At 55.7% G+C, this 115343-nt stretch carries 92 protein-coding genes and 1 riboswitch (2 of these 93 running past the window's edge); of the genes, 32 read left to right on the top strand and 60 right to left on the bottom strand.

Features of this window, described 5'->3' with window-relative positions:
• The 4 genes in view from OLTU_RS07180 to OLTU_RS07165 are tightly spaced (at most 13 nt apart) and all read right to left on the bottom strand, a layout consistent with a single transcriptional unit that may run on beyond the window.
• Nucleotides 1-271: the 5' end (the start) of an amino acid ABC transporter ATP-binding protein gene (locus OLTU_RS07180; protein ID WP_141732074.1), read on the bottom strand. The gene continues 461 nt to the left of window position 1, outside the view; only the first 271 of its 732 coding nucleotides appear in the window; the start codon lies at nt 269-271; the stop codon falls past the left edge of the window.
• A 13-nt stretch (nt 272-284) separates the two neighbouring features.
• A complete protein-coding gene (locus OLTU_RS07175) occupies nt 285-1331 on the bottom strand; it encodes an amino acid ABC transporter permease (RefSeq protein WP_141732073.1) in 1047 nt (348 codons plus the stop codon).
• A gap of 4 nt (nt 1332-1335) precedes the next feature.
• A complete protein-coding gene (locus tag OLTU_RS07170) occupies nt 1336-2496 on the bottom strand; it encodes an amino acid ABC transporter permease (protein WP_141732072.1) in 1161 nt (386 codons plus the stop codon).
• 11 nt (nt 2497-2507) lie between these two features.
• Entirely contained in the window at nt 2508-3524 is a 1017-nt protein-coding gene (locus OLTU_RS07165) for an amino acid ABC transporter substrate-binding protein (protein ID WP_141732071.1), read from the bottom strand.
• Between the two features lie 306 nt (nt 3525-3830).
• On the opposite strand from OLTU_RS07165, the gene OLTU_RS07160 reads away from it, so the two are divergent.
• From OLTU_RS07160 to OLTU_RS07130, 7 genes are all read left to right on the top strand, one after another.
• Nucleotides 3831-4511, top strand: a complete 681-nt coding sequence (locus OLTU_RS07160) for a 3'-5' exonuclease (RefSeq protein ID WP_141732070.1) — start codon at nt 3831-3833, stop codon at nt 4509-4511.
• A 13-nt stretch (nt 4512-4524) separates the two neighbouring features.
• Nucleotides 4525-6129 (top strand): carboxyl transferase domain-containing protein, encoded by a 1605-nt coding sequence (locus OLTU_RS07155; RefSeq protein WP_141732069.1) that lies wholly within the window; start codon nt 4525-4527, stop codon nt 6127-6129.
• Between the two features lie 36 nt (nt 6130-6165).
• Nucleotides 6166-7971, top strand: a complete 1806-nt coding sequence (locus OLTU_RS07150; protein WP_141732068.1) for an acyclic terpene utilization AtuA family protein — start codon at nt 6166-6168, stop codon at nt 7969-7971.
• 11 nt (nt 7972-7982) lie between these two features.
• Nucleotides 7983-9977 carry an acetyl/propionyl/methylcrotonyl-CoA carboxylase subunit alpha gene (locus OLTU_RS07145; RefSeq protein WP_141732067.1) on the top strand — a complete coding sequence of 665 codons (1995 nt, stop codon included), beginning with the start codon at nt 7983-7985 and terminating at the stop codon, nt 9975-9977.
• A gap of 112 nt (nt 9978-10089) precedes the next feature.
• The gene (locus OLTU_RS07140) at nt 10090-11031 is read left to right on the top strand and encodes a hypothetical protein (protein WP_141732066.1); all 942 of its coding nucleotides are present in this window, start codon (nt 10090-10092) and stop codon (nt 11029-11031) included.
• A gap of 40 nt (nt 11032-11071) precedes the next feature.
• On the top strand, nt 11072-11350 hold the full coding sequence (locus OLTU_RS07135; RefSeq protein WP_141732065.1) for a hypothetical protein: 279 nt from the start codon (nt 11072-11074) through the stop codon (nt 11348-11350).
• A gap of 180 nt (nt 11351-11530) precedes the next feature.
• Nucleotides 11531-17593 (top strand): AAA family ATPase, encoded by a 6063-nt coding sequence (locus OLTU_RS07130; RefSeq protein ID WP_141732064.1) that lies wholly within the window; start codon nt 11531-11533, stop codon nt 17591-17593.
• 3 nt (nt 17594-17596) lie between these two features.
• Here OLTU_RS07130 and OLTU_RS07125 read toward each other — a convergent pair whose 3' ends face one another.
• From OLTU_RS07125 to OLTU_RS07095, 7 genes are all read right to left on the bottom strand, one after another.
• A complete protein-coding gene (locus OLTU_RS07125) occupies nt 17597-17746 on the bottom strand; it encodes a FeoB-associated Cys-rich membrane protein (RefSeq protein WP_141732063.1) in 150 nt (49 codons plus the stop codon).
• Nucleotides 17747-17756: 10 nt separating this feature from the next.
• Nucleotides 17757-19616 carry a ferrous iron transporter B gene (gene feoB / locus OLTU_RS07120; RefSeq protein ID WP_141732062.1) on the bottom strand — a complete coding sequence of 620 codons (1860 nt, stop codon included), beginning with the start codon at nt 19614-19616 and terminating at the stop codon, nt 17757-17759.
• Nucleotides 19617-19630: 14 nt separating this feature from the next.
• Nucleotides 19631-19822, bottom strand: coding sequence for a FeoA family protein (locus tag OLTU_RS33135; RefSeq protein WP_369696373.1), 192 nt, complete (start codon nt 19820-19822; stop codon nt 19631-19633).
• Nucleotides 19823-19961: 139 nt separating this feature from the next.
• Nucleotides 19962-22124, bottom strand: a complete 2163-nt coding sequence (locus OLTU_RS07110; RefSeq protein ID WP_141732060.1) for a nitrite/sulfite reductase domain-containing protein — start codon at nt 22122-22124, stop codon at nt 19962-19964.
• Nucleotides 22125-22317: 193 nt separating this feature from the next.
• Nucleotides 22318-23223: an ImmA/IrrE family metallo-endopeptidase gene (locus OLTU_RS07105; protein WP_141732059.1), complete on the bottom strand. Its 906-nt coding sequence runs from the start codon at nt 23221-23223 to the stop codon at nt 22318-22320.
• Between the two features lie 157 nt (nt 23224-23380).
• Nucleotides 23381-23869, bottom strand: coding sequence for a pantetheine-phosphate adenylyltransferase (gene coaD, locus OLTU_RS07100; RefSeq protein WP_141732058.1), 489 nt, complete (start codon nt 23867-23869; stop codon nt 23381-23383).
• Complete coding sequence (locus tag OLTU_RS07095) at nt 23866-24468, bottom strand: RsmD family RNA methyltransferase (RefSeq protein ID WP_141732057.1); 603 nt, start codon at nt 24466-24468, stop codon at nt 23866-23868. The genes coaD and OLTU_RS07095 overlap by 4 nt, the downstream gene beginning before the upstream one ends.
• Before the next feature lie 214 nt (nt 24469-24682).
• Between OLTU_RS07095 and speA the strand changes: the two genes are divergently transcribed.
• From speA to OLTU_RS07080, 3 genes are all read left to right on the top strand, one after another.
• Nucleotides 24683-26605, top strand: coding sequence for a biosynthetic arginine decarboxylase (speA, locus tag OLTU_RS07090; RefSeq protein WP_141732056.1), 1923 nt, complete (start codon nt 24683-24685; stop codon nt 26603-26605).
• A gap of 128 nt (nt 26606-26733) precedes the next feature.
• Nucleotides 26734-27213 carry an STAS domain-containing protein gene (locus tag OLTU_RS07085; protein WP_141732055.1) on the top strand — a complete coding sequence of 160 codons (480 nt, stop codon included), beginning with the start codon at nt 26734-26736 and terminating at the stop codon, nt 27211-27213.
• A gap of 48 nt (nt 27214-27261) precedes the next feature.
• A complete protein-coding gene (locus OLTU_RS07080; RefSeq protein WP_141732054.1) occupies nt 27262-28260 on the top strand; it encodes a sensor domain-containing diguanylate cyclase in 999 nt (332 codons plus the stop codon).
• Here the strand turns inward: OLTU_RS07080 and OLTU_RS07075 are convergent.
• The 4 genes from OLTU_RS07075 to OLTU_RS07060 form a co-directional block, all read right to left on the bottom strand.
• Nucleotides 28204-29448, bottom strand: coding sequence for an O-antigen ligase family protein (locus tag OLTU_RS07075; RefSeq protein ID WP_141732053.1), 1245 nt, complete (start codon nt 29446-29448; stop codon nt 28204-28206). The two genes, OLTU_RS07080 and OLTU_RS07075, sit on opposite strands and share 57 nt — an antisense overlap.
• 14 nt (nt 29449-29462) lie before the next feature.
• Entirely contained in the window at nt 29463-29900 is a 438-nt protein-coding gene (locus OLTU_RS07070; RefSeq protein WP_141732052.1) for a hypothetical protein, read from the bottom strand.
• A complete protein-coding gene (locus tag OLTU_RS07065) occupies nt 29897-31576 on the bottom strand; it encodes a DUF6178 family protein (protein ID WP_141732051.1) in 1680 nt (559 codons plus the stop codon). The genes OLTU_RS07070 and OLTU_RS07065 overlap by 4 nt, the downstream gene beginning before the upstream one ends.
• A gap of 100 nt (nt 31577-31676) precedes the next feature.
• Nucleotides 31677-33440, bottom strand: a complete 1764-nt coding sequence (locus OLTU_RS07060; protein WP_176736406.1) for an OPT family oligopeptide transporter — start codon at nt 33438-33440, stop codon at nt 31677-31679.
• A gap of 243 nt (nt 33441-33683) precedes the next feature.
• Here OLTU_RS07060 and OLTU_RS07055 point away from each other — a divergent pair, with 243 nt between their 5' ends.
• Nucleotides 33684-34511, top strand: coding sequence for a hypothetical protein (locus tag OLTU_RS07055; RefSeq protein ID WP_141732049.1), 828 nt, complete (start codon nt 33684-33686; stop codon nt 34509-34511).
• Nucleotides 34512-34523: 12 nt separating this feature from the next.
• Nucleotides 34524-35813 carry a S8 family peptidase gene (locus tag OLTU_RS07050; RefSeq protein ID WP_141732048.1) on the top strand — a complete coding sequence of 430 codons (1290 nt, stop codon included), beginning with the start codon at nt 34524-34526 and terminating at the stop codon, nt 35811-35813.
• A 28-nt stretch (nt 35814-35841) separates the two neighbouring features.
• On the opposite strand, the gene OLTU_RS07045 is transcribed toward OLTU_RS07050, so the two are convergent.
• The 11 genes from OLTU_RS07045 to OLTU_RS06995 form a co-directional block, all read right to left on the bottom strand.
• Nucleotides 35842-37212 (bottom strand): DUF6929 family protein, encoded by a 1371-nt coding sequence (locus OLTU_RS07045; protein WP_218109891.1) that lies wholly within the window; start codon nt 37210-37212, stop codon nt 35842-35844.
• Between the two features lie 124 nt (nt 37213-37336).
• A complete protein-coding gene (locus tag OLTU_RS07040) occupies nt 37337-39001 on the bottom strand; it encodes a caspase family protein (protein WP_141732046.1) in 1665 nt (554 codons plus the stop codon).
• Between the two features lie 3 nt (nt 39002-39004).
• Nucleotides 39005-41581 carry a DUF3857 domain-containing protein gene (locus OLTU_RS07035; RefSeq protein ID WP_141732045.1) on the bottom strand — a complete coding sequence of 859 codons (2577 nt, stop codon included), beginning with the start codon at nt 41579-41581 and terminating at the stop codon, nt 39005-39007.
• Nucleotides 41582-41604: 23 nt separating this feature from the next.
• Nucleotides 41605-42351 carry a hypothetical protein gene (locus OLTU_RS07030; protein WP_141732044.1) on the bottom strand — a complete coding sequence of 249 codons (747 nt, stop codon included), beginning with the start codon at nt 42349-42351 and terminating at the stop codon, nt 41605-41607.
• 116 nt (nt 42352-42467) lie between these two features.
• Nucleotides 42468-42824 (bottom strand): hypothetical protein, encoded by a 357-nt coding sequence (locus tag OLTU_RS07025; protein WP_141732043.1) that lies wholly within the window; start codon nt 42822-42824, stop codon nt 42468-42470.
• Between the two features lie 179 nt (nt 42825-43003).
• Complete coding sequence (locus tag OLTU_RS07020) at nt 43004-43642, bottom strand: hypothetical protein (protein WP_141732042.1); 639 nt, start codon at nt 43640-43642, stop codon at nt 43004-43006.
• Nucleotides 43643-43786: 144 nt separating this feature from the next.
• On the bottom strand, nt 43787-45214 hold the full coding sequence (locus OLTU_RS07015; RefSeq protein WP_176736405.1) for a cytochrome P450: 1428 nt from the start codon (nt 45212-45214) through the stop codon (nt 43787-43789).
• 117 nt (nt 45215-45331) lie between these two features.
• Entirely contained in the window at nt 45332-46195 is an 864-nt protein-coding gene (locus OLTU_RS07010) for a hypothetical protein (RefSeq protein WP_141732040.1), read from the bottom strand.
• A 9-nt stretch (nt 46196-46204) separates the two neighbouring features.
• Nucleotides 46205-47236: a type 2 periplasmic-binding domain-containing protein gene (locus OLTU_RS07005; protein ID WP_141732039.1), complete on the bottom strand. Its 1032-nt coding sequence runs from the start codon at nt 47234-47236 to the stop codon at nt 46205-46207.
• Nucleotide 47237: 1 nt separating this feature from the next.
• Nucleotides 47238-48545 (bottom strand): glutamate-1-semialdehyde 2,1-aminomutase, encoded by a 1308-nt coding sequence (gene hemL / locus OLTU_RS07000; RefSeq protein ID WP_141732038.1) that lies wholly within the window; start codon nt 48543-48545, stop codon nt 47238-47240.
• Nucleotides 48546-48580: 35 nt separating this feature from the next.
• Nucleotides 48581-52303, bottom strand: a complete 3723-nt coding sequence (locus OLTU_RS06995) for a transglycosylase domain-containing protein (RefSeq protein WP_176736404.1) — start codon at nt 52301-52303, stop codon at nt 48581-48583.
• 145 nt (nt 52304-52448) lie between these two features.
• Between OLTU_RS06995 and OLTU_RS06990 the strand changes: the two genes are divergently transcribed.
• The 5 genes from OLTU_RS06990 (at nt 52449) to OLTU_RS06970 (ending at nt 60019) form a co-directional block, all read left to right on the top strand.
• Nucleotides 52449-53528 carry a S1C family serine protease gene (locus OLTU_RS06990; protein WP_141732036.1) on the top strand — a complete coding sequence of 360 codons (1080 nt, stop codon included), beginning with the start codon at nt 52449-52451 and terminating at the stop codon, nt 53526-53528.
• A 112-nt stretch (nt 53529-53640) separates the two neighbouring features.
• Nucleotides 53641-55605, top strand: coding sequence for a transketolase family protein (locus OLTU_RS06985; RefSeq protein ID WP_141732035.1), 1965 nt, complete (start codon nt 53641-53643; stop codon nt 55603-55605).
• Between the two features lie 278 nt (nt 55606-55883).
• Nucleotides 55884-58310, top strand: a complete 2427-nt coding sequence (locus OLTU_RS06980) for a 3-hydroxyacyl-CoA dehydrogenase/enoyl-CoA hydratase family protein (RefSeq protein ID WP_141732034.1) — start codon at nt 55884-55886, stop codon at nt 58308-58310.
• 17 nt (nt 58311-58327) lie between these two features.
• Nucleotides 58328-59509 carry an acetyl-CoA C-acyltransferase gene (locus tag OLTU_RS06975; protein ID WP_141732033.1) on the top strand — a complete coding sequence of 394 codons (1182 nt, stop codon included), beginning with the start codon at nt 58328-58330 and terminating at the stop codon, nt 59507-59509.
• Between the two features lie 147 nt (nt 59510-59656).
• Nucleotides 59657-60019 (top strand): response regulator, encoded by a 363-nt coding sequence (locus OLTU_RS06970; protein WP_141732032.1) that lies wholly within the window; start codon nt 59657-59659, stop codon nt 60017-60019.
• Between the two features lie 144 nt (nt 60020-60163).
• On the opposite strand, the gene OLTU_RS31810 is transcribed toward OLTU_RS06970, so the two are convergent.
• Together OLTU_RS31810 and OLTU_RS06960 are read right to left on the bottom strand one after the other, a co-directional pair.
• Nucleotides 60164-60358 (bottom strand): hypothetical protein, encoded by a 195-nt coding sequence (locus OLTU_RS31810; protein WP_218109890.1) that lies wholly within the window; start codon nt 60356-60358, stop codon nt 60164-60166.
• A gap of 431 nt (nt 60359-60789) precedes the next feature.
• Nucleotides 60790-62967, bottom strand: a complete 2178-nt coding sequence (locus tag OLTU_RS06960) for a hypothetical protein (protein ID WP_141732031.1) — start codon at nt 62965-62967, stop codon at nt 60790-60792.
• Between the two features lie 216 nt (nt 62968-63183).
• Between OLTU_RS06960 and OLTU_RS06955 the strand changes: the two genes are divergently transcribed.
• Both OLTU_RS06955 and OLTU_RS06950 read left to right on the top strand, forming a co-directional pair.
• Nucleotides 63184-64287: a quinone-dependent dihydroorotate dehydrogenase gene (locus tag OLTU_RS06955; protein ID WP_141732030.1), complete on the top strand. Its 1104-nt coding sequence runs from the start codon at nt 63184-63186 to the stop codon at nt 64285-64287.
• On the top strand, nt 64256-65782 hold the full coding sequence (locus tag OLTU_RS06950; RefSeq protein ID WP_141732029.1) for an HD domain-containing protein: 1527 nt from the start codon (nt 64256-64258) through the stop codon (nt 65780-65782). Before OLTU_RS06955 ends, OLTU_RS06950 begins: the two co-directional genes overlap by 32 nt.
• A gap of 1 nt (nt 65783) precedes the next feature.
• On the opposite strand, the gene OLTU_RS06945 is transcribed toward OLTU_RS06950, so the two are convergent.
• Together OLTU_RS06945 and OLTU_RS06940 are read right to left on the bottom strand one after the other, a co-directional pair.
• The gene (locus tag OLTU_RS06945) at nt 65784-66083 is read right to left on the bottom strand and encodes an FmdB family zinc ribbon protein (RefSeq protein WP_141732028.1); all 300 of its coding nucleotides are present in this window, start codon (nt 66081-66083) and stop codon (nt 65784-65786) included.
• 169 nt (nt 66084-66252) lie between these two features.
• On the bottom strand, nt 66253-66561 hold the full coding sequence (locus OLTU_RS06940) for an HU family DNA-binding protein (protein ID WP_141732027.1): 309 nt from the start codon (nt 66559-66561) through the stop codon (nt 66253-66255).
• A 235-nt stretch (nt 66562-66796) separates the two neighbouring features.
• Between OLTU_RS06940 and aroA the strand changes: the two genes are divergently transcribed.
• Both aroA and cmk read left to right on the top strand, forming a co-directional pair.
• Nucleotides 66797-68134: a 3-phosphoshikimate 1-carboxyvinyltransferase gene (gene aroA, locus OLTU_RS06935; RefSeq protein WP_141732026.1), complete on the top strand. Its 1338-nt coding sequence runs from the start codon at nt 66797-66799 to the stop codon at nt 68132-68134.
• 24 nt (nt 68135-68158) lie between these two features.
• Nucleotides 68159-68869, top strand: a complete 711-nt coding sequence (gene cmk / locus OLTU_RS06930) for a (d)CMP kinase (RefSeq protein WP_141732025.1) — start codon at nt 68159-68161, stop codon at nt 68867-68869.
• Nucleotides 68870-68927: 58 nt separating this feature from the next.
• Here cmk and OLTU_RS06925 read toward each other — a convergent pair whose 3' ends face one another.
• Together OLTU_RS06925 and OLTU_RS06920 are read right to left on the bottom strand one after the other, a co-directional pair.
• Nucleotides 68928-69830 (bottom strand): hypothetical protein, encoded by a 903-nt coding sequence (locus tag OLTU_RS06925; RefSeq protein WP_141732024.1) that lies wholly within the window; start codon nt 69828-69830, stop codon nt 68928-68930.
• An 11-nt stretch (nt 69831-69841) separates the two neighbouring features.
• Nucleotides 69842-71197 (bottom strand): hypothetical protein, encoded by a 1356-nt coding sequence (locus tag OLTU_RS06920; RefSeq protein WP_141732023.1) that lies wholly within the window; start codon nt 71195-71197, stop codon nt 69842-69844.
• Between the two features lie 104 nt (nt 71198-71301).
• On the opposite strand from OLTU_RS06920, the gene OLTU_RS06915 reads away from it, so the two are divergent.
• From OLTU_RS06915 to OLTU_RS06900, 4 genes are all read left to right on the top strand, one after another.
• Nucleotides 71302-71802 carry a hypothetical protein gene (locus OLTU_RS06915; protein ID WP_141732022.1) on the top strand — a complete coding sequence of 167 codons (501 nt, stop codon included), beginning with the start codon at nt 71302-71304 and terminating at the stop codon, nt 71800-71802.
• A 17-nt stretch (nt 71803-71819) separates the two neighbouring features.
• Nucleotides 71820-72851 carry an HDOD domain-containing protein gene (locus OLTU_RS06910; protein ID WP_141732021.1) on the top strand — a complete coding sequence of 344 codons (1032 nt, stop codon included), beginning with the start codon at nt 71820-71822 and terminating at the stop codon, nt 72849-72851.
• A 20-nt stretch (nt 72852-72871) separates the two neighbouring features.
• Entirely contained in the window at nt 72872-73675 is an 804-nt protein-coding gene (locus OLTU_RS06905; protein ID WP_176736402.1) for an alpha/beta hydrolase, read from the top strand.
• A gap of 75 nt (nt 73676-73750) precedes the next feature.
• A complete protein-coding gene (locus OLTU_RS06900; RefSeq protein ID WP_141732019.1) occupies nt 73751-74554 on the top strand; it encodes a phytanoyl-CoA dioxygenase family protein in 804 nt (267 codons plus the stop codon).
• On the opposite strand, the gene OLTU_RS06895 is transcribed toward OLTU_RS06900, so the two are convergent.
• Entirely contained in the window at nt 74548-75795 is a 1248-nt protein-coding gene (locus OLTU_RS06895) for a ferritin-like domain-containing protein (protein WP_176736401.1), read from the bottom strand. The genes OLTU_RS06900 and OLTU_RS06895 overlap by 7 nt on opposite strands.
• A complete protein-coding gene (locus tag OLTU_RS31805; protein WP_176736400.1) occupies nt 75767-75907 on the bottom strand; it encodes a hypothetical protein in 141 nt (46 codons plus the stop codon). The genes OLTU_RS06895 and OLTU_RS31805 overlap by 29 nt, the downstream gene beginning before the upstream one ends.
• Before the next feature lie 47 nt (nt 75908-75954).
• Between OLTU_RS31805 and OLTU_RS06890 the strand changes: the two genes are divergently transcribed.
• Nucleotides 75955-76503, top strand: a complete 549-nt coding sequence (locus OLTU_RS06890) for a BON domain-containing protein (protein WP_176736399.1) — start codon at nt 75955-75957, stop codon at nt 76501-76503.
• Between the two features lie 124 nt (nt 76504-76627).
• Here the strand turns inward: OLTU_RS06890 and OLTU_RS06885 are convergent, their stop codons facing one another.
• Nucleotides 76628-77353 carry an alpha/beta hydrolase gene (locus OLTU_RS06885; protein ID WP_141732016.1) on the bottom strand — a complete coding sequence of 242 codons (726 nt, stop codon included), beginning with the start codon at nt 77351-77353 and terminating at the stop codon, nt 76628-76630.
• A gap of 507 nt (nt 77354-77860) precedes the next feature.
• On the opposite strand from OLTU_RS06885, the gene OLTU_RS06880 reads away from it, so the two are divergent.
• Nucleotides 77861-80182, top strand: a complete 2322-nt coding sequence (locus OLTU_RS06880) for a leucine-rich repeat domain-containing protein (RefSeq protein ID WP_141732015.1) — start codon at nt 77861-77863, stop codon at nt 80180-80182.
• 5 nt (nt 80183-80187) lie between these two features.
• Nucleotides 80188-81771: a hypothetical protein gene (locus tag OLTU_RS06875; RefSeq protein WP_141732014.1), complete on the top strand. Its 1584-nt coding sequence runs from the start codon at nt 80188-80190 to the stop codon at nt 81769-81771.
• A gap of 61 nt (nt 81772-81832) precedes the next feature.
• Here the strand turns inward: OLTU_RS06875 and OLTU_RS06870 are convergent, their stop codons facing one another.
• From OLTU_RS06870 to OLTU_RS06805, 14 genes are all read right to left on the bottom strand, one after another.
• Nucleotides 81833-83212 carry a cobyrinic acid a,c-diamide synthase CobB gene (locus tag OLTU_RS06870; protein ID WP_141732013.1) on the bottom strand — a complete coding sequence of 460 codons (1380 nt, stop codon included), beginning with the start codon at nt 83210-83212 and terminating at the stop codon, nt 81833-81835.
• Nucleotides 83212-83724, bottom strand: coding sequence for a cob(I)yrinic acid a,c-diamide adenosyltransferase (gene cobO, locus OLTU_RS06865; protein WP_218109889.1), 513 nt, complete (start codon nt 83722-83724; stop codon nt 83212-83214). Before cobO ends, OLTU_RS06870 begins: the two co-directional genes overlap by 1 nt.
• A gap of 8 nt (nt 83725-83732) precedes the next feature.
• Nucleotides 83733-84491, bottom strand: a complete 759-nt coding sequence (gene cobA / locus OLTU_RS06860; protein WP_141732011.1) for a uroporphyrinogen-III C-methyltransferase — start codon at nt 84489-84491, stop codon at nt 83733-83735.
• Nucleotides 84488-85261, bottom strand: coding sequence for a precorrin-4 C(11)-methyltransferase (gene cobM, locus OLTU_RS06855; RefSeq protein ID WP_141732010.1), 774 nt, complete (start codon nt 85259-85261; stop codon nt 84488-84490). Before cobM ends, cobA begins: the two co-directional genes overlap by 4 nt.
• 8 nt (nt 85262-85269) lie before the next feature.
• Nucleotides 85270-85674 carry a precorrin-3B C(17)-methyltransferase gene (locus OLTU_RS06850; RefSeq protein ID WP_141732009.1) on the bottom strand — a complete coding sequence of 135 codons (405 nt, stop codon included), beginning with the start codon at nt 85672-85674 and terminating at the stop codon, nt 85270-85272.
• Complete coding sequence (cobJ, locus tag OLTU_RS06845) at nt 85632-86510, bottom strand: precorrin-3B C(17)-methyltransferase (RefSeq protein WP_141732008.1); 879 nt, start codon at nt 86508-86510, stop codon at nt 85632-85634. Before cobJ ends, OLTU_RS06850 begins: the two co-directional genes overlap by 43 nt.
• A 121-nt stretch (nt 86511-86631) precedes the next feature.
• A complete protein-coding gene (locus tag OLTU_RS06840; protein WP_141732007.1) occupies nt 86632-87762 on the bottom strand; it encodes a cobalt-precorrin 5A hydrolase in 1131 nt (376 codons plus the stop codon).
• A complete protein-coding gene (gene cobI / locus OLTU_RS06835) occupies nt 87752-88528 on the bottom strand; it encodes a precorrin-2 C(20)-methyltransferase (protein ID WP_141732006.1) in 777 nt (258 codons plus the stop codon). Before cobI ends, OLTU_RS06840 begins: the two co-directional genes overlap by 11 nt.
• On the bottom strand, nt 88525-89766 hold the full coding sequence (cbiE, locus tag OLTU_RS06830; protein WP_141732005.1) for a precorrin-6y C5,15-methyltransferase (decarboxylating) subunit CbiE: 1242 nt from the start codon (nt 89764-89766) through the stop codon (nt 88525-88527). The genes cobI and cbiE overlap by 4 nt, the downstream gene beginning before the upstream one ends.
• Complete coding sequence (locus tag OLTU_RS06825; RefSeq protein ID WP_141732004.1) at nt 89766-90413, bottom strand: precorrin-8X methylmutase; 648 nt, start codon at nt 90411-90413, stop codon at nt 89766-89768. The genes cbiE and OLTU_RS06825 overlap by 1 nt, the downstream gene beginning before the upstream one ends.
• Nucleotides 90410-91513, bottom strand: a complete 1104-nt coding sequence (locus tag OLTU_RS06820; RefSeq protein WP_141732003.1) for a cobalt-precorrin-5B (C(1))-methyltransferase — start codon at nt 91511-91513, stop codon at nt 90410-90412. The genes OLTU_RS06825 and OLTU_RS06820 overlap by 4 nt, the downstream gene beginning before the upstream one ends.
• Nucleotides 91491-92195 (bottom strand): FAD-binding oxidoreductase, encoded by a 705-nt coding sequence (locus OLTU_RS06815; RefSeq protein WP_141732002.1) that lies wholly within the window; start codon nt 92193-92195, stop codon nt 91491-91493. The genes OLTU_RS06820 and OLTU_RS06815 overlap by 23 nt, the downstream gene beginning before the upstream one ends.
• A gap of 11 nt (nt 92196-92206) precedes the next feature.
• Nucleotides 92207-92581, bottom strand: a complete 375-nt coding sequence (locus tag OLTU_RS06810; protein WP_141732001.1) for a DUF3209 family protein — start codon at nt 92579-92581, stop codon at nt 92207-92209.
• A gap of 11 nt (nt 92582-92592) precedes the next feature.
• Nucleotides 92593-93768 (bottom strand): CbiX/SirB N-terminal domain-containing protein, encoded by a 1176-nt coding sequence (locus OLTU_RS06805; protein ID WP_141732000.1) that lies wholly within the window; start codon nt 93766-93768, stop codon nt 92593-92595.
• Nucleotides 93769-93891: 123 nt separating this feature from the next.
• Nucleotides 93892-94079, bottom strand: a riboswitch (cobalamin riboswitch).
• 264 nt (nt 94080-94343) lie between these two features.
• Between OLTU_RS06805 and OLTU_RS06800 the strand changes: the two genes are divergently transcribed.
• Nucleotides 94344-95657: an MFS transporter gene (locus OLTU_RS06800; protein ID WP_141731999.1), complete on the top strand. Its 1314-nt coding sequence runs from the start codon at nt 94344-94346 to the stop codon at nt 95655-95657.
• Nucleotides 95658-95664: 7 nt separating this feature from the next.
• Here the strand turns inward: OLTU_RS06800 and OLTU_RS06795 are convergent, their stop codons facing one another.
• The 10 genes from OLTU_RS06795 to OLTU_RS06755 all read right to left on the bottom strand — a co-directional run bounded on the left by OLTU_RS06795 (nt 95665) and on the right by OLTU_RS06755 (nt 110976).
• Complete coding sequence (locus tag OLTU_RS06795) at nt 95665-98505, bottom strand: 7TM diverse intracellular signaling domain-containing protein (protein WP_218109888.1); 2841 nt, start codon at nt 98503-98505, stop codon at nt 95665-95667.
• Nucleotides 98506-98583: 78 nt separating this feature from the next.
• On the bottom strand, nt 98584-100176 hold the full coding sequence (locus tag OLTU_RS06790) for an ATP-binding protein (protein WP_281181264.1): 1593 nt from the start codon (nt 100174-100176) through the stop codon (nt 98584-98586).
• A 109-nt stretch (nt 100177-100285) separates the two neighbouring features.
• Entirely contained in the window at nt 100286-101782 is a 1497-nt protein-coding gene (locus tag OLTU_RS06785) for a DUF7125 family protein (RefSeq protein ID WP_141731996.1), read from the bottom strand.
• On the bottom strand, nt 101779-102225 hold the full coding sequence (locus OLTU_RS06780; RefSeq protein ID WP_141731995.1) for a hypothetical protein: 447 nt from the start codon (nt 102223-102225) through the stop codon (nt 101779-101781). Before OLTU_RS06780 ends, OLTU_RS06785 begins: the two co-directional genes overlap by 4 nt.
• Nucleotides 102226-102484: 259 nt before the next feature.
• Nucleotides 102485-103372, bottom strand: coding sequence for a VOC family protein (locus OLTU_RS06775; protein ID WP_141731994.1), 888 nt, complete (start codon nt 103370-103372; stop codon nt 102485-102487).
• A 114-nt stretch (nt 103373-103486) separates the two neighbouring features.
• Entirely contained in the window at nt 103487-105679 is a 2193-nt protein-coding gene (locus OLTU_RS06770; protein WP_141731993.1) for a molybdopterin oxidoreductase family protein, read from the bottom strand.
• A 16-nt stretch (nt 105680-105695) separates the two neighbouring features.
• Nucleotides 105696-107225, bottom strand: a complete 1530-nt coding sequence (locus tag OLTU_RS06765; protein WP_141731992.1) for a DmsC/YnfH family molybdoenzyme membrane anchor subunit — start codon at nt 107223-107225, stop codon at nt 105696-105698.
• The gene (nirD, locus tag OLTU_RS31800; RefSeq protein ID WP_176736397.1) at nt 107212-107565 is read right to left on the bottom strand and encodes a nitrite reductase small subunit NirD; all 354 of its coding nucleotides are present in this window, start codon (nt 107563-107565) and stop codon (nt 107212-107214) included. The genes OLTU_RS06765 and nirD overlap by 14 nt, the downstream gene beginning before the upstream one ends.
• Before the next feature lie 15 nt (nt 107566-107580).
• On the bottom strand, nt 107581-110067 hold the full coding sequence (nirB, locus tag OLTU_RS06760) for a nitrite reductase large subunit NirB (RefSeq protein ID WP_176736396.1): 2487 nt from the start codon (nt 110065-110067) through the stop codon (nt 107581-107583).
• Nucleotides 110068-110238: 171 nt separating this feature from the next.
• Entirely contained in the window at nt 110239-110976 is a 738-nt protein-coding gene (locus OLTU_RS06755) for a uroporphyrinogen-III synthase (protein ID WP_141731991.1), read from the bottom strand.
• A gap of 85 nt (nt 110977-111061) precedes the next feature.
• Here OLTU_RS06755 and OLTU_RS06750 point away from each other — a divergent pair, with 85 nt between their 5' ends.
• Nucleotides 111062-111856 (top strand): ABC transporter ATP-binding protein, encoded by a 795-nt coding sequence (locus tag OLTU_RS06750; protein ID WP_245676859.1) that lies wholly within the window; start codon nt 111062-111064, stop codon nt 111854-111856.
• Nucleotides 111857-111859: 3 nt separating this feature from the next.
• Here the strand turns inward: OLTU_RS06750 and OLTU_RS06745 are convergent, their stop codons facing one another.
• Nucleotides 111860-113398: a vanadium-dependent haloperoxidase gene (locus OLTU_RS06745; RefSeq protein WP_141731989.1), complete on the bottom strand. Its 1539-nt coding sequence runs from the start codon at nt 113396-113398 to the stop codon at nt 111860-111862.
• A 213-nt stretch (nt 113399-113611) separates the two neighbouring features.
• On the opposite strand from OLTU_RS06745, the gene OLTU_RS06740 reads away from it, so the two are divergent.
• Together OLTU_RS06740 and OLTU_RS06735 are read left to right on the top strand one after the other, a co-directional pair.
• Nucleotides 113612-114556: an HAD family hydrolase gene (locus tag OLTU_RS06740; RefSeq protein ID WP_218109887.1), complete on the top strand. Its 945-nt coding sequence runs from the start codon at nt 113612-113614 to the stop codon at nt 114554-114556.
• 12 nt (nt 114557-114568) lie between these two features.
• Nucleotides 114569-115343, top strand: the 5' portion of a protein-coding gene (locus tag OLTU_RS06735) for an MATE family efflux transporter (protein ID WP_141731987.1). 575 nt of this gene lie beyond the right edge of the window; 775 of the gene's 1350 nt are visible here — the first part of the coding sequence; its start codon is at nt 114569-114571; its stop codon lies off the right edge, out of view.

Genomic DNA, 115343 nt, shown 5'->3' with positions numbered 1-115343 from the left:
GCGGGAAGAGGTTGAACTGTTGAAACACCATCCCCACCTGACGGCGGACGCCATCAATGGACTTGGGGGAATCGTCGAGCCGAATGCCATCTACGATGATTTCCCCCTGATCATGCGCCTCCAGGCGATTGATGCAGCGGATCAGGGTGGATTTCCCTGAACCCGAGGGTCCGCAGATCACCAGTTTTTCCCCGCTTTTCACCTGAAGGTTGATCCCCTTCAAAGCATGGAAACCGCCAAACCATTTATGAACAGCATTCAACTGCAGCATTTATCCTGTCTCCTTAACGAGCCTGCTCCAGACGTTTTTCCAGACGCAGACTGGTCCGCGACATCGAAAAGCAGAAGAGCCAAAATACAAAACCGGCGAACACATAACCTTCCATGGCAAAACCCATCCACTCAGGATCGGTTGCCGCCGCCTGCACCATACCAAGCAGATCGAACATGCCAATGATCAAAACAAGGCTCGTATCCTTGAACAAACTGATAAAGGTATTCACGATGCCAGGAATCACCTGGCGCAAGGCCTGGGGCAAAACCACAAGGCCCATGCTCTGCCAATAGCCAAAACCCAGGGCCGCGGCCGCCTCATGCTGGCCTTTCGGAACAGCCGCCAAACCAGCCCGCACCACTTCCGCCATGTAAGCGCTCGTGAAGAGCACAACACCCACCAGACAGCGAAGCAGCTTGTCAAACTCGACGCCCGGCGGCAGAAAAAAGGGCAGCATCACCGAGGCCATGAAGAGCACGGTGATCAGCGGCACACCGCGCCAAAGCTCAATAAAGGCGACGGTGATCCAGCGCAGGAGCGGCAATTCCGAGCGACGTCCCAAAGCCAGAAGGATGCCGAGCGGCAGCGACAGGGAAATGCCGATCGCCGAAATCAAAAGTGTGAGCATGAGCCCGCCCCAGCGCGAAGTCTCCACCCAGGGCAGACCCCAGAATCCTCCGCGCAGAAGAAACCAGCTGCCGACCGGCAGGAGCACGAGCAGAAGCGGCAGGATCCATTTTCTTCCAGGAAAATGCGTCCAGCGCAAAGGAATAAATCCCAAAGCCCAAAGACCAGCGACCACCATGGGTCGCCAGCGCTCACTCTTTTCATAAAAACCAAAGATGAACTGATCGAATCGTTCCCGCACGAAGACCCAGCAAGCGCCTTCCCCCGTGCAGGCACTGCGGTCCGTGCCGGTGAATTGCGCCTTGAAAAACAGCCATTCCAGAGCCGGCCAACCGAGGTACACGAGACCGATCAGCACGATTCCCGACACGAGAAGTTGCAGCGGCGATTTTTTGGCAAAACGAAACCATGCCATCGACGAGGTCGCCATGCGTTTAACTCCTCTGACCCAGATAGTGCAAAGTTCTCTTCTGATAATGGTTCATGGCCGCGCTGATCGTCAGACTGAGCACGAGATAAACCAGCATCACCATGGCCATGATTTCCACCGCCTGCCCCGTGATATTGATGGCCGTTCCGGAAAAGACCAGAACGAGGTCCGGGAAGGCAATCGCGGCAGCGAGCGAGGAATTTTTCACCAGGTTCAAATACTGCGACGTCAAAGGCGGAAGGATCACCCGCAGAGCCTGAGGCAGAATCACCAGACGCATCGTATCGAAACGCGAGAGACCCAGGGCCTGGGCGGCTTCCATTTGACCTTTCTGGACGGAAAGAATACCGGCTCGCACAATTTCGGCGACAAAGGCCGCCGTATAAAGACTGAGAGCCGCGACCAGGGACACAAATTCGGGAATGAGCTGCAGCCCGCCGCTGAAGTTGAAGCCTTGCAGTTCCGGCCAGCTGAACCGCCACTGTCTGCCGAGCATCACCAGCAGGGGCAGGAGCAGGGGCAGCGCATAAGGCAGAAGATGCCAGACCGGAAAACGGCCGCGTTCCACACGCTGCTTCACCGCCGCCTGGCGTGCGTAGTGTCCGACGATGAGTCCGATGACAAAGGCCAGCACAAGGTAAAGGGCGGCCATGGGATTCTGAGGGAAAGGAATCGAGAGACCCCGATTATTCAAATAAGCGAAGCCAAGGAATTCAAGACTCTCCCGCGGTCCCGGCAGATTCCGCAGAACGGCGAAATACCAGAAGAAGAGCTGCAGAAGCAGCGGCACATTCCGCAGCGTTTCCACATAAAAGGAGCCGACGAGCCGCAGCAGGGGATTCGCGGAGAGGCGCGCCAGCGCCACCAGCAGGCCAAGGATCGTGGCAAAAACCACCCCGATGGCCGAGACCAAAAGCGTATTCAACAGCGCGATGAGAAAGAGCCAGCCAAACGTCGAGGATTGATCATAAGGCAAAAGATGAAAGGCGAGGTCAAATCCAGCCGGCTGACTGAGAAAGCCAAAGCCGGACGCGATCCCGCGCGCATCAAGGTTGAGGACGATGTTGCGAATGATAAGCCCCAGCAGGCCAGCGACAGCCGCCAGAGCCAGGGCCTGCAGGAGCAGGCTACGCCATGGATATTTTTTTCCCGAGACTTGAGCCATGCCTCAGCCCATCAACGGAAGGGCATGGCATATTGCAGACCACCTTCACGCCAAATGGCATTCTGTCCACGGGCAATTCTCAGGGGTGTATTCATTCCGAGATTGCGTTCGAAAATCTCCGCATAGTTGCCGACCTGCGTGATCACCTGCAGAGCCCAATCCGGTTTCAATCCCAGATTCTTGCCGATGTCACCTTCAAAGCCGAGCAGCCGGCGCACGGCGGGATTGTTGCTGGTCTTTTGTTGAGTGACATTGGCGGACGAGAGCTTCAATTCCTCGGCTTCGACCATCGCGTACAGCGTCCAGCGCACGATGTCCGCCCAACGATTGTCGCCATGGCGAACGGCAGGACCCAGGGGTTCCTTGGAAATCAATTCAGGCAGAATCACATGATCATCCGGTTTTTTCAGGCGCGTGCGATCCGCGTACAGACCCGACTGATCCGAACTCATGACATCACAACGGCCGGCATCGTAGGCGGCCACGACCTCATCATTCTTTTCGAAGGCGACCAGTTTATAAGTCATCTTCTGCGAGCGGAAATAATCAGCCAGATTCAACTCGGTGGTTGTTCCCAGATTGACACAGACCGTCGCCCCGTTGAGATCCTTCAGAGTCTTGACGTTCAACTTTTTCGGGACCATGAATCCTTGGCCGTCATAATAAAGCACGCCAGGAAAATCGACAGCCAGCGAACTATCGCGGACGATCGTCCACGACGTATTGCGGGACAGAAGATCGATCTCACCCGATTGCAGGGCCGTGAATCGCTCCTTGGCCGACAGGGAGGTGTATTTCACTTTCTTCGCGTCGCCCAGGGCAGCTGCGGCCACGCCACGACAAAGATCGACATCAATCCCACGCCACTGGCCGGCTTTATCAGGACTGGAAAAGCCAGCCAGTCCCTGACTCACGCCACACTTGAGATAGCCGCGTTTCTTGACCGCATCCAGCGTGTCAGCCTGCAGCCAGCTGGTGGACATCAAGAGGGAGAGTCCGCATAGACTGGGCCAAAAGGATTTCATCATCTATCCTCCTTGTCGTATTCGAGGTCGTTAAGTTGCAGTCTTATAGCACAAGACGGCTGGCGTGCAAACCACGAGCTGACGGTGGTTTTTCGGGCGGCACGCACAAACCACGAGCTGACGGTGTTTTCGGGCGGCGCACACAAACCACGAGCTGACGGTGGCTTTTTCGGCTTGCATGCAAACATCGCACTGCGCCCATCATTTCCAGCGGGCGCTTGCCCCCCAGGGCTATATCGGTTAAGTTCGAGGGACATTTTTTCCGGCCTGAAAGTGCCCATACGAGCTGACAGGGAGCAGGTTTCGAGCATGACACAATTACAAAACTCCATGTTCTTTGACATCCTCTTTCCCGCGGATGAGGATGATGCCCAAGGCCATAGTCAACTGTTTCTGCAAAAGGTCCTTCGTCATCAACTCGCCGGTGATGCGTCGGTCCGCAATGCGACTCTGGTCATCTTCGACTTTGAAACCACCGGCCTGGACTCCCTGCGCGATCGCATCATCGAGGTGGGGGCCATTAAATATCAAAACGGCGAGCGTGTCGCTGATTTTTCCACGCTCATTAAACCCGACATCCCGCTCCCCGAGGTCGCCAGCCGCATTACGGGTATCACCAGCGAGATGCTCGAAAATCAGCCAACGATCGAAGAGGTCCTGCCGAAGTTCCTCCAGTTCATCGATCACACGCTGCTCGTGGCCCACAACGCCGAGTTCGATATGGCCTTCCTGAAGAATGCCTGTCATCGGCTGGGTTATCAGATCGAGTGGTCCTGTTTCTGTACCCTGAAACTGGCCCGGCAGCTGCTGCCGGATCTTGAATCCAAGAATCTTGATAGTTTGGCACAGCACTACGGCCTCAGCTTCGCGGCCCGTCACCGGTCCATCGGTGACTGCGAGGTGACCGGGGCTGTGCTTCAATCTCTGTTGCGCGGCGAGGGGGCCGGTCTGCAGCAATGGAAGGATTTTTCCGCCTTCCAAGTGGCGTGATACGTGGGGGTCTATGCGCATCTCATCCAGGATCGATCGGAACAGTGAACACTTCCAGCAGAATGTTGCTTATCATCAGCAGCTCGCGCAGGAATTGAACAACCGTCTGGAGGAAGTCCAGCTCGGCGGCGGCCCGCAGGTGATCGAAGGCCTGCGCAAACAAGGAAAATTACCGGCCCGCGAACGCATCCAAAAGCTGGTGGATACCGGTTCGGATTTCCTTGAACTGTCGGCGCTCGCCGGCCATGAACTTTATGATTCCGCCGTGCCCTCGGGCGGCATAGTCACCGGGGTCGGCATGGTTCAAGGGCGGCCCTGCATGATCGTGGCCAACGACGCTTCGGTCAAAGGCGGAACCTACTTTCCGATTACAGTCAAAAAACATCTGAGAGCTCAGGAAATCGCGGGGCAGAATCATCTGCCTTGTATCTATCTCGTGGATTCAGGCGGCGCCTTCCTGCCGATGCAGGATGAGGTGTTTCCCGACAAGGACGACTTCGGTCGCATTTTTTATAACCAGGCGCGCCTCAGCAGCCTCGGCATTCAGCAGATCAGTTCCGTCCACGGTTTCTGTACCGCGGGCGGCGCCTATATTCCGGCTATGTCCGATCAGAGCGTGATCGTGAAGGGCACCGGCACGATCTTCCTCGCCGGTCCTCCGCTCGTCAAGGCGGCCACCGGGGAAGAGGTCACGGCCGAGGAATTGGGTGGCGCCAAGGTTCACACCTCGATCAGCGGCGTGGCCGATCACATGGCGGAGAACGATGATCACGCGCTGCAGATCGTGCGGCAGATCGTCAAGTATCTTGGCAAAACTGCTGAATGCCCGGTGAAGATCGAAGCTCCCGAAGAACCGCACTACGATCCCGAGGAAATCATGGGCGTCGTGCCCATGGACGCACGCAAGGCCTACGATATACGCGAGGTGATCGCCCGCGTGGTCGATGGCTCGCGCCTCTTCGAATTCAAACCCAACTACGGCACGACCCTGGTCACCGGCTTCGCCCATATCTGTGGCATCCCGGTCGGGATCATCGCCAACAACGGGGTGCTTTTTTCGGAAAGCGCGCTGAAGGGCACGCATTTCATCGAACTTTGCACGCAGGAAAAAATCCCGCTGCTCTTTTTGCAGAATATCACCGGCTTTATCGTCGGCAAAAAATACGAACACGGCGGCATTGCGAAGGACGGCGCGAAACTCGTCCATGCAGTAGCAAATGCCAATGTTCCGAAGGTCACCTGCGTGGTCGGCGGCAGTTTTGGGGCAGGCAACTATGGAATGTGCGGACGCGCCTATGAACCCCGCTATCTCTTCATGTGGCCCAACGCCCGCATTTCGGTGATGGGCGGTGAACAGGCCGCGGACGTGCTCGCCACCGTGAAGGTTCAGCAGCTGGCGAGGCAGGGCAAGGTTTTGACCGCGGATGAACTGGCCGCGATCCGTGACCCGATTTTGAAAAAATATGAGAAGGAAAGTTCCGCCTATTATTCCAGCGCCCGGCTTTGGGACGATGGCGTGATCGATCCGCGGAAGACCCGGCAGGTTCTGGCCATGGCTTTGGCGAGCACCCTGCATCATAACTGGGAAAAGACGGTCAACGGCGTCTTCCGCATGTAAAGGACAAAAAATCATTCTCAAGAGGGGCATCACATTATGAGTCAGAAGAAAGTCATTCGTATCGGCAATGCGGGAGGCTACTGGGGCGACGATCCGAACGCTCTGGAACGTCAGGTCAAAGGCGGCCGCCTCGATTATATCAGCATGGATTTCCTCGCGGAAATTACGATGTCGATCCTGCAAAAGCAGCGTTCGAGCGACCCCGAGATGGGTTATGCCAAGGATTTTCTCGGCATGCTGAAAAGCGTGCTGCCCAAACTCATGGCGGATAAAACCACCGTCATCACCAACGCCGGCGGTGTGAATCCCCAAAGCTGCGCCCGGGCCATTACCAATCTGGCCAGCGAACTGGGACTGCAGCCGAAGATTGCCATCGTCTATGGCGACGATATTCTGCCTGATTTGCAGAGTCTGCAGGCCAAAGGCTGCAAGTTCGCCAATATGGAATCAGGCGAGGATTTTGCCTCGGTTCAAAACCGGATCCAGGCGGCGAATATTTATTTTGGGGCCGCGGCTGTCGTGGAAGCCCTCAAGTGGAATCCTGACATCATTATCACAGGGCGCGTAACCGATACCGGCATCACCATCGCGGCGATGATTCATGAATTCGGCTGGAAACTGAATGACTGGGATCGCCTGGCCAGCGGCATCGTCGCCGGTCACATCATCGAATGCGGTTCCCAATCGACCGGTGGCAACTTCTCGGACTGGGAGAAGATTCCAAGCTTCGACAATATCGGCTATCCCATCGTCGAAGTGAATGAAGATGGCAGCTTTGTCGTCACCAAACATCCCGGCAGTGGTGGAATGGTGACCATGGATACCGTGCGCGAGCAGCTCTTCTATGAAATGGGTCATCCCGAAGCCTATATCACACCGGATGTGGTGGCTGATTTCAGCAGCATTCAGCTCGCTCAGGATGGACAGGATCGCGTGCGCGTTTTCGGTGTGCGGGGCTTTGAGCCCACGCCGCTTTACAAGGTTTCAATGGCCTTCGAGGACGGTTACAAGTCCATCGGCTCCATCATGATTTCCGGCCCCAATGCCCGGCGCAAGGCGGAGGCTTTCGCGGAAATTTTCTGGAAGCGCTGCCCCGGCCCATTCATTGAAACGCTGACTGAATATGTGGGTTTCAACGCCTGCCATCGCTCGCTCGTGCATCGGGACGAAGGAAACGAAATCCTTCTGCGTCTGGGTGCTCGTGCTGCGGAAGAAAAGGATTTGCGACTCTTCGGCAAAATGATTCCCTCGCTGATTCTGAGCGGACCTCCGGGTGTGGCTGTGATCGGCGGCGTGCCAAAAGCTCAGAAAGTCATGAGCTACTGGCCGGCCCTGATGCCCAAGGATGTGGTGCATCCGCGCATCGCGCTCTATGAAAAAGGGGAAATCACGGGTGAAAAAACCGTAACGACCACACCGGTCGGACACTATGTGCCGACCGAGGCCAAAGCCCAGGTGGCCACCAGGGCCTCCAAACCCATCGCGCAGGTGATCAAGGAATACGAAGGCGATCACTTGCAGCCCTTGAGCCGCATTTGCCTCGCGCGTTCCGGGGACAAGGGGGATATGGCCAATATCGGGGTCATGGCGCGCAGTCCGGCCGCTTACGAATTTCTGGATCAGTACCTCACCGCACAGCGCGTGAAGGATCTCTTCCAGGAACTTTGTCACGGCACGGTCACCCGACACAATCTGCCCAACATGCAAGGCTTCAACTTCCTTTTGGATCAGGCCTTGGGCGGCGGTGGAACCATGACCTTGCGCATCGACGCCCAGGGCAAGACCTTTGCTCAGGGACTGCTCGCGCAACGTGTGGCCATACCGCAGAATCTTTTGTCCTGAAGGAAGCTGAGATGTCTATCAAACGTGTTTTTATCGCCAACCGTGGGGAAATCGCCCGGCGCATTGCCCTCGGTGCCCGCACCCTCGGCATCGAATCGGCGGCCATTTATAGCGGCGACGCGCCACCGGCTTTTCTGGAAGGCCTTGTGCATCGGTTTATCCAGGTTCCCGAGGAAAATCCGGCGCTTTACCTGAACGCGGAGCTGATGGTGCAATTCGCGCAGCAAAGCGAATGCGATGCCGTGCATCCCGGCTTTGGTTTCCTGTCGGAAAATGCCCGCTTTGCCAACCTTGTGGAAGAAGCCGGCCTCACCTGGGTCGGTCCCACGGCCTGCTCGATTGCCGAGATGGCCTCGAAAGCCGAGGCCCGGGACATTGCCAAAGCCCATCAGGTTCCTGTGGTCCCGGGTATTGAACGTCTGCCGATCAGCGAGGACGGCAGTCATCTGAAAATCGTGCGCGACTTTGCCAGGCAGCATGGCTTTCCCATCCTTCTGAAAGCCGCCATGGGCGGTGGTGGCAAAGGCATGCGCGTGGTGCGTGCGGATGAGGAAGTGGAAGAGGCGATCCGCCGGGCGCAGTCGGAGGCGATCAATGCCTTTGGTGATGGCACGCTGATCGTCGAACGCTATCTGGAATATCCACGGCACGTGGAAGTGCAAATCTTTGGCGACAGTCATGGACATGTCCTCGCGCTGGGCGATCGCGACTGTTCGGTGCAAAGGCGTCATCAAAAGATCATAGAAGAGGCTCCGGCTCCCGGTCTGAGTGCCGACACCCGCGCGCGCATGCACGAGGCGGCCATTCGCCTGGCCAGGGCGGTCAGCTATCGTTCCGCCGGAACCGTGGAATTTCTGGTCGACTGGTCTCCTGAGCAAAGGACCAAAGCCGAGCAGCAGTTTTATTTCCTCGAAATGAACACCCGCCTGCAGGTTGAGCATCCTGTCACCGAGCAGATTTTCAATGAAGATCTGGTGGCCTGGCAGTTCCGTGTGGCCAATGGGGAGACGATCAAGGATCGCATGCACCAAACCCCGATCGGGCATAGTATTGAACTTCGCCTCTATGCGGAAGACACGCGCAATAAATTTCTGCCGGCTCCCGGCCCGGTGCATGGTTTCCTGCCCTATCATGGTCCGGGCATTCGCTGGGAAGCGGGCATTGATCCCATCGATGAGGTGACGCCACGCTTTGATCCGATGATGGGCAAACTCGTGGCCACGGGAGCGGATCGAACCCAGGCCATTCAGCGCCTGATTCACAGTTTAACCCACACCGTTCTGGCAATTCCGACCAGCAACATTCCCTTTCTGCTGGCGGTCCTGCATCATGAGGCTTTTGCGGCCTCCATTCCCACCACCCGTTTCATTGATGAGCATCTGGCCGAACTTAACGAATGGCTGGATACGCGGCAGCAAAAGCAGCAAAAAACCGCGGAACGGATTCTGCAGAAAATTGAACAGAGAGATAAGCCAAGGTCACAAGAGACGCCCGGCGTCCTGGAACTGACGCGCGATATTTTCCAAAAGGAATCCCGACTGACGGATTTGGAAATGCATCTGCCGCATGTTCAGCAGGTGGCCGTGCCGCATCGTTTCCGCAATCGTCTGGCGGTGCTCGGTCGTGGGCTTATTTTTGAGCAGGGACATCGGCAGAGTTTTTGCTTCTGTCAGGCCAGATACCAGGGCCATCGGCTGACCTGGGTTGGCCTGGACGGTTTGCCCTATTGGCGGGAGGAAAAACCTGATGACGTCCTGGCTTCCGGCCGTTCATCCGCACAAAGTGCTGACATTTGCGCCCCTGTCCCAGGAAAAGTTGTGAAAGTTCTGGTGAAAACAGGTGATAATGTGAAAGAGCGGCAGATTGTTGCCATCCTTGAATCCATGAAGATGGAATTTGAGGTTCAAGCCAGCCGCTCAGGGTGCATCGATGAAGTCCTCGTGGCAACGGGTCAACAGGTTCAGGCTGATGAGTTGCTGGCCCGCTGGCGAGTGGCGGCACCCTGAGTCCGGAACATGCTCCGCGCTGGACAATCCGCGCGGAACAAGACATTATGGCATTATTGCTCGAAGCAGGAATCAGGCTCTCTTCAGAGAACCCAATGGGAAAGGAGGCCCCATGCCATTTCAAACTTTCATGACCGAGTCCGGCTTTAAAGTGCTGGCGATGGCGCGACTCGGTTCATGTGAATACAGTATCTGCCTCTATCTTCTGAATTGTGCTGTGTCCAACATGCACGAACTGATCACGACCGAAAAGGAATTCGCGTCCCTGATCGGAGCGGAAGAGGACGTTCTGCACGCCGCGATGCAGAATCTGGTTGATCGCAATATCGTGCATGTAAAAGTGCACGATTCGGGACAACCCAAAGGGCGACAATCCCTACGCATCGGTCTGCAGTATAATATTCACCTCTGGCAGCTCAATTTCGACAAGGGTGTGACCAGCCACGACGCCGTGCTCTTCCCCTTCAAACGCGAGAGCAATGTCCGTTATCTGCATGACCGTGATCAAAGCGATATCACCCCAACCATCAAGCATCCGCTGCCGACCTGGAAGCGCATCCTCGAAGCCTTCATGGAAGGGCGCGACGACGTGAACGAGCAGGAGATTCTGAACGCCGAGCGGGATGCCAAGATTCTGGTCGACACGCATCCGGTGGATCAGGTGCTGATCGTGGTTCGGCATTTTGGAACCAGGATTCCCACCCTGAGTCTTCTCGCCAGCGCCTGGCATCACTACCAGACCCTCTTTGAAGAGGAGACGGAAAAGGTCGATATACTGGAAGCCAGGCACAAGCACATCGAGCTGGATCATCGCCTGCGCGATTCCGTCGAACTTCTTTTGCAGCAGAAGCAGGAGATGAAGCTCACCGATGAAGAGGTCAGCGTGCTCGAAATGCTTTTCAATCATCGGCATCCGCGGCGGCAGCTCTTCTGGGCCTATCAATCACGCGGCCGTTACCCGCATCTCGGGGAATTCTTTGCTCAGAACAGCTTCCTGATGCTTCCCGTCACATCTTCAGGTACCATTTTTAAGAAAAAGCCCCATCAGGATTAGACAGCCAGGGTTCCCCCCCTGGTTTTCAGGGAGGAACCGCATGCGTTTCACGGCTTTCATCATCATGAGTATGGCCCTGCTGGCCGCCTGCCGAACCACCCGCAAGCAACCCTCATCGGCTGCCACCCTCGATAGCGTGGAAAATGAACAACAGCTCCCGGCCTGTGATGACATCACAGTCGGTCGCGTGTATTGGGTGAGAAGTTTGAATCAACAGCTGCAATGCGCCGCGGGCGGAACCTGGACGCCGCGCACGGTGGAACCCGCGGGCACCGACCATCCAGGGGCGGGCCCACGGACCATTCCTGATCCAGGCTGACCAGCCCCTGGATTATCAAAAGCTTTCCTTCTTTTTTTAGCTTTCCGACCAGGTGCTGGCACGCGACTGGACCTGGTGTTTTTGAAAATCCTTCCGCAATCGTACTTATTTTTCGCAAATTTGGCCTCATGACATTGATTTTTCATACGAAAAGCAGAGGAGACGTCACGAGGTCGAATCATGCGAATTGAACGGTATGAAGTCATTTCCAAACTTGCGCAAACGGCTCACAACGAGATCTTTCTGGTTGAGGATCCGGCTGTCGGTGCCAAGTTCATTATAAAAAAGACCCTCAACCTCCATGATGATCCCATTGCCGAACAGATGCTGCAGCGGGAATATGAGATCATGAAGAGTGAGAATCTTGAGTACTCCATTCGGTCCGTGCGCATTTTCCGAACGATCGATAGCCTGTGCATGGTTATGGAGCATTTTCCGAGCTTTACCTTGCAGGAGCTGATAGAGAAGGAATATTTCTCGCAGAATTTTTCCAACTGGCTGACACTGGCCCGGACCCTGACCCTGGCGATTGCCGAGCTCCATGACCACATGATCGTTCATAAGGACATCAATCCCCGCAATATTCTGCTGACCAGGGATCTCTCCGCTGTCCGAATCATTGATTTTGGAATATCGACGCGTCTGGATCGGGAGACGCCCAGCATCAATGAGTTCGAATCGCTTGAGGGCAGCCTGCCTTATCTGGCTCCCGAGCAGAGCGGAAGGATGAATCGCCCCGTCGACTACCGCTGTGATATCTATTCGCTCGGCATCACGCTCTTTGAAGCGGCGACCAACCGCCTGCCATTCAAGGGTCGGGATATCCTGGAGTGGGTATCTCTTCACCTGACGCAAAGTCCACCCCTGGCGCAGGACATCCAACCGGCCTTTCCTCAGGCTGCCAGTCGCATACTCCAGAAACTTCTGGAAAAAAATGCTGAGGATCGTTACCAGAGCCTTCTGGGTCTCCTCAAGGACCTCGAATATCTGCAGCAGTCCCTGGATGCATTGCCAGCGGATTTTGTACCGGGCCGGTTCGATGTTCCGAACCGCTTCATGATCAGCTCCAAACTCTATGGTCGAAAAAGCGACATCGATCTGATCCATAATCAGTTTGAAGCAGTGATCAAGGATCGTGAAGCCCGGCTGGTTCTCGTGACAGGACCATCCGGCATCGGCAAAACGTCGGTCATCAATGAAGTTCTGAAACCTCTCACGACCCGGCGCGGTTTCTTTATTCAGGGAAAATACAATCAATATGGACGTGATGTTCCCTATGATGCCCTGGTCCAGGCTTTTTCCCAACTGGTCGATCAGCTCCTGTCCCTGCCCGAACAGGAGCTCGGCTCATTTTGTGAGCACCTGGTCAAACAACTGGATGGCCAGGGCCGGATCCTCACCGATCTGATCCCGCGCATGACCAAACTCATTGGCCCGCAACCCGAAATCGAACAGCTGAATCCCGGCGCGGCCTCGGACCGATTTCTGGCGATCTTTAACCGCTTTCTGGATGTCATATCCATACGGGATCGGCCCGTGGTCCTCTTTATCGATGACCTGCAATGGGCGGATATGGGGTCCCTGGAATGTCTGATCGAAGTCTTTCGCCATCGACGGGATCGTCAGGTCCTGATCATCGGCGCCTATCGGAATGGCGAAGTGGATGGCCTGCATCCTCTTACGGCAACCCTGCGTTCCATCGAGGAATTCCACGGGGTCATTGCCAGGGCGGAACTGGCCGCGCTGCGCCGTGATGAAATCATGAATCTGCTGGGTGACACGCTGCACCGTGACGCGGGGAATTTCCAGGATCTCGCGGAACAAATCATGAGCAAGACCGAGGGTAATCCCTTCTTTGTCAGAGAGCTGATTGAAAAACTTCACCGGGACGGATTCATCACATTCTCGACGGAGTCGGGCGGTTGGAGCTGTGACAAGGACAGTCTGAATCGCCTGGAGATCACGGCCAATGTTGTGGATTTGGTGATAGCCCGGATCAAGCAGTTCGATCCAAAGACCATCGAAATTCTTGCGGCGGCCTCCCTGATTGGCAATACCTTCTCGTTGAAGGAACTCGCCCACATCACCGGCCAGCCGATCGCGGAGACTCATTTGTGTCTCTGGAAAGCCTGCCGTGAGGATGTCATCAGTCCCTGGAGCCATGAGTCCCGCCTCTTTTCCCAGGGAATCGATCTGAATATCGGCGAAGGTGAAGCCCGGAAGTTCGTTTTTCACTTCAATCATGACAGGATTCAGCAGGCTGCTTATACCCTCCTGAATGATGAAACCAGAAAAGACCTTCATCTGCGGCTCGGAAGATTCTGGGCCGAGCAAAGACAGCCAGGCCAGGGACAGGATGAGGACCTGGTCCGCATCACCGAATCCTATAATCACGGAGCCGAGCTGATTACTGATGACGCCGAGAAAAAATTCCTCGTCGAACTCAATTACCTGGCCAGCGTCAAGGCTAAAAATTCCAGAGCCTATCGAACAGGGCTTGTCCTGTCCCAGACGGGCTTAAGCCTGCTGGCAAAGCTTCCTCCCGATGAAAATATTCCGATGGATTTCGATCTGTCACTGATCGCCGCTGAGTGTGCGTACTACAGCCATCAGCCCGACATTGCGATGCCACTTTTTGAAAAGCTCTTGAAAGCGCCTGTGCCGCGCCGCAGAAAAATTGAAGTGTATTCCAGCCTGATGGAACAATACCTGAATCTTGGCCAGGTGCATGACGTGGTCAACCATGCCCGCCAGGCTTTGCAGCTTTATGGCTTTGGTCTTCCGGAGAAACCCAGCCTGGCTTCCGTTCTGATCAACCTCGTGCACTCGAAATGGATGATGAGCCGGGTGGATATTCCCAGCCGTGCCGCGGCGCCGCTTGTGTCGGACGAGGCCGTGGCCACTCCCCTGCAAATTCTGACAAGCTTCTTCGATTGCACCTTTCAGGTGAATGAAAATCTCTATGCCTGGCATGTGAATCATGCCTTTCAACTCATCCTTCGTCACGGGAACGCACCCGGAGCATCCCTGTCCTATACCACCATGGGCATTGTTCATGCGGCCATACTCAAGGACTATGATCAGGGAGAAAAACTTTCCCTCGTCGGCCTGGAATTCGCAAGAAGGAATGATTCCCTCGCCTGCCTGGGTCAGGTGATTTACCTGCGCACCACATTCGTCAAGCACTGGTCACACGAGTTGGATGCCGTCACCGATCTGATGCTGGAGGGCATGCGGGTTCTGAGCAACGCAGGGGAATTGAATTGGCTCGACTATACCCGAGGCTGCAGGGATATCATGATCATCCTGCGTTCACGCAGCCTAGGGGACCTCGAGGATGCCGCGGCTGCATCCAAGGATGTGATGAATTTGCGTTCATCCCGATGGGCCCGGCCGGCTTATCTTTTCCTGAGAAAGTTTATCTGCCTTCATAAGGGACTGCAGACCGACCTCAAGGCAATGCCAGACGGAACAGCCCCTTCCCTGATGAACGAAGAGGACTGGATCACCAATGGCGTTCGTGCGCCCCTTCACAGCATGCTCTATGCTCTGGCCGAGGTCATCTACGGCGACCATGGTGCGGCCTATGCTCGTCTCCATCAGGTGAATCCCAAAGGGATCATGTCGACCATCTATGAAGTCTATTTCAACTTTATTCTGGCCCTGAGCGCGGCGCAGCTCCTCCAAAGTCCCAAGGCAGGAGGTCATCCTCCCAAGGATCTTTGGCGTCGTGTGAAACGCTTTCGGCGGGACATGAAGGCTGTGGCGCCCCGTGTGCCATCCAATTTCGAACATATCTCTCTTGTTATTGAAGCGGAATACCAGAGTCTCAAGGGCCGCAACCAGGCCGCTCTTTCGCTCTATGAAAAGGCTTTCGAATCAGCCGTGACCCATGAGTACGGCTGGCTCGTGGCCCTGATTGCGGAACGGGCTCTCCTGTTCGCCCGGAAATTCTCAACCTACACGGCCATGGGATTTTACCAGCTCGCTCTGCGACATTATGCAGCCTATGGGGCTACACACAAGGTGAGTCTTCTGCAAAGGGACCATGCGCAAGCCTTTGCCGGAATCACCGGCTTCACCCGTTCCCCCTCGGGTCGCGGTGATTCCACGATCGCGCATCAGACCATCGCGCGGGCCGGTTCTTCATCCACGACGTCCACGGTATCCGTCCTCTCGATCGATGAGCTGTCGCTCATCAAAGCGGCTGAGGAACTGTCAACAGAGGTCAGGCTGGAAGGGATATTGAAGACTTTGATGGACCTCCTGAGCAAAACCGCAGGCGCCGAGAAAGTCATGATATTCTTGTCCGATGCGAACGGGAACCAGGAAAGCTGGCAGCTCAAAGGCGCTATGATGAAGGGGCAAAGCGATATCAATCTCGACGATGATACCGCCGGCCCATGGCAGGACCATTTCTGCCAATCCATCTTTGACTATACGTTGAGAACGGGTGAAACCGTTGTTCTGGATCAGGCCTCGCGCGAGGGGCAGTATCGAGGCGATGCCTATATTCAGAGAAACTCGGTACAGTCCGTTATCTCGATGCCCATCACCTCGTCCGAGGGAATCATTGGCATCCTGTATCTTGAAAATAATTCCACGCCCTATGCCTTCAATCAAAAGCGTCTCAAGGTTCTGCAGGTTCTGTCCAGACAGGCGTCGATTTCCATCGAAAATTCAATGCTCTATCTGAGCCTTGAGAAAAAGGTTGCGGAGCGCACCCGTGAACTCGATGAAAGATCGCGGGAAATCCAGAACATGCTGGAACATCTGCCCCAGGGAATCTTTTACCTCGGGTATCAGGCTTTGACGGGCAGGATCGTGATCATGGAGGGATACTCCAACCATCTCGAACAGATTCTGGAAACCGATCAGCTGGCGGGACTCCCCCTGGATCATCTTCTCAAGATGACCCGGCTCGGCCCAGGCTTGAGCGACCAGATCCGCTCTGTTTTGCAAGCGATCCTGGGGCAGGACAGGATTGCCTACGAACTCAATGAAGGGAATCTTCCAGGGGAAATTCCCTTGGAAACTCTGCGCGGTACCCATAAAATCCTGTCGGTCCAATGGATTCCCATGACCTCACCGGATGGAATCATGACCAGGATACTGGTGAGCCTGCGGGATGAAACCGCACTGCGGGAGCTGGCTCAAATCAGCGAAAAACAGAAGCGCAAGATTTTGATCTATTCCCAGGTCTTATCCATGGGCATGGATGCGTTTGTCAACTTTATCGAGGACTGTCGGGAACACGATACCGCGATCGACGCCTTGGTCATGACGGGCCAGTGGCAGAATCAGATCGAGGTCATCGCCCGGCATCTTCACACTCTGAAAGGATTGTTTCGCTCGTTTCAAATGCGGGACCTCATGGATCTGTGCCATCGCCTGGAGGATGACCTGTCTCAGGCGGGACAGGCCAGCCCTTCGGGCTTTTTGGATCGACGGAGGCAACTGCAGGAGGCTCTGGCTGACTATACCGCGCTCTGCGAAGAGCTGCGTCTTGATTTTGCGCCCAAGGCCCGAGACGGAATGTCGGCCGCATTTCTTCAGGAGCTGGATGAACTGCTCGCCCTGTCCCACCAGGGGAATTCTGTTCTGCTGACCCAAAAGCTTGAGGCCCTGCGCGCCTCGATCAACCAGCCCCGGCAGCTCCAGCACATTTTCCAACCCATCGTGAAAAGCATGGCGGCAACCGCCCAGGCCCTTGGCAAAATGCCTCCCGGCATTCAGTTTGAAGAGCGGGCTCTCTGTGAATGTGAAACCAGGGAATTGAAAGCGCTCCGGGAGGCCTTCCTGCATTGCCTGACCAATGCGCTCGACCATGGCATCGAAACCGCTGTCGTTCGCCTGGCGAAAGGGAAGCCCGCCCAGGGGAGCATTCATCTCAAAACCCATAGCGACGATCATTTCTATCATGTTGAGATGTGGGACGATGGCCAGGGTCTTGATTTGGATTCCCTGTTGAAACGTGGCCTGGACAAGGGACTCATCGCCCGTGATGAAGCCGCCAGTGATGAACGGATCGCCGAGCTCATCTTTGCCAGTGGACTCTCCACGGCGCAAAACATCACGGAGTTTTCAGGTCGCGGTGTTGGGCTGGATGCGGTCCGGAATGAATTGCAGAGGCTGGGTGGTGATATCCAAATACGTTTCACGAGTCCGGACAGGGTTCACGGGTTCCGCAGTTTTGCTTTTGCGATCCGCCTTCCCCGAGGCACACAGAAAATTGCAGCATGAGGATCAGCCGCCTTTAACGTTCTGACTGCTGCAACCCTTGGTTCCAGGGCAGGCGGAGCACGCCCCGCACGAGGATTTTTTCCGGCGTCTTTGCCAAAGATAATAGCCGGCCCAGAAAACCGGAATAAATACGAGATAATCCCAGGGCTGCATAACAGCTCCTTCAGACCAGGGCCTCGGTCAATCCGTGGGCCATCCACGCAAAGATCCAGGCCAGTGCCAGAAGATAAAAGAATCCGGCTGCGGTCATGCGCCAGGATCGGGTTTCCTTTTGCATGACGGCAAAGGTCGCAAAACATTGGGGCGCGAACACATACCAGACGAGCAGCGCGACGGCCGCCGCCAGGGTGAGCTCCTGAGGCAGAATCGAAGTCAAGGCCATGACCTGCTGCTCATCACCCAGGGTATTGTCGATCGCATAGACCATGCCGAGGGCACCGACCAGAACCTCGCGGGCCGCAAAACCAGGAATCAAAGCGACCACAATTTTCCAGTTCCAGCCGAGGGGTGAAAACAAGGGTTCGAGCCACTGCCCGAGTTTCCCGGCCAAGGAATAATGAATGCTCGGCAGCGTCGCCCCCTCGGGCGGCAAAGGAAAGGTCGAAAGGAACCAGAGGATAATCACGACAGCCATGATAATGGTCCCGGCTCGGGTGACAAACGCGAGGCCACGATCATAAAGCCCGCGCATCACATTCAGGCTACTGGGGAAACGATAAGTCGGCAGTTCCATCACAAAGCTGCTCGATCCTCCGACCCAGCCGAACTTTTGAATGACCCAGGCCACGGCCAGAGCGGAGCCCAATCCGCCGAAATAAAGGGTAAACAGCACGAGGCCCTGGAGATTCAGAAAGCCAAACACCATGGTCCCGGGAATAAAGGCCCCGATCAGCAGCGTATAAACAGGAAGGCGCGCGGAGCAGGTCATCAGCGGTGTGATTAAAATCGTCACCCAGCGCTCCCGCCGACTGCCCATGATGCGGGTCGACATGATGCTGGGAATCGCACAGGCAAATCCGGAAACCAGGGGCAGAACCGAACGTCCATTCAGCCCGACACCACGCATGAGCCGATCCAGCAGGAACGCAGCGCGCGCCATGTATCCGGAATCCTCGAGCACGAGCAGAAAAAAGAACAGAATCAAAATCTGCGGAAGAAAGACGACGACCGCCCCCACCCCGCTGATGAGGCCATCGACGAGCAGGCTCTCGAGAAGCCCATCCGGCAGCACAGCCCCGACCTGGCTACCCAATTCCCCCATGGCCGCTTCAATCCAATCCTGAGGTAAACTGGCCCAGGAAAAAATCGCCTGAAACACGAGCAGAAAAATCAGGATCATGGCGATCGGTCCAAGCCATGGATGCAAAAGCCAGCGATCGATGCTATCGGTCAAACCATGGCGTCGTTTGGCTTGAGGCTGAACCTTTTCCAGGAGCTGTTCGAGAAAGCGAACCCGTCCTGTGGGATCCTGCGGCAGCGGCAAAGGACGCGGCCTGATGCCCTTGGCATGCACCTCACGAATGGTCGCCATGAGTTCCGGCAAACCGCGATTTTTCAAAGCGCTCACCGCCACCACCGGAATGCCCAGAGCCTCCTGCAGTGCGGCAAGATCGGGCGTGGTGCCCATTTTTTCCGCCTGATCGATCATGCTCACGGCCAGAACCATCGGCTGCCCCAGCGCGATCACTTCCATCACCAGGCGCAGATGCAAACTCAAATTGTTCACATCGGCAACGCAGAGGAGGACATCGGCCTGCACCGGATACTGACCTTCACGACAGATCACCTGTTTGGTCAGCCGCTCATCATCGCTTTGCGGATTCAAACTGTAGGTTCCTGGCAGGTCCAGGATTTTTACGGAAGGGCCCAGGTGCTTGCGACTGAGAGCTTCCGCCCAGTCCACGGTCACGCCGGGATAGTTGGCCACTTTATAATTGAGTCCGGTCAGGGCATTGAACAGCGCGGTTTTTCCGCAGTTGGGACTGCCGACCAGGGCCAATGTTGGGATCTTGGTATCTGACATGATGGGCGCTCAGCTTAAGGTTGGAGGAGGGACACGTGAATGCCACTCGCATCATCACGCCGAACAGCAACCCGTGTACCGTGGATCATCACCAGAATGGGATCGCCTCCAAAAGGAGCCTCTGCCAATACTTCCAGATTCGCCCCCGGGACGAAGCCAAATTCCTGCAGACGCTCACCTAGTCCTTGTGACTCGGGAGCACGCATGACTTGAGCTTTTTGACCTTTTTTAAGTTCGCCGAGGGTCATGATAACCTCAATGAGTCCGATCAGACGTGTTGAGAACGATTCTCATCATCAAGGCATCACAATATTGATCGGAGCCGGGCTTGTCCAGGATTGATATTCACGAAGCCGCTGGGAAACTCGTTTTCGGATGGAAAAGGCGCATCCCGTCAACTTCGAGTATATAACCCTCGGTTGTGCTGGTTACCGATACACTCTGAACACCAAGCCGGAAGTTGCGTTCCTCGCCCAGACCCAGAGCGCTGAGATCAAAGTCAACATAGGCACTCGTATCGAATGTGACGCGCATGTGCTCGTCCTGGAAGGTAATGGCGCTGACCTTGAACTGCTGGCGCGGCACCGAGCTCTGCAGCTTCTGTCCGTGCTGGCGTGAATTGATATGAGCCAGTTCAGTTGGACCGGGCTCAGGGAATTCTTCCATCGTTTCATTGATGGGTTCCAGCACCTCGTCCTCTTCTTCAACAAGCTGTTCAACATCCGCGGCGCTGAGCGTATCCGTGTCCAGCGACTCTCCGTCGGCCTCAATCGTTTCCAGTTCATCATCACTGCTGATCACTTCCAGCTCGTCATCCACGATCATCGGGTCATCCAGAATCGCGTCATCATCCGCTATCATCGGATCATCCAGCATCGCATCGTCATCCGCTATCATCGATTCATCCAGCATCGAGTCATCGAGCTCGATCGCATCCAGATCATCGTCCTGGCTCTCGGAATTTTCCAAAAGACTCAGGGCTGCCGCGCGGTCTCCAAGATTGGTATCCTTGTCTTCCTTGGCGATGAGAGCGCTTTCCTCATCAATGGAAGCCTGCAGTTTCTGTTCGAATTGATTTTCCTCTTCATCGGAAAGTTCGGGAACATCCGTCGGGAGTTCCTCACCGAAGTCTTCCGACAAAGCCGCTGGAGCTGGAGTGGCAGCCTTGGCGACAGCCGGAGCTGGCTCAGGCAGATCGTCCATGGCAAGATCCTCATCGAGTTCCGGAATGGCTTCCAGATCTTCATCCATGGGCGTCTCGGTTTCGGACAAGGCCATATCACCGTCCTCGATGTCTTCCGGCAGATCCATGGAAAGATCCTCCGTCAGCTCCGCATCATCCAGGTTCATCGGTTCATCGAGGCCAATATCATCCGTGACTTCCGGCATGGTCTCCATGGAGTCATCCAGACTTTCCAATTCCGGAGCTTCCAGATCGATATCATCTTCGGTAATGGCGGCGGCCGGATCGAGAGTCAGATCGTCACCATCCAGGCTGAGTTCCTCTTCAAGCAGGCTCTCTTCCGTCACAGGTTCCGCATCATCCTCGGAGAAATCCACTTCATTCAGTTCCAGAGAGGCATCATCGCTGCCAAGGGACAGGTCATCCTCCAGGGATCCCTGGCCACCTCGTTCGATGGGAATTTCATCGAGAGTCACATTATCCAGCGACTCATCCATAATGCTCAGGTCATCCTCAACAGCGGCGTTGGTTTCCTGGTCCGCGGCCGGGCTGTCTTCCAAGTCGAGCGCCGCATCATCCAGCGACTCCTCGTCAAACTCATCGGCAGGCAAAGCCAGGTCATCCACGGACTCCACGGTCGCCGCTTCCTGAGCAAAAGGATCCTCGCGCTGGGCTGCATCCTGGCTATAGGGAGCCAGAGCCTTCACAAAGTCGGTGACGCCGCAGCGTTCGATCACATCGTGCAAGGTCTCGCCGTCTTCCGCGAGATTCTTATAGGTTTCAATCACTGCCTTCAGGCGTTTGGGCAGTTCCTTGGCTGGAACGCCTTCCGCAAAGTAGCTGGCGAATTCAGGCATCTGCCGGGTTTTTCCACCGAGGCTGATGCGATAGCCGCTCGAATCCCCCACTACCGCGATATCGAGCGTGTGGCAGGGTGTACAGCAACGGGCGCAGCCGTTGATACCAATCTTCAAAGGTGCATTCACCTGAAGACTGGCGATTTCCTTGGTGATATCCATGGCCGTGGCCATGGCGGGCTGCTCGTGATCTTCACAGAGTTCGCCGAGGCAGGACACCGGCTGATGAAGACTATCCTGATAATGACGGAAGCCAAGACCCATGGCCCGCAGTTGCTTCGCCACGTTCTCGACTTCGCTTTCCTTCACGAACAAGGCCAGCCGTTGGTCCTCGGTGGCTTTGACGATCGCCAACTCCTTGGAACACAACTCGGCAATTTTCTTCAATTGTCCGGAGTTATAGATACCGCCAGGCGCTTCCGTTGAAAGCAACACGGTTCCATTTTTAAGTCTAAACAGCTGGCTCATCTGTCCCGCCCTGGAGGGTAAAATTACACTCTCAGCCTTCCATTTGACTTTCGGCCGGCCCGGCTTTTACTTTAATTTATGGGTGATAATGAGAGCGGGACGGCGGGGCCGGTTTTTCTGTAAACCATGAATCCACTTACAAAAAAACCCGCTTCCGGGCGGAAGCGGGTGATTCGATTTCATGGGAACACGATCAGTTGTGGAATTCGAGGAAATCCCGCAGGCGCTGGTTCATGAGCGAACGCGAAACCCAGAACATATCCGCCAGCTGACGGAGTAAATCAAATGAGGTATCGATGCGATCCACTTCGCGGCGGAGCATTTCACCCGGGACCAGAAGGGCACCGGCGAAGATATTGGATTGAATATCGAGGATTTCCGCCGGGCTGCCGGCAAACATCTCCGTTCCTTCCGACTGGCTGGTGACCAGGTGTTTAAAGAGGGTCTTGGCGGCGATAAAGCGAATATAGGGTCGGGTTTCCGATTCACGGCTGATGATCACCGTTTTCAGTTCGCGGCCTTCGCCCTCCTGACGAATGGTGAAGGGCTCTTCCTGCTCCACGCGGGTGGCCAGCTGGATGGCCGGGACCATGCGGAGGATCTCAGGTATATAGATAGGAGCTTCGGTAAAGCCGCCGTTGCGCACGATCTCATCCGCCAGGCGGACGACAGCGTGTCTTTGAATGTCGAAGACATCTTCAAAGGCTGTGGTCTGCTGACCCGTGGATTGCCATTTGCCTGGGTTCTTGAAGTATTCCTTCTTCAGGCTTTCCAGTGGTTTTCCCGTCAGCGTGAACTGACCGTAGCCACGGAATTCAAAAACCGCCTCATCCAGGGAAACCTTGCCCGAGGTGATATCGATCAGAAGGGATTCGTCCACATTCAGGTGATCGGCGATGCTGCGCAGGGTGCTCAGCGAGCGGATATTCTTCTTGCCCTTTTTCCAGTGGCTGCAATCTGCGGGATCGTAACCAAGGATGGCGCCAACGTCCTGGTCGATGACCTTTACGTTGCCGTCATAACGGATTTCCAGCGCTTCTTTGCAGAACCTGAACAAGGTTGCCGAATGGGGATAACGGTTTGCCTCAACCTTCTTCATCGACTCTCCCATTGCCAGGTATGAAATAGCCTCCTGATGCTCAAGGGCGTTTCCCTTCAACTGACATCGTTCGGCTTGGCGATTTGAACCTTCTCCCATTAGAAACGATTTTATAATCCAGGTCAAGTGTTGCAGGGAGGGTAAACTGCACCAAAAATCAAGGATTGGCCGCTTTCATCCGGCGCGCGAAGGCTGGAGGCACGAAGGGAGTGAAATCACCGCGATGCTTGGCGATTTCGCGCACCAGGGTGGAAGAGATGAACGCCCGTTCCGGGGACGTGGGCAGGAAGACCGTTTGAATCTCGCCAGCCAGACAGCGATTGGTGTGCGCCATGGGCAGCTCAAACGCCAGGTCGGTTTCATTGCGCAGGCCACGGATCAGAAACCGTGCCCCTTTTTTACGCGCGAAGTCGACCACCAGACCGGAGAAGGCTTCGGCCTTGATCCGAGGGCTCTGGGCAAAGGTTTCCAGCAAGGCCTCAAGACGCAGCTCGGTGCTGAGCAAAGGAACTTTGGTCGCACTCTGGCCGATCGCAATGATCACCTCATCGAAGAGATCGAGCGATTGCTCGACAATCTGCTGGTGACCGATGGTGAAGGGATCGAAGCTCCCCGGAAAAATGGCGACTTTGCTGGATGTTTTCATGCCTCGTTCTTTCTTTTGCTAAAGAAGCTCACCCCAATTTTACCATAGGCTTTCTGCTTCTGAAGATGCCACATTCCTTGCCCAGTGGGGTTCAGCAGGGCGGGAATTTTTTCAAGGTCAGCGCTGTCGCTCTCCACGACCAAAAGACCGTCGGCTGCGGCCACGCGATTCAACTCGGGCATGAGGCGGGGCAGGAGCTCGGTGATTACGGCGAAGGGCGGATCGATCCACAGAATGTCAAAACCCGCCTCCGGACACTGAGCGAGCGCCTTTTCCGCCGATCGACCGAGCACCTGGATGCCGATGTCGAGACTCTGGTTTCTGGCTCGTCTTGTGACTTCCTCCAAATTCCGCTCCAGAGCCTTCAGCGCGCCTCGATCCTGTTCGATGAAGGTCGCCTGGCTGGCTCCACGACTGAGCGCCTCGATACCAACGGCGCCGGAGCCGGCGCAGATATCAAGGACCCGCGCCCCTCCGAGTCGCAACTGCAATGCATTCCAAATGGCGCTTCTCACGCGACTGGCGGTGGGACGAGTCACCGATGCAGGATTTTCAAGACGCATGCCCTGGCAAAATCCAGTGGATAGACGCAAGCTCATCCGTTGGTTTCCTTCCCTGTCACGCCTGACCCCGAGGTCAGCCTGTATATTCCTAACGACTTACGGAGTGGAGCTTAGTGGGTTCCGCTGCCTCTGACAAGGCGCTGCTGTTGGGCTCCGATCATTTTTTCCCCAGGGGGTATTAAGGCTTGCAATTTGCTAGCGATTCACTAAAGTATCGCTACTTTAGGTCTCTTTTGGCGGGGAAAAGCTTATGAATATCCAGCAGATACAGGAAGCTCGCGAACTCTACGGCATCGACGGCTGGGGCGCCGGCTATTTTAGCATTGCAGACAATGGCAATGTCGTCTGCCACCCCACAGGTGAAGAACATTTGTTTATCGATCTGCCGGAAGCGATCAGCAAAGCAAAATCGCTGGGAATTCACCCGCCGATGATCATGCGTTTCCCGCAGATTATCGACAACCAGATCGCCCGTCTGCACACCGCTTTCAAGGAAGCGATGTGGGAATACAATTATCAAGGAAGCCACCGCGCGGTGTTCCCCTTCAAGGTGAACCAGCGCCGTGAGTTTATCGATAGCATCGTGCAATGCGGCCTCAAGTACAACTACGGTCTGGAAGTGGGTTCCAAGCCTGAGTTCATTGCGGCCCTTGGCTACGATTTGAGCCCTGACGCCCTGTTCGTCTGTAACGGCTTCAAAGACCGCGAGTTCATCGACCTCGGGTTCGTGGCCAATGCCATGGGCAAGAACTGTGTGCTCGTCGTGGAAGGTCCGGATGAGCTTCAGATGATCCTCGATCAGGCGAAACAGGATCCGAAGCACTGCCCCTACATCGGGATCCGGGTGAAGCTCTACAGCCGCGGTTCCGGTAAATGGGCGAAGTCCTCGGGCGAATCGTCGAAATTTGGCCTGACCACAATTGAAGTGCTGCAGTGTCTGAAGATGCTGGACGAAGCCAACCTGCGCGATCGTCTCTATATGCTGCACTTCCACATTGGTTCCCAGGTGACCGAGATCAAGCGCATCAAAAACGCGATCAAGGAAGCCTCGCGCGTTTACGCCAAGGTTCACAAGATGAACTTCAAGCCGGTCTGCCTCAACATCGGTGGCGGCGTAGGCGTGGACTATGACGGTAGTAAAACGTCGTTCGCGTCGAGCGCCAACTACTCCCTGCAGGAGCTGGCCAACGACGTGATCTACGAAATCGGTGAGGTTTGTAAAAACGAGGAAGTGCCAAGCCCGCAGATCGTGACCGAATCCGGTCGCGTGATCGCCGCCTATCACTCCATCGTGATTACGGACATCCGCGAAGTGCAAAGCACCGAAAGCTTCTCGGCTGCCGGTGAATATGAGTTCTTCCCCCAGGAGAAGAATGGGTCGCATAAGGGTCTGGCCGAGCTGAAGTATATTCTGGACAACATCAACCGGAAGAACTTCGTCGAGTACTACCACGATGCGATCGAATACTATGAAGAGATGTTCACGCTCTTCAACCTGGGTTACGTGACCCTGCAGGATCGTGCGAATGCTGAGCAGCTGTTTTACCGGATCTGCCGCCGGGCCCTGTTCTTTTCGTCTTACGAAAAGCACCAGCCCGAGGAATTCGAAAACCTGCAGCAGCGCATGGTGAGCAAGTTCCTGGCGAACTTCTCGATCTTCCAGTCCATCCCGGACTCCTGGTCGATCGATCAGCTGTTCCCTGTGATTCCCTTGTCGCACCATGAGAAGAAGCCCACGCATAAGGCCACGATTGTCGACATCACCTGCGATTCGGACGGTTGCCTGGAGAAATTCATCGACCGCCGCGACATGCGCAACGTGTTGGATCTGCACTCCCCTTCGGCGAAGCCCTACTACCTGGGCTTCTTCCTGGTGGGTGCTTATCAGGAGAGTCTGGCCAACGAGCACAACCTCTTCGGCGCGATCAATGAGGCGGAAATCATCATGAAGAACGACGGTCGTTGGGAAATCACCAAGACCACGACCGGCGATCCGATCGAAGAACTTCTGACCAGTCGCAACTATGAGATGCCCTTACTCTGGGAAAGCTTTTTCAGGCAGTTGAATGCGGCCATGAGTAAGAATCTTTGCACCGAAGAAGAGGCCGAGCGAATCAAAGCCCGACTCAAGGAATACCTCGAATCGTCCCCGTACCTTCGGGAAAACAAGTAATTTCAACAAGTTAAAACTTGACCCCAGGCCGCCTCGTGCGGCCTTTTCTTTTTTGCCTCAAGGATTCGGGTTTCGATCCGATCCAGAGACTAGTGTTGTGCCAGCGATGGGATACTGAGAGGGATTTCATGGGGATTAGCATTCAAATCGTCCAAAAGGATGGATGGGACCATGTGAACTATGCCGGCCCGATTGACGCCGAAGCCGAGGTTCATCTGAGTCAATTACTCCCCAAGCTGGGCAAGCAGGTCGTATTCAATTTCAAGAACGTTGATTCGGTGAATAGCTGTGGAGTTCGCAGCTGGATCAATTTCATGAGAGACCTGCAGAAAGACCAGCGGAGCATCATCTTTGAAGAGTGCACGGGTGAAATCGTAATGCAGATCAATATGATACCCAGCTTTAAGGGCAATGCGGAGATCCGCTCTGTTTATGGTTGTTATGTTTGTGACGAATGTGGTCATGAAGAAGATATACTCTTCGAAGCCGGAAAAAATCTTCCCGAAAATCCGGATGCTGGACTCGAACCTGTAAAGTGCAGCGCCTGTGGTGCCGAGATGGAACTGGAAGAGATGGAAGAAGAGTATTTTGCGTTCCTCGCAGCCTAGAGAGCTGAGGAACTGGTGGCGAAGATGCGGTCCTAAGAAGGTGCGGGCATGTCAGAAGCGGTAAAAAGTTTGGACAACCTGGAAAGCATTACGACGGAATTTGCACGGTTCGAGCATTTCGTCAAAGTACTGCTGGACGCCTACGTGGTGATTGACGCCCAGGGCCGCGTTATCAAAGCCAACCAAATGCTGGCGCAGGTAACAGGACAGAAGCTGCGTCAGGTCCTGAAGGCGGAAAGCCTGGATTCCATCATTACTTTCTCTTTGGATGGCAAGCCTCTCGGCTTTAAGGAACTCCTTGAATACGACAGCCCCATTCGGATCGATGAAGTGCGGGGCCACCTGGCTGGAAAACCCGAGAACGAAACCCTGAACCTGATCCTTGGGATTTATCCCTTCGTGCAGCAAAGCACGGGTCAGAAACTGGGCTTTTTCCTTTTGCTCCGCGACGTGACGGCGGAAACCAATCTGCAGGATCAATATAAAGACAAGGCGATTCAGTCGATCACCGATCCACTGACCACCCTCTTTACCCGGGCCTACTTTGAAGAGTATCTCCCGAGCCAGGTTTCCCGTATGGAAACCCTGCCTGAGAATGAGCGCTATCATATCTCGGTGGTCATGTGCGATATCGACTTCTTCAAGAAGATCAACGACAAGTATGGTCACCAGGCTGGTGACTATGTTTTGAAAAATGTCTCCCGGATCATGAAACAGACTTTCCGCAAGACCGACGTCTGCTGTCGTTACGGTGGCGAGGAATTTCTGGTGATTCTGCCCGCGGCATCCTTTGAAAACGCGGCGATTGCTGCGAACAAGTTGCGTCAGGCGGTACAGGATGAAGTCATGATCTTTGAAGAGCAGCACATCCCCGTGACGCTGAGTTGCGGTGTGGCCACGATTCAGATCGGCAAGGAAACCTATTCTGAAGCCATGGCCCGCGCGGATGCTGCCCTTTACGACTCCAAACACCAGGGTCGGAACATGGTCTCACTGCACGACGGTGCGAAGATCATCAACACCGCCCGCACGCCGACCGGTTCCTGAGCGGCCCGCATACAGGGCCACGATAGTACTCAGGATCACAAGTCCCATACGAACATCCGAATCATAAAAAGCATTTTGCGTCAGCCCTCCCAGGATGAAAATCCATAGGGTCTGGGGCCCGAGCGTTTTCAGAAAAGCGGGAACGGACGGGTCCTTCAGCACCCGGAAACTGAAAAAAAGCCAGGCCAGGAAAAAGCCCAGAGCAATCAGTCCACCCTCGGCGAGCATCTGGATGTACTGGTTATGAGCGGGATACTTTTTCTTGAAATCCCCTAGACCAATGCGTTCATAATACGGCTGCCGATAATCCAGGCTGATGTGCACACCGTGACCCAGCACCGGGCGCTCCTGAATCATGACCGCATGCGCATGCCAGAAGGCCAGGCGATCATCCGGGTAATCGGAAAAGTGATAGTTTTCCTCGGTGCCATGGATCAGATGCCGGAAGCGTATGGAGACCGGGTTTTTGGTCAAGGCCAGGACGAGGCCGAGGAGGGCCATGATCCCCAGGATCTGCCAGCGACGCCGTCCGGAAAAAAGGTAAAAGACATTCCAGAGAACAAGGGCGGCGGCCAGCGCCTGCACCGTGCGCGACATGGAATAGATCAGCATCAGCGCGGTGCCGACGCCATAGGCCCAGCTCGTCCAGGCGCGCGGTTTTTGAAAAAGCCGGAGGACGGCAAAAGGCCAGATCAATAAAGCGGAATAAGCCAGAGTCAGAGGATGGGAATAAAAACCCTGTGCCCTGGGAATACCACCCGCGACGGGCATGCTGCCCACCCAGCGCCAGGGCCAGAGCGTTTGGCTCAGACAGGCGACGCCCCAGATCACAACCACGATCGCACCGATTTTTTCCAGCCGCTGCAATGTCGGCAGGGACGGTGACGGCAGGGAGCCGGCGAGCCAGGGCAAAATCAGGATCGGGCTAAAACCAATAAAATAGGCGATGGGCTCGGAAGCATTGGCTGGATTGAGCAGGGAACTGATCACATTCCAGACCAGAAAGCCGAGCATGCTAAGGGCGGCCCAGCGCAAAGGACCCGGAGCGGGCCACGCGGGCCTGCTCCGCCTATGGACGAACGAGCGAATGCAGAGAATGACGGCGAGCGTCATGGCTATATTTTGCAAGGCCGGACCGAAGGGAAATGCACAGAGCAGAATCAACAGGACAACGCCACTGACACCCATAAATGCCAGCCTCTTCAATGCATGGCTGGCGAGCCGTTTTTCAGCAGCTGCTCGGCGAGTTCTTCCAGTTTCAGATTCAGAATCTGGCCGCGCATCTGAAAATCGACGGCTTCATACTGAAAGTCGGCCCAGTCGATCGGCAGATAAATCTCCTCATTTTCCTGGGTCAGATACTCGTCGAAGTAGGCATCAATGTAATCGAGAAGGAAGAGCGCCGCCTCACCGCGCTGGAGTTCCTCCTTTTCATAAAGCACCCGCGCTTCCACGGGATAGTAATAGCTGCGATCCTGATTGGACAGGATCACTTTCACGAAGACTCCACGACCTTTGACTTCCGCTTCGACTTTAAAGCTCCGGCCTTTCAAGGCCATGGCATATTTGGATTCCATGGCCTTGGCCAGAGCATCGCAATCATCCTGATTCAAAAAATCAGACTCATGTCCCTGATTCATGTCGATGGCACCTCACTTTGTGAATCATGCGACTGACGGCTGGCACGTGGCAACACGATCAGTCCATGCAATTCCTCATGGATCATATCGATAACGGCATCCACAATCTCATCCAGGCTATCCTTTTCACCGACCCACCAATGAGCCGCTTCTGCCGTGAGGCGCTGCCGCCATTGTTCGAGAACCCGTGGCACATTGCTGTCTTCACCGGCCCGGCGAATCGTGGCCATGGCCGATTCACGCAGGATCAGATCCACAGGCTGATTCAAAGGCAGACCACTCCAGGTGGCAGCATAGAGATAGCCCATGATGGTTTGAAGATTTTTTTCCAGCTGAATCAGCTCCCGCAGGTTGACGATCGGCGCAAAGATAATGCGGTTTTGATCCTGCATCATGCGCATCGGCACCATGGGGAAGCGATTGAAAAGCCCTTTGAAAATCTCACCGGCCTGCAGACCCACATGGGTCAACCAGTGGCGGTCGAGTTCCAAAAGAATCTGGCCCCACTGCCGGGCCGTATAGAAGCGCCGCATGCGTTCGATGCGAGGCCATTGCATGCCTTCGAGGCGTTGGATGACTTCGTCACGCACGACATCGACGAGGCTCAGCCCGACCCGGAACAGCGTGCGGGCGCTTTCGCCCCGAACAATTTTGATCCCGAGTCCCAGATCGCCCTGACCCAGATATTCCAGACCGAGACTGACCAAAGCCTTGCCCTGTTCCAGGAGACGATTGAGGCCGGCAACATCCTCCGGTCCCACCTGCGCCGCAGCACAGAGGGCGTTGGCGAGCTGCAGAAAGCTTTGATGCAGATTATACAGTTCATCGATGGAAACATTCTCTTCCCGCGCGGCAAGGAGCACCGCATCCAGGAAGAGACCCGAGCCACCTTGCAGCGCGAGGCTGGTCAGATCCTGCGATTGTTCCAGCGGCGTCCATTTCCGCAGGAAGGCCGTGTGATCAATCGGCGCGAAAATGCCGAGGCTTTCCTCATAACTGACAAAGCCTTCGTCTTCCAGACGCCCACGACGGAAACGAGCCACCTGAGCCAGCGCTTCACCGGGCGGCTGATACGTGGCATGGCCCAGAACCGCATACGCATAGCGCATGTTGTTTTCCCTGAGCGATTCCATCAGCTCTTCGATAAACGCGACCTCGTCCGGATCCTCGCTCAGGATTTCATAGAACACCCTGTTGCAGGGCATGCGATAGGCCTTTTCCGCGATGGCTTCCGGCAGATCATAGGGATCCTCGACTTCATGGACTTTGAAGAAGCCCTGCAGCGCGGCCAGCTGATACTCTTCATCCAGATCAGCAAAACGCTCATAGAGCTGTTCGCGACTGATTTCGCCAAAGGGCTTGAGGAACTCGAAGAATTTTTTCGGAACCAGTTCATCCTGTGACCAGGCATCGTAGTCGAGCATGCGCTCAACCTGCTCCGGACTCAGGAGTGGCAAAAGATCGAGGACTTCCTCGATGCTCTGTTGTTTTAAGGCATAATAGAGCGCCTGGGTGGGCAGCTCGGGCACGATGTCGGCAGCATTGGGATCGGCAAGGATCGCCTTGAGATCAATACCCGCTAAGAAACCCGAAGGTGGTCCCGGCTCCCAGGCCAAATTTTGATGCCCAGCATCCAGGCTGGCGGCAACAAAGGAGTCAGAAAGTCGATTTTCCATGGGCAGGCTCCCTGGCAAAAGGTCAGGCTGGATCGGAAGGTTTTCCGGTCAAACTTTGATCCTTACACCTGTTTCCCAGGAATGTCCACGTCTTGTTGGATTAGGACAGCACGCCAATCACCACCAGAATGGCGATCAAAACCCCCATCAGGCTCTCGCCCGCAATAAAGCCGGAACCGATTGGAATGACTGACTTTTCTGCCAGTTCCGGACGCTTTTTCTCGAGCCAGAGCGCAATGCAGGCGCCGATGAACATCGCGATGGTATTATACGCCGGCATGGTAAAGGCCAGGCCGAGTCCAACCGGTGAAGGAATGAATTTTTTCCAGCGCGGCAGATAGCGTTCCAGCAGCACGAAGGCAATGCCAAGCAAGCCGCCGACCAGCAAAGCGACCTGAGCTGTCGGATGCAGGGTTTCGAAGCCTTTGACCAAAAGTTCCGCGACGCTTTTCCAGGTTTGAGCCCCGGGTGCGGGCCACTGATCCGAGCCGAGGACATCAGGCGTGGGAATCAAAAGGTGATAGGCTGGCACAACAAAGAGCGAGCCGGCGGCCACACCTAAAAATTGAGCCCAGAACTGCTGCCGGGGATCGGCCTTGAGAAGATATCCGCTCTTGAGGTCGGTGAGCAGATCCGCGGAATGCAGACCCACGCCGCCCGTAACGTTGGCTGTCATCAGGTTGGTTGTGACATTGCCGGCATCCAGCGCCCCAAACGTGATCTGGGTGATCTTGCCGAGGGCTCCGGTGGGCGTGGTATCGGTTTCACCCGTCGCGCGACAGGCCACGATCGCGATGAAAAAGCTCATAAACACCGCAAGGATGCCCATCCAGATTTTGATGTCAAAGAGATACCACTGGAGGAAAATGACGATCGGCGCAAAAATCGCACAGCCGATGAAGAACCAGGTCATCGGCACTTCCCGCGCATCCAGGTCCTGGCTGCTGCCAAAAGCATGAGACACACTGCGCACGGCTCGCACCACCGTTTTCCACTGAAACGCAAAAGCCAAAAGTCCACTGGTTAAAATCATGGCGGACCCAAACCAGACACTCCAGCCGACGATCACGCGATAGCCGAGTTTTTCCTCGAGCACACCGTTCTCATAAAGCCAGGGAGCAAGACCTCCATAGTTGATCACGGCGCCGAGCATCATGCTCCAGGCCGCACGAAATCCCATGATCATGCCCGCACCGATCAGAATCAGACTGCTTTCCAGGGCAAAGGTGTAATCCACCAAAGGCCGGCCGGCGAGTGTAACCCCTGGGATGGTGAATTTAGCAGGGAAGTTGAAGGGAATAAAACGTCCATGCGCATCGCGCAGGAAGGCCAGGACCGCACCGGAGATGCCAGCCCAGGTCAAAAACCTGGCCTGCTTGTTCTCGCTGGCCTCGCCGTGCGCATGCAGAGCCCGCAGAGTTTCCGCCGCGGCCGTTCCCGTGGGAAATCGCAGCTGTTCCACATTGATCATCTGCTGCTTCATGGGAATCGCCATGACCACACCGAGCATCGCAATCATGCTGATCCAGAAAAACATCGACCAGGGGTCCATCGTCTCGCCCGTGATCATCATCAGGGCCGGAATCGCCGCCACAGTTCCCCCGCCGGTCATATAACCCGCGGCACTCGCCACCGACTGCATGGCATTATTTTCCAGCATGCCGAACGCGGAGCGCACGATGCGCAGACGCAGCAGCAGTGAGAAGATGGCAAAGGCCAGGATGCCTGCTGTGATCGAAACACCCATGCTCCAGCCGGTTTTCAGCGAAACATAGAGATTGGATAGACTCATGAACCCGCCGAGCAACATGCCGGCTATGGCTGCGCGAACGGTCAATTGGCGCTGTGGTTGTGCGTGTTGCATGGAAAAGCCTGCCCCACCGGTAAAATCGTGAACACGAAATCCTGACGGCACATGCTTTCGCACGAAAACGCTGAACCTGTTCAGGATAGAACCTGAGGAATCTAGCCGTTTCCCGCGACCTGCACAAAAGAAATTTTGTGCGTTCATTTTTTAAACAGAGATATTCATTTGACCGGTATATTTTTACAGACCGCCAACTATAACATCAGCTATGATGATGCAAACAACTTGAAGGAGAACGCTATGGTATTGAGACCACAGGGGTGGGCTCTGCTTGGCTGTCTGGCATCCAGCCTGCTTTTGAGCAATTGCGCCATCCAAAACTATCCCGGTCAGCCGGGGGTTCGCACGAACGGTTTCGCCAAGATCGATCTGGAAACGGTCGACGAGGTGGGACTCTGGGTCTACGAAGTGACGTACGATAATTCACCGTCGGGTGCAGGCGTCGAGCAGATCGTCACCAAACTTTATCCCAATGCTTACACTTACACCTCCAACGTTCGCACCAACGCCGACGGAACCACCTACCGCCACAAGTTTCCTTACAAGGGCGCAAAGATCGAGATGATCTCCATTCCCAAGGATGCCACGATCATTATGCCACCGGACAGCCAGGTGCAGCTTCTGGTCGACTACGATATTTCGATGGACGAAATCGATGACCGCAACCTGAGCGAGGAAGGCCTTTTCTCCCGCCCTCAGGCCTTTGTCGAGCGCGTCGCGGAACAAACCCGCATGAAGTGGGAGATGCTGCGAGCGGGTGAATTCGTGAGCGGTCGTCTGCACTATGCCATCGGCAAGGTTCGTGTCGGCACCGAGGAGCTGGACTTTGCCGCCGCTCCTGTCAAGCTTTCCACCAACCTGACACAAACCGGCGTGATGCTGAATGTGGGTCCTGAGCAGAAACAAAAAATGACTTCCTTCATCAACGAGAAGTTCCCCAAAGGCTATCAGGGCCCTGTGGAATTGATCCTCACCGATGGCACGAAGTTCAAAACCCATCTCGGTTTGAACACGATCGAGACCGCCCGCGCCGCCGGTAAAAAAATCGTCATTCAGACAGTCAACTGAGGAGCCTGATTTATGCTGAATAAATGGACCCTGCTCTTGGTCTTATGGGGATGGACAGCAGCTCTGCATGCTGAGTCCTATATCATTCTTTTCAAAAATCAAACGAACCTTGTGGTCGGCAATGAAGCTCACAAGCAGCAGATGCAGAACAAGCGTGTCAACAACAGCGCGAGAATCGACAAACTGCTCGCCGCTCTCGGCGTGAGCAAGGCCAGCGTCCGCTATCAGGATCTTTGGCTGGTGGCCGGCATGGAAATGCAGCTGAAGAGTGAGGATCTGCCTCAGATTGAAAAGCTGGATTTCGTGGAGCGCGTGCTCGTCAACAAAACCCGCAAGTACATTGCGCCCGTGACCCGTGACGCTCCGGTTGTGGTCGATCCAGGCTGGGGTCTGCGGCGTCTGAGTGTCGATAAAATCCGTCAGGATTTTCCTGAGATTGGCGGCCAGGGCGTGCGCGTCGGCGTGATCGATACCGGCATTCAAAGCCGTCACCCGGAGTTTGAAAAGAAAAACACGGTCCTCTTCAAGGATTTTGTCAACGGCATCGCTTATCCTTATGATGATAACGGCCACGGCACGCACGTCTCGGGCACGATCGCCGGCGCCACCACCGGCATGGCTCCCTTTGTGGACCTCATCGTGGCCAAGGCTTTCAGCGCAACCGGCAGTGCCAGCGACGCCTGGCTTCTGACTGCGATGCAGTGGATGTACGATCCGGACGGCAATCCTGAAACCGAGGACTTCCCGCACGTGATCAGCAATTCCTGGGGCCTCGACATTCCATTTGATATCAACGATATGGCGGAATTCGAAGCCTTCCACCGCGCGATCATCGCCTGGACCGAGTCGGATATCATTCCTGTCTTTGCCGCCGGCAACAGCGGAACCTCACCCAACGGCATGCCCGGTGGTTTCCCCGAAGTTCTGTCGATTGCGGCCATTGATGCCGTGAACAACATCGCGGAATTTTCCAGCCGCGGTCCCAACTACTGGCGCATCAGCAAAAATGTGTTGAATGTGTTCAAGCCGGACCTGGCCGCCCCTGGTGTGGATATCTATTCGGCGATGCCCGGCAATAGCTATGAATACATGTCGGGCACTTCGATGGCCACTCCGCATGCCACGGGCAGTATCGCTCTGGTACTGCAAAAATCCGGCCGCATGTCGGTCGCCGATCTGAAATCGATCCTGCTCTATTCCATGGAGCCCAAGTTTGATTTTGACTTCGGTTCGGGCATCATCAGTCCGCTGGCCGCCCTGCAGATGCTGAGCGAGCCTGCGAAGCGTTCGCTGTCCCGCTAATCCCAGGTAAACCTGAATCCTGCGGGATTCAGGTTCCTCCCACCTGCAAAAAACTCAAGGTTGAAGGTTCAATTTCAGAATCGACATCCGTGACGCCAATCAATAATGAATGCTCGCTATAAAGACTCTGCTCATAAAGATCCGTCCCTTTTTTATGATATGCCGCCAGACCTTCGACCTTGCCAAATTTTGAGAGTTTGCCTGGCTCATCATCGCCGGGAGCCTGATGAATCGTGCAGGTGCCGTGGCCGGGTTGGTCCATGTTCTCCCACACCAAGAGCCCGGAAAAAATAACCGCACCATCCTCTTGTACCCCCTGGGCATTCTTATATTCAGCCTCAACGGCCACCGGGATAAGAACGGTGCCGCGACCTTTTACAAACCCGAAGAGGGCATCATTCAAGGTCATGGGAAACGGAGTCGCCGCAGGATCCGCAGGTGATGTCACGCGAGGGGTACGGATTCGAACGGTACGCAGCGGCTCAAGCTTAAGCCAAAGCGCCGAGGCTTCCTCGAGATCAAGTTGCTGCGCAGCCTGAAGCGTATGATACCAGGCTGCGAAGTCGAATTCGATCAGCGCGTTGTGTCCATTGCCATTGATGTTGCCGCGATGGTAAAACCCTATCACAAAGCCGGAATCCTCGGGACGAATCGTCACGCCTTCAAAATTGATTTCAGCCGGGCCCATCGCCGTGTCCTCGCCGATCAGGGAGCGGTTCCGCTGCATGTGCAGATAAAAGGGGAGCAGGTCATAGGCTTTCAGAAGATGACCTGCGCTGCTCAGCACCAAAGCCTGAGACCGATAGGAAACGCCCGACGCTTGATACTTCACTATATCCGAACCGGAGGCCAGGACGAGGATCGTGCCGTCCGGCATCGTCGTCATCGCTTCGAAATCCCGTTTATACTTCTTCCGATAGGAATCATAATCGCGCCGGTCATCCTCCCATGCGGCGATGTTTTCCGGCGTATCCACGGGGATGGCGCCAATGGAGGGAGCATCGAGTCCGGTGGCTTTTTGAGGCTCCGTCTCAAGGGCCTGAAGGGTCATGCCATAGGTCGCTAAACCAATCTTCCGCCGGGAATCCTGGGCCACCAGGATGGCAAAGGAATCATCCGTTCCCTGCCGCGCGATGCGAACCCCGGAGGCGGCACGCAGGAAGCTGTCGGCGTCTTCAGGAACTGGATTCAGATGCGTGGAACCGGGGGATGATTCATCGGCAAGAGGAGTCGTACGCGGCTTCGGACCCATCGGATGCCTGGCAAGAGACCGATAGATCCCGTCCTCGGTCTCGGCCAGAGTACAATCAATAGTTTCCTGCGTCGGGCCAGCCAGCATTCCGCTGTGAGCTGAGATATTGCTGCAGGCCCCATGGCTGAAAACGAGGGGAAGGGACATAAGGAGCATAGCGACTTTGGAGTGCGGCATGGAGGTCTCTCTTTCCTTAAATTTCTCGTCGTGACGAGATTAACTGCCATCCCACCCCCACAAAGTCAATGATCGGCCCGACTGGGAAAAAACCTTACCAGCTGCTTCCCACGCCTAAATGAAAAGTGGAAGTCACCGCCACGGTCTGATCGAGGAACACATCCCGCAGCGCGTCGACACTGACACCAAGACTGAGGTCGATATGCGGATAGAGAAAAACACTATGCAGGGATAAACCCAGGGCGAGACCACCTACGGTCTGCTTTTCCGTGAAGTCGCGATCCCCGTAAACGCTGAGCGAGCGCTGCACCATCAGCATTTCCGGCCCGACATGCCATTGCCAGCGGGTTTGAATGCCACTTGCGCGACGGGACAGCCAGGGGATGTCCTCATGTTTGCCGAGCGCCAGCATAATTTTTTGAGCCGTAATGTCCTGATCCGTCATGTCATAACTCTGTCCGGCTCCATCATCCTCCAGGTCGATCACCACATTCTGCCGCCGCGCCGCATACTGCGAGAATTGGGCATGGAAGTTGAAATCGCGCCAGGCCTCATCCTTTTGATAGCTGAGCTGCCACCCGCCCCAGGGTTTGGGTGACCAGCGATCCTTCAAATCGCTGGCCATGAACTGGAGGGCGGTCGGACCCAGCGTAATATGATGCGTGGGCTGACTGACAAAAAGTTCGGAGAGGGAATAGTCGCGCCCCTTTTCAAATTCCACCACCCGATCGAGCACGACTTTTTTGGTTTGGGGGTCCATGATCACCAGCTGATGCTTGCCATCCGGAATGGGCAGGGCGCCCTCTTCCAGGGTTCCCAGCGGGGAACGGTTCACAAACACTTCATACTTTCGAAGCGTCCACTGCCAGGCATACAGAATGGAAGCTCCGACTTTTGTGGACTTGCCGCTGACCAGCACCGGATCCTTGCCCACGAATTCAACCTTGGCCGTCGGATGCTGACTGCCCTGGGTATAGGCGATCACGCGATTGCTGGCATACTGATGGGCCTCCGAGAGCGACACCGCGCCGTCACCGTCGAGGTCGGATTTGAAACCTTCGAGCAGGAAATACGTGTAAACACCGTGCCCCAGTTTTTCGCTCTCGCGCGCTTCCTCGGCCCAGGCACTGGCCGTATAGATGGCCGCACTTTCCACGACGGTATCCTGCGGCTCCTGCATGGCCCCGGCGCGTTGCTGGGCCAGGATGCTCATGATCTGCGGGGTCAGGTAGGCCTTGCCGCCACCGGCATAACAGGAGTCGATGATCAAAGCCTTGCGACGGGAGCGCAATTTTTGAAAACGCTCCAGGAGTTCGTCGATGCCAAGGCCCGTGTCCGGCTGGGCGAATCGGGTGTCACCCATCACCAGAAATTTGCGAAGGCCCAGGCCTCCGGTCTCCGGACGCGGTCCGCTGGCGAGCGTTCCATGGCCGGAGAAATAGATGACGATGGTATCATTTTCGCTGCGGTTTTCCTTTTCCAGCTGGGCAAAGGCATCGAGCACGCGCTGCCGGGTCACAGCTTGGCCCGTGCTTTGTGGCGTCAAAAGCCAGCCGCCATCAAAATTGTTTTTGAGGGACTGGTAAACCGCCGCCGCATCCTTCTCCACATACTTCAGCGTCGGCCAGCGCGTGTCTTCAAAATCGCCGATACCGATCGCCAGAACCAGCTTCTGATCACGGATTCTATCCTGAGCCGAGGCTGTGAGGGACGGCAGGACGCCCAGCATAAGAACGAAGGCCAACCAGAAGTGACGCAAGACTTAAACTCCCTCTGAACGTGGTTCATTGCCCTCTTCGGCCGGATGCAGATCGCTCTGCAGGAGCAGGGGCTCGGCCGTTTGAGGTTCAGGTTCCCTGACGGCGACGACTGGACCCTCCTGACGCGGAGGGATCGGCAGACGCTGCATTTTGCTTTGAAAATAGAGTGGACCAAGAATCAGGGAAGGCAAGGGTTGCCAGCCCGATTCCGGAAATTCCCGACGCAAAAGTCTGAGCATCAGGACCGCCCAGAGAAGATGCAGGAGGACAATGATGCCAGGCAGAAGGGGGGACACCTCCTGAAAGGTGGAGGGCTCGACCAGAACCTGAATCCCGCGTGTGGCCAGAGCGGCTGCAAAGATGCCAAGGGAAAGCCACATCAAGGAACGCGAGGCCATACTGCGTCCTGTTTTGCGCATGCGACGATCAGCATCGGCATACCAGAAAAGAGCAAAGGCGCCACTGCTGAGCACCAGCATCAGCAGCATGAAAAGAATGGAACGTCGCGGCCAGATCATGCGACCGCCGGCCCAGTCATCACTTTGCAGCTGCCAGCCGATGGCCACCAGGAACAGAATAAACAGACCCAGAATCTGAGGAAACGCCACGGTAAAGCGTTCCCAGAAGGACGGTTCATTCTCCGGTTTGTAGGTCACAAAACGTCCGAGCTCCTGACGAACCTCCTCCGCATCCTGAAGATACTGGGCGAGGTCCTGCACGGCCACATGATCCCCGAGGCTTTCCCAATCATGGACGAAGCTGAGAACGCCATCCTTAAAGACTTGATTCATGTGATAGCGAAAGCCGGCATTGATAATCTCCCGCTCCTCGGCCGGCACAGACCAGGGTGCCGGCACCACGATGTCCTGCCGATGCGTGATATGCAAAGGATGCATCTGAGCCACAGGATGCAGGCGCTTCACCTTTTCGGGCTGCATCATATACTGACTGATATAGGCACCGGCCGCTACATCCAGCCGCCAGCTGCCCTCATCGGCCTCCTGCCAAAGCCCGGGGACGACATAACTTTCCGTCACCGTCAGTTCGTTGGTGAGACGATCATCCTGAAACACGGGTTCCTGTTGAATCTCGGCCGCGGGATAAAGCTTTTTGATAAAGTTGGCCAGACTATCGCTTAAAACCGCCGAGCCCTGCGTGGCCAGATCGGAACGCATTTTTTCCGCCTGCCAGCCCGTGAACCGGCTTTTGATGGTGAGCAGCAGAGGCTCCTGGAAATCGCGGCTTTCATAACGCTCGGTGTATTCAATGCGGCCCTGCGGGATGAGCTGCGGATCCTGCTTCAAAAGCTCCTTGTTGCCGTCCACAAGGGGCAGGCCCTGATGCAGATGCGGATAGTCCCTTGATTCCAGCTTGTAGCCCTGATGCTGGAGGGTCCCATCGACCCAATAGAGTTCGCCCGTTTCAGGATCCTTGACCCCTGTGATGACATGGTTGAACGCGAGAGGCGTCGGCGGCTGCCCATCGATTTCCTGCCCCCCTTCGCTGCGCACCAGGATGGGAAAGGCTTCATAGCCCAGCTTTTGAATCAGTCGGGTCAGCAGCAGCGTCTTGTCCTTGCAGTCACCAAATCGTTTGCGCAGGACCTCATCAGGCTGCCGGGGAACAAAGGATCCCGTGCCCAGCTCGATGCCGACATAGCGAATGTCATCCTGAACAAAACGAATGGCCTCCTCCACCTGAGCCTTCTGCTCCCGCACGCGCTCCCGTATTCTTTGGGCCATCGCCTCAACCGCCGCATCGCCGGCCGGCTTCACCTGATAGAAAGGCAGAGCCCAGCGCACGATTTCCTCCCAGCTTTGCCAGTTGCTGAAGGCATAGGTGTCCATCGGTTCCATCCAGGCCGGAACCTGATCCTCTTCGAGCTGCGGCGGCAGCTTGCGCCCGGTCCATTGCGTGATGAGGTGGGAGCCTTCCACGCGCTGCTGAATGGCAATATCCGGTCGACTGACGCTCCACCGCAGTTGCGTCTGGGTGGGCCAGAGCTGACGAATCTGAGCTTCCAGGACCGGCACATTCCAATTCAGATCATGCCGCCCGCTATATTTTTTTCCGAGGAGCGGATGCTGCCCGATGATGCTGTAGGCATAGTCGACGATATCGCCGACCCGCAGATCATGCAGAAGGTAGGATGCCGTCAGGGTTCCATCGAAAATCTGCCGTTCGCTGTCCTTTTCCCGGCGCATCAATTCAAAGTCGCCTGGCCTCAGGATGATGGTGGGCTGATCCTGATCGCGTTTGATTTTGATCGCGTGAAAAATCAGCTTCTCGAAGCCCGGATCAAATTCCGCAATGATCTGACTCAATTCATCAAGCCCAGCGGGATTGTTGATGCGCCCGACCAGCCGGAAATAGGACTGCGGCACGGCGCCGACAAAGGAATCCTGGCGATCCACCAGAAGGTAAGTGACCGGTCCATCAAAGGCACTGACCGATGCGGAGGCGGCCTCATGCGGCTGCACCCAGGCCGGGGTCGGGCCGATGGTCAAAGTCTGAGCTGCCGCGTGCCCAACCCATCCAAGCCAACCGATGAAAAAGAGCCAGATTAGGGGCGATCGCATAAGGATTCCTTTGCAAACCAGACTTAGAATGAGCCGCCCCAGAGCTTCAAAAGCGGCAGGGCACAGGCAGTTCCCAGAAAATAGACGGAGCTGGCCAATTCAACAAGACCAAACAGCTCATCAGCGAGGGTCAGACGCTTTTCCTGTTCCCGGGTTCCGGTCAATAGCCAATCCTCCAGGAGCTGAGTCTGTTCATCATGCAGATCACGGCCTGTCAACTGCCCTCTTTGCTGAAGCTTGATCCAGGTTTCATGCCAGGGTCCGTCCTGACTTTGACCAAGCCAGGCGCTGGTGAATTTTACCTGTAATGCTGTGGAACTGGCGAGGGGATGGGGTTTCAGGCGACTTAACCACAGCATCAGAAGGCCCGCATCACCGAGCAAAAGCAGGAGAGCCGGAGGATTGCTACTGAGCCGCAGAAACCAGGCGCCTTCAAGGATGAGACTGGTCCCAAGGCCCAGGGCTGCGGCCAGGCCGAGGCGCACAGCGGCCCCATAGCCCACGCGCCGCCGCTCCGCATCGGCCCGTTCCAGTGTGCGGATCTGTGTCAAAAGGGATCTAATGGCCTGAGGCTCAAGACGACCGCGCCGCATGAAGGTGTGAAACACAGCTCGAAGCGGCTGGTCCGCGTCGTCCCAGATATACTGTCGCGCCTCCAGGTTTCGCAGGACTTCCTGGCTGGTCTGCAGCCAAAGCCCGAGACCCTGTCGGCCCCGCCAACGCTGAAGTATAAGAAAATGGAGGATGAGAAGAGCAAGCAAAGCATTCATGGAGCAAGGCTTTAGCAGCCCGGCTCGATGTCATCCAGCGACATGATAGGGTGAGGGCATGTCAGCCGTGACTTCGCAGATTACGAAGGACTGACATGAAGCAGAAATGACAGCATTCAATGGCGAGTCAAAAGATGCTTGAGAGCCTGCTCGGTGGCTTCCAGGGCGCGCTCCAGGTCCGGCAAACTGGATTCGATTTTCGCGAAGCTCTCTTCATTAGCCGCAGCTTCAATGTTCCCGAAGATTCCAGCCAGCCGATTGTAACCGGCATCCAGGCAGGAGCCTCGCGCCGTATGGGCCTTGCTATTCAGATTTTTCTTATCACGTTCGCCTACATGATTTTTCAGGTAGAACGTCGTCTGCCTTGCCGTTTCCAGACAGCCTGATAGCAACTCATCGACAAAAGGGGCGTCGTCTGTGTCGTATTTTCTGAGCTCGTCGATGCGCTCCAGAGCTATGATGCGGTTATCCATGACTCACCTCATTGCATCCCACCAATTTTCCAGACTTAGCTCATTTTCAGGCGAGTTTAAAGAACAAATTCATCGATTTCATCAAACCGATTGCTGACTTATTGGGCTGGGGGAGAAAAGGGTCGGGCTGGGGATAGCGCCGGAGTTGGTGACAATCTCCGGCCTGACCTGGCGTCCGATCAGGGCTTGTTACAAACTTCGTGGATATTCACTTTCTTGGCCTTGCCGCTTTCTATATCGACGAGACCCAGTTTTGCCCCGCAGACATAGGCGATATCGAGATGCTCAATGTACTTGGCTGCAGAAATATCCAGGCAATAAAGTCCCTTGGCATTGTCGAGGGCCAGGTTAACACTTTCGATGGAGGAGGCGGACACAATATTGACGAAAACCACTTCCGCGACTTCGCCGGTCAGCTGAATATTCGACTTCAGCAGCTTATCGACGTTAACGTTCACTTCACGGATCTCATAGGTTTCCGTGCCCGCGCCTTTGTCCCACTGAGGCCAGCACTTGGCGAGCTTGTCCTGAACATCCTTGGGAAGTTCCGGGGTCTTGGGCGTTTCCTTGCCATCACCCTTCCCCTCGTCCGGAGTGATGACGCCTTTGCCAAGCGAATCGATGACACCGCCGTCGATTCCTTTATCAATGACGATCGTATCTTCAGAAGGAACAACGACAGCGTCCTCACTACCCTGACCATAGTCTGTGCTGCCGAAGCTCGCACTGAGCGAACCAAAGCCCCTATCATCGCTACTATTTTTCCCACTACAGGACAAAAGCAGAGCGACAGCGGTCAAGGCGGAAATGCGGTGCATGACGTTTCTCCCTGAAAATGATACCCAACAGGTAATATTCTGCAAGGAATGCACCACTAATAAATTATTACAATGATTGAATAATTAAATGATTTCAGCGTTTAAACCCAAGACACTGTCGAGCCCAAAGGAATGGGCAAATTCTCAGGAAATCCTTGGAATCCTGGTGGAAAAACGCCGCGGATGCACACGCAGCCGGAAACCCTGGGGCTTGATGGTCAGGTTTTCCATGATCCGCAGTTCATAGTTCTGATAGTCTTCAAACTCAAAATGCTTGAGCAGCAGGGCCAGCGCAAGAGTCGCCTCCACGCTGGCAAAATGCTGACCAATGCAGATCCGCATGCCGGTTCCGAAGGGACGATAGGCTTTTTCCGGGCGATTCTTACAGTTCTCCGCAGAAAAATGCTCGGGATTGAAGAGCTCAGGTTCAGGGCCCCAGATTTTGGGATCGCGATGCACCGAGGGCGTAAAGACCAGCACGCGATCCCCGGGCCGCACGTGATAGCGACCCGCAAGGGTTGTGGCACTGTGAGGCGTGCGGGAAAAGGCGGGTGCCGTGGGCCAGAGGCGCAGGGTTTCCTTCAGCACCTGATCGAGATAACTGAGCTTCTGAATATCGACGAAGGTCGGATCCATGGCATTGTCATCGCTGAAGACGCTGTCGACTTCCGCCACAGCACGGGCCATGATCGCAGGATGCTTGATCAGGAGATAAAGGGCAAACGAGAGCCAGCCACTGGTGGTTTCATGGCCGGCAATCAAAAATGTGATCAGCTGGTAGCGAATGTTTTCCGCATCCAGGCCGGTACCGGTTTTGCGATCGACGCCTTCCAGCATGAGTCCCATGAGATCCTTCTGTCCCGGTCGTGGATGGGCAAGACGTTCGGCGATCACGGCATCCACAACGCGGAACATGAAGTCACGGTCCAGGTTGAATTGCCGACGGCTGCGAAAATCAAGCAGCCTCCGGAGGGACGTCGACCGCATCTGCCGCCGGCAGTCGGCGAGACAGCCCATCATCGCATGAACGAAGGGATGCACCTCATCGCTCTCAAAGGAATTGAATCGATAATCGAAGCCGCAGAGCGCAATGGTATCCAGCGTCAGGCGGGTGAAATCCTCGGCGACATCCACGCCCATCGGATCATGGACCGACCACTTGTCCACCAGTTTTTTGCCCATTTCGAGCATGCCTGGAAAATAGCCACGAATGGCCTTCATGCTGAACGCCGGCATCAGGATCTGATGGGCCTTCGCCCAGTTTTCCTCGGTGTTCATGGCGGTAAAGAGGCCATCGCCCGCAAAACGCCTGACGTGCTTGAGCGGTCCACCGACGCGTTTGCCAAAGCGTTTTTCATCACAAAGTTCCTCGGCCAGTGCGTAATCCGTCGCGACCAGGACGCGATCACCCGGCATGCGCAATTCAAAGAGAGGACCATACTGCCGGGAAAGTTTCATCAGACCGTGAATAAAATCCGCGCCGATGAAGTGATGCGCATGCCCGAGGATCGGCAGTCGCGGCGGTTGTGGAATGGCTTCTGTCGGCAAAAGAGAAAGCGATGCAGTTGACACGAGGTCTTGCTCCTTTGTTTCCAGAGTTCCACTGGCATGGGTGAAAACTCGTGATGCTGACGATGACGTTGCACTTCCATGTTTATCTCAGCACGGATCAGAACGCAAGAATGGGACTCACGGCAGCGGTGGAAGTTCGTAGTTTTGGATGGCGGAACGATAGGCAGGTGAGCGCTGAAAGCGTTCCAATTCCAGGCGATCCCGGATCACGGCTTTTTTTGCATCTGCATCGGGCAGGGCGAACGCACCACCCGAAGCTTTCCACTCCGGTGGCGCTGATTTTCGAATGATGAGTTTGCGGCCGATCCAGGTGAAATCACTTTCATCCTGCATCCGGCCGGGTGCCAGACCCAGGGATTGCAGAGTCAAAGGCAGGGAATTCTCCTGAAGGGTATCCATCAGCTCCTGGATAAGAGCGGCCACACGCGGCTCATGCAAATTCTCATAAATAACCGCACGCAGCATGGGATCACCGCGCAGATCCACGATCTTCAGGCGCTTATCATCCAGCCGCACAATGCGCAGAAAGGCTTCGGCACCGGTTGTGATGCGGCGGGCTTTCAACGGTACATCGAGAGCACCCGAGAGAATGCTGGCATCGATCACAAGCTTTTGTCGAACCGTTCCGGAGCTGCCTGCTTTGAACTGATGCCCGGGAAGCAGACCTCTTTTTCGCGGCGCTCGGTCTTGAGGTTGTGTGATTTGTCCCTGCATGGCTTTGGGCAGAAGATCTCCATAGCGCGGAAGGTCGACCGCCGGGGTCGGGGTTGGCCTGGGCTTTTCCGAAGAGGTTTCCCTTCCTGATCCTTGTTCCGAGCTTGGTATGCGTGGCCTGGCCACGGGAGCGGGCTTTTCCACAATGTGCAGAGCCACCGGCACCGGCGGCGCCTTCACCTGGGGCCGGGGCGGCACCCAAAAAAGAAAGGCCCATCCGAGAATCAGATGAGCCACCAAACCATAAAATAGGGAACGCAGGATCATGCCAGACCCTTAGGCCAACTGTCCGCTCATGAAACCTTCCCTCTGCTGCCAGCGCAACATTTTCAAAGTGAAAGCTTCATCCTCTACCGATTTTTTCTCGATGGGCTTGGCCAGGGTCAGAAACACGAGCAGGCCTCGCAGATCTTCACTGCTCAGGCGATAGTGAACGCCCTTCCACATCGAGCAAAGATCGATGCTCTGCTGCTGACAGTTGCGAGGCAGGATATCCGGCAGATAATTGCAAGGTTCCACCTGCATCCGCATCTGGGCCAGCTCCAGGACTTCCGCGAGCGAGCTGCGGCAATTGGCTGTGTGACGTCGATTTTTTTGCAGAACATTGGCGACAAAGGGCAGACCGGTGATGGTTCGCCACATTTCGCCAAGGTCATAGTAATGGCGGAAACTGCAACGCTTTTGCAGCGCTTCATTTTCCGTACGCAGATCCAGGCTGGGGCCGTCGTCGCCGCCGTTCCAGTTGCTTCCGGAGCCGTTGGCCATGCGCAAAAGCGAATCATAGGCCTCGGCACCGAAGATCAGGCGATACAGCACGCGCGCGAGAACATTCCACGACGACGATCCTGTCACCAGGCGCATCGTGGGAAGATTTTCGAGGCGCGGCACGGGCAGACCGGCGAGTCCCTGATTCAAAACCGTCATGGCCTGCTTCAGGTTTTCCGTCTTGTGAAGTTGCGCCCAGCGAAAGACATCGCGCAACGCTTCGATGCGCGCGTCGATGACACTTTTCAAAGGCATATGGTGATTGCTGAGACCCCAGAGGGCAAGAGCGCTGCCGCTGTCGACGGCCACGCCCACGGGCAGGGCCATTTCAAAGTCGGCATGACGAACCAGACTGATGGAAGGGCAGAAGGCCATGCTGACCTCACCCTGCTCCAGCTTGCGATTCAACCCCATCCCATCATCGCGAACGATTTGGAAGCGGGGGGCGTATTTTTCGAGTTCCTGAACCAGAGGATGCGAACTCCAGGAGTTGGCACAACCTATGAAGGTCGTATCCTGGCGGTCTGTACTGGCACTTTTCATTTTAATATTGACTCAAGTTAGCAAAAACATGATCAGCTGCTTCGAGAGTCGCGGCTATTTCCTTATCGCCATGAGCGAAGGAGACAAAACCGGCCTCGAATGCCGACGGAGCCAAATACACGCCGTGGTGCAACATCCCGCGGAAGAAACGCTTGAATTGATCGATATTTGCCTGCGCTGCCGCCTCAAATGAGGTAGGCAATTCTGAGCAAAACATGAAGCCGAACATGCCGCCTTCACTGTCGACCGAAAGCGCTACACCATGACGTGCGGCTCGCTCCTTCAATCCCAGAACCAGCTCTCTAGTACGACGGCTCAAGTCTGTAAAGGCATATTTGTTTTGGAGGAGGTCAAGTGTCTTTATTCCACAGGTTACAGCGACCGGGTTTCCGGACAAAGTTCCAGCCTGATAGACCGGCCCAGCCGGCGCCACCTTATTCATGATTTCGGCCTTGCCGCCGTAAGCCCCGATGGGCATGCCGCCGCCGATGACCTTGCCGAGGGTGGTCATGTCCGGCTTGATTCCCTTCAGTCCCTGCACACCTTTGAGACCCACGCGGAAACCCGTCATGACTTCATCAAAGATCAAGACGGTCCCGTACTCTGTGCACAGTTCGCGCATCAGCTCCAGGTATCCGTCCTTGGGTCGAATAAAGTTGCCGTTGCCGACAATCGGTTCCACGATCAGGCCGGCAATGTCCCGGCCTTGTTGTACAAAGAGGGCCTTCAGGGCTTCACTATCATTGAAGGCAAGCGTAATGGTGTCCTTGGTGGAACCCTGTGGTACGCCTGGGCTGCCTGGAATGCCCAGTGTGGCCACACCGGAGCCGGCCTTGACCAGCAGCATATCCGCGTGACCGTGATAGCAGCCGGTGAATTTCACGATCTTTTCGCGCCCGGTATAACCGCGCGCCACACGGAGAGCGGACATGCAGGCTTCCGTTCCACTCGAAACGAGACGCAGCATTTCAATGCTGGGCAGGATCTCCTGCACCTTGCGTGTCAACGTAATTTCCTGTTCACAGGGAGCGCCAAAGGAAAAGCCGTGGCTCAAGGATTCGCCGACCGCCTGCACCACTTCGGGATGCGCATGACCCAGGATCGCGGGGCCCCAGCTGCCGACATAGTCCACAAAACGATTCCCATCGACGTCCCACACATAAGCGCCTTCAGCTTTCTTAATGAAGAGCGGATGCGCATCGACCTGCTTGAAGGCCCGGACCGGGGAATTCACCCCGCCTGGAATAATCTGACAGGCTTCCTGAAAGAGTTGCTGACTGCGTGTGAACGAGAGAGTTTTGCGACTCATCAAAGCTTCCTTTGCACTGAATTCAAGACCCGGGATTACCAAAGTTCATCGTCCTGAAGCCCTGCATCCTCTTCGATTTTCTTGCCTGGATCCACCTTTTTTTCCGCACCGGACGTTTTGTCCGCAGGCCGAGCCATCGTTGCGTCGGTTCGCACGCCAGCTGGAGCGGACGGCACCGCGGGAGCGACCCCTGCCGGAGCGGGTTGCGTTGGGCTTCCCGCTGGGGCTGCAACTCCGGCCGTTCCACGTCCCGCTTCGCCCTTCGCAATCGGAACGGGTTCCATGACGGGCAGAACCGGAATATTGCCGTCACGCGCGGCCGCATTATTCTTGCTCGGTTGACCTTCGATCAGTTTGGGACCACCTTGATCGCCATCCTGCTTCAGGAAGGGCTGAAACGCACGACGTGGGACACGCGATCCACCACGGAGAACCGTTGCAAGGTTCACATAGGTACGAACGCTGGCACTCCGGGCAAATTCGTTTTGAAAGGTTTCCCCTTCCTTTTCAAAGTTGGTGAATTCATAGCTATCACCATCACCACCGCCCTGCATCACAAGACCTTGAGGCATATCCACAGCCACCGGGGCCGCGCAGGTATGGGTTCGCGTCGGCCAGACTTGAACGCCGGACATGCCTGGACTGGTGGGATCCAGCAACTTTTGATAGCCGGTCTCCTTGATCATGGCCTTGGCATAATCCGTCCAGACAGGAAGGGCACCATAAGCGCCTGAGATGCGGAAACCGCCCCGACGCATGGTCCGGTTATGGTCGTAGCCAACATAGGACGCGATAACATGGCTATGAACCATGGGTTCCAGGGCTTCATTGGGCTTCACCGGGAAGGGCACATACCCGGCAAAGTAGGCGGTTGTGTAATCGTTGGTGGTTCCGGTTTTGCCGTAGGCAGGGACACCGATTCTCCGCAGCCGGTCCGCCTGACCTTCGATCGGATATTCAATATGCAATTCACCGCGAGCGCGGCGGCCGGTTCCATGCGTCACGACCTTGCGGAGGATTTCACTGATCTGGGATGCGTAGCAGGGATCGACCAGCTGGAAGTCCTGGCGCTTCGGTTCATACAAAAGGTTCCCTTCACGATCCTCAATCCGTCGAATGAAGTTCAGCTGGTTATCCGGACCATCCTTATAAAAACGATAGGTCTTGCCGTTCGAAAAGGTCTGATACACCTTCGCCACTTCCGCGACGCTCACATCGTTGGTGCCAAGGCCAAAGGACAGGACCGGCTCCAGATTGGAGTACACACCCATCGAGCGCGAGAGGTTGACCAGATAACGCAGGCCCACGATGATGCGGAAGTCATGGTGGTTGAAATACTGATAGAGGGAATACTGATCCTTCTGCGATATCACGGACTGATAGAGGTTCTCCATCGACTGCGCGATGCGATCGTAGTAACGCAGAGGCAGGAAGCCACCCAGGTTCACATCCTCAAGGCTGACACCACCGCCGCCCCAGATCGCCTGCGCATCGAGCGGGTTGAGGGGACGACCGACCGGAGGATCGATCGTAATGTGCCGACCGCGGGGACCCGGTCTGAATTCCTCGCCAGGCAGTTCCTTCACATAACCCAAAGCCGGACGATGACCGGCCGACAGCACGCGGAAGCGGGAAACCAGAGCCAGTGTCTGCGGATCAGTGAAAATCGACTCCGGACCGTACGAAGCCACGCGGGCTTCCAGAATATTCCAGTCCTGACGGGCATCGAGAGCGAGAGTGGAAAGGCGCTCCCAGTTTTTCCTGACCAGGTCCAGACGCAGATTGCGTTCGCGATCCGAAACATCGGTATCGTCGAGGCGGTAGATGTTCTGGAGTTCGGTGATATAACCACGACCCCACCAGATCTTGCTGACTTCGCGGAGCAGTTCCATGCGGCCGGAGAAAATCAGGTCAGGTTTCAGCTCCTCGATCGCGCGATTGAGCATGTATTCCTTGACCCCATTATTATCGAGCTGCACACCGGTGGCCTTGGCCACACGATAGTGGAAATCGCGAGGGGCTTCACCATCGATGGGCATCAATTCCATGGAGTTCAGAAGTTCCTTGAATTCCTCGAAATTGAGCTTATCCAAAAGATGGGCCGTGAGGTAAACCGTCGCAAGGTTTTCCGACTTCACCCCGGCCCAGACGATGGAAACATCTTCATAAGGGCTGCTGTGGTCAGGTCTGGGCAGATAGAATTTCCCCTGGAACGGGAAGATGCGCCGCTCGTTATCGATGCGATCCAGGATGGTCCAGCCGAGCTGCAACGCAGCGAAAAATACCACGGACTTGAAAACCGAACCCGGCTGCCTTGTGGCAAACACCGCCCGGTTGAAACCCTGGGAGTCAAAGCCCGAAACCACGGCCCGCACTTCCCCTTCATCCACGGCGATCAAACCGCCGTTCACTTCGGGGCGTTTTTTCAGTTCCAGCACACCCTGATGGGTTTCCTCGTTGTATTCAAGGACCTCGACAAAGACGACATCACCAACCTTGATGCGATCGAGGATCTCCTTCAGATGCTCTTCGAAAGGACGGTAGGTGGGAATCGATAGAGTTTTCGCAGTTCGAATCAGGGCCTCGCTCGGAATGATCCCTTTGGGCAAACCGAAATCGACATGAATCTCGGGAGTCTTGCCCTTCACCACCTTTTCCACTTTCCCGTAGTAGAACTGATTGACTTCAATATCACGGAGGGCGCGATAGAGTTTCTTATCCTCAACCTGGTAATCTTCGAGGATCATTTCCAGACGGGACAGGTTGCGCCGCATCTGGAGCTGGGCGGCGTCCTGCAGTTTTTGGTCGACGGTCGTATAGACTTTCAGGCCCGCGTGGTTCAGCTCCGAAATGGATTCCATGTCCAGGGCTTCCAGGATTTCCTTTTTATCCAGCTGGCCCCGGATCAGGGAAACGAGAGCCACTTCCTGAGTGCGGAATTTGCCCTGGTTGAAGGGGACCTTTTCGTTGAAGGCGGCCTTGAACTCGTCCTCTTTGATCCAGCCCTGCTCATACATGCGGCGGAGCACGTAGTTTTTCCGCCAGTTGGCATTGTTCCAGGCGGCTTCCTTGTCCTCGCGGGTATATTTAACGAAAGGATTGTACTTATTAGGAGCCTTCACTGAACCGGCGATAAAGGCCGCTTCGACCAGGTTCAGTTCCTTCACGTCCTTATCGAAATAATAGCGGGCCGCAATCCCGATACCCTTGCCGTTGGCCGTCACGTGAAACTGGTTCAGGTAGAATTCCAGGATCTGCTGCTTCGAATACATCCGTTCCATCTGGATCGAACGAATCAGCTCATTGAATTTCCGCTTAAAGGAGTGTTCGCGACGATCCATGATGTTTTTCACGGTCTGCTGCGTGATGGAGGAGCCCCCGCGCCTGAAGCGGAAACCATTCTGCACCCCTTCGGCGAAGGCCAGACCGATCGCGAAAGGATCCACCCCGAAGTGCTGGAAGAAGTTCTTATCTTCGGCAGCCACCATCGCCTGGATCATGTGCTCGGGCACCTGATCGATCGTCACATAGCTGCGATGCGCGTCATCGAAGATGGAACCGATCTTGGTCTCTTCATCGAGGGTAAAAAGAGTTGTCTCTTCGTTGATACGGGCGAGAATGGTCGATTTTTTTAATTCCGACACATCGCCAAAGTACACCAGGTAAGCGGTGACGCTTCCCAGGACAACACAGCTCAACACTCCGGCCCCAACCAACGCAAGAAGGACGGCCAGGAATTTCTTTTTTTCGAGTTTCAAGGGCACCTCTTTTGGCATGTAACCGTCTGAACTCCCAAATTATCGCGCGAAGCTCGGGCGAAGTCCACAGCTTCTCTGCCCGTATCTGATGGGAGTGGCTTCTATGCTATACTATTGAAATGAAAATTTCAGGAGAGAAAAGCCCATGAAAAAGACTGCATGGCGACAGCTCGGTGTGCTGTGGTTTCTCATCAACGCACTCCCCTCCCTGGCAGAAGCACGCATTTTTCAGAGCTTTCATGAGGTCGTAACGCAGATTGAGCCCAGCGTTGTGCATATTCAATCCAAAGAACGACCGCTGCGTCCTGCGAATGGGACGGATCCCTATGCCTGGTTTTTTCAAAGTCAGCCGCCTCAAAATAGCACCAGCTTTCCCCTGGGGACCGGTTTTCTCATTCAGCCGGCCGGCTATTGCGTGACATCGTTTCAGATCGTCGATGGACTGCAGCACCTGGAAATTATTACAACGCAAAAAAAGCGTTATGCCGCGGAATACGTGGGTGGGGATCGGCAAAGTGATCTGGCGCTTCTCAGAATCAAGGATGCAAAAGGTTTGCGCACCCTGGATTTTGCGGACAGCGATCGTGTGCGAGCCGGTGATCCGGTCCTGGGCTTTGGTTTTCCCCTGGGTTTCAAACCCATGGTCACCTCGGGCATGATTGCGGCACGCGGCCAGGTCATGGGGGCCGGACCTTTCGATGCCCATCTCATGCTGGATTTGCCAACCCATCCCGGCAACCTTGGTGGTCCCCTGGTGGATACGCGTGGACGTGTGATCGGTCTTTTGGCAGCACCCGGAGGAAACCTGGCCCGGCTCGGCTTTGCTCTGCCGTCCCGCGTCATGCAGCGTCTGATTCAGGATTTGATTCGTGATGGCAAACTGAGTCGACCCTGGCTCGGCCTCGTCGCCAGAAATCTGCCTTCACTGGATAGCGTGGCCGAGCTTTACGATCCCAGCATCCGCGCCGGGGTTTTGGTGGATAATTTGATCGTGGAAGGACCAGCCGCGCGCGCCTCCCTGCAGGTCGGCGATCTTATTCTGTCTCTCGGCGAACAGAAGATTCAAAACATCAGCGATCTGCAGGACTTTTTGCGGAAGAGTAAACCGGGACAAAGGGTCCAGGCCAAGGTCTTTCGACGCCGCGCCGGGCAGGTTAACATACCGATTCAACTGGGAGAAATCCCAGGAGCCCAGGACCTTCCGCAGGAGCGCGATCTCTATTAGGTGACATTCCTGCGCGGCATCCGCCGTCCCCAAACGAAGTGATTTGACCATCACTCCCCCCACCGCTATACTCCCGCCGCCACCCATAGTATTCCGAATCGAGGACATTTCCATGAATGACTTGCAAACGATTAATGTGCTCAAGGGCCTTGTCATCGACGGCGTTGACAAAGCAAAATCAGGACACCCAGGCGGTGCCATGTCCAGCATGGATTTTGCCTATCTCCTGTTCCGTGAGTACCTCCGTTTCGATCCCGACAACACCAAATGGCTCGGCCGTGACCGCTTCGTTCTGAGCGCCGGCCACGAGTCCATGTTGATTTATAGCTTCCTCCACAGCATCGGCTGGCTGCCCATGGATGAACTGAAGCGCTTCCGCCAGCTGCATTCAAAAACTCCAGGTCATCCCGAAAATTTCATCACCGACGGCGTGGAATGCACCACCGGACCTTTGGGTCAGGGCGCGGCCATGTCCGTGGGATTTGCGATCGCAGCCAAACATCAGGCGGCCGTGCTCGATGCCGAACTTTTCGGTCACCGCACCTGGGCCCTGCTCGGTGATGGCTGCATGCAGGAGGATGTGACCCTCGGTGCCGCGTCGCTGGCCGGTCACCTGAAACTCGACAACCTGATATGGTATTACGATCGCAATGCGGTCCAGATTTCGGGCAAAATTTCCCGCTCGGCGTCGGATGACTATAAGATGGTGTTCGAAGGCATGGGCTGGGACGTGGCCGTTGTCGATGGTCACGATCATGGCCAGCTGCGCAAGGTGCTCGACGGCACTGAAAAAGGTTTGAAAAGGCCTTTGCTCATCATCGGCCACAGCACCATGGCCAAGGGCGCTCACTCGCTCGAAGGCAGCGAGAAAACCCACGGTTCCCCGCTGCCGGCTGACGAACGGACCAAAACCAAGGAACGTTTGGGTCTGCCGACCGACCAGGCTTTCTTCGCACCCCAGGAATTCTACGAAAGCTTCCGCAAATACTTCGGGGCGAAACGCGAACGCGTGGCCAACTGGAAAAAACGCCTCGAAACCAAACAGAGCGATGCGAATTTCAAAAAACTCTTCGCCGCATATTATGAGACCCACGCCTGGCGTAATCTGCCTCAGGTGCAGTGGCCGCGCGACAAGGAACACCCCACCCGCAACGCGTTTGGTGATGTGATCCTGAAATGGGCGGAAGCCTTGCCGAACCTGATGGGTGGCAGTGCCGACCTCGAACCCTCGAACTGTCTCGAAGGCTTTGCGCATCTCGTTGGCGACTTCCAGGCTGAGACGCCACAGAACCGCAACATCGCCTTCGGTGTGCGGGAGTTTCCCATGTCCGCCATCACCAATGGTATGGCTCTGCACGGCGGCATGATTCCATTTGATGCGACGTTCCTCTCCTTTGCCGATTACTCGCGCCCAGCCCTGCGCCTCGGCGCAATCCAGCGCTGCCGCGTGATTCATGAATTCACCCACGACTCCTTCCATCTGGGTGAAGACGGTCCGACTCACCAGCCGGTTGAGCATCTGATGGCGCTCCGGGTGATTCCCAACTTCTACCTGATGCGTCCGGCGGATGCTTATGAAACCCAGGTCATGATGGAAGTTGCCCTGAATCTGACCAATGCCCCTTCGGCCATCTGTCTGTCACGGCAAAAACTTCCGATGCTGCCGGTTTCGGCGGAAACCGTGGCGCAGGCCCGCTTTGGTGCTTACACGGTGGTCGACGCCGATCAGCCGGACCTCTTGATTATCGCGACCGGTTCCGAAGTCGCCCTGGCCCTGGAAGCCTTGAAGCTTCTGAATGGCGTGAAAGCCAAAGTGGTGTCGATGCCCTGCTGGGAACTCTTCGAAGAGCAGCCCAAAAGCTACAAGGACAAGGTGCTCAACCCAAATTGCAGCAAACGAGTGTCCATCGAAGCCGGTTGCACCCTCGGCTGGCAGAAATATACCGGCAGCGACGGCCTGAACATTGGCCTCGATCGCTACGGTGACAGTGCCCCAGCCGGGGATCTGGCCAAGGCCTACGGATTCACTCCGGACCAGGTGGCGTCCCGTATCAAAAGTTTCCTCGATCTGAAATAAGTCATGACACCCTGTTCGTCCCGGGGCGAACAGGGTTTTGCCTTTTCATAAAACTCCTCATTACATTTTCTCAAAGCCCTCAGCACACGTCTGTCTTCTCATTCACGAAAGCGGACCACAGCCCATAAACGATCCCTTGAAACAAAAGAGAATTTGGTGAAGCATAGGCCAGACCAAATGCAATGGGCTGACGTGCGCGGGCGGACAGTGGACAAAACGCGCATGGGGCTGACGGGCTATGGACCGCAACCGACTACGAATTTTTTAGGAGTTCATGTATGCCGCTCAAAATACGCAGAGTTGCTGTACTCGGTGCTGGTGTGATGGGGGCGCAGATCGCAGCCCATCTCGCGGCAGCCGGGGTACGCACCCATCTTCTCGATCTGGCAGCCAAGGAACCGCACAAGGATCCCAAGATTGCCAAACTCATCGGCAAGAATTTTCGTTCGACTCCTGCTCTCCTGGCCATTGAAAATCTGAAAAAGCTGAAGCCTTCGCCCCTGGCCTCCGACTCGATTCTGGCCAATCTCATTCCCGGCAACTTTGAAGATGATATGTCGGTGGTGGCCGATGTCGACTGGGTGATCGAAGTGGTCGCCGAGCGCCTCGACATCAAGAAGAGCATCCTCAAACAGATCGCCGAACGCGCGAAGCCCCATATTCCCGTGACGACCAACACCTCGGGTCTGTCGCTGGAAAAAATGTCGGAAGATCTCGACGAGCATTTCCATCGCCGCTTCTTCGGCACGCACTTTTTCAACCCACCGCGCTATATGAAGCTCCTGGAAATCATTCCCCACTCCAAAAGCGACCCGCAGCTGGTTGCGGAACTGTCCGACTGGATCGAAAAATACCTCGGCAAGGGTATCGTCTACGCCAAGGACACGATCAACTTCATCGCCAACCGGATCGGCGTCTTCAACATGATGTGTTCCTTCAAACACATGGAAGACCTGGGCCTGACCGTGGAAACGGTCGATGCCTTGACGGGCAAGCTGATGGGACGTCCGGCTTCGGCGACCTTCCGCACCATGGATGTGGTGGGGATCGATGTCTTCGCCCACGTCGCGAAAAACGTCCAGCTCTATGCACCCAATGATCCTTATATTGAAATGTTCGCCGTTCCCAAGTGGATCGAAGGCCTCATTCAAAAGGGAGCCCTCGGCCAAAAATCGAATTCGGTCGGTGCCTATAAAAAAACGACCAACGCCAAGGGTGAAACCGAGATCCTAGCCTATCGTCCGCAAAACGATAGCTATGTGGCCCAGGAGCCGCAGTCCTTCCCCTGGATGGAGCAGACCAAAAAGGTTCCCGATACGATTGAACGCCTGAAACTGATCCTGGGTCACAACGATGCCGGCGCCCAATTTATCTGGCGGACGCTGCGCGATACCATGGCCTATTCCGCGATCCTGCTCGAGGAGATCGCCGACGGTCAGCCGCTCAGCATCGACAACGGCATCAAGTGGGGCTTCAACTGGGAATGGGGTCCCTTTGAACTCTGGCAGGGCCTCGGCTACGACACCGTTCTGGAACGCATGAAACTCGAAGGCGTGAAACTTCCCGACTGGCTCAAGGCCGGTGTGAAGTTTTATAAACCCACGCCCAACAGCGTCGACTGGCATCTGACCGGCGCGGTCTCCCAGTACATCGGTCCGAAAGGCAAGGATCAGCCGATTCCGAAGCAGCCGCACCTTTTCTATCTGCCCAAGGCGCACAATCCGGAAGACAAGCGCGTGGTGATCGGCAATGCCAGCGCCAGCCTCGTCGATATCAAGGATGGCGTCGCGGCCCTGGTTTTCCATTCCAAAATGAACTCGATCAACGCGGAAATCACCGACCTCATCCATAAGGCTGTGGACAAGGTGAAGGCGGATTTCGCCGGCCTCGTGATCGGCAACGACGGGGAAGTTTTCTCGGCCGGTGCGGATCTCAGGCAAATTCTGGGCGCGATCAAAGAGAACAAGTTCAGCGACATCGATGCCCTGCTGCGCCGCTTCCAGGGCGTAATGCAGATGGTGAAGTATGCGCCCTTCCCGAGCGTCAGCTGTCCCCATGGCCTCGTGCTCGGCGGCGGTTGCGAAGTGTCCCTGCATACCTCCGAACAGATTCTGGCGGGTGATACCTTCGCGGGTCTGGTTGAAGTGGGTGTGGGTTTGATTCCGGGCGGCGGCGGAACCAAGGAACTTGCGGTGCGGGCCTATAAAAATGCGGCTCTCGGCGAAAATACCGATCCGATGCCGTTCCTTCAGCGGGCCTTCCTCCTGATCGGGATGGCGAAGACTTCGACCTCGGGTCTGGAGGCGATTGAAATGGGTCTTTACGGACACAAGGCCACCGTCTCCATCGCGCGTGATTATCAGATCATTCGTGCCAAACGTCGGGTGCTGGAGCTGGTGGAAAATGGTTACCAGCCGCCTCTGCCTGCCACTCAAATCAAGGTGGCCGGTGATCCCGGTATTCAGACTTTCAATATGATGCTCTACAACATGGTACACGCGCGGCAGATTTCGCCGTATGATGCTGTGGTGGGTGAAAAGGTTGCGACCGTGCTCTGCGGTGGTGAGATCGATGGCGGCCAGATGGTTTCGGAAGACTACCTTTTGGATCTGGAACGCCGGGTGTTCGTCGAGCTTTGCAAGGAAACCAAAACCCAGGAACGCATCGAGCACATGCTGAAAACCGGTAAACCTTTGCGCAATTGATCAGAAAGGACTTTTCCATGAAAACTGCTTATATCGTCAGTCCCTTGCGTTCGGCGGTGGGCAAGGCCTTCCGTGGCAACCTGCGCAGCAAACGGCCCGATGACCTGTGCGCGGATCTGATTCGCGCGGTCATGGCTGCCAATCCTGGTGTCGATCCGAAAGAGATCGATGACTGCATCGTCGGTTGCGCGATGCCGGAAGCCGAGCAAGGCATGAACGTGGCCCGTTTTGCCGTTCTTCTGGCCAACCTGCCCGAAAATGTTCCCGGTGTGACGGTCAACCGTTTCTGTTCATCCGGTCTGCAGACCATTGCCATGGCGGCTTTCCAAATCCAGGCCGGCGCCGCTCACTGTATCCTGGCCGGTGGCACCGAGTCGATGTCACTCGTGCCCATGATGGGGCATAAGGCGGTCGGCAGTCGGACCATCATGAAGGAAGGTCGCGGTGATTATTACCTCGGCATGGGTCTGACGGCTGAAAACGTATCGAAAGATTACAAAGTCAGCCGCGAAGATCAGGATCGCTTCTCGTATGAGTCGCATCAAAAGGCGGTGGCTGCCATCCAAAAGGGTCATTTCAAAGCTGAGATTGCACCCGTGAAAACCACGATACGCACCCCTGGTCCAGGCGGGGTCGTGGCGCTTCAGGAGCTGACGGTCGATACCGATGAAGGCCCGCGCGCCGACACCAGTTATGAAGCGCTGGCTTCATTGAAACCCGCTTTCCGCACGGCTGGTGTGGTGACGGCCGGCAACTCCTCGCAGATGTCCGATGGGGCCGCCATGTGCATGGTTGTGTCCGAGGAGTTTGTCAAAAAATACAAATTGAAGCCGATGGCCCGCTTTGTCAGCTTTAGCGTCGCCGGTGTTCCACCCCGTGTGATGGGTATTGGTCCGATTGAGGCGATTCCCCGCGCCCTCAAACTCGGTGGCCTGACGCTCAAGGATATCCAGCGCATCGAACTCAACGAGGCCTTTGCCGCCCAGGCTCTGGCTGTCATGCGGCATCTCGAAATCGACCCGACGATCGTCAATCCCACCGGCGGCGCCATTGCCCTGGGCCATCCGCTGGGCGCGACCGGAGCCAAGCTCACGGCCACTCTTCTGCACGGCATGGAGCGTGACAAACAGAAGTACGGTATGGTTTCAATGTGTATCGGAACCGGCATGGGTGCTGCGGGCATCTTCGAAAAGCTCTAATCTTCCCCGGAATCATTTCCCACATCCAGGGGACGCGCCATTGCGTCCCCTTCGTGTTTTCCCTTGTGTTCCCGCTTTCTTTTGCCGAGCAATGATGAGATGATAGGCTTCAAACCAGACAGCCGGTAATGTTGGAGAAGGTGCTCTATGGCGAAGATCCTGATCGTGGATGATGAAATCGACATTTGTGAAATGATGTCCTTCACCTTCGACAGCCAGGGCTTTGAAACGTTCGTGGCTCACGATGCAGCCCAGGCTTTTGAGATCGTCAAGGCCAAGGATCCTGACCTTGTCGTCAGCGACATCCGCATGCCCAAGGGCGGCGGCATGAAGCTGCTCGAGGATATCAAAAAGCATAACCCTAAAAGACCTAAAGTGTTTTTGATTACCGGTTATAGCGATAAAACGCGCGAGGAAGCGCTGGCGGCGGGTGCGGAAGATGTTTTTGCCAAGCCTATCAAGCTCCAGGATCTGATCGATCGCGTGACCAAGGCCCTCGACCTGCCCTGACGTTTACAAATGGGTAACAATTGCCTGGGTTCTGCACCCAGGATCGTGCATCGCTGGCAGATTCAGCCCCCAAAGCAGAACCCCAAAAAAAGAAAACACCATCCAAGTCTGGATGGTGTTTAATATTTTCTGAGCAGTACCGGATTACATGGGCGAAGGCAAACCGTCGACGCTCACAGTCGACTTGCGGGATTTGCGCTTGGCCTTTCTCTTGGCCTTTTTCTTGCCGGCGGCTTTCTTGGTAGCCTTTTTCTTGGCGGCTTTTTTAGCCTTTTTCTTGGCTGGCTTTTTCTTAGCGGCAGCTTTCTTGGTGGCTTTCTTGGCTGCTTTTTTCTTCACAGCTTTCTTGGTCGCCTTCTTCACTGCCTTCTTCTTGCCAGCTTTCTTCGTAGTCTTCTTCGCCATAACTCTCAATTCCTCCTAACTTTGGATGTGATATGAGCCCCACCCGGGACTGACGGGATCTCGAGGACCCCGGTTACCACCTTACGAAAGAACTGAACCTTGTTTTCATCTTAACACACATCTTTTGTGTGTGAGAAGGATCTCATGCTCACCTTCTCTCAAACTTGATGTTTACCTATCGGACCACATGCTCAGAACTAAAGAGTTGCCGCTTCATTTTCTTCGAGAAATCCTCTCTCAAAAAACCTTTAGCATTTTTTTTCTCTGCATTTTCCCGACCTTGGAGCCTCACACCGACGGTGTTTTCAGGCTCATTTCCGCCCTCATTTCCAACCGATTTCCGACGAATTTCTCAACGCTCGTCGTCAGCTTCGATCGCGATGACCACCAGCTTGTCTGCTGGCGAAGACTTCAAGAGCCGCCTTGGCCTTCTCCGACATCACCGACTTCGCCGCCGGCTGCGGTGCAGGTTGGGTTTGTGAAGCCTTTGCTGCAGTTCGTGTTCCGAGGTTCACGCCAAGCTTTTGGATCATCTCGACCAGGACCGCATCCTCGGTCAGGAGGAGGACGAACCCACCATCGTCGGCATGGTCGAGCTGCTGAAGCAGGGCGATCCGTCCCTTGTTCCCCTGCGCTCCGGCGCTCCAGTGATAGGAAACGAGCGGATGATCCAAGGTTTCAGCAGCGAAAATCTGCTCATTTTTCAGGGCTTTGCTATCTTCGATCAGAAGGCGATCCAGGGTGAGCCATTCAATACCGGAGGCATAAATTTGTCCCCATTGCTCGGTCGGCATCGCGAGCTCACCGAACCCGATCTGAGCGGCGAGTTTCTTCCAGCGCGTGAGCAGGTGAGTAAAATCCTGGTCGATCCGCTCGCGGAGCTGGCGGAAGGCCTCCTGCTTGCTTTCGATGGCCCGGATCTTTTCCAGCTGGTTCTTTTTCTTGGCGACATACTGGAGCACGCCGCGCGCCTCGGCCAGGATCAGGTGGATGTTATCGAGCGCGAGCGACTTCTGACTGCCCGTATGGGTTCGCCACTCTTCCAGAAGGCGGCCGAGGTTTTTCACCTGCGTGCGCCAGGTCGCGAGCTCTTCCTCGAGTCGAGCCTTCCTCTGGGAGAGGAGAGTTATCTTGTTGTAATTATTTATAAAATTAATGAGCGAACGCAGACTTGTTTCCGCCGGCAGTTGAGCCTTGCGACTGACAAGCAGCCATTGCTCACGAGCCTTGCCGTACTCGGTCACCACTTTTTCATAGCGCTCATCGAGGTCCTGCAGTTTTTCATCATGCAGCTCGGCATGACGCTCAAGGTCGGCATAGAGCTTGCCTATCTGATTGAGGCAAAGGTTCACGGCCGCGCGGGCCTGGTCGAGTTGCTGAGCCGCACTCTGGACCGGCTGTCCGGGCAATTCGCCCTCCTTCGCCTGCCAACCCAAAAGTTTATTCAGTTTGACCGCGAGCCCATCCTTTTTTCCGGTCTCATCACCTTCGGCCCGCCGCACGCCATCGGCGATCTCAGCCAGACATTGTTCCAGTTCCCGGATCAGGTCGCGGTCGATCTGCAGGAAGCGGCTCACGGCTCCCCGGTATTCATCATAGGCGGGTTTCACAAGTGCGCGGGCGTCCTGAACGCTTTTGCGGGTCGCCTTTTCCAGCTTTTCATAAGCCACGTAACGGGTCAGAGTCTGGAGGATCAGACTCCAGTCGATGTCCGCATCGGGGGCCGGCAGAGTCTTGAGTTCCAGCTGCGCGCTCAGATGGAGCAGTTCCTGATTCACTTCGGCGAGGCGCTCCTTCATAACCTTGGGACTTCGGGCCGGATCAAGCAAGGGGGCGGCGGTGTCCTGGATCTGCTCCAGCTGCTTGAGTTCCTGTTCCAATCGGCTGCTGAGACTGGTGTCCAGCTGATTGAAATGAGCCGCGGCTCCACCGACATCCCGGGCCTGCTGTCGCAAGGCCAGGTTCCGGCGCATGATGGATTCGCCATTTTGTAAAAGCTGCTCGATCTGGGTCCGGCTCGGCAGCTGATCCAAATTCAGGAGAGTTTGAAGACTGAGGCGCAACTCATCGGCCCGTTCGCGAACCTGACGTTCGACGGAAGATTTCCGCACGCGCCCAAGGGATCGTGGTTTGGCCTGCAAAGTACTGCCATCGAAACCCAGATCGTATTCCCGCAACACATCGGTGAGCGTCACCGCTTCCTGATAACCGGCTGGCAAATAATCCTTGAGTATTTCCTTCAGGCAATTTTCCGAGCGACCGTCAAAGGCCTGACGGTTTTTATAGGCTCGCAGCTGATCGACGCTGCGATCCAGGATCCATGCTGCACCATCGTTGTCCGTGAGATGAATCATGGCGGCTTTGATGCGCGGATCGCGCGGTCCCCCGAAACCCCAGCGCAGCGCGGCCATGAAGAGTTGCTGCTCATCATCGGACGCCTGAAGAACACAAATATTCCGATGAGCGCCCTGATCATTCCGAAAGCGCCAGAGACGCGGCGTGTCGCCATCCTGCAGGATGATTTTCATACCTTCGATAAACATGTGCGGATTCCTTGTCCCAAGGACCTGAGCCCCGTTGGCCTGCATTGCGCGAGGCGGGCTGTCTTTCGACGAAACGAGTGGTTTATTTCTTTCAGTATAACATCGAAGTCAGCGGTTTGCGTAGGGGACCATCCCGAACACTGAGAGTGTCATGGACAACTTTATGGTTGAGGAGTTATTGATAACCGTCGTCCACTTTCTCTGCATGGGTATGTCATGGAATCAAGTCGCGTCCTTCGCAACAGTAGCCCCACAACCCTCTTCGCCCGTTGGGGCACGGCCCTTCTGCGCCTTTTGCCGGCTGAACTCGCTCATGATATTGGCATGTGGATGCTCGAACGCGATCTCATCGATATTTTGCCGCTGCCAAGTTTGTCACCATTACTCGATGGGCTCGATGCGCCCGTGCCAGGTATCGGAGATTTGGCGCATCCAATTGGTCTGGCTGCTGGTTTCGATAAAAATGCCCGCGCTCCCAGGGGTTTTTCCCGCATGGGACTTTCCTTTTTGGAACTCGGCACGATCACACCAAGACCCCAATCCGGCAATCCCAAGCCCCGGCTTTTCCGTCTCGAAGATCAGAACGGACTGATCAATCGCATGGGTTTTAACAGCCATGGCGCCGAGCGTGTGCGGAGCCGCCTCGAGAAACTCGCCTGGAATCACGACCCCGTTCCCCTCGGGATCAATTTAGGCAAAAATAAAGATACGAGCGAAGAGGCTGCCATCGAGGATTACTCGCACGGACTTGAAGTCTTCGCGCCTTATGCCCGCTATTTTGTGATCAACGTGTCCTCACCCAACACCGAAGGTCTGCGCGGTCTGGCGAATGAACATTTCCTCAAGGAACTGGCCTTCCGCCATAAAAAAGATCTGGGAAAAATCTGGGTGAAGCTGGATCCCGACATGCCGCGAAAGACCTTCCAATCTCTGGTGCAGGCCCTCGCGGAAGCCGGTTTTCAAGGTCTCGTACTGACCAATACCCATCGGGTGGAGCAGCCGGAAAAAGGCGGGATGAGTGGGCATCCGATGGCGCTGCAGGCCAATGCCTGTCTGGAATGGGCCTATGAAGTGACCCGGGGATCCTTGCCCTTGATTGCTTCTGGCGGTATTCTTTCTGGTCAGGATGTGTATCAACGCATCGCCCGTGGAGCATCCGCGGTGCAGATTTATACAAGTCTTGTGTATCGTGGTCCCCTGGCTGTTTATTTCATGCTCCAGGAACTGCGCAATGAAATGGATCTGCGAGGCGTCAAATTTCTGTCGGATGTGAAGGGCAGCTACTATCATGAGTCTCAATCTCGTTCGTCGAATCCGTGACAATCTTCATGGCAGCATTGATATTACGGAACTCGAAGATGCCGTCATCGCTCATCCCTTCTTTCAAAGGCTCCGCCGTGTGCGGCAGCTGGCTTTCCTGCATTATGTTTTTCCGGGTGCCACGCATTCGCGCTTTGAACATTCCCTGGGTGTTTTGCACCTGGGTTCGCTCGCCTGGGAAAAACTGAAAACCAACCAGGCCCGTCTCAGGAATTCCCTGGCCCGCTATCAGGATTTCGCCGGCTCGGAACCGCGTGGGGAAGGCAGCCACGGCCGCCTCGCGCCGACCTTTGGGCTAATGGATGCGGTTTTTTCCTCGGATTACGTTCTGCAGTGCTTCCGTCTCGCCGCCCTTTTGCATGATGTCGGTCATCCTCCGTTCTCGCATAGCGGGGAACATTTCATGCCGACCTGGACGGAGGTCCTGCAATCCAATCCGGACCTGCCGGATTACCTGCAAAACTACCTCAAGGATCGCATCAACGCCATGCAGGCCAAGGGCCAGGATCCTGCCAAGGCCCGCGTGCGACACGAGATTTATTCGATTCTTCTCATTGAACGGATGTTCCGCGATATCTATCGAAGCTCGGTGGGCCATCTGCCGAAGTTTGATGTGCGGGATGTGATCGCCATCATCAATCCCGCGATTGCCCCATCCGAGAATTCGCCCCTCCTGAAAGTCGGCGCCTATCCCCTGGTTCGCGAGCTGATTTCCGGGGAACTCGACATCGATCGGATGGATTATCTTCTCCGGGATAGCCGGGAGTGCGGCGTCGTTTATGGCGTTTTTGATGTGGATCGGATCCTGGATTCCCTCTGCGTTTATTATGATGATAACGATCAGCAGCTGCATGTGGCCATCATGCTGTCCGGGCTCGCGGCGTTTGAGGATTATCTCAGGGCCCGCTATTCCATGTATCTGCAGCTTTATTTCCACAAATCATCCGTCGCGGCGGAAGCCATGATGCGGCATCTGACCGATATCCTGCAGGGCTGGCGTCTGCCGGCGCGGGTCGAAAACTATGCGGCGATTGATGAATACAACATCGGCCAGGCGCTGTATGAAGCGGCCCGCCTGCTGCGCTCCCCGGCGGAACGTGATGGTGTGGTGGTGCTGGTGGCGGATCTTCTCTACAACCGGCGCCTCTGGAAACGGGTTTATGAAATTTCCGGGCCGGCTCAAACCCTTTCCATGCAAAGCGTCGAGGCGGTGCAAAAGATTCTGACCCGGCATGGCATCCGGCATCAGCTGGTGTCGTCGGGCAACTCCCTGACCCGCTTTCAACCCCGGGGCGCCGAGGAGCGGAGCCGCAACTACCTGCGTTTGATTCGCAAGGATGAACGGCAGCTCCCGCGCATCGCGCCGATCGAGGATCATTCGTCACTGATCGCCAGCAACGATTCGGTTGCCATCCACCGCATCTATGCAGTGCCTTCCGCGGGGCATGGCATTCCCGATATCAAGGCGTTGATCACCGACGAGCTGAAGCTTTGAATCAGCTCTCGGTTTTGGTCGGGGCTGGGGCCGGCGAAGCAGCTGCGGGAGCGGCTTCTGGACTTTTGGCCGTCGATTCGCTGACCGAAGAGCTTGTGCTTTCCGGTTTTTTGTTCGACTTGCCGTCGTAAGCGTCCTTGTACCAGCCACTCCCCTTCAATTGGAAAGCCGGCAGACTCATAATTTTGGTAAGAGTCCCTTGGCCGCACACCGGACAGGTGGTGGGTGACGGATCGGACATTTTTAGCTGAAATTCCGATATCTTGGCGCATTCCCCACAACGAAACTCATAAAGCGGCATCCCTAAATCTCCTCGTAACGTGACTCTACCGCACATAAATCATGCCGGTTGAGCTGGTTGTCAAGAGGGGGAAACATCAAAAACCCGCGCGGACCCGGAAGCTCCTGCGCGGGTTGGATTTTTTGAGTGGTCGTTTAGGCAGGCTCCAACAAAGGAAAAGGTATAGGCTTCAGGCTTCGCCTCGTTTGATCTTATCCATGAAGGCGGAGTCCACACGCTGTTTCAGCTCCTGGCCCGTTTTCCAGAAAGGCAGGCGCTTCGGTGGAACCGTGATCTGTTCCCCGGTCTTGGGATTGCGGCCTTTGTAGGATTTGTAGTCGCGAACGGTAAACGCACCAAATCCGCGGATTTCGACGCGATCACCCTGCGCGAGGGTTTCGGTTATGCTGTTGAAAAACAGATCGACCACTTCTTCAGCCTTGGCCAGTGTTATGTCAGCACGTTCGGCCAGACTCTCGATCAGTTCAGACTTTACCATTGATTTCCCCTTGTTAGAAACTCAAGCCCAAGACCTATTCTATCAAGACCTGGTGAGGAGACGCAACTATTAGCAGTGGATACTGAAACTTAGCCAGACTTCGTGGCCTTTTGAGGCATGTTTCCGTGCAACATCCTCGTCACAGTCCTGTCTTTGGGAGGTGGACAAGCCGAAGTTCTCTCGCCATACTGACCCGCAGACCAGGACCCTGAATCCCGGAGGATCAGAACATATCATGACGAAGTCCAACGTCACCCCCAAGCGCTCCATCCAGGCTTCGCCTTCAGCCCTTCCCAATGATGCCACCGTGCTTTGTGGTCGGGATAAATCGTTGACCCATCGCGCAGTCATGTTCGCTGCTTTGGCTCGCGGCGAAACCATCATCCGTGAACCATTGCTCGGCGCCGATTGTCTGTCAACGATGAGTTGCTTTCGGGCCCTCGGAATTCAGATCGAAGCCCTCGATGCGCGCAGCATTCGGGTCCGATCGGAAGGTTTTTCCGCGTTCAAAACCCCGGCGGTCGACCTTGACTGTGGCAATAGCGGAACCACGGCCCGACTGATTTCAGGAATCCTTGCCGCGCAGCCGGGACTCAAGGTTCGTCTCACGGGTGACGCCAGTCTTTCCAGTCGCCCCATGCGCCGTGTGGTGGATCCCCTGCGCCGCATGGGAGCCCGGATTGAAGGTCCGGAACAGGGCAATTTTTTGCCGCTCACCATTCAGGGACAAACGCTGCAGCCCCTGGCGCATGAGGTGGACAAGGCCAGTGCGCAGGTAAAATCCGCCCTGCTTCTGGCTGGTCTTTTCTGTGAAGGCGAAACATCCGTGCGCCTGCCGGCAGGATCACGCGATCATACCGAACGCATGCTGCAGCGCATGGGCGCGAACCTGGTGTCGGAAATTCATGACGGCATGGAACAGGTGCGGGTGCGCGGTCCCTTTGCGCCTCCCCCCGGACGTTACATGATCCCGGTGGATCCGTCCTCGGCCGCATTTTTTTGCGTCCTCGGCCTTCTGCGCAAAGGAGGAACGGTGCGTTTGCCGGAAGTCCTCGACAATCCCACGCGCACCGGCTTTTTGAGAGTGCTGCAAAGAATGAGTTCGGCCCTGGTGCTGACCCCCGATCCCGATCAGCGCTTTGTTGAACCCGTCATGCAAATCACACTGGAGGGCGGCGCGGCCCTGCGACCCACCGATATTGAAGCCGCCGAGGTGCCGACGCTGGTCGATGAAATTCCTGTGCTGGCGGTGGCAGCCGCTTTTGCGGAAGGCCCCTCGACCTTTCATGGCCTGGAGGAATTGCGCGTCAAGGAAAGCGACCGCCTGAGCAAGACGGCGGAACTTCTGCGCCTTGCCGGGGCCGAGGTTTCAGTTCAGGGTGACTCGCTCAGAATCGCTGGCCGCCTGAAGGAGGTTCAGGCTTTCACCTATGATGCCGTCGGCGATCACAGACTGGCCATGGCTGCGGCAATCATGGCTCGACGCAGCAAAAAGCCCTGTTGTATTTTGGATTCGGAATGTGTAGGTGTTAGCTTTCCTGACTTTTATGAGATGTTGGACAGTATCGTTTGAACCGCGCTTTTTTCGGGAGATTGCATGATTCCCTCTGCCCCTTCATCCCGAACTTGCAAAATCGTGGCTGTCGATGGTCCCGCGGGTTCCGGCAAGAGCAGTGTCTGTTCAGAAGTGTGCCGACAATTGGGCTGGACCTACGTCAACACCGGTTTTCTCTATCGCTCGATCGCCCTGATTGCGCGGCAAAGAAATCAACGTCTCGATGATAATGAAGCGCTGAGCGGAATTATCAATGAATTCTGTGAAGCCCTGCAGTGGGATCCCAAGACGCAGGCCGTGGGCTTTCACGGTCAGAACCTGAGCCCGCAGCTCTATACGGACCAGGCGGGCAAGGACGCCAGTTCGATCGCTAAAAATCCTTTGGTGCGGGAGCTGCTCCTGCCTCTGCAACGCAAGCTGACCCTGCAATCCCCCGTCGGCGCGATCGTCGATGGACGGGATATTGGAACGGTGGTTTTTCCTGATGCGGATCTGAAAATATTCATGACCGCCTCGCTGGAAGTGCGGGCCTTGCGGCGCATGGGCCAGCTTCAGGAAGGGCAACAGCCTGATCCCGCCGAGCTGGAAGCCATCAAGACCAGCATTCTGCAGCGCGATCAGCAGGACGCCAAACGCGGGACAGCGCCTTTGATTCAGGCGCCGGATGCGATTGTTTTTGATACGAGCGATCTGGATATCAAAGGCTCGATCGACGCCATGATTCAGCTGATCAAAACCCATATCAAGGTGTGAGACGCCGGCACGGTCGGAAAGCCGATCGACGGCCTGCTTCAACCGATCAAAACCCGCCTCAAGGTGCAAGCCCCTCAGCATTTTCAGAACGCACGACTGGCATCCGTTTCGCACGGATGTGCGGGGGCCTGCGGGTGCTGCGTCTCATGGGTGCGGGAGCTGGTTGCGGCGGAGGCGCCTCCTCTTTTTCGGTCTGCTTCAGAATCTGATTCTGCCCGGCCTGAACCGCCGCCAGCGTGTCCTGCACCGCCTGCCAGGATGCGGTCAGGCTTGCTGTTTGCTGTTCGATGGCTGTGTGCAAGGCCGCTTGGGCAACTTCCATATCACGGCGTAGCGCCTGCTGCGCCACGAGCAGAGCCCGGATGTCCTGATGAAAGCTGCCGAGAAAAGCCCGTAAATCCTGCAGCTCCTTATGCCAGGCGGACAGCATTTCATTCTGGTGCTGGATCTGATCGAGCGCGCGCGCCTGCTGTTTTTCCTGGCGTTCGCCGAGGCCGCGTTGGATTTCCGCCTCATCCCGCAGCGTCTGAAAGCGGTCAAAGCCCGCCGCATCGAGTTTATGCAGCTGCTTTTTGAGAAGGCTGGTGGAACGGTCCTCATACTGCAGAAGTTTTTCCTGCAGGACGACCAGGATATCGCTGAAACGGTCATCCAAACTATCGATGGCCTGTTCAATGGCGCGCGAGGAACTCTGATGCGTGGCCGTGGCCCGCGTCCATTCCTGATAATCCCGCACATCGGATTCCCGATACACCGGCCTGAGGTAGCGATCCCGGCGAATGCGCGCCACGCGCAGTTCCTTGCCGGAAATTTGCGTCAGGCGGGACCTTTTGATGCCGAGGAATTCCATCACCTGATCGGCATCCCAATTGAACTCATCCACCAGGTCCTCATCCCCCCGCAGGTTGATGATCATCGGCAGCTGGCGGTCCTTTTGCGAAGCGGGAATATCATGCTCCATTCCAGGTTCCTCTAGAAAAGACGAGCGGCTTTGATGGCCCAGCGGTCCAGTGATTTGAACAGCTCAATGTTTTTATAGTCCTTCTTGTTCTCGAAGAAAAGCTGGAACGACATGAAATGCTCGCCCTCACGGAAACGGGTGAGGTCGAAATAGAGGCCCAGATTCACCGGGCTGTCGACGATCGGTTTGGTTTCGTTGTTATTGCGCTTCTTCAGATCATCGCCACCCACGTCCTTCACATAATAATAAGGGACATTGCCGTCCTGCAGCATCTGCGCGGAGGGTCGCATCAGGACATACATCATGCGGTCCTCACCAATCAGGCTGGCCCAATATTCCTTTTCGGGTTTGACTTCCTTTTTCAGAAAGCTGAGCAGACTGCTGCCCTGCCCGGCTTCCTCATAGGGTTTCATATTGGTGCTGAATTCATAGCGGTTCGGGCTCTCCCGCAGGGCAAAGCCATAGTAAAACCCGCTCCCTTTGTTAAGGCTTTTGACCCCATCCAGCGGGTTATAGATAATGGCCGGCAGGATAACGGAGTTGCTGAAAAAACTGACTTCGGTGTACATGCCCACTTCAAAGTTGAGCTTCAGGAATTGATAGATGAAGGTCACCCGCACGATGGTCCGCACAGGCCCGCTCTTGAAGGCCTCCAGCCGACTGTTGACCGACCGATGATTCACCTGCAGGGTCAGGAAATACTTGAGGTCCGCCCGGGCATAAAAGGTCGAGGAATCGATGAGCGGTACATTCTCCGGCCCCGAGGGAAATCCGGGTTTGACCATCTCCACCCCATTGACCACCAGATAATTTTTCTGATCAAAGCGATAGCGGTAACGCGAAGTCAGAATTTCCCCGGATTTCAGATTGAAGACGACATACTTGTCATTGACCTGGCTTGGGATATTCTGCAGAAAGACCGCGACGTACACCGCACCTTCGCTGGTATTCGGCACGCCCGCGGGAGGCGTAATGCGGATTTCAAAGACGGCATGCGGCTTCTGCGTCCCGGGCCAGGTTTTGGGTGGACTCACGGGGCCGACGTCATCCCCCATGAAACTCAGCTCATCCAGATGATTGAAGACACTGTCACCCGTCTGCAGATTGGGCTGCGGCCCCTCGTTCAGAACATAATCACCAATGCCGTTGATTTCATCAATCTGAAAGGGAATCGGAATGGCCTCGCCGGCCGGACCGCTGCGAAAAAGCCGATAATTCTTGACCGGGTATTGCGCAATGGCCCGCATTTTATGGGCCGGAATGACAATCGGAGCGCGGTGAATGCCTGCCTCCAAAGGCGCCATCCAACCCAGCAGCAACAGAGCCAGCCCCAACTGCATGCGAGCGACCCAATCCGATCGTGCCATCTTTGACCCTCCACTCCGCTCCATGATCTGGGCCATGGAATCAGGACGTATTTTAACATACAATAGTCAGGGTTTGATCAACTTCACCAGGTCCGGGTGGTTTGATGCTACGTTTCCCTGCTTGCGTCCTTGCTTTTCTCCTTGCGCTGCCGTTGGCGTCGCCCTTGTATGCGGCCGCGCTGGCGAGTCCAGAGGAACCGAGCAGCACGCGTCCCGGCCATCGGTACTTCCGCTTTCCCGTCACCTGGGAACTCATGCGTTCCGGTTTCAATGCGCTGGATGTGGCGCTGGAGTCGGAAAATTATGCGGAATACTGGGCCATCCTTTATGTCAGTCCCGATGAAATCGTTCTTTTGACGCCCAGGGGTCGGACCCGTGTGGTTGGCATCTCCAGCGATCTGTCCACGCCCTCCGGTTATCCGGATGTTCTGGTGGTGAATGCAGGGGATTTTGCCCGTCTTTTGGGGCTGGAGCCCGATCCGTCCGCGTCGGCCGAGCAGGCGATCTTTCTGTCCCTGCCGATGCATGATCAAAGCGAACAGAACTTCACCCTGAAGGCCAGTTCCAAATATTTCGTGAACGTTCAACTGACCATGAGCTTTTAACAACTCAAGGATGATGCATGGAAACCACGATGCACCCGATCATGGAATGCAAGAACTGCGGGCGTCTGTTCTACTCCACCGAGGATTTCCTCGCGCACACCAGCCGCTGGCGCATCTGTGAGGAAGGGCATCTTTGGTTCAATTGCGCCTGTGAATCGACCAATGTCATCATGAAGGGACGTCACGACTGGTATGACCCGATCGGGCGGCTGAGCCCGCAGGCGCAGTCGATTTTCAATCAGATTCCCGCCCTCAAGACGCTGCCGCGGCTGCCGACCTCGGTGATGGAACTTTTGCAAAAAATCGATGATGTCAACGCCGATTCCCGTGATCTCGCGGCGCTGGCACGACATGATCCGCTGCTTTCTGCCAAGATCATGCGGATTGCAGAAAATCAAACCATGCATGACGGCGCGCGCCCCAAATCCCTTTCCCACGCCATTACCCTGGTCGGACGCCAGCATGTGAAGGAGATCGTTCTGCTCGCAGCCATCAGCTGCGTGGAGCCGAAAACCAGGGTCTTTCATACCGATGAGTTTTGGGATCATTCCATGACCATCGGCCGGATCGCCGAACATCTGGCGCGCAAATTCAAAGTCGGTCTGCCGGATGACGAGGCTTATATCACCGGCTGTCTCTGCAATCTCGGCAAACTGGTGCTGGCTCTGGTCCGACCGGATATCGCCGACCGCTTCCAGGTGGAAGTGAATGACATTCATACACTGGGTCCATGGACGGCGGCCGAACAAAGACACGCCGGCTATCAGCATACGGTGATCGGTGAAATCGGTGGGGCGCTCTGGGGCCTTTCCGAATCCTCCATTGACGCCATCCAGGATCATCACAGCGTCGCGACCAGCGATCAGCCGGAGCCACAGGACCTGATCGCCTTCGCCAATCAGTTTGCGCACTGGATCTGGCTTCAGCCGCATCAGATGGATCGCGATCTCTTCCATCAGCTTCTGCATCGCTTCAAATTATCGCAAAGGGATGCGGAACTCCTGGCCGAGGAAATGATGCCGCTCGCCATACAGGAACGGGCGAGCTGATGAACAAGGGGGTGCTCATCATGCTGCTTACACCCTGGGTTGGCGCCTGCAACAGCCTCTTTTACTATCCGGTGCAGCAGGACCTTTATGACCCGAAAAAGCTGGGTTTCCAGTACAGTGATGAGCGCATCCCCGAAGGCAGTGAGATCATCCTCGCCGCCTGGTGGTTCAAACCCCTGACACAGCTGGGCTATAAAAAACTGATCGTGCATTTCCACGGCAATGCCGAGAACATGAGCTCGCATTTCATGTTCACCGCCTGGCTCACGCAGGAAGGCTTTGATGTTCTGACTTTCGATTATCGGGGTTATGGACGGTCCACCACGGTGCCGCCGACCCGCGAGGGCCTGGTCAAGGATGGTTGCGCGGTCTTTCGCTGGGTGGAGCAGCATCCGGTGCTCAAGGATTATGAGCTTTATGTCATTGGCCAAAGCATCGGCGGGGCGGTGGCGATCAGCGCGCTCGGCAGCTGTCCCACGGATCAGGTCAAGGGTCTCGTGATCGATAGCAGTTTTTCGTCCTATCGAAAGATCGCGCGGCAAAAGCTCGGCGCCTCGTTTCTCACCTGGCCCTTGCAGTATCCCCTCTCCTTTTTGATCTCGGATGACTGGAACCCGATCGACAGTATTGAGCGCCTGCCCATGAAGATGCTCTTCTTTCATAACCTGAATGATCCCGTTGTGCCCTATGAACTGGGCCGTGAACTCTACGAAAAAGCGGTCGCGCCGAAGGAATGGGTGGATGTCACAAGCGAAGGTCATACGCGAGCCTTGGGAGATCCGGACAGTCCTTATCGTCAGCAGCTGATTGAGTTTTTGCGCTGAGCTTCCGCTGAGAATCTGCTATGAATTGCCCAGACGCTCCGGCGTCCTGGACGAACACATCAGCAGGAATACCCTATGCCAAATCATAGATACACCCCTCAGGAACTCAGCTCCTTGACCCAAAAAGTTCTGAAGGATGGTTACTGCGTCCTCGAACAGCATTTCTCACCCGCGGTGATGCAGCACTGGAACGAGCAATTCATGCCCCTCCTGCGCGCTTACATTGATTCCGGCGGCAGTACCGTGGGCCGTGGTCCCGCTCGCTATTACGTAACGCTGCCTTTTGAGCAGCCCTTTGCCGATCCCACGATTTTTGAAGACGACGACATCCTCAGTATTGTGGAAGGACTGGTGGGCGAGGACTTTGTCATGTGTCAGCTGGCAACGGATACGCCTCTTTTGGGCTCGGACTATCAGGACGTTCACCGCGATGCGCCGCCGCTCTTTCCCGAGTTTGGCATCGAGACGCCCCCGTTCCAGCTGGCCATTAACTTCCCCCTGGTGGAGGTGACCCGCGAGAACGGGCCGTTTGAGATCGCAGCAGGAACCCATCTTTGGACCAAAGCGGAGCGCATGGAACGCACGGAAAAAGGGGAGGTCAAACTCGAACCTGTGCCCATGAAACTTGGCGACGTCATGGTCCGCGACGTGAGGGCTTTGCATCGCGGCACACCGAATCAGACCCCGATTCCAAGGCCGATGGTGGTGATCGGTTACAGCCGGAAATGGCTGCTGAGGCCGGAGGTCTCCATCGACATTCCGCGCAGCATGGTTGGCGAACTTTCGCATCGGGCGCGGCGCATGCTGCGTTATAATCCGATCGTGGATGCTGCCTCTCCCCCCACAAAGCATGAGACCTACGATACCTATTCCTACTGATCCTCGGGCAACTGGTTGAGGGACACGTGAATCGATTCCAGGGACTCCCGCACCTTCTGCAGTGCGGAGATCCCTTCCCCTTCGATCACAGCATCCATCGCGGCCATGACCTCGCTCACCCGTTCACTGAGCAGCATCTTTTCGTTTCCGACTTCAAAAGGCGTAAAATGCCGATTGAGAGCAAAGCTGAGGCCGGCATTCACACCGGGATGCTCAGGATGCGCCGGCAGCTTCGTCAGATGACGGGCGGTGGCGGACAGAGCATGCATGAGGGTGAAGGCGGCGTTGAGCAGAATTTTCTTTTGCGCCGCGGGACGGCTTTCCATCGAATAGACCTGCACAAGAAAACGCAGCATCAAGCCATAGAGGGCATTGGCGAGATCCATAAACCGGGCGGCGGGTTGCGCCTGCACCCAGATTCGCCCATCATCTTCCGCCGGACGGCGCATGACAGGATTCCGGGCGCTGGGCCGGGCGGGTTGAAAATGAGGATTGGCGTCGAGCAGGGTCAGGTATTCCTCCTTGATGTGACAGAAGGAAGCGAAATGCGAACCCTCCTGCCCTTTGCCACCTTCACCCTGTTCCACAATGGATCGTAATGCCTGCACAGCCGCTGCCGAATCGGTGATCAAAGTCAAACCCTCCAGCTCGACATCCGCCGGTGACAATTGCAGGGACGCCGGCCCGCAAAAGAGAGCCTTCTCACCTATTTTTTCGCTCAGATAATGAAGCCCATCCTCCACGGCCTCATAGAGCTGCCCCACGGTTTGATAGTCGCCGACATGGGTCATGAGGCGGCCCCGCGGCGCATCGCGGCGATAGTCATCCTTGTCCTGCGCGGTGGCAGCATCCTCCACCGGCAGATCCTCCGGCCGCTCCAGAAAAATAAAGTGCTGCAGCGTATCGAGATCAAACGGTGCCAGCTCCATCACGAAATCGGCGGGAAAATACCCGGGCTTCATCGGAAAATCACTGCGGAAGAAATGAGCGGTGCCACCGACCGCGGTGGTGAGGTTCGAGACCAGAGCCAGATGCGCCATCTCCTGAACGCAGACATCCAGCATGGTGCGTCGCCAGCGTCCCACCGCGTCCCATTCCGCCCGATTTAAGCCTTCGTCCTGCGACTCCTTCAAGGTGAAGACCGCGTAGAGATAAAGGCACATCAGATTGTGCTCCAACTCTGCGGCCTCGGCCAGAGTATTCAGAAGATGCTCACGGGTTCGAATGGCGATGGTTTTCATAGGTATTTTCCTGGATCCGGACGCGGGTGACAGCATCAAGGGTCCAGGCGCCGTTGCACGAACCACACCAGGGCCAGAGCAGGACACTGCCAGGGTTCCTGAATCCGCGCACGAGTCTTGCTTCCTTGAGAAAGAGCAATGATGGCAAGGAGGCGGCCCATGTCGGAACAACAGGACAAACACAATCAAAAGACTGAAAAAGAAGCAGACATGATGGAGGAACGCGGACTGGGTGGAATGGGGTCCGATGGGGACAGCATGAGCCCGGACGCTGATTCAAACAATGAGCAGCGACGTTCGATCGACTTCCTGCGCGCCAGCGATGTGGCAGGCGCCGAAGGCTGGGAAGGCGGTGAACCCAGGACCACACCGCAGGAGGAAAAGCGCAGTCATCGCTGGGGACCCAAGGGTAATGCCGGGCTCGGCCCCAAAGGTTATCGTCGTTCCGATGACAGCATCAAGGAGGATGTTTGTGAACGACTGACTCAGGATCCGGTGATCGATGCCTCTGATGTGGAGGTTCACGTGCAGGATGGTGAGGTCACACTCACGGGCACTGTCGCCGGACGCATCGAAAAAAGTCGGGCCGAGGATATCATCCTCGATATTCGTGGGGTGAAAAACGTTGAAAATCGTCTGAAAGTGGAAGGCGCGTCCCAGACACCCAGGGACGATGCGGCTTCCTTTTCCGGTGCGGGAGCCCCCTGAATGCCGAGCCGGTGTTCCCGCGGCTCCAGACAGTTATCACAGGACCGCAGGCCGAACCCGCGTCCTTTCCGAAGGAACCGCGGATGGAGGCCATGCGGCACTCGGCTGACCGAGGAAAGGTTTCCTACCTGGCATGAAGGGCTCTTGGACTGGCCTCGAAATGTTCAATCAATTCCCGCACGAGCTCGCAGTTCGCCGACGAGTAAGGGAAGTGTCCATACTCAAGCGTGTAGAGATCAGGGACCAGAAAATCCTCCTGAATGCTCCTCAGACAGTCGAGGCTGGTATAAGGGTCGTTGGTTGAAGCAATGATTTGCATCGGGATGCCGACATCAATATCCAGCGAACCGAGGCGGGCTTTTTCCCGGGAATAAAGCTTCCGCTGAACCTTGCGGGCAAGACTGGCCACGATTACCTGGCGATAAACCTTGCGGATCATGTTGTACCAGGGTTCCAGCTGGGGATCGACGGTGCCACCAGAAAGTTTGATCATGGAGGATGTGAGACTCCAGGGTGCGATCTGTATCAGAAACGGATGCGGGTTCTTCAGAACATCGAAATCACGGAATGCCGTATTCAGAAGAGTCAGACGGGCGTGAACCCGGATCTTCCTCTCCTGCAATTCCAAAAGCGCCTTGAGCGCCATCACTCCACCAAAATCATGAGCGATGATAGAAGCGGGTCGCAGCCGGCGGATTTCCTCGGCCACGAAATGACCCCACGTACTCATGTCGGAAGTCCGCGTGGCTTCCAAAACCTCATGCAGAGTCAGAACCGTTGTCCCGGGACCCAGAAAGGAAATCCAAGGCTCTTTCGGACAGCCAAAACCACTGATCATAAGACGTTTCACAGGGGGTCCTTTCACGCAGGTGAGCCGCAACATCAGGACATGAACAAAACTGCATGATCCATTCCAAAAGTTTATTGTGCCTTCACAAATGCGCCTCCGAAGGAAATACCCGACCGGGCTCTGCTGCGACAAAACAGGCTTGCAGGGCCACGATGGAGTCGTGCGTGCCGTCTGCATCCGGCGACTGATTCCGGTATCTCTTGCCATCTTCACCGCTATCGTGATTTTCTCCGCTTACGTTTTTGCTCTTGGGAAGGGAACGCATTCACGCCAATGACAAAACCTCTTCGTTCGGTCAGTGGCACAGCCCTTGCTCCCAAGAGTCCGACTGCTGCGGACTTGAGATCGGTTGAGCCCTATCGTCGCGTTACGCTCGCACGAGATTCATTAAACGCAATAACTCTTGTTTTTTGGTGTTTCTTCGGTGTGAACGACGAGCAGGATCAAGATTGAGGTCCGTGATGGCCGTCACATTTGATGACTTTTTACATTCTTTGGAGAGCTTCGATGGTGTTGAAAAGGCTTCCCCATGCCTTTGTACTGGTTTCCCTTCTGATCAACTGTAGTAAAAAAGATTCAGACAAAGACAAGGACACGAATCCAACGACGTCTGAAGGCCAGGTCTGCCAGGGCCTTGCTGAAGGCGCATCGGCATCCTTGACCTGGTACCGGAAGGAGCGTGCGGCCTGGAATGAAACCTGCGCCAGCCTTGCCCTTCAGGTGAACGGCACCTGCACGAACGGTCAACTGCTGGTTCAGGAGGAAGCCTTCCCCGCTTGTGAGGAAACCTTGCTGCAGAAACTCACGATCAAAGCGGAAACGATGACGGTCAACGTAAATGGTGCGCCCTTGCTCCTGACGCTGGAGGGTGTGGACCAGAATGGACAGGCCTTTGTCATCGATAACAATGAAGCCACCTGGACGTCATCGAGCGATCAGGTCACCGTCAGTGCCGATGGCCATGTGACAGCTCTAGGGAGTGCCACGGATGTGATGATCAAAGCCGTGGTCAAGGATGTTGCGGCTGAAATCAAAATCACGGCCACAGCGGCAACGCCTGATGCTGGCCGCAGCTGCGAGGGGGATACGCCCCACGGTGCCACGAAGGAGTTTCCGCGATTCAAAGCCGCACTGGTCAACTTTCAATCCGTCTGCGAATCCTACCAGGCGACCGCTCACTGTGCGGACGGCCAGTTCATTTTCAAGCCCGAGGATTCCATCACAGAATGCCGCGTGGCTGCGGTGAAAGCCTTTACGGTCAACCCTCAGGCCCTGGCCATCAAGGCCGGTGAAAGCCGTCCGGTCACCGCTGAAGCGGTCGATGAAACGGAATACAAGGGAGCTTTGACCTTCCAGGATGTCACCTGGACTATCGAGGCTGGCTCCGATGATCAAGGCAAGATTACCGTCGCCGATGGCGCCATCGCTCTGTCCGCAGATCTGGTGGAAGATGCTGTGGTCAAGGCCCAGTTCCGCGACTTCACGCAAACCATCACGCTGGCCAGGACGGTCGTGGAACCCACCCGGATCGCCTTTGAAAACGAGAGCCATGTTCTGAAAAATGGCGACACCCTCACTCTGCAGGTGCTCGGTTTCGCCGGCGACAAGCCGGTTGACGTTGATCCCGCCAAACTCGTTTTGGAATCCAGCGATCCGCAAAAGGTTGCCATCGAAAACAATGCGGCCAAGGTTTTGAATGCCGGTGGCAGCGTCACCATCACTGCAAAATACGCCGGTGAAACCCTGAGTGCTCAAACCCGGCTGGACATTGAAGACGAATTGAAGTTCGTCACGATCGCCTCCAAGGATGATGTTCTGATTGCCGAAAAACCCTGGGTTGTGGCCGCCGTTCAGCTGAAGCTGGAAGGCCCGGCGCTGGAGGCTCCACGCGTCGAGTCGCAACACAGCACCTGTGTTTTCCGCCCTTATCTCAGCCGCGAGCAATGGCTGGTCGATGTCGAGCTGAAGCCGGCCTCCGATCAGGAAATTCCCGCCGCCTGCCAGGCTGAAGTTTCGGTCGCGTCCGCTGCCGGACAAAAAGCTGTCCATGCCTTGAATGTGCCGGTACGCTTTGTGGCACTCGATTATCGGGAGCACAGGCTTCAGGACGCTTCCCGCCCGGACAATGTCATCGCAAGTCTGAAATACCGTCTGTCGAGCAATGTGAAACTGAGCGGCGTTGCGGTCGCAGCTCATCAGGTGGCAGAACTGACTCCCGCAGCCTGCAAACTGAGTGCGCGTGAAAGCGCCGGCCTGATTGAAGTTCTGGCCGACATCAGCGCGGCTCCTGAAACAAAGTTCTGTGCGGGCTTTCTGACCTTTGTCGTCGATACCAACGGCCAGAAACAAACCATCCGGGAGCAGGTGACCATTGCCCCCTATCGTCCCTTCCGTGAGATCTGTGAAGATCGCAACAATACAGCGGCGCAAAAGACCATTGATGCCATGAGCGTGGCCCTGAGCATCCGCAATGATTGCGCCATGCTCGATAGCCTTCTGCGGGAAAAGAATAGCGCTTCGATCTTCCGCAATCGTGGCTTTACCCTGTCGATGGCCAGTGAGAATCTCACCGACCTGGAACCTGTGGCCCGCCTCACGGGACTGCGTGAGCTGATTCTCACCGACAACCCTGAACTCACGGACCTGAGTCCTTTGGCATGGCTCAAAACTCTTGAGCGTCTTGACGTTGACTTCACCAGGGTCACCGACTTCAGCCCGCTCTATAAACTCGACGCCATGAAACACTTTTATGCCGATGCCGAAAGCATCGATTGCAAGAAGAGTGAAGTGACCAATAAACCACTGGCTAACCTTTGCACTCAGGAGTAAGCACGATGTCGAAACATAAGATTGCAACCGGTCTTCTCATCGCCCTCCTGGCTGGATGCGAAGCCCCGCAAACGTCCAACGTAAAAGATGAATGGGATAACGCCAACAATCCTGTGACCATGATGGCCAAGCAGCACACCTTTGAAACCCATTATGAGTCGCTGCCCAAGACCGGCGTGCCGCGCCGCATGACCTGGAGCGACAACTACTGGCCGACCTATCAAGGGGGTGTGACCTATCGCTGGAACGATCCGAAGAGCCGGGAACTCAGCCGGATGGAGGCCCAATCCAGCGATCAACTCTATCGCGGCCAACTGGATGATAACGCGGACCTGCAAAAGAGACGAAGCGAGGTTTATGGCTATGAGCCCTACACCAAGGAAGAGCTCATGGCGATGTCCGAGGCTGAGCGTTCCGCCACGATTCGCAGCCTTTCGCCAGCAGAAAAGTATGACATCTATCGCGGGGACTTTACCTACGCGACGGTAAAATCCGAGCGAACCCGGACCGGTATCCTGCAAACTCTGCGTGATCATCCGTCCTATAAGGACGACAAGACGATCGAAACCTGGTTTGGCCTCTGCCATGCCTGGGCTCCGGCCACGGTGATGTTCAAGGAACCGGCAGCCATCAGCGTAACGAGCAAGGATCAGATCAAGGTGGACTTCGGGGCGTCCGATATCAAGGCTCTGCTCACGCATATGATCGACGTCGACGATGGCACGACACGCTTCAACACGTTCATGGGCGTCCGTTGCAACAGCGACATCAGCCAGACCAATGCCTCGCGCCTCGACCGGGAGATCTTCGGTCAGCTGGAAGCGAACAATAACGAGAAAGTGGAAGAAGCCATTGATCTCCTGTTCAAGGAGAAAAGCATTGATGTGGCCGTCAAGGTAGGATTGGCTCCTTATATTCTGGCTTATGCTGACTCGGGGGAGTACGCCCGGAAGCGTTTCCAGGAGGTTAGCGACAGCCTGAGGAAATATGCGAAAGCCAGTATCATCGAGGACTTCAATAATGCTGTGAGCAAGGCTCCCAAAATTCTGGAGCTGGCTGGCACCGGCAACCTCACGCCAGCGGAACGACTGGAGGGCATTCATGATGCTTTCCGGACCAAAGGCTGCAGCGACACCAACGCCGGAGCGTTCCACCTGGTGTTGACCAACATCGTAGGCATTCAGAAACAAAGTTTTGTGGCTGACATCACCCGCGATCGCGAAGTCTGGAATCAGGCGGTGGCGGCTTACACGACGAAGGAAGCGGCCACCTTTACCGGCGCGGATATTTCAGAGAATGCCGCGCCCGGCACGGTGAAGGAAGTGGAAATGGCCACCACTTTCTACTATACAGCAGAAATGAACCCGTCCTGGCAGCCCTTTGGTGATGGCACCAAACTGGATCGCCGCTATCACAAACCTCTGCTCTACCGTTATCGCCTCGAACTCGATGTCAACGGCAACATCATCGGCGGCAGCTGGCTGTCGACGAGTCGCCCTGACTTCCTGTGGGGCGCTGGGAATATGGTCTTCAGTCCCGCCTATGCGGATCTGAAGAAACTCTACTACCAGGCTGTGCAAAATCGTTAAGAGTGTTGAATCCTGACAACGGCATCTGCCTTGCGGCAGATGTCGTTTTTTTTTGCACACGTCATCTTTTTTCGCGGTCGCCATTTTTCTGCGTCAGACTCGCGACAAGGTTTTGCGCAATGGCCGGATTTGAGGCCCAGTGACCGTGGGCATAACTCGCCAGGATCCGCCCCCGGGCATAACCCTCCTGCACCACCGCGCTGGACCTTTTGCCCCGCAAACGCCAGACCTTCGGAATATCCTCCTCTTCCTGCAGGAGCGAATAACGGAACTGATGCGCCCGAAAACGCAGGCCCGCCGGCCCCAGCATGGTATCCGTTTCCTGTTCCACTTCCGTATAACCAAGCGCCTGCAACCTGTCCTGCATGATGGTCCGGGCCGGCAGGAGATCGAGCATGGGATACTCATGTCCATCCAGCGTTCGAATACTGCGGCTGAGATACATGAGCCCTCCGCATTCCGCATAGATCGTTCCGCCTTGCGCCGCGAAGTTGCGGAGGGACGTGCGCATGTCCTCCTGAGCGGCCAGCGCTTCCGCATGCAGTTCGGGGTATCCGCCGCCGATCATGACGGCCTGGATGTTGGGCGGCAGGACCTTGTCCTGAAGCGGGGAAAAGTAAACAAGTTCCGCCCCAGCCTTTTGCAGAAGCTGCAAATTGTGGCTGTAATAAAAGTGAAAGGCCTCGTCATAGGCCACCGCAATGCGGCAACGGGATTCCGTTCCGGTCTGGGCTGGTGTGGGTTCAACCGCCAAAGGAGGCGCCCCTGAGGCAAGCTCCCAAAGGCGATCCAGATCGAGCCACTCCTGAGCCAGGGCGGTCCAGGTTTGAATGCGTTCCTGGTCAAAAACATCGGACAGAGCGGCATGCAAACCCAAATGCCTTTCGGGAATCGTGAGCGCCTCGTCCTTGGGCAGTCCACCGAGCAGCTCGGATCCGCAGGCTTTTTTCAGGAGATCGAGATGCCCGCGCGAACCCACGCGATTGGCGAGAAGACCACAGACGTTGAGTTCAGGATCAAAGTTCCTTAACCCCAAATAAAGAGGCAGAAGCGTGCGCGCCACACCTTTCGCATCCAGGGCACAGATCACGGGAGCCTGTAAAATACGGGATATTTCCGCCGTGGAACCCGTATCACGGGTGGGCTCGGCTCCATCAAAGAGCCCCATCACGCCTTCAATCAGGGCCAGATCTGCATCCTGGGTGGCATCAACAAAGGTTTGCAACACAGCCTCGCGGCCCATCATCCAGCTGTCGAGGTTCTGCGGTTCCCGCCCGCTGGCGCGTTTATGCCAGGTCGGATCCAGATAATCCGGACCACATTTAAAACATTGCACGCGCAGACCGCGCGCACGAAAAGCCAAAGCCAGGAGGGCCACCAGCGTGGTCTTGCCGACCCCACTGCCAGCCCCTGCGATCACAAGCCGTGGTACGGAATGCATTAGAAATCCACTCCCACCAAAGCCTTTTGCCCTCGATCAAAGGGATGCTTGACCTTGTTCATTTCCGTGACACAGTCCGCCACATCCATGAGCCCCTGCGGGGCATGCCGTCCGGTCAGGACCACGCTGGTCCCTTCCGGTCGTGACGCCAGGACCTGCAGGATCTCATCGAGCGCCAGCCAGTTGTAATGGATCGCATAGGTGATCTCATCGAGGATCACTACCTGATACGCGCCGCTCTGGATCATTTCGCAGCTTTTTTCCCAGGCTTTTTGCGCCGCTTTTTGATCGCGCGTCAGATCCTCGCTTTCCCAGGTGAAGCCCTCGCCCATGACATAAAAATCGAGCCCCTCGGTACGGGACGCCTGCTGTCTTTCACCCGTCATCCATTTGCCTTTAATAAACTGCACGACGCCGACCTTTTGCCTGCGGCCGAGAGCCCGAAAGGCGAGACCCAGAGCTGCCGTTGTTTTGCCTTTGCCTTGCCCGGTATAGACCAGAATTTGTCCCATAATGTTCCTCATTGCCCAAGGGCCGCCGAGTCTGCCCGATTCTCTTCCCATGCCGTGAGCCAGGATTCCACCCCCTGGTGCAAGGCTTCCCCAATCAAGCAAATTCCCGGGCGGTTGTCGCTATTTTGTTCCACGGCATGCACGAGATCCCTCAGGGCCGCACGGATGATGGCCTGATCCTCCCGCAGGGCGGACTGAACATAAGCCGCCGGTGTTGCCGGTGACCAGCCCTGATTCAATAAATCATGCAGCAGATTCGCAAGCCCGTGCCGCGGCATATAGATGGCGAGTGTTTCCGCCGGATTCTGTGCCATCACGTGCGGGCTCCAGGTCAAAAGTCGCAGCGAGGTGGCAAGGCCTTTACGCGTCAGAGGCCAGCATCCCGCGGCCGCCGCAGCCAAAGCCGCTGTGATGCCGGGCACGACGCTATAGGAAATCCCTGCTTCATCGAGGCGCTGCATCTCTTCCGCAGCCCTCCCAAAGATCAAGGGATCCCCGGATTTCAAACGAACCACCTGCGCGCCGGCATGAGCCGCTTCCAGGATGCGGTCATGCAGAATCGGATGCTGCGCCCCTCCGGTTTGAGCCCGATAACCGATCGGCAGCAACTCACAATCCGCTTTGACCAGCGCAAGAAGTTCAGCCTCGACCAATTGATCATAGGCCACGAGATCCGCGGTTCGCAGCAGTCGTTCCGCACGCAGCGTGAGAAGGTCCAGGGGCCCTGGCCCCGCTCCCACAAAATACACCCAGCCCTTAGCCTTCATACCAGAGGTTCCTCGACTTTGGCCTTGCGATATCCATGCGAAAAATCAGCCGCATACAGCCGTGATTCCGCAAAATCCGTCGCGCCCAATACGCGGCCTATGATGATAATGGAATGACTGGTGATCTTCGCGTCCGTAACCTGCGCGGAAATCGTTTCAAGGGTGCCGCGCAGAATCAATTGGTCCGGCCATGAGGCCTTGTAGACGATCGCCACGGGACAGTCATCCCCGAGGATGGGGCGCAGCTGCCTTGAAATTTTTCTAATCATGGCCACGCTCAGAAACAGCACGAGGGTTGCCTTATGCTGCGCGAGGGCCACGAGGTCCTCACCCTGCGGCATGGGCGTGCGACCTTCGCAACGGGAGATGATCACCGTCTGCGAAAGTTCCGGCAGCGTCAGTTCCTGCGAGAGCGCGGCCGCGGCGGCAGCATAGGAGGAAACGCCGGGAATAACCTCATAGGGTATGCCCAGAGCCTCCATGCGCCGCATCTGTTCCGCGGTGGATCCATAAATCATCGGATCACCGGTGTGCACGCGTGCCACATCCTGTCCGCGTGCGTGAGCCGACTTCATGTGCCCAATGATCTCATCGAGGTGCATGCCCGATGTATCGGCAATCATGGCACCCGGGGCTGTGTCCTGGAGAAGTTCACGCGGAACCAGTGATCCGGTATAAAGAACCACCGGGCATGTCTGAATCAATTTGCGGCCTTTGACCGTGATCAAATCCGGATCACCTGGTCCAGCTCCAATAATATAAACAGTCAAGCTTCACCTCATGAGCAACGTAAAACGGAATCCCGTACGATCTCCCAGATACCCCGCGGTACATGCCGCAGCCAGTCGGCGTCGATCACCCCGTCCACGGGTTCAGGACTGTACTGGATGCAGAGCCGCCACAGTCTTTCGCTGACCGATCCATTGCGAAAGATCAGAAAGGAATCGACGAGCAACTGGGGCAGAGCCTCGCCTTCCAGATCGATCGTGAGCCTTGGTCCCTCAAGAGCGAAAGCCCCACGTTTTTTGAGCCTGATATAAGGCTGTGCGAGCACATGACGCTCCGGGGGCGTCTCGAGACCGTAGCGAGGAAATTCACAGGGTTCCTTGCAGTCTCCGACCAAATAAATATCGTCACCGGTTACGGCAAGGATGGCTCCGACGAGCCGGCCGACTTGAGCCATGGTCTTTGCACCTCGGAAAGGGGAACCTTCAGCGTATGGCCCGGGGTTTGACCGGGGCGCACCGCGCTGCTGTCCAGATCATATTTATTGCGATAACCACGGGGCGTGATCATCAGCCCTTCGTAACGATAGGTTTGAGTCGATCCCACCAGCACCGTGGTGAGCATGCCGATATCATAGTCGAGCATGGAGTTAAGATTCGTTTGCACGATGTCCTGACGGTAGCGATAGGCACTTTTAACAAGAGCCACCGGTGTCTCCGGGCTGCGATGCTCCAGAAGGATTTCGCGGGCCCGTGCAATCTGTCTTTGCCGACGGCCGCTGGCAGGATTGTAAAAGCCGATCACAAAATCCGCGGCCGCTGCATGCTGGATGCGTTTTTCGATCAGGTCCCAGGGCGTGAGAAGATCGCTCAAGGAAATCATACAGGCGTCATGCCCGAGCGGGGCCCCGACGAGCGACGCACAGGCATTCAAGGCTGTAATTCCAGGTATCAAAGCCACCTCCGGTGATTCCCCTTGTTTCCAGCCGATTTCCTTCAGCACCTCCAGAACCAGGCAACCCATTCCATAGACTCCCGAGTCACCCGACGAAATCACCGCCACCTTGCGACCCGCGCGGGCGGCATCGACCGCAGCCCGGGCGCGACCGATTTCCTCGGTCATGCCGGTGCGAATTTTGTCCTTGCCCTTGATCAGTTTACGGACCAGGGTCATATAGGTTTGATAGCCGACCACCAGCTCCGCCTCTTCCAAGGCGGCGAGGGCTCGCGGCGCAATCAAATCATGAGCACCGGGACCAATGCCGATAATCCAGAGTTTGCCGTGTTCACTCATGCAGGTCTCCTGTTCGCAAAGGGAAAGGCTGTCTGGTGATGGCGATTGTCGCGCCCAATCATGCCGGGTCTCCTGCTCGCAAAGGAAATGGCTGTCTGGCTATGGCGATTGTCGCGCCCAATCATGCCGGGTCTCCTGCTCGCAAAGGAAATGGCTGTCTGGCTATCGCTATCGTCATCTTTTGCTTGATATCCGGTTCTCCGTACTTTTGCTTGGGAACCAGCAGTTCCGCAGCGCCTGACGCCAGAAGGCAGGATGCTTCCGAGACCGAACGGGTGCCGACATGCTCACGCACCTTTTCCGATGGATTTTGAATCGGCAGTACGGAATCAAGTTCAGGAGCACTGAAACATTGCAGCGGCCTATTGAAATGCTGACAAAGCTGCAAAAGACCAGGCTCATCCGCCTTGACCGCCGCGCTGGCAAAGCCGGCAATGGACTTTGGCGAGAGTCTGAATTCCCGCAGAACACCCTCCAAACCCCGTTTCAACATTTCATAGGGCGCATCACGATCACAGCCGATCCCGATCCAAAGCGTGGGTGGTCGATAAACCAGACCTTTGGCATAAAGGTCCGGATGCAGAGCGGGGATATCGCGATCGGAAATGATCAGAATGCGTTCCCAAAGTTCAGGGTCCACCGCTTCGATGGAGCGTGTATAGTGAACGCCCGGCGACCAGGCTTTCTTCAAGGGCCAAAATTCCGGCTGGCCGCATTCCTGAATGATCAGGACCGGCCGTTCATTCACCACAGCCGCGCAGCCCGTGGTGACATTGTGCTCCTGATCCTCTAGCACCCAGCCCAGTTCACGCCCCAGTATATCGACGGTCAGGGTTCCCTGAACATCCGAGGCAGTGGTGATAACCGGCTGACAGGATAAAGCGGCCGCGATGCGCTGGGTCTCGCGATTGCCACCCCCCACATGGCCGGACAGAAGACAGATGGCAAACTGCCCGGCATCATCCACGCAGACCACGGCAGGATCCTGCTTTTTATCTTTCAATAAAGGAGCAATCATGCGAACGACGGCGCCCACACTGATGATAAAAACATGCGTTTCGTAAGCATGAAAAACTTCATCGAGCAAGGGACCAAGGGGCAATTTCACAGGCACGACATGAGCACGGGCTTCCTGGGATATTTTATTGGAAACATAAAGCGTGCTTTCCGGAAACGCCTCCTGAAGTCTCTGCGCCAGCGCAAAACCATGACGCGTGATGGCATGAATGGCGAGCTTCCTTTTAGGTGACATGCAGGGTTTCCTTCTCAATTTTGGGAGCCTCGCCCCGCAGAATTCCATTCCGATGTTTTTTGGTGACGACCACCATGGAAAAATACACACAGCGATCATTACGTATGCGGCGCAAATCATGAACGATGCGCTGCTCATCCGTCGTTGCGCGTTCAACATAAACCGAGGCCTCGAGCAGACCTTCATGCTCCAGGACCTGAACGATCTGGGGCATGATGCTGGAAACTTTCATCAGCACCACGGAATCAAAACTTCTGAGTATGTTCCGCAGATCCTCGATTCCATAAGTGGCCGGGATCACGGCGAGGCGCTCCTGCCCATCGACCAGAGGACGGCCTGCCACGTTTGGAACCGCATTGATGGAACTTACGCCAGGCACCATCTCGACCTCAAGGTCCGGGATGTCCACTTTCAGGGATTCATAGACATAGATAAATGTGCTGAAAACAAAGGGATCCCCCTGTGTGACGAAGCCGACATCTAATCCGGCGTCCAGCTTTTCCCGAATGGCCGCAAAAGCCTTGTTCCACGCTGGAAGCAGGATTTCCGGATCGCGGCTCATCGGAAATTCAAGGAAAAGATGCTGCTGCCCTGTTCCGGTCGGCAGATGCTCCTTGATAATGCGAAAGGCCAGCGACGGCGTCCAGGGATTGGGTCGCGGAATCGCCAGCACGGGCAGCGTCTGCAGATGCCGCAGGGCGCGCAGGGTGATGAGGTCACTGGCGCCAGGCCCCAGGCCAATACCGATCAGTCTGCCCGTTTTCATGCTGGTCCTTCCTTGCTCAATGAAAAAATATGGATGGGATTCAAGGCTTCATAGCGATGATACTTTCCCGCCAGCAGCGAACTGCGGGCGATCTGCACCAGGTTCACATCATAGGCAAGGCCCATGGCATTTAAAGTGTTCACGGTCTGCCCGACATTTTCCATGGTCACCGCATTGATAACGAGGCGCCCACCCGGATTGAGTCTCTGCCAGACGAGCTGAATCAGGGCGTCGAGTTTCCCTTTCGATCCGCCGATAAAAACCGCATCCGGCTGATCGAGCCCTTCCAAAGCATCCGGCGCTTCCCCTGCAATGAGTCGCACGTTATCGGCTCCATGCTTCAGAATATTTTCGGCACAGTAGCCCTGGCTTTCCTCTTCACATTCGATGGCAAAAACCCGGCCTTCACTGGCGATCCGTGCGGCCTCGATGGCCACCGAACCGGAGCCAGCTCCAATATCCCAGACCACCGCCTGGGCACGAAGTTGCAATGCGGCGAGGGAAAGAACGCGAATCTCACGCTTGGTGATCAGACCCAGCTTGGGCATGCGGCGGGCATAGGCTTCCTCCGCTTCCGCGTAAAATGCTGGAGGACAACGCCAGTCGGCGGAACGGGTGAGGATCAAAATATTGAGTGGAGAGACATCGGTCAGTTGGCTGAGCGATTTCAAATCCAAGGGGCGAATCCGTTCGTCGGTGCTGCCGAGGTTTTCGCACAGGATCGCATCCCACGCGGCATCATGATATTCCAAAAGATGCAGGGCCACCCGCACCGGGGAATTCTCGGCATCGGTGAGCAGGGCCACCTTGCTGAGCCGGCGCATTCTTTGGCAAAGTCCTTCGATGGAGCGGCCATGCACGGAAAGGCAGGTGGCATCGGACCAGGCGAGACCCGCTGCGGCAAAGGCCAGCTGCATGGAGCTCGGCTGCGGAATGAAACCACAAAATTCAGCTCCGAATATTTTCACGGCCAGACTGCCGACTCCATAAAACAGGGGATCGCCCGACGCGAGGATCACAATATTGTGATCACCGGATTCATCCCGCAGACTTTCGAGCGTGTCCTTGACCTTTTTTCCCAGCATCACGCGACGACCTGGATAGTCGCTGAAAAATTCCAGCTGACGGGCGCCGCCTACCAGAATCTGGGATTGGCGGATACAATTGTAAGCGCGACTGGAAAGGCCGAGGCAGCCGTCCTCGCCGATGCCAATCACAATCACCGCAGGCTGTCGCATCAGACGGCCTCCACAGCCAGGGCAAAGAGCGCATGAAGAATCGCGACCGCGATGGTGCTGCCTCCTTTGCGTCCGCGGGCGGCAAGCCAGGGAACCTGAGTTTGCGTCAAGAGTTCCTTGGATTCCGCAGCCGCCACAAAACCGACCGGAACACCGATAATGAGAGCCGGGCGCAGGTCCTCTTCCGCGATCAGGCGCAACACTTCCAGCAGAGCCGTCGGCGCATTGCCAATCGCGATGATGGAGCCTTCGAGGTGGCCGAGCCTTTGCAGCTTCTGCATGGATTCAATGGCCCGGGTGGTATTCAACTCCCTGGCTCGGGCGATGACATCCGGATCGGATATGCTGCAGAAGGTTTGGCAACCAAAATGATTCAGGCGCTCCTGATTCAAACCGGCTGCAATCATCTGCACATCGAGCACCAGGGGACAGCCGCGCTGCAGAGCCCTGATTCCCGAAGCCACAGCCTCCGGATGGAAGGCCATGAGATCCTTGAATTCAAAATCAGCAGTGGCATGGATCACCCGGCGGACAATCTGCCACTCAGCAGCGGGAAAACCATGGGGGCCGACTTCGCTGTCGATGATCGCAAAGCTATCGCTTTCAATGCGGCGTCCCTGTTCCGTCATCTGACGCATATCACTCATGAGGGTTCCTTTCGCCGTTCATCCCGGCCCAGAGTTTTCCCATCGAAATCCACCATCGTGACTTCGACCCAAAGTTTATCCCGCGCGAATTTTTCACAGATGAGGCGCGTGCGGGTGCAGATCATGCTCGGCATTTTTTCCAGTTCATGCGCCTGGCAGATCTCAAGCACATGCCGCGCGGTGTTTGCGGCGCGGATCTGCGTTTGAACAGCTTCCGGACTTCCGTGTTCGGCGGCCAGGGTCGCGAGCAGTTCCATATTCACTTCCGAAGCCGAGGCATGGGTCATCATCCGGCCATCGGCCATCTTCGAGAGTTTGCCCATCATGCCGACGATATGAACACCCTCCATGCCGCAGCGCACGGCATTGCGCAGGGCAATTCCCACATAATCACCGACCTGAATAAAGCAGCATTCCGGAAGCTGGGGCAGAAGGCGCATGGCGTATTGTTCGGAACGACCGCCTGTGGTGAAGACCAGCTGCTTTTGCCCTTCCGCGGCCGCCAGCTGTATGGCCTGAACGATGCTGGCAATAAACGCGGATGTGGAATAGGGCAGGACGATACCCGTGGTGCCGAGGATGGAGATCCCTCCCAAAAGCCCAAGCCGGGCATTCAGGGTTTTCTTCGCGCGTTCCTCACCATCCGGACAGGAAATTTCCACCTCCGCCCCGCGGTAGATACTGTCATCCAGTTCCAGCCGCACCATCTCGGCAATGTTTTGCCTCGGCACGGGATTGATGGCCGATGTTCCCACCTCAAGACCGAGTCCAGGTTTGGTCACGCGGGCGATGCCGACACCACCATAGATTTTTAAAGATTGATCATGATGCAAGCGCACCCGGGCGATGATTTCCGCTCCATGGGTGCAGTCCGGATCATCACCTCCATCCTTGATAATGCTGCTCAGAGCAAAGCCCTCATCCCACTGACAACGGTTCAGAGCAAAACGCACCGTCTGACGGTTTGGCAGTATGCTTTCGATCTCCTGCAAGGGCACGCCGCAGAGAAAGAACTGGCTGGCCGCACGTGCGGCCGCGGCGGCGCAGGCCCCGGTGGTAAATCCGCTGCGCAGTGGTTTATCCCCGGTCTGCTTTTGCATCGCTCAGGTCCTGGCTGCGGTAAAAGATTTCACTCTGGAGCTGATCCTCGATGAGACCCTTGGCCCGCAAAAAGTTGAGACAGCGTTCGATTCGGTGGCCTTCTCCTGCGGCGACAAATCGCTGCTCCGGTCCTGCGTTTTGCAGGTCCCTGAGAGGGTCATCGCTCAGGCTGCGTTCATGCATCGCATGGGCCTCGGACAGGCATTCCCGCACCATGGCAGCCGGCAGAAGTCCCTGTTCATCCTTGTACCAATAAAGATCCACAGCGCAGTCAGCCGGCACACTCGCCAGATAACCCAGGATGCCTGTGATGCCGCTGCCAAACGCGGCCGCCACAACCTTTTTTTCCCGGGCCTCCGCAGGCCAGTGAAAGCGTCCCCAGGGTCCGGTGAACGTCAACCGATCCCCTTCCTGAAGGGAACCAAGATAATGGGAGGCCACACCAGCCGCGACAGGCGCTGCCGCGAGGAAGAATTTTTGGGTTCCAGGCTTCACAGCAAAAAGGCTGTAAGCCCGTTTCACTATTTTCCCTTCTGCATTTTCCAATCCGGTATGAACGATGATATAACGCCCACCCTTCAGCACAAGGTCGGGATGTCCTTCCAGCTCCAAAGCCAGAAGTGCACCACGGCTCTCATCCGAAAGATTCGCCAGCACCCGAGCCTGTCTGTGTTCTGCCATGGCCTTGCCCCTTAATCCGCAGGATAGATCACATGCATGTGATCATGAACCTGCTCCAGGTCTTCAAAAAACTGCGAGCAGTAGTGATAAAGATTGGCCAGATCCGCTTCGATTTTCTTATTCAGAACTGCCAGCGTTTGCACATAGGATCGCTCCGGATCGTCAGGCTTCATCTGACTCAAGCGGTCTTCCAGTTCCGTACGGGCCAGTTCAAAGGCATGGTTGAGGGACTGGAGATCCTGGGCCTGGCTGAGCAGACGCAAGGGCCCCGGTTTTTCACCGGCCTCGCCGAGTTCGGCCAGTTCATGTTCGATCAGTCCGGGATCCTGAACTCCTAAAATGCGCATCATGCCGAGACGCAACGCGGCAATTTCGTGACATGCCATAGGCATACTCCTCATAAAATGGAATCTATACGCTCACTGAGCAACTGATCCCTTTGCAGATGCTGTGCCACCAGCGCCGGCACATCCTCTTTTTGAAAATTGCGATACCAGATGCCATCCGGATAGACAGCCACCGTCGGTCCTTCCCCACAACGCCCGAGGCAACTCGTACGGGTCACCCGATAGTCGCGATGCAGGCGCTGTTTACGGAGACTCCGCTGCAGCTCTTCAGCAATCACGGTGGCACCTTTGCTGTTGCAATCATAATTGGTGCAAACCAGAACATGTTTTTTCATGGCCGCATGCGCATGCTGATGCGGCTTGCCCTGCTGATGGGTGGCCTGGTGCCGCACACTCCAGAGCAGGCTTCTGAGGCCCCCGACCTGATCCTGCAAGGCTCCCAGGGGAACCCGATACTGGCAGCTGACACAGGGCAAAGCCAGGCGCGGGGTGCCGCGTGCTTCCGCGATGCGATCCTCGACCGCTTCGCACAAGGCTGTCGTTACACCCAAGGGACCCACGCTCTGGCCTTGGATCCAGGGATGCTGCTGCAGGAAAGCATCAAACATCTGCGCGACGCGATTCGCCAGAACACCTGGAAACAAAAGATAAGGCACCATCAGAATGCCTTGGGGCCTGAGGCGCGCGAGACGCTGCAGGGTTTCCCCGAGGCGCGGCCAGGTGATCCCGATATAGGCGATTTCCAGCTGTTTCATGCCGGCACTTTCCGCGAGCACACGGGCGATCTGATAAAGCTGACCATTCGCGTCGGGATCGCTGGCACCGCGTCCCACCACCAGAAGAGTCCAGCTCGCGACATCAACCTGAGGACAACGCTCCACCTGCCGTTGCACAGCCTGGATCAACGCCGCATGCAAACCCAGAGCCTGGGTTACGGTGAAACGCGGGCGGGGAAACTGGCGCCGAAATTCATGCAGCGTCAGGGGAATATCGTTCTTCACATGAGCGGCCGGCAAAAGGCTCAAGGGCACAATCACGATATCCTCGTGCTCTTCTGCCAGCTGGCGCAAAACTTCACCGATAAACGGTGGGCTTAGCTCCAAAAATGCATGCGCAAAAATCCGCCCAGGATGCAGGGATCGGTAAAGATCCATCCACTGTAAAAAAGCGGCTTCGGCTTCAGCATCGCGACTTCCGTGTCCGACGATCACGGTCGCAAAGCTCATGGCTCCGGCTCCCCATCCCCCGAAATCAGGCGGTCCGTTTCACGGCTACAGAATGTTGGATAAGGCAAGAACGCGCTTGTTGAACAAGCTCCTGCCAAAACCTCCCAGACCCCGAGGACGTTTTGAATTTGTGCACTTTGGGCAGGTTTCCTGGCTTGTAGTGAAGCCGGTGGGAGCCGGCGCCGCCATCGCCTTCCCCAGCGAACTGAGTGGACCTGATGGCGTCTAACTACTTACAGTGGCGGGACCGCGACGGTCTTTCACCGTCTTCCCTTCTCTTCCTTGCGGAAACCCAAAGCTATGCGACTATACGCATGGCGTTTATTTCACCGGCCCTTGCTCTTGTCAATTGCTTTCTCCGGAGCAAAAAAACATTCAGCGCGCTTCGACTTACCCGCAGGGGCTGCTGGTTGGATGGGACAGATTCCTTCCACCCGGTGGCAGGAGCCCTATTTTTCCTACGCCCTGGAAGCGCAAAACCTTGATGGGTCGGGGCGGGAATCAGTGGATCTCACGGCACAGATGACGTTTTCTAAGCAGCATGTCGTGGAACCATCATCCGAATAGGAGCGCGTATGTTGTCTCACGGTCCAGCCGAATCCATATCCTTTTGGAATTTCCGTACGGCCCCCATGCGGGCTTTTCACATGAGCTGGTTGGCCTTCTTTTTATGCTTCTTCGCGTGGTTTGGTAGTGCAGCCCTGATGGGAATCATCCGCGAGGAACTGCAATTAACGAAGACTCAAATCGGCCACATCATCACCGGCTCGGTTGCCATCACGATCCTCTGTCGCCTCCTCATCGGTGGCCTGCTCGAACGTTACGGTCCGCGTCGGATGTATGCGGCGCTGCTCATCCTCTGCGCGCTCCCTGTCATCGGGGTCGCTTTCACTCACAGCTATGAAACCTTTCTAATCGCCCGAATCGCCATCGGTGCGATCGGCGCTTCGTTTGTCATCAGCCAGTATCACACCACACAGATGTTCAGCCCGCGTATTGTCGGAACAGCCAACGCCGTCACCGCCGGCTGGGGCAACATGGGAGGGGGAGCCACGCACCTTCTGATGCCACTGATGTTTGCCGGGATCATGAGCCTTGGTTTTTCTGAGTCACAGTCCTGGCGTCTCTGCATGATCCTCGTCGGCCTCCTCTGCCTCATCATGGGCCTGCTCTACTATCGCTACACCCAGGACACTCCTGAGGGCGACCTGATCGATCTCCGTCGTGACGGTCGCCTCCCGCCTCCTCACAAAACCTCCCGCAATTTCTCACTGGCCTTGCGGGATTATCGGGTTTGGGTTCTGGCCCTCATGTATGGACTTTGCTTTGGCCTTGAGCTCACCATCGATAACATCGCGGCGCTTTACTTCATCGACTACTTTCAACTCGATTGGAAAATGGCTGGATTCGCGGCGGCCTCGTTTGGGATGATGAATATTTTCTCGCGTGCTTTGGGTGGTTATCTGGGTGACGTCTGGGGTCGTCGTCTGGGACTCAATGGACGGGTGTCCTGGCTGGCTCTCGTAATCTTCGGGGAAGGAATTTCCCTGATCGGCTTCGCCCACATGCAAAGCCTGGGACCAGCGATCGGCCTGATGCTGGTCTTCAGCCTTTTCTGTCAAATGGCCTGTGGGGCCACGTATGCTGTCGTTCCCTTTGTGCAGAACAGGGCATTGGGTCCTGTTGCCGGTCTTGTGGGGGCAGGTGGCAATGTGGGTGCGATCGCAACCGGTCTGCTCTTCGGAGGAGCCGTGGCCTGGCCCACCGCGTTATTCTATCTGGGAGTCGCGACCACGCTGATGAGCGGCCTGGCTTTCCTCGTGCGGGACAAAGCTCCGCATCGTGTGCGGGACGCAGCGATCGCCTATGGTCCCGTGACCGAATCCTGATGACGAACTAGGCGACTTTTCCTTCCGGGTGAACGCTCGCCCTCGAGAAGGATCGGGAGTGGCGGGCGGACAAGCGAATGACGACAGCAAACGCTCGAAACCCCGGGCTGATCGTTTCTGACAAGGGGAGGATCTCAAGAGTCAGACTGCCCCCGCCTTTTTCCGCATAGCTTTTGATCGCCGACATGCCGACACCGCGACCGGAGATCTCCGTGATCGACTGGGTTGTGGAGAAACCTGGTTCGAATATCAACATGGCAAGTTCATGTGGACCAGGATTCGCGGAAGGCTCGATGAGACCGCGAATCAAGGCAATCTCCTTGATAGTCTGCAGGGCCAGGCCACGTCCATCATCGCAGTAATGAATCTCCACTCCATCCTCAACCCTGGACACGGACACTGTAATGGTACCCTCCGGAGCTTTACCGGAACTCAACCGTTCCTCACGGGTCTCGATGCCGTGATCCATGGAGTTACGAATCAAGTGGCTGAATATATTCCGCAGGATCTCGGCCCCTTCGGGTGAGAAATAAACGTCCTGATCCGCAATTTGAATCTGCGGCTGCTCCTTGCCAAGATCCTTCGCCAGCTGATTCGCGGCCGCAAAAATCTCTTTGAATAGAGTCTGTGCCGGTTGATACAAGGCCTTGGACAGCACGAAGTCAATCGTCTGGACATGGGCCATGGATGAGGCAGGAATGGGATGCCGATAAAGTTCGGCAATACCTTCCAGCATCATTTCCACTTTGGCAATCTCAATCTCGACGTTATTGCGACCCGAATTTCGTTCCAGGATGCGATCATTCACATGGCGGTAGTATTCGAAGTTCTCTCGGACCAGGAACAAATCCTGGAGCAAGCGCGTCTGGCTCCACTCCGCCTTGCCTTTCTGCAGGAGGCCGGCAAAGTGCTCGGCATTATGCACAAGCTCCGTCAACTTTTTAAAGCCGAGGGAACGTGCTGTGCCTTTGAGAGTATGCAGATTGATGAAGATGATCTTGAGCGCCTCGAGGTTGCTGGTTGTATTGAGCTTGATGAGACGCTCATTCTCCTCCAGGAGCTTTTCACTGGAGCTGACGAAGCGCGCAAACTGCTCTCGGGAAACGGGTACGATTTCCGCGATGAACTCCAGCTCTTTCTTCTTGTCGGCGGCGATGGACTGCAATTCCCGAAACTGCGTAACATCCCTCACCGTAACCAGAATTTTCTCCACGATACTCTTTCGGTTCAGGATCGGGCTCCAGTCGATCTCAAGGATCTTCTGGCCATCCTGCGACTTTCTCCTTATTTCCTTCGTTAACGCGGCTTCGTTCATATCGAAGGCCAATCCAGGCTCGCCGATTGTACTTTGCAGAACACTATCCACCTGGCTGGAGACATCGTGGTGATCGTCGTCGCCTTCAAAGAGCAGATCCACAGCCTTCCGCCCGCCCAGGTTGCTGGACTCGAAAATCTGTTCCAGGAAGGCTGAGTAATCCTTATGGACCCGCCCATCCTCAACGATGGTAAAGATTCCCAGGTTGATATGCTGGAGCATGGATCGAATATCCCTGGTCTGCTCCTCAACTCGTTCCTCCAGGTGTTCGTTTAACGCCAGGACCCTTTTGTGCTGCTCCTGCAGTTCGCTGTTGAGCTCCTTGATCGTATGATGGGATTGATTTTGTTCAAACTTCATCTTATGACCCAGGGCAATGGACAAGAGCAGCAGCTCCAGTGCGGATCCTATGTAATTGCTGTTACTGGTGAAGAAGCCCGGCTTCAGAATTCCAAAGGGAATCAGCTGGTGCACGAAAAGGCCGACCAAAAAGATGGCAAAGGCTATCGTGAAATACCGGGCCGGGCGATAACCTTTACGCAGGCAGATGATACCGGAAACCAGCAGCGCGGGCGAACCGACCAGAGTGAGCGCGCTGGTCGATATAATTCCAACCCGATACGAAAACAGAGACATGATGAGCGTGCCGATTCCCCAAACGATAAGAACCTGAAAGAAGCGGTGCATGAAGGTGGAATGCCGCTGCAGTCGGAGGAATTTTTCGGCAAACAGCAGCCCAAAGATGGTTGCGCCTGCTATCCCGACCGGGACGAGAGTGTTCGAGAGCCAGGGCCACTCTGGGCTGACGTATTGGTAAGCCAGACCAAACACTGAAAAATTCGTATAGCCGTGAAATAACACCGTAAGAACGTAATAAAGATAACTTCGATCTCTGATAATCAAAAATACAAAGAAATTATAGATCATCATGGCGAACATGATGCCCAAATAAGCGACCAACCCAAACAGCTCATCACTCGCTCTTTCCACGAAACGCTCGGGTTCCCAAAGGGTGATGAGGCCCTGAAGGGAACTTTCCGATCGGATCCGAAGATAGATCGTGGCCGTCTGGTTGCTCCCGGTTCGGAACGTGAAATTGGGTGTTCGGTATTTCACATCCCTGGCATCGAACGGCAGAAGGTCCCCGCCTACCTTGTGAAGGACGTCTCCTGAGGAATCGACCAGGTAGAAATCTATATGATCCAAAGGAGCATAATGCAGCTCGGCAATCCAGCGGCGCATCTCCGAACCCTTGTCCGTGATGCGGAAAGTTAACCAGTAAGCATGCTTGGAAAAGCCGAAACTGAAGGCCGCCTTCCCATATTCCTTCCAGTCGTCCCGCTTCTGAACGTCAGCCAGGGTCAGCAGATGGGTGTCATCCACCAGATAGTGAAAGCTATCAATCTCGACCTTGTCCGTGTCAGGCAGAAGTTCGAAGACCTTGGATCCCATGGGGCTGGAAAGCGCGATATGGGGCCATAGACCAAAAAATAGGATGATGACGAATGAATAAAGCATCTTGCAGGGTCTCACCAGGTTATCGAAATGCACATATTTCAAGAGAGATCAATCTTGAACATATCGGCAATCCGAATCCAGGCTTGAGCCTGCCTAGGGCTGGATTCCAGCCGAATCCTGCAAGCCATCCGGCTGAGCGGGCCGGGCAGGTCGATCATAAATCATGCGGTGTACCATATCCAGGAGAGCCGGACTTCTCACAGGTTTGGAAAGATGGGCATCGCATCCCACCTGAAAACACTTCTCTATTTCGCTTCGCATGGCGTGAGCTGTGATGGCAACCACGGGAACTTTGCATCCGAGCTTACGGAGCCTCTCGGTAGCCTGATAGCCGTCAAGGTTTGGCATCTGGATATCCATCAGGATAATATCGTAATCGCCATCCATGGCCATGGAAACCGCTTCTTCCCCATCGTTTGCCAGTTCCACATGGGCTCCAGCAAGGGTCAAATAGGTGGACAAAAGAAACTGGTTATCGACTCCATCGTCGGCAATAAGAATGGAAAGACCATCAAGGCGGATATCGCCATCTTTGTTTGGCTTTTGAGAGGTGCGAGGAGACGAGCGGTAGGACGCACCCTCAAGAGCAACCGTAATCTCAAAAACGCTTCCCACACCAGCTTCGGTTTTAACCAGGACGGTGTCACCACCAAGGGCCCGCGCCAGACGCCGGGCAAGATCAAGTCCCAGCCCGGTGCCTCCAAACTTACGAGTCGTGGTCGAATCCGCCTGAGTAAAAGGTTGAAAGATCCTGGAAGCCTGGTCTGGCGTCAGACCTGATCCGGTGTCAGCCACGATAAAATGAAGTTTCTGCTCCGTTTGGTCCACTCGGATTCTCACCCGCACTGACCCTGCCGCGGTGAATTTAATGGCATTGCCAATCACATTGCTGAGAATTTGCTTCAGTCTTACCGGGTCGCAAAGGATGGTACGAGGCAAGAGATCATCCGCTGTCAGGGAAAATTCGAGCCCCTTTTCTTCAGCAAGGTGTCGCATCACCATTTGAATATCGGCAATGAGCTCCGGCAGGGCAACCTCTATTCTCTCGATTTCCAGCCTGCCGGCCTCGACCTTGGACAGATCCAGTATCTCATCAATCAGTCGCAGGAGGAGATCAGCCTGCCGCTTGATGCGTTCGCCGAAGTTGTTCCGTTTTTGCTCGCTTAGATTGGGAACGCTCAGGAGTTCCGAGAAGCCCATAATAACGTTGAGTGGAGTCCTTATTTCGTGGCTCATCGAGGCAAGGAATTGAGTTTTGGCCTGGGTCGCAATTTCCAGTGCCCGATTGAGCTCTTCCGCGCGTTGCGTGAGCTCGTGTTGCTGCATGGCAGAGATCAGCAGGGCCTGATTCATTTCCGCCGCGCGTTTTCGGAACCTCACATTCTCAGTCGTGTCCGTTATCTGGATCATCACCCCGGCTGGGAGGTCTTCAGTTCCGAAAATTGCCCAACAGGAGTAGGACCAGTAGCTTGCGGGCTCGCTGGAATGCTCCTGATCATCGAGCAACTCAGGCTCCCCTGTCCGATAAACTCTCTCCAACATGGAAACACATTCATTATTCCTGCCTTCTGCAATGGCTTCAGAAAAAGGGCGCCCAATCATGGCATCCCTTTCCTGGTTAACCAGTCGACAAAAAGCTGGATTCACATAACGTATGATATGATGGGAACCCTCAGCGGCAACCATAGGCTGCGGTGACAGTTCTGAACAGTAGCGGCATATATCTGCAAAATCAGGTCGACTCTTGTCCGAGCTCGATCCTCGATCTAAGTTCATACTTTTCCTATTCTTCCTGCTATGGTTCCTCCTGGCCCTCCTGAATCCCATAATCCCAAGGTCCAGGAATTCCGGATGTCAGACCACGATAGTCCTCAAAGCGCCGTCCAACAACGAGACCTTTTGAAGTGATTTCATACTCATGCATGTCCGTACTGTGCTGGCTGTTTCGCATTTTGATCACCACCAGCAATTTGCGGAGCTGGCCCTTAATTGATACGTAACGCAGACGAATAATATCGTCCGAAAGGAAGGAGACATCATAATTGCTTAACCCGAAGCTCGTGAAGGTCTCCTGGGTCTCAACCGTGCTCAGAATCGTCACGCCGAGTCTTGTGAGCACAGTTATCATTCTGTAAAGCGATTCCCGGAAATCTGTGCGGAACCCCGGCGCCAATGCCATCTCAAATCCCGCAAGGGAATCAATGACGACACGCTTGGCACCGATCCTTTTCACGGCTGAGGTGAGTTCGAAAACAGTCTCGTCGACGGAGAGATCCAGGGGGCGCAGATAAAGGATTTCCAGCAAACCATCCTTCATGGGCTTCTTGAAGTCCATTCCCAGCTTGGCAGCCCGATAGACATAAGCATCAGGGCGCTCTTCAAAAACGATGAGGACCCCTGGTTCGCCTTTGACAATGCCTTCATGGATAAATTGAGACCCGAGCAAGGATTTCCCGGAGCCCGAAGGGCCTGAAATCAGAATGCTATCACCTTCTTTGATGCCACCATGCATTAAAGCATCAAGGGCAGGGACCCCTATGGACAAAAGGCGCTCACTGGCTTGTTTATTTATATCATCAGTGAAGCCAAAAGTCCTTGGGAAAGCTTGCAGTCCGGATTCCGTAATACGAATGGTATGCATTCCAGGCACGGAGGCTTGCCCACGCAATTTCATGATTTGCAGTTTGCGTACGATGGAATTTCGTTCCACCTGTTGGGACAGCCAGATCAATCCATCCGCAACCGTGAAGACGGGATGATTCTGAATCTCGCCTTGCGTGTACTCGCCGATGAGAAACGATGTGGCCTGCCAGCTGGCAAGGTGAAGGGCCAGGCGCTGAATGAAAGCCTGAAGCTCGACCGTAGGATCACCGGACTGGAGCTTCCACATCACCGTGCGAAAGGAATCCACAACGACGATGCCCGGGTTCACCGCTGCCACCTCTTTCACAATCTTGTCCAGGACGGCATTCAAGTCCTCTTCCAGAGCCAGCTGGCTCAGATTGATGAAATGAATGGAATTTTTCAGCATGTCATGATTGAAGAATTTGTATTGCTGTTGATAGCGCAGCATTTTGAGCGCAGGTTCACCCAGTACGGTGAAATAGAGAGCCGGTCTTTCCGGGGTGGCGTTCGTGAAAACAATTTGATGCGCGAGTGTGGTTTTTCCGCAGCCCGGTGTCCCACCAATGATATTGAAAGAATATTCGGGCAGACCACCACCCAGAATTTCATCGAGGCCGCGCACACCGGTCGGTAGCTTTCGAATTGTAACCTTCTGGCGCTCTCTCATGACTTCACCTCGCTTCTCAGGTCGACTGTGTCGAAGGATTCGCTCGGCCATGCGTCACTAAGCAGGGTTACCATGAGAGATTCTCCGATGAATGTATCCAAAAGTCCAAGCAAATGAGCCACGATAACGACTCCGGCGCTCTCTCGGCGTTGCTGGTCTGATAGTAAGGGGTTTTTATCAGCATCAAGAAATTCTCTGATACTGCCGTCTACATGAACGGAGATCGGTTTCAACTCGGGGATTTCCACCTTGGCCAAAGCCAGGGCTCGGGACAAAAGGGACGAATAACCGACAGGACCTGCAAATTTGGTGAGGGGCTGTCGCAGCCTCTCGCAGACCATGACGACACAGGCCATACCCTTCTCGTCAGCATCGACATGCTTTGTTTCGATTATGAACAGCTGTCGGGCGAGGTTTAGCATCGCCGGTGAGGCCTTGCTCATGAGTTTTGCCTCTTAAGCCTCTCTGCTTTTCCTGAAAGCAGGTTCGTCCCATGCCAGTACGGGATTTCGTCGGATATCCTTGACATCGGTTCCTGCATATTTTTTCCCTCGACTCGACTGTTTATGGGTCACAAAAGGGAAACCCATAAGTAGCTGAGAAAGTGAAACATGACGATAGAAAAAGAGGGAGTAGTCGAGTCTGCTGGCTGGCTTTACTGCGTCCACCCCCAGGGGCAAACCCAGGGGTGGAATGATCCCCTCACTTGCCTGCGAAAGCTTTTTCCAACGCTGCAATATTCAAGCGTTTCATCGGCAGAAAAGTCTGCGTCACCCGCTTGATTTGCTCGGGCGTGCCCTTGATGAGCATTTCGTCCATCCGCGCGGGCACAATCTGCCAGGAAATGCCAAAGCGGTCCTTGACCCAACCGCACTGCTCGGCTTCCGGCACCGCGGTCAGGGCGTCCGTGTACCGATCGATTTCCGTCTGGGATTCGACGTAAATCATGAGGGATTGCATTTCGTTGAACGTAAAGGCATGCGGGATGGCACTGTCCATCACCACAAATTGCTGCTTCCCAAGGCGGAAACGCGCATACTTCAACGTTCCTTCCTTGTCCGGTCCTTCATCGCCCTTATAGCGATCGATATGCCCGGGCAGGACTTCACCATCACCGATAACTTTGATGTAAAGGTTCATGGCCTCTTCAGCCCGGCCGCTGGCCTTTTGCGTAAACATAAGACAGGGCGTCAGCTCCTGGACCTGCTGCCCACCGTTGTGCATGATCTGCCAGGACACTCCAAATTTATCCTGCAGCCATCCGAAGCGCTCACTGAACGGATAAGTATCAAGAGGCATCAACGCCATACCACCCGGTATCAGCTTGTCCCAAAGATCATTGACTTCCTTGGCAGTGGAACAGGACACCATGTAGGAAAACGAGGGATTGCGATCCGCAAGGGGACCGGCGCTGAGAAACTGAAATTCCTGCCCCAGGAGCTGAAGCATAACCGAGTGAGCCGTTCCCGAGGGCGTGTCGGTCAGCGTCACCTCGGCGAGAATTTTTGAATTCTTGAAGATACCCGTGTACCAGAGCGCAGCTTCGTGGGCCTGAGTCTCGAACCATATGTGAGGGATAATTTTCTGCATAAGCCAGTTCTCCTCTGTTAACATGATGGTGGTTGGGGGGATCATAGCATGATTCCCGCAACCAGCCAGAGGATTCCGGCGCCATGAGCTGGCTCATCTTTTTAGGTAAGAACGTCAGTGGGCTTTCTTGATGAAAACAGCACACATTTTATAGGACGGCTGCCGAGACTGGGGATCGAATTCGCTCGGAATCAGGCCGTTCACCCCATCCTTATGCATCGAAATAAAAACCTGGCCCGGCTTGACCTTGCGCGTGATCACGCAGCGAAATTTAGCCTGTCCATGCGCGGACGAAACCTGCACCCAATCCTCCGCTGCGATTCCTTCCCGCCTGGCATCTTCCGGACTGATCTCAATCATGGCTTCATCACGGTAGAGCCGTTTCAGAATCGGTGACTGTCGTGTGCGCGTTTCCGTGTGCCACTGGGCCGATGATCCGCGACCCGTCAGCAAAAGATAGGGAAACTCCGGATTCAATCGCTCCCGCGGCGCCTGCGGCTGTCCAAAGATAAACCGCGCCCGACCATCCGCATGATAAAAGTGTCCGTCCGCAAAAAGACGACGCTGCTCCTCCACGTCACCTGCAGGCACTGGCCACTGAACGCCGAGCGGGCTGATATCATCATAGGTCTGCAGTCGCGAAAAATCACAGGGCTGCCCTTCCGAGAGACGACTCAAAATTTGGAAGACAGCCTCCGGACTTCTCCAGGCGGCAAACTCCGGCCCCAGTCCCCAGGCCTCCGCCAGCAAACGAAAAATATGAAAGTCCGCCAGCGCCTGCCCCGGGGCCCGCGCCACCTTTCTGATCCGACCGATCCGCCGTTCCGAATTGATAAAGGTTCCGTCCTTTTCCCCCCAGCCTGCGGCCGGCAGGATTAAATCGGCCAACTGCGCGGTTTCACTGGTTCGATACATATCCTGCACGACCAGAAACTCAAGCTTTTTAAAGGCCTGTTTCAAACGATTCTGCTGGATCCAGGAATGCGCGCTATTCGTCGCAATCACCCAAAGACCTTTGATTTCCCCGCTTTCGATCCCGTCAATAATCTGATCATACGCATAACCACTGGTCTCAGGAATGCGTGCGCCATCAATCTGTAAAATATCCGCCACCTTTCTCCGATGCGCCAGATTCGTAAAATCCCGTCCACCGAGTAGGCTCGCCGTATTGGAAAAAAGCCGCGACCCCATCGCATTGCACTGACCTGTGATGGAATTCGCTCCGGTCCCTGGACGTCCTATATTTCCTGTCATCAACGCCAGATTGATAAGAGCCTGCGCCGTCAGCACCCCCTGATGACTTTGATTCACGCCCATCGTCCACCAGAAGGAAACCCGTTGACCTTCCGCGATCAAGCGGGCCAGCTCCTCAACCTCGGCCACGTTCATCCCACACTGCTGCGCGACAAACGCCGGAGTAAAAGCCTCCACATGAACCCGGAATTTTCCAAAATCGTTGGTATGGCGCTCCACAAATTCCCGATCCCAGGCCTTCCATTCCAAAAGCAAATGCGCCACACCATAGAGCAGAGTCAAATCCGTCTTGGGTTGCGGTGCATAATGATGCGTCGCCGCCTGGGCGGTCTCCGTGCGGCGCGGATCCACCACAATGATGCGCGGCTGATGCGGATTTCGCATCACTCTCTCCCAAAGGATCGGATGGGCGATGCAAAGATTGGATCCCACGAAGACCAGAGTGTCGCTCTCCTCGAGGTCCTGATACGTATAGGGCGGAGCATCGAATCCAAAACTTTGCTTGTAAGCCACCACCGCACTGGCCATGCACTGACGCGTGTTGCCATCGCCATGCAAAAAACCCATTCCAAACTTCGCCAGTGTGCCGAGAAACGCCAGCTCCTCGGTGGGAATCTGCCCCGTTCCTAAAAAGGCCACGCTGCCCTTCCCATATTTTTCCTGCAGCGCCTTCATGCGACTCACAAAAGTGAGCACCGCATATTCCCAGCTCACCGCAGTCCAGCCCCCATCCTCGTTGCGCCGCCAGGGCACCACCGCCCGCTCGGAACTATCCAGGACCCGCAGCGACTCCCAACCTTTGGGACAGGCCATGCCGCGATTCACAGGATAACGCCCATCCGGACTTAAATTGATCGCCTGCCCATCCTTCATATGAATCACAAGGCTGCAGCCGGTCGAACAGTAGCCGCAGACCATGGTCGTCAGAGCATCCGGCTCTAAACGCGCCGGCAGATGGCCGAGTCCCAAACCATTGGACTTCAGACGCAGCTCTTCGGTCAATTCTCCATCTGCGGAGCGCAAAAGCTCCTTCATCGAGGGCACATTGAACATAAAGTCTCCCGACGCGTCAAAGACCTGGCATTCCGCGCGACAGGGCACTGCGGAAAAAGAGCGAGCGTTCACAATATTCGCCGATAAAACAGGCGGCCGCTGCGAGGACAAGCCAGGACGCGGGACTCGCACCAGCCAGAGCGAGGATCAAAGCGCTGGCACACACCCAGGCCGCCATCCACCGTGTCAGCGTCCATGATCCCAGCAGTTTCCATTGCAAAAGAAGAGCGCGAAGCGGCAGGGAAGAGCCGGGACGCAGAGGCCAATGTTCACGCGCTTCGAGCAGACACTTCACCACCAGAAGCAAAAGGGTCAGTCCAATAACCGGATCATTCCTGGCCAGCAGCAGAAGGCCGAACAACCCAAGAAGGAGCGTGCTGCCTCCAAAACGCAGGAAGCAGCGAAAGCGGCTCCAGGTGGCCCGGCGGGTTTCAACATAAATCATGCCGCTGCAAAAGATACCGAGCAGCCCTGTGCCGAGCAGCAGAGATTTTCCCAGTGTCCAGCCAGGAGCATGAAAACCTTGATCCCAAAATTCCACGGCGGCGGACATCATGAATAAGTTAAAAGCCAAAATCTCCCGACTCATCCAGGACGTTTTCAAACCGAGCATGAAACGCCAGGCTTTCAAAGGACGTCCCAGGTGCAGCGTGGCCAGAACCAGGGCTAATGCCACAAGGCCCACGGCCACGGGCGTGGCCCACAAGGAAGGGCGCCATTCCAAAGACAGGGAAAGAGCCTGCCACAGAAGGAGGCCCACTCCGGCCTGGGAAAGGAGCAGCATCCAAACCAAAGGCTGATGCGATGCTTCCGCTTGCAGTTGAAAATGATTTGCGGCCCGCAGTCCCTCGGGCAATCCGTCCCGTTTTTTATAAAGGGTGGATGGCACGGTCACATGCGGATCCGCAGCTGCAGGAAGAAAAGGTTGAGCGGAAAGTTCCGCCTGCTCCACGATCCCTATGCGAATCGCATCCGTGGGACAGGCCTGCGCACAGGCTGGTGCTTCGCCCTGAGCGAGCCGCGCGGAACACATATCGCATTTGCGCACGATGCCGAGGCGGGCGTTGTAAACAGGGACATCATAGGGGCACATCATCATACAATACTGACAACCGATGCACTGATCATCCAGATGTCGGACGATGCCGGTCACCGGATCCTTTTCATAAGCCTTCACCGGACAGCCAAGGGCGCAGGCCGGCTCGAGACAGTGATGACAGGCGCTGGTCACGGTTTGACTGAAAGGCAGAGATCCGGTCTCGGTCTGTTCCAGAGTTCCGACTTTCCTCCAGGTTTCCTGGCGATCGAGACCATTCATGGTATGACAGGCCGTGACACAGGACTTGCATCCGGTGCAGGCGTCGAGATCCACTTCGAAGCGATACTGCTGGCCCGGACCGGGGCGGGACAAAGGGATCAGACTCTGGTATTTGCCCGTTCCGGATTCCTTCCTTTCGGCAAATATGGTCACCGCACTCTGCAGCGACGTGTCCTGCTGCTGGCGCAAAAGCTCGCTGACCGTTTTTTGCAGATCAGCTGGCACCACGGTGCTCCTCCTTGTCGGGCAGATCAAGAAAGACCTGCCCGGCCTCCACCTTCACGCGATAGGTGGTGAGACGCCAGTCCTCATGACCACCAAGATGCCGGCCATCCTTGAGACAAAAGCTGTTCTTATGCAGAGGACAGGCCACTTTCGGAGCCCCTCCGCTGTCACCCAGGATGCCACGGGCGAGGACCGCCTGCCCATCATGCGGACAGCGATTGTCCATCGCATACCAGGACGTGCCGTTGGCAAAACGAAAGAGGGCAATCTGCCTCTCACCCCATTTGATACAGGCCCCGCCATTTCCGGGAACATCCTCAATATCACACACGGCTCTCCACATGATCCTCTCCTTGCTTCAAGGGGAAACGCTGACAGGAATCGGCGCAATCTGGCCGCGCTGCCGGGTAAACTGAATGCTGTTATCCGGCTCGTTGCTATTGACAAAACTGCGGAATTCCTTCAGGCGTTCCGGTGATTCCAACGTGGTTTTCCATTCGCATTGGAAGGAGGCCACGAGCGCAGCCATCTCCTCCTCCATCTCGGCCCCAATGCCAAAGGCATCCTCCAGGATCACCTTTTTCAGATGCGCGAGCCCACCCGGAAGTTTTTCAATCCAGGTGGACGTCCGCATCAAGCGATCCGCGGTGCGAATGTAATAAATCAGAAAGCGATCGATGAAGCGGATGAGCGTCGCATCATCCAGATCCGCCGCCAGAAGATCGGCATGCCGGGGCTTCATCCCGCCGTTGCCACCCACATAAAGATTCCAACCCTTCTCGGTGGCGATCACGCCGACATCCTTGCTTTGCGCTTCGGCACATTCCCGCGCGCAGCCCGAAACAGCCATCTTGATTTTGTGCGGCGAACGGATGCCTTTGTAACGTTCCTCGATGAGAATGGCCATGGCCACGCTATCCTGGACACCATAGCGGCACCAGGTGGAACCCACACAGGATTTCACGGTACGCACGGATTTGCCATACGCATGACCGCTCTCAAAACCGGCGGCAATCAATTCCGACCAGATGAGCGGCAGTTGTTCGAGACGCGCTCCAAAGAGATCGATCCGCTGACCTCCGGTGATTTTCGTATAGAGCTGATACTTTTCCGCGATCCGTCCAATGATGATCAGCTTCGCGGGCGTGATTTCGCCGGCGGGAATGCGCGGCACCACGGAATAGGTGCCATTTTTCTGGATGTTCGCCAGGAATCGATCATTGGTATCCTGCAGGGTGGCGACTTCAGGCTTCAACACATATTCACCCCAGAGCGAAGCCAGGATCGAGGCCACTGTGGGTTTGCAAATCTCACAGCCATGACCGGAGCGTCCATAGCGACTGAGCAGGTCCTCGAAGGTTTTGATTCGTGTGCTCTTGATCAGCTGATAAAGCTCGGGGCGCGAGAAGGCAAAGTGCTCGCAGAGAGAGCGGTCGATCTCCTCCCCCAGTTTTTCCAGTTCCTCGTGCAGGATATCCTTCACGAGACTGAGGCAGGAACCGCAACCGGTTCCTGCCCGACAACTCTTTTGAATGGCTTTGACATCGCGGGCGCCTTGGGCGATGCACGATACGATATCGCCCTTCGGTACATTTTCACAGCTGCAGATCAAGGTGTCCGATAACGCAGCCGTCAAGGATCCGGTGACAAAATGTTTCTCGGGCTGCTCATCAACAGCCGCCCCTTTTTGGAAGAGACCATAAATCGTCGGATAAGGCGCCGTATCACCCACCAGGATCGCTCCCCGCAGACGCCGGCCGGCCTTGTCAAAAACGAGCTTGCGATACAGCCCGCGATCCCCATCCCAGCTCGTCCAAAACCCTATATTTTGGCCGGAAAGAAAGGGATCACCGATACTCGCCACTTCAATGCCCAGCACTTTCAAACGCGTGGACATATCCGCTCCGGTAAAGGACTCCGTGCCCCCACAGAGCTGCCGCGCCAGCGCTTCAGCCATACGGTAACCAGGGGCCACCAGTCCATAGATCATCTCTTCATAAAGGGCACATTCGCCGATGGCGGAAATGGAAGGATCATTGGTCCGCAGCTGCGTATCAATGCAGATGCCGCCACGCGTCCCCATCACAAGGCCGCTCTCCCGCGCGAGTTCATCCCGTGGACGAATGCCGGCGGATATCACCACCATATCGGTTGGAAACTCGCCTCCGTTCGCCAGGGAAAGTCCCTGCACGCGATCCTTGCCCACGATGCCTTGAATTTTCTGCGAGGTGAAGACCTGAACACCCAGCGCTTCGATGCTGGATTTTAAGAGTAGGGCCCCCTGTTCATCCAGCTGCCGCGGCATCAGGCGATCCGCGACTTCCATGACGGACGTTTCGAGGCCCAAATCATAAAGAGCCTTGGCCGCTTCCAGTCCGAGAAGGCCGCCCCCGATGACAAGAGCGCGGCGGCAGCGGGAACTGTAATGCTGAATGGCCGCCAGATCATCCAGGGTTCGATAGACAAAGACACCGGGCAGCTGCGTGCCGGGAATCGGCGGTACAAAGGGAGCCGAGCCGGTGGCGAGCACGAGGTGATCATAGGAAAAGGTTTGGCCCTGAGCGGTCATCACCTCACGGCGTTCCCGATCGATGCCGATCACCCTTTGTCCAAGGTGCAGATCAATGCCAGCGTCCCGATACCAGGCGGCCGGAGCCAGCTCCAAATCCGTAGCGGATTTCCCTGAAAACAGCTCACTCAGATGCACCCGATCATAGGGTGGCACCTGTTCCTCACCGAGCACGGTCAGCTGCCATGTCCTGTTCGGATCCTCATCCAAAAGGCGTTCGCAGAAGCGATGCCCCACCATGCCCAGTCCGACCAGCAGTAATTTTTGTTTCTTCATGGGATTGACCTCGGCAGCTTTTTTTCACTTTCCTTATGAAAAAAAAAGCGGCGCGAGGAAATGACGAAGCTCAGATTCGGAAGGAACAGAGAGGAACGATCGGGTGATGATTCCTGGCGAAATCAAACCAAACGGTGTGGAATTCTGATAAACGGGAAAGAATGCCCCGCATCATTCCTTCCCGGGCGTCGTTTCCTGGCGGGCGATTTCCAGCGCCTTATCCCAAAGGGACTGCAGCGTAGGATGTGCAGCCTGAAAGACATCCGGGAAATACCCCTGCGCAGACGTGAGCGTCGTGCCGCCGATGACCACCGCAGTAAATTTGTAAAAGCGTGCTTCATCCTGGCTGCGGATGAGATCCACGAAGGCTTTCACGGTGCTGGGACTGGCGAAGCATACGACGGAAGGTTCGCCGCAAAGTTTCTTCATGGCCTCAGGTTCGAAGTGCTTGATCGGTTCTGTCCGGTACATTTCAATGTCGTGGACTTCGAGATTGTGGGCTCGCAGATGATCACCGATGGCAAAAGCAGGCTCTGCGGGGCGCGGAAACCACACGACGGGTCCTTTTTTCATTTCCGCCGCAAGGGTGTGCGCAAAATCCTTGCCGTTCTGAACAGGAATCAGACGAGCCTTCAGATTCTGGCTGACCAGAAATTTATAGGTTTCCATGCCAAAGGTCACAAATTCGGCTTTATGCAGCTGATCCCGGATGGACGCTGTTTGACCCAGAAAACCCTCGGCTGCCTTGCGACTCGTCAGCAGCACCACCTCACAGGGCTTGGGAGGCAGCTGTGGAGGTATGCAAACCTGTTTAGTGACTGGGAAGCGTAGCACAGGAAGATCGAGCTTCACAATCTTCTGATCCTGCGCCCAATCCTCGGCTGGTCTTGTCCAGATGATCCTCTTCATGTGGTCCCCTTACGTGTGTTCCGCTTTTCACCGGACTCTGGTTGGGCTACAATCGAAGCGACGCTGCAGGAGCCCGACGCCCGTGATGACCCTTGAAGCCGTTTCCAAATCATACGACAAGATCCCTGTCTTGAAAAACATCAGCTTTCACATCAAGCCGGGAGAGCGGGTCAGTCTTTTGGGACCAGGTGGCTGTGGAAAATCGACGATTCTGAAGATACTCCTGGGTTTGCTGCCTCCGGATCGCGGCGCGGTTCAGTTCATGGACCGCGATATGGTGGCCGCGAGTGAAAAGGAAAAGCAGGAAACGCTGCGAAAAGTAGGAATGGCTTTTCAGCAGGGTGGCCTCTTCGATTTTATGACGGTTGAGGAAAATTTGACCTTTGCCATGGAACATATGACCGATATGAGTCCCGAGCAAATGTCGCAGCGTATCGATGCCCTTTTGAAAACGGTGAAACTCACCCGGACACGTCGCATGTTTCCGCATGAGCTCTCCGGCGGTATGAAAAGGCGTATTGGAATTGCCCGCGCCCTGGCCACCGATCCTGTCGTCTCGATTTTTGATGAGCCCACCTCAGGTCTGGATCCTGTCACCTCGACTATTATTTTAAACATGATTCATGAGCTGGGCGTGAGAAAGGATGACGGAGCGCAACTCGTCGCCACCTCGTCCGTGGAAATTGCCATACGCTTTGCCGAACGCTTGATTCTGATTGATGAGGGCGAGGTCGTGGCCGATGGCTCATGGAAGGATTTGATTCTGAATTCCACCGACTGGGTGAAACACTTTCTCAGTGTGCGGCTGATCGGGATTGATATCGAGTATGCGCGGGAATTGGGCCTGCCGGATGAATTCATCCGGCAGCACTGGAAATAAAGCTTAGTGAGCAAGCGCTGCGGTTTTGCCTTCAAAATAAGCCTGGTATTTCGGCCAGGAATAATCCGCAATCTTCTTGCCCATAATCAAACCTTCATTATTATCCGTGCGGATATGGTAGCCGCCCCAGAGACGGGACATCGCAGCCATTTCTGCTGTTGCCTTGAATGTGGGCAAAGGCAGGCGGATTTCCTTGGACTCAGGCACGTCCTTCGCGGGCTTGCCGTTGCGGGCCTGCATCTGCGAGGTGGGATAGGCGTCTTCGGTCAGCTCACCCGCCTTGCGAATCGCCACGGCTCCGAATTTGTCCGAACCGGTGAAGAGTTCGAGAGTCCGAGCGGCACCGGCGCTGGCCGTGGCGTGGCCCGAGACATAGCCAGGAAACGGCGGCGTCACGAAAATACTGGGGGAATAGGGATGCCATTCCTTGCCTGGAATCTTGCCCACGCCCTTGCCGGGTCCCTTCCAACCGAGAATATGCTTGTTGGGAAAGTGCTGACGCACCCACCAGTAGGGTCTTGAGGTATCGTAGTAGCGTTTCGTATCCCAGCTGGAAACGAAGGTATCATGCACGACGTTGGCGACGGCGAAGAACATTTTCACATCGCGATCCAGATCGTTTTTATCACGGCGCGAAACATCCTGAGCAAAGCGCAGCCAGTGACCGGATTGTCCCGTGGAACGCGGCCCATCACGCATGAATTCCACGATGGCCTTCTGCTCCAAACTCAGGTTGGCGTTCACTTCCGCGCATTCCTCCACTTCCTTGGCCAGCTGCTTGGAACCCCATTCAGGCGGAGGAGGGGACCGGAACTGATCGGCACGTTCCAGGGCAAAGGGTTTCACACGATACCAGTGCGCGGTCAGGAAGTTGGGAGCAAAGGTTTTGCCGTCCTTGCCCACGAAGGGAATGGGCATCCAATAGGTTGGGTTCTGCACATCATTCGGCTTATTCACGGAACGATAGTAGGTGTAGTCAGAGTAGGGTTTGCCATTGCTGCCGGCTTCATCCCCGTGCTGATTGGAACCATCATGACGACGATATTCAATGACAGCGGCGGCGGCCACGTTGCCAATGCCTTCCGGTTTGGTGCGATCCATGCTGTTATTATCAGGATCGTAACCCATCTTTTTCATTTGTTCGCGAACCCAGTCCTTATCATCCCCCCCATAGAGATCGAGCAGGCTGCGATAAGCCGCGTAAGCGATGGCGGTTTCCTTGTTCTTTTGGGTACGTTCCTTTTCAGGGCGACGCAATTTATCGCCGAAACGGGTCCCGATGGCTTTGGCATCATAGGCCGCCCAGGCGTCATACATCGCCGTCTCCACGATCGCCATCGAACGGGCCAAAATCGTGGGCCGTGCCCCGACGCGATCGACTTCACGGGCGCTGGTTTCAAGCAGAATATCCAGCCACTTGTAAGCCGCGGTGGGTTCTGGATGCGAGGCCTGATGAATCAATTCTGCAGCCTGCACCCGCAATCCTGTTCCTGCCCAGAGAAGGCCAATGAGCCAAAGGCTCCGCAAAAAGAGTTTCACCATATCACCTCTGATTTGATTCTTTTGTGATCATTATACCCATATCGACATGGTGCCACAATGTAAGGAATTGCCCATGTGCCTGATATGAGATGGAAAGCCCCGGCCGCTGGAATTCGCGCCGCCCTTTGGGTTAAAGCCCCCGGTTTTTAAAACTTTTTTTGGAAAACCTTCTCCATCTGGTATAGAACAGCGTGAATCACCAAAGCGAAGCCTGTGCTTCGCCCTGTGGACGGGAGCAGCACCTTGGAAAAAGCCGGCAAACTCATTGTGCTCGATATCGACAACACCGTGTTCAACTGGGTTGAATACTATGTGTCCTGTATGGATGCTCTGGCCCGGACGGTGGCCTTCATCATAGGAAGCACGCCGGAAACGTTATTCCATGAGTCGCGGGTCATCTTTGAAAAGGAAGGTTCCATCGAGTATCCGTTCCTGGTCCAGGAATTGCCCACCGTCATGCAATATTATGGCAGCGACATCGAACGCATGCTGCGCGAGGCGGTGGAGCCCGGCCGCATGGCCTTCAACGCGGCCGCGAAAAAAACCCTGGTGCCTTATGCCGGCGTCATGGAAACCATGCAAACGATCAAGCAGCGCTGGCCCCAAATTCCCGTGGTTGCCCTCACCGATGCGCCGCGTTATGTGGCCATGTGGAAGTTGAATAAGCTGCACCTTCTGCCGTTTTTTGATGCGGTCTACGGCCTGCCCGATCCACGTATTCCGGCGGATATCAAATCGCAGAAGGTGAAAGTGGACCCCGAAATCCTGATGAAGCATCTGCAGAAGAGCAACTTTGATTTTGCCGGTCGCATTCGTGTGCTGCCGGATGACTATGAAAAGCCGGGGACGAAAGGTTTGAAAACCGTCCTCATGGATTTTGAGATGGAATCCCATCTGAAGGATGTCCTCTGGGTGGGGGATAATCTGCGCAAGGATGTGGGACTTGGCAAACGTCTCGGCGTTCACACCGGCTGGGCCCGTTATGGAACGGCGATACAGGATGCTTCGAAAAAACTGCTCCTGGAATTCAGTCCACAGAACAATGTGGCAAAGAATGTGGCTCTGGATCCTGCCAGTCAGGATACGCCGCAGCCGGATTTCGTCCTCGAAACATTTGCTGATATGATCCCGGCGATTGAAAAACTGCTGACGCCTTAAAGAGACCCTTACATGACAAAAGAAATAGCCCCACGCGAGACCGGTCGGCTCCTGCGGCTCGCGGTTCCTGTTATTTTCACTCAAGTCGGCAACATGCTGATGGGTCTGGTCGATACCATGGTCGTCGGTCAGTATTCATCGCTCGCGCTGGCGGGTGTGGCTGCGGGCAACAGTATTTTCTATACGGTGGCCATGATCGGCATCGGCTATTTGGGAGCCATGGATCCCATCGTGGCTCAATCCCACGGAGCGCGGGAACCGAAACAGGCTCTGCAGTGTCTGGCTACGGCCTTGCAGCAGGCTCTGCTTTTCTGCCTGGTGGCCACACCGCTTCTTTTGTTCATCGCCGCGCATCTGGATTGGACCGGTGCGACGCCGGATGTGGCAGCCGCCGCTCAACCCTTTCTCCGCACCATGGCCTATGGTCTTCCGCCTTTGATGATCTTTCAGGTTCTGCAACGCTACTGGCAGGGCATGGAAATCGTGCTGCCCTTTACCCTGATCATGATCCTGAGCAATGGGATCAACTATGTTTTTGCTCTGGCCTTTGTCCAGGGCCGCTGGGGTTTTCCGGCCATGGGCGCGGAAGGCGCCGCGTGGGCGACGTTCATCGTGCGCACGGTGTCGGTCACGGCTGCAGTCATTTACACTGTTCAGGTTTGGAAACGGAGGCCCTATTATCGACCGAATCCCCTGCGGCTGCGCCCGCTTTTGAAACAATTTCAAAGGGTCATGCACCAGCGTCTGTTCCGCTTGGGCCTGCCGGCTTCGATGCAAATGGGCCTCG

The organism is Oligoflexus tunisiensis, from assembly GCF_001748245.1.
Classification (GTDB): domain Bacteria; phylum Bdellovibrionota_B; class Oligoflexia; order Oligoflexales; family Oligoflexaceae; genus Oligoflexus; species Oligoflexus tunisiensis.
This window is presented reverse-complemented; position numbering and strand designations above follow the sequence as displayed.

Excerpts from the sequence above, each read along its gene's own strand:
- OLTU_RS06990 (WP_141732036.1), top strand. The coding sequence starts at position 52,449 with ATGAAAAAGACTGCATGGCGACAGCTCGGTGTGCTGTGGTTTCTCATC.
- OLTU_RS06815 (WP_141732002.1), bottom strand. The coding sequence starts at position 92,195 with ATGGCAGAACACAGACAGGCTCGGGTGCTGGCGAATCTTTCGGATGAG.
- OLTU_RS06915 (WP_141732022.1), top strand. The coding sequence starts at position 71,302 with ATGCTACGTTTCCCTGCTTGCGTCCTTGCTTTTCTCCTTGCGCTGCCG.
- OLTU_RS06800 (WP_141731999.1), top strand. The coding sequence starts at position 94,344 with ATGTTGTCTCACGGTCCAGCCGAATCCATATCCTTTTGGAATTTCCGT.
- OLTU_RS06790 (WP_281181264.1), bottom strand. The coding sequence starts at position 100,176 with ATGGTTGCCGCTGAGGGTTCCCATCATATCATACGTTATGTGAATCCA.
- OLTU_RS06810 (WP_141732001.1), bottom strand. The coding sequence starts at position 92,581 with ATGGCATGTCACGAAATTGCCGCGTTGCGTCTCGGCATGATGCGCATT.
- OLTU_RS06785 (WP_141731996.1), bottom strand. The coding sequence starts at position 101,782 with ATGAGAGAGCGCCAGAAGGTTACAATTCGAAAGCTACCGACCGGTGTG.
- OLTU_RS06875 (WP_141732014.1), top strand. The coding sequence starts at position 80,188 with ATGTCGAAACATAAGATTGCAACCGGTCTTCTCATCGCCCTCCTGGCT.
- OLTU_RS07105 (WP_141732059.1), bottom strand. The coding sequence starts at position 23,223 with ATGAAGAAGGTTGAGGCAAACCGTTATCCCCATTCGGCAACCTTGTTC.
- cobO (WP_218109889.1), bottom strand. The coding sequence starts at position 83,724 with ATGGGACAAATTCTGGTCTATACCGGGCAAGGCAAAGGCAAAACAACG.
- OLTU_RS07150 (WP_141732068.1), top strand. The coding sequence starts at position 6,166 with ATGAGTCAGAAGAAAGTCATTCGTATCGGCAATGCGGGAGGCTACTGG.
- OLTU_RS07165 (WP_141732071.1), bottom strand. The coding sequence starts at position 3,524 with ATGATGAAATCCTTTTGGCCCAGTCTATGCGGACTCTCCCTCTTGATG.
- cbiE (WP_141732005.1), bottom strand. The coding sequence starts at position 89,766 with ATGCGACAGCCTGCGGTGATTGTGATTGGCATCGGCGAGGACGGCTGC.
- OLTU_RS06850 (WP_141732009.1), bottom strand. The coding sequence starts at position 85,674 with ATGGCTCAAGTCGGCCGGCTCGTCGGAGCCATCCTTGCCGTAACCGGT.
- OLTU_RS06775 (WP_141731994.1), bottom strand. The coding sequence starts at position 103,372 with ATGCAGAAAATTATCCCTCACATATGGTTCGAGACTCAGGCCCACGAA.
- OLTU_RS06985 (WP_141732035.1), top strand. The coding sequence starts at position 53,641 with ATGAATGACTTGCAAACGATTAATGTGCTCAAGGGCCTTGTCATCGAC.
- OLTU_RS06870 (WP_141732013.1), bottom strand. The coding sequence starts at position 83,212 with ATGCATTCCGTACCACGGCTTGTGATCGCAGGGGCTGGCAGTGGGGTC.
- OLTU_RS07065 (WP_141732051.1), bottom strand. The coding sequence starts at position 31,576 with ATGGAAAATCGACTTTCTGACTCCTTTGTTGCCGCCAGCCTGGATGCT.
- OLTU_RS07025 (WP_141732043.1), bottom strand. The coding sequence starts at position 42,824 with ATGGATAACCGCATCATAGCTCTGGAGCGCATCGACGAGCTCAGAAAA.
- OLTU_RS07145 (WP_141732067.1), top strand. The coding sequence starts at position 7,983 with ATGTCTATCAAACGTGTTTTTATCGCCAACCGTGGGGAAATCGCCCGG.
- cobA (WP_141732011.1), bottom strand. The coding sequence starts at position 84,491 with ATGAAGGCTAAGGGCTGGGTGTATTTTGTGGGAGCGGGGCCAGGGCCC.
- OLTU_RS06825 (WP_141732004.1), bottom strand. The coding sequence starts at position 90,413 with ATGAGTGATATGCGTCAGATGACGGAACAGGGACGCCGCATTGAAAGC.
- OLTU_RS06925 (WP_141732024.1), bottom strand. The coding sequence starts at position 69,830 with ATGGAGCATGATATTCCCGCTTCGCAAAAGGACCGCCAGCTGCCGATG.
- OLTU_RS07110 (WP_141732060.1), bottom strand. The coding sequence starts at position 22,124 with ATGAGCCAGCTGTTTAGACTTAAAAATGGAACCGTGTTGCTTTCAACG.
- OLTU_RS06880 (WP_141732015.1), top strand. The coding sequence starts at position 77,861 with ATGGTGTTGAAAAGGCTTCCCCATGCCTTTGTACTGGTTTCCCTTCTG.
- OLTU_RS06940 (WP_141732027.1), bottom strand. The coding sequence starts at position 66,561 with ATGGTAAAGTCTGAACTGATCGAGAGTCTGGCCGAACGTGCTGACATA.
- OLTU_RS06960 (WP_141732031.1), bottom strand. The coding sequence starts at position 62,967 with ATGTTTATCGAAGGTATGAAAATCATCCTGCAGGATGGCGACACGCCG.
- nirB (WP_176736396.1), bottom strand. The coding sequence starts at position 110,067 with ATGAAGAAACAAAAATTACTGCTGGTCGGACTGGGCATGGTGGGGCAT.
- OLTU_RS07125 (WP_141732063.1), bottom strand. The coding sequence starts at position 17,746 with ATGCAGCCCTGGGATTATCTCGTATTTATTCCGGTTTTCTGGGCCGGC.
- OLTU_RS33135 (WP_369696373.1), bottom strand. The coding sequence starts at position 19,822 with ATGCGTGCTCCCGAGTCACAAGGACTAGGTGAGCGTCTGCAGGAATTT.
- nirD (WP_176736397.1), bottom strand. The coding sequence starts at position 107,565 with ATGTGGAGAGCCGTGTGTGATATTGAGGATGTTCCCGGAAATGGCGGG.
- cobI (WP_141732006.1), bottom strand. The coding sequence starts at position 88,528 with ATGAAAACGGGCAGACTGATCGGTATTGGCCTGGGGCCTGGCGCCAGT.
- OLTU_RS06895 (WP_176736401.1), bottom strand. The coding sequence starts at position 75,795 with ATGAAAACCATCGCCATTCGAACCCGTGAGCATCTTCTGAATACTCTG.
- coaD (WP_141732058.1), bottom strand. The coding sequence starts at position 23,869 with ATGAAAACATCCAGCAAAGTCGCCATTTTTCCGGGGAGCTTCGATCCC.
- aroA (WP_141732026.1), top strand. The coding sequence starts at position 66,797 with ATGACGAAGTCCAACGTCACCCCCAAGCGCTCCATCCAGGCTTCGCCT.
- OLTU_RS06755 (WP_141731991.1), bottom strand. The coding sequence starts at position 110,976 with ATGAAGAGGATCATCTGGACAAGACCAGCCGAGGATTGGGCGCAGGAT.
- OLTU_RS07010 (WP_141732040.1), bottom strand. The coding sequence starts at position 46,195 with ATGATCCTGCGTTCCCTATTTTATGGTTTGGTGGCTCATCTGATTCTC.
- OLTU_RS07050 (WP_141732048.1), top strand. The coding sequence starts at position 34,524 with ATGCTGAATAAATGGACCCTGCTCTTGGTCTTATGGGGATGGACAGCA.
- OLTU_RS06980 (WP_141732034.1), top strand. The coding sequence starts at position 55,884 with ATGCCGCTCAAAATACGCAGAGTTGCTGTACTCGGTGCTGGTGTGATG.
- OLTU_RS07160 (WP_141732070.1), top strand. The coding sequence starts at position 3,831 with ATGACACAATTACAAAACTCCATGTTCTTTGACATCCTCTTTCCCGCG.
- OLTU_RS07175 (WP_141732073.1), bottom strand. The coding sequence starts at position 1,331 with ATGGCGACCTCGTCGATGGCATGGTTTCGTTTTGCCAAAAAATCGCCG.
- OLTU_RS06970 (WP_141732032.1), top strand. The coding sequence starts at position 59,657 with ATGGCGAAGATCCTGATCGTGGATGATGAAATCGACATTTGTGAAATG.
- feoB (WP_141732062.1), bottom strand. The coding sequence starts at position 19,616 with ATGTCAGATACCAAGATCCCAACATTGGCCCTGGTCGGCAGTCCCAAC.
- OLTU_RS07005 (WP_141732039.1), bottom strand. The coding sequence starts at position 47,236 with ATGAAAAGTGCCAGTACAGACCGCCAGGATACGACCTTCATAGGTTGT.
- cobJ (WP_141732008.1), bottom strand. The coding sequence starts at position 86,510 with ATGAGTGAACACGGCAAACTCTGGATTATCGGCATTGGTCCCGGTGCT.
- OLTU_RS06950 (WP_141732029.1), top strand. The coding sequence starts at position 64,256 with ATGAGTCTCAATCTCGTTCGTCGAATCCGTGACAATCTTCATGGCAGC.
- OLTU_RS06900 (WP_141732019.1), top strand. The coding sequence starts at position 73,751 with ATGCCAAATCATAGATACACCCCTCAGGAACTCAGCTCCTTGACCCAA.
- OLTU_RS07035 (WP_141732045.1), bottom strand. The coding sequence starts at position 41,581 with ATGCGATCGCCCCTAATCTGGCTCTTTTTCATCGGTTGGCTTGGATGG.
- OLTU_RS07055 (WP_141732049.1), top strand. The coding sequence starts at position 33,684 with ATGGTATTGAGACCACAGGGGTGGGCTCTGCTTGGCTGTCTGGCATCC.
- speA (WP_141732056.1), top strand. The coding sequence starts at position 24,683 with ATGAATATCCAGCAGATACAGGAAGCTCGCGAACTCTACGGCATCGAC.
- OLTU_RS07170 (WP_141732072.1), bottom strand. The coding sequence starts at position 2,496 with ATGGCTCAAGTCTCGGGAAAAAAATATCCATGGCGTAGCCTGCTCCTG.
- OLTU_RS07020 (WP_141732042.1), bottom strand. The coding sequence starts at position 43,642 with ATGCACCGCATTTCCGCCTTGACCGCTGTCGCTCTGCTTTTGTCCTGT.
- cmk (WP_141732025.1), top strand. The coding sequence starts at position 68,159 with ATGATTCCCTCTGCCCCTTCATCCCGAACTTGCAAAATCGTGGCTGTC.
- OLTU_RS06905 (WP_176736402.1), top strand. The coding sequence starts at position 72,872 with ATGCTGCTTACACCCTGGGTTGGCGCCTGCAACAGCCTCTTTTACTAT.
- OLTU_RS06945 (WP_141732028.1), bottom strand. The coding sequence starts at position 66,083 with ATGCCGCTTTATGAGTTTCGTTGTGGGGAATGCGCCAAGATATCGGAA.
- OLTU_RS06890 (WP_176736399.1), top strand. The coding sequence starts at position 75,955 with ATGTCGGAACAACAGGACAAACACAATCAAAAGACTGAAAAAGAAGCA.
- OLTU_RS07075 (WP_141732053.1), bottom strand. The coding sequence starts at position 29,448 with ATGGGTGTCAGTGGCGTTGTCCTGTTGATTCTGCTCTGTGCATTTCCC.
- OLTU_RS06770 (WP_141731993.1), bottom strand. The coding sequence starts at position 105,679 with ATGTTCAATGTGCCCTCGATGAAGGAGCTTTTGCGCTCCGCAGATGGA.
- OLTU_RS06820 (WP_141732003.1), bottom strand. The coding sequence starts at position 91,513 with ATGCAAAAGCAGACCGGGGATAAACCACTGCGCAGCGGATTTACCACC.
- OLTU_RS07060 (WP_176736406.1), bottom strand. The coding sequence starts at position 33,440 with ATGCAACACGCACAACCACAGCGCCAATTGACCGTTCGCGCAGCCATA.
- OLTU_RS07155 (WP_141732069.1), top strand. The coding sequence starts at position 4,525 with ATGCGCATCTCATCCAGGATCGATCGGAACAGTGAACACTTCCAGCAG.
- OLTU_RS06750 (WP_245676859.1), top strand. The coding sequence starts at position 111,062 with ATGACCCTTGAAGCCGTTTCCAAATCATACGACAAGATCCCTGTCTTG.
- OLTU_RS07095 (WP_141732057.1), bottom strand. The coding sequence starts at position 24,468 with ATGAGCTTGCGTCTATCCACTGGATTTTGCCAGGGCATGCGTCTTGAA.
- OLTU_RS06910 (WP_141732021.1), top strand. The coding sequence starts at position 71,820 with ATGGAAACCACGATGCACCCGATCATGGAATGCAAGAACTGCGGGCGT.
- OLTU_RS07070 (WP_141732052.1), bottom strand. The coding sequence starts at position 29,900 with ATGAATCAGGGACATGAGTCTGATTTTTTGAATCAGGATGATTGCGAT.
- OLTU_RS07030 (WP_141732044.1), bottom strand. The coding sequence starts at position 42,351 with ATGAATGCTTTGCTTGCTCTTCTCATCCTCCATTTTCTTATACTTCAG.
- OLTU_RS06975 (WP_141732033.1), top strand. The coding sequence starts at position 58,328 with ATGAAAACTGCTTATATCGTCAGTCCCTTGCGTTCGGCGGTGGGCAAG.
- OLTU_RS06745 (WP_141731989.1), bottom strand. The coding sequence starts at position 113,398 with ATGGTGAAACTCTTTTTGCGGAGCCTTTGGCTCATTGGCCTTCTCTGG.
- OLTU_RS07135 (WP_141732065.1), top strand. The coding sequence starts at position 11,072 with ATGCGTTTCACGGCTTTCATCATCATGAGTATGGCCCTGCTGGCCGCC.
- OLTU_RS06840 (WP_141732007.1), bottom strand. The coding sequence starts at position 87,762 with ATGTCACCTAAAAGGAAGCTCGCCATTCATGCCATCACGCGTCATGGT.
- OLTU_RS07045 (WP_218109891.1), bottom strand. The coding sequence starts at position 37,212 with ATGTCCCTTCCCCTCGTTTTCAGCCATGGGGCCTGCAGCAATATCTCA.
- OLTU_RS06955 (WP_141732030.1), top strand. The coding sequence starts at position 63,184 with ATGGAATCAAGTCGCGTCCTTCGCAACAGTAGCCCCACAACCCTCTTC.
- OLTU_RS07080 (WP_141732054.1), top strand. The coding sequence starts at position 27,262 with ATGTCAGAAGCGGTAAAAAGTTTGGACAACCTGGAAAGCATTACGACG.
- OLTU_RS06780 (WP_141731995.1), bottom strand. The coding sequence starts at position 102,225 with ATGAGCAAGGCCTCACCGGCGATGCTAAACCTCGCCCGACAGCTGTTC.
- OLTU_RS06805 (WP_141732000.1), bottom strand. The coding sequence starts at position 93,768 with ATGAGCTTTGCGACCGTGATCGTCGGACACGGAAGTCGCGATGCTGAA.
- hemL (WP_141732038.1), bottom strand. The coding sequence starts at position 48,545 with ATGAGTCGCAAAACTCTCTCGTTCACACGCAGTCAGCAACTCTTTCAG.
- OLTU_RS07130 (WP_141732064.1), top strand. The coding sequence starts at position 11,531 with ATGCGAATTGAACGGTATGAAGTCATTTCCAAACTTGCGCAAACGGCT.
- OLTU_RS06920 (WP_141732023.1), bottom strand. The coding sequence starts at position 71,197 with ATGGCACGATCGGATTGGGTCGCTCGCATGCAGTTGGGGCTGGCTCTG.
- OLTU_RS07085 (WP_141732055.1), top strand. The coding sequence starts at position 26,734 with ATGGGGATTAGCATTCAAATCGTCCAAAAGGATGGATGGGACCATGTG.
- OLTU_RS07140 (WP_141732066.1), top strand. The coding sequence starts at position 10,090 with ATGCCATTTCAAACTTTCATGACCGAGTCCGGCTTTAAAGTGCTGGCG.